Genomic DNA, 115,343 nt, shown 5'->3' on the forward strand with positions numbered 1-115,343 from the left:
CCTCCCCTTCGAGCGCCTGGTGGAGATCCTCAACCCGCCCCGCAGCCTCGCCCGCCACCCCCTCTTCCAAACCATGCTCGTCCTCCAAAACACCAACTCCACCACCACAGCCAACACCTGTCAGTTCCCGGGGCTCATCGCGACACCATCAACCACCGAGACCGCCATTTCGAAGTTCGACCTGCTCTTCAGTTTGAGAGAACACCAAGCTCCGGGTGCCACGTCCGGCGGCGGGATGAGCGCTGTGCTGGAGTTCAGCGCCGACTTGTTCAACGAGGAGAGTGTGCAACTGCTGGCCAGGCGGTTCATGCGAATGCTGGATGCCGTTGCCTCCACCCCCGAGACGAGGATCGGTCAAGCCGAGCTACTCGAAGCCGATGAGCGAAGCCGAGTGCTCGGGGAATGGAACGACACAGCCAGGGACACCACAGACGTGGACCTAGTTGAGCTGTTTCAGGCTCAGGCAGCACGAGCACCGGAGGCCACGGCGCTCCTCTATGACGGCACGTCATTATCGTATGCGGAGTTGGATGCGCGCAGCGACCACTTTGCTCGGATCCTGACCGAGCAGGGTATGGGACCGGAGCGGTTCGCTGCGCTCATGCTGCCTCGGTCGCTGAACCTGGTGGTGGCCTTGCTGGCGGTACTCAAGAGCGGAGGCGCCTACCTGCCCATTGACCAGGGCTTCCCCACCCAGCGTATCGAATACATGCTCACCCAAACCCTGCCCGTACTGGTCCTGGATGAGCGCTGGCTGGCCGCTGCGGAGGACAGAGAGCCGCAGCACGAAGCGCGGCTGCACACGGCCGTGGACGGCTCGCAGGCCGCCTACGTCCTTTACACCTCCGGCTCGACGGGCCACCCCAAGGGGGTGGTGATCTCGCGGTCCGCGCTGACGAACCTGGTGTGCGACATGCGCCAACGCATTCCACTCACGAACCAGGACCGGCTGTTGGCGGTCACCACTATCAGCTTCGACATCGCCGGGCTCGAACTGCTCACCCCATTGGTATCGGGAGCGGCCGTAGTGTTGGCGCCTTCGGGGCTGGTTCACGACCCGTCCGCATTGCACAACGTGATCAACCGTGAACACGTCACCGTCATGCAAGCCACCCCCAGTCTGTGGCGGGCTGTCGTTACTGCTTCCAATGCCCGGCGCACCCTGGCGTCTGTGCGGGCGTTGGTCGGCGGTGAAGCTCTGCCCACTGACCTCGCCGAGCTCCTCGTCCACTGTGCGGCCGAGGTAACTAATGTCTACGGGCCCACCGAGACCACCATCTGGTCCACCGCCGCCACCCTCGCAACGGATAGCGCGGTCACCATCGGCCACCCCCTGGCCAACACCCGTGCGTACGTGCTCGACATACAACTGCAGCCGGTACCGATCGGAGTGCCGGGTGAGTTGTACATCGCTGGCACCGGTGTGGCTCGTGGCTACCAGCATCAGCCGGCTCTGACGGCGGCGCGGTTCGTCGCGAACCCGTTCGGTCCGCCGGGCTCACGGATGTATCGAACTGGCGATTTCGTCCGATGGAACGACGCCGGGCAGCTCGAGTACCTCCGCAGAGTCGACACTCAGGTCAAGGTCCGCGGCTTCCGTGTCGAGCTCGGCGAGATCGAGGCCGTAGTGCGGCGTCAGCCCTCGGTCGTTCATGCTGCGGTGGCCGTTCGGGACGATCGTCTCGTTGCCTACCTCGTCGCCACTCGACAAGAGCCTGTCGATGTGGCCCTCGTACGGGAACATGTTGCTGCGGTCTTGCCTGACTACATGGTTCCCTCCGCCTATGTGGTGTTGGACGCGCTGCCACTGACCCCGAATGGGAAACTCGACCACAAACAGTTGCCAGCACCCGACTACGCCACCAACGGCGGCCGTGCCCCGCGTACTGAGAAGGAAGTGGTTCTCTGCGGACTGTTCGCCGAGGCTCTCGGGCTAGAGGAGGTGTCCATCGATGACGGGTTCTTCGACCTGGGCGGACACTCCCTTCTCGCCACCCGCTTGATCAGCCGCATCCGTGCGCTCCTTGGTGCCGAGATATCCGTGCGGACTCTCTTCGAAGCACCCACTGTTGCCACCTTGATCGAGCAGCTGGATCACTCATCCCGAGGAGACGCCCTCAGCACCCTCCTTCCCCTTCGTACCTTCGGGCAGCGCCTTCCTATCTTCTGCGTGCACCCCGCCGGCGGGACGAGCTGGTGTTACTCCGGGCTGCTGCAACACTTCGGACCAAACTATCCGCTGTACGGAATACAGGCTCGCGGCCTGAACGATGACTGTGCCCTTCCACAGTCGATTGAGGAAATGGCCAGAGGCTATGTCGAGGAAATCCTTGCGATTCAACCAGATGGGCCGTATCGCCTCATAGGATGGTCCATCGGCGGGACGATCGCCCACGCAATGGCGATAGAACTGCAAAATCTTGGCCTCAGTGTTGAGTTTCTTGCTATGCTCGACTCCACCCCACACCCCCTTTCCGGTCAGGAAGAATTTGAGGGGAATGAAGGCGTACTGAGAGGGATAATAGAAGCCTTCGGTGCAGAAATCGGTGGGCTGAGCGAGTCTCCTCAAGTGGAGCAGGTTATTGAAGTCCTGCAAAAAAACGTCAGCGTACTAGGGTCTCTGGAATTCGAAGCGGTGCAGAGAGTGCTCGACACGGCCCTGAACACCTCCCGCGTATTCGGTCTTCCGCGTTCAGCAGGGCTCATGGAAGGCGACCTGTACTTCTACGCAGCAGTAGGCGACAAGGAAGGTATCTCTCCAGACGCTGCAACTCTCTGGGAAGAGCATTGCACCGGACAAGTTCACGTATACAAGATTGACTGTTCACACGGGGAAATGACGGCCCCGGAGCCGCTGGCAGTCATCGCGAGCACTCTGGTGGCCAGAGTGCGGGAGTTGGAGTGGAACAGAGATGAGTAATCCGTTTGAGCGGGACGACATCCTTCACTACGCCCTCGTAAACGGTGAGGGCCAGTACTCGATGTGGCCGACCACGAATGAGATACCCGAAGGGTGGACTGTGGCTCATGGCCCATCGAGCAGGCAGTCCTGTGAGGAGTTCGTCGAGGGCGTGTGGACAGACATGCGCCCCAAGAGCCTTGTCGCCCTCATGGACCCCCCGGCCTAGATGCGTCAGCTGCAACCCGTCCACGACCCATCACCAATGCAGATGGAAGTCGAGTCGCCTGTCGCAGCGGAGTCCAGTGATCCTTTTGAGGGGCGCCGGCCCAATCGGCACAGTCGCTAGGCGCTGCCTTCCATCGGGACGCGACCAACGGATTCTCGCCCCAGCAAGTACACCTCGCACGATTCGGCCCGGCCCTCTATGCAGAGTCGCACAGCGAATCTTTCGCAGCGAATAACCAAAGGAGTTCCCCATGGGTAAGTTGTCGCCGCTTTCAGACCCCGGCATCGTCTCCAATCCCTATCCCGTTTACGCTGACCTTGCGGAGCGCAAGCCGGTCCACTGGGATGAGGGGCTGAATGCATGGGCCGTGATGACGCATGCGGACTGTGCGAGCGTGTTGAAGGATCCGCGCTTCAAGGCTGAACGCATGGAAGAGATTCTGAGCGGGAAGTTCGAAGGCCAGGCACTGCCCGCCGATAACATCTACCACCGGTTCACCAAGAACGTCATGATGTACACGGATGCTCCTCGCCATACTGTGTTGAGAAAGTCCACACATGCGGGTTTCACTCGCGAAGCCCATGAGTATTACAGTCAGGTTGTCGAGCGTGTCGCCTACGATCTGGTCGCCACCCTCCCGGAAGGCGTGAAGGAGATCGACGCCATCTCCGCGCTGGCAGCGAAATTTCCCGTGAATGCTGCTGTCCACGCCTTCGGAGTTCCGGAGGAGGACCTCGACGTCGTGGTGCCGAGCGTAGACAAGGTGATGACCTACTGGTCGGGACCCCAGGACCAGCCGCTGGAGCTCGATTATCTGCTCGAGCACCTCACGGACCTGCACACCTATGCGTTGGAACTCGTCCAGGGCAAGCAGGGCAAAGTCCTCCCGGACACAGTCATCGCACGTCTTGCTGCCAGCCAAAGGGACCAGACCGAGGTCACGCTGGAACAAACCGTGCATCAGCTGGTGCTCTTGCTCATAGCGTTGTTTGCACCCACCACGCCGGGGTCTGTTGGCAGCGGCATGCTCACATTCGCGACGAACCCTGACCAGATCACCCGCTTCCTGGACAACCCTGCGTGCGTCGACAACACCGCGAACGAGGTGGTTCGATACAACGCGTCAAACCAGTTCACGTGGCGCGTTGCGGCGGCAGACGTTGACATGGGTGATGTCCGGATCCAAGAAGGGCAGCGGGTCGCCCTGTTCCTGGGGGCCGCAAACCGAGACCCGAGCGTGTTCGACCAGCCGGACAGGTTTGACCTCGACCGGCATAACAGCGGCAAGCACCTCTCGTTCGGATTCGGACCGCACGCGTGCCTCGGGCGGCAAATAGCCAGCCTCGAAATCAAGTGGTTCTTCGTTGCGATGTTCGCGCGTTTTCCGATGATCCGGCTGGCGGGCGATCCCGAATGGAACTCGAACCTTGAGTTTCGATCCTTGCGGTCTCTGCCGCTGAGCCTCGGCTGACGAAGTACCGCATCTGATGACGCCCAGCTGCTCAGACTGCATCCGCGCCGAGGGACAGAGCGGACCACGCTGCCAGGTACCCGCCAGGCAGCTCGGAACCCGGATGCGGTCTGAGCCGCGAGGACTCGTGACCGCCACTTCTGCATAGGTGAAAGCCTCAACACACAACCCTGCGTTGGCATTATCAGCGTCTTGTCACGCTCCCCGGCGCATGCGAAGGGCTGGCACACCCAGGTGCAGTCCGCGGATACCGGCGGTGGCCCACCTCACCACCGAGCCCGACAGTGCCGCAGCGCCACCAGTGCGGGACCAGATGCCGGCCCGCCACAGACCAGGCCCTTCGACACGTGGGTGCCTCCGCGATGATGTCCATCCCGCAGGCTGCTCGATACCCCGAGCGGATGGTCACCCACGCGCGTCAACCCGACACTCACCCCGACAACGGGGAAGCAGACGGAAGTGCACGCTAACCGCGAGGAAGTCCATGAACACCAAAGCGCTCCTGGTACGCACCCCCGACCACCACGCCACCTCTGGCACCGGTAGCTCAACACCGCTCTGCCCAGCTACCAATCCCGGGCCCCGTTCCAGCCGTGCTGCCGACCGGGACGAAGCGGAAGAGTTCCTGCATCAATACTATGCCGAGCAGCCTGACCAGCCCATCCCGCTTACCGAGCGCCTCAGCCAGATCCTCACCGACATCGATACCACCGGCACCTATCACCAGACCCCTGATGAACTTGCCTTTGGTGCCCGCGTGGCCTGGCGCAACTCCAGCCGGTGTATAGGGCGGTTGTACTGGAACAGCCTTCGTGTCTTGGACCGCCGCGACGCCACATCCCCCGAGGAAATCCACCAGCACCTTTGCGAGCACCTGCGTCAAGCGACCAACCTCGGGCGTATTCGCCCTGTCATCTCCGTCTTCGCCCCCGACACGCCAGAACAGCCCGCCCCTAGAGTCTGGAATGACCAGCTCATTCGCTACGCTGGCTACCGTCGGGACGACGGCACCGTCCTCGGCGACCCGGCTTACACAGGCTTCACCGACCTCGCCCGCCAGCTGGGCTGGCAGGCCCCCGAAGGACCCTTCGACGTCCTACCGGTAGTCATCGAAACCGCCGACCACAAGCCTCAGCTCTTCGAGCTTCCCCCCGATCTGATTCTCGAAGTCCCAATCACCCACCCCGACCACCCGCAGATTGCCAACTTGGCGTTGCGCTGGCATGCCGTACCAGCGATCTCCAACATGCGCCTGCGCATCGGAGGCATCGACTACCCTCTTGCCCCGTTCAACGGTTGGTACATGGGCACCGAGATCGGCGCCCGCAGCCTGGTCGACGAGGACCGATTCAACCTGCTCCCCGCCATTGCCGAGTGCCTTGGCCTGGATACCAGCAACGAAGCCAGCCTGTGGCGCGATCGCGCGTTAGTCGAGCTCAACGTTGCCATCTTGCACTCCTTCAACACCGCCGACGTCAAGATCAGCGACCACCACACCGAATCACGCCGCTTCCTCACCCACCTGGCACGGGAAGAACGCAACGGCCGCACCGTGCCTGCGGACTGGAGCTGGATCGTCCCCCCAGTCTCCGGCGGCATTACCCCAGTCTTCCACCGCTACTACGACGAAGCCGAGCAGCGCCCCAACTTCCACCTTGACGACCATGCCCGCGCCCTGGGCAGAGGGCGATGCCCTCACCCGCATTGACCCGTCCGTTTCGTCAGACCGACGGAGGGAGAGAGCACGGCCCATGAGGAAGCGGCGTGACCGCAGGAATGTTCAGCTCTCCTATCACGCGAACGCCAGGCCGTAGACAGCCGAGCCGGTCCAGGCGGTACCCGATCAGACTGAATGTGCCCTGGAATGACAGGTGCCGGCGAGTTCGGCGGTTGCAGAGGCGCTACGCGACGCTGCAACCGAGGCAAAGCGTGGTGGGGACCATTGCCGACGGGATTGGGCGATGGTCCAGCGGTGGCAGTTGGCAGGTGTGAGATCGACGCCGCTGTCCACCATGACACCGGAGTATGTCGGTCGCTGGTGGCATGCACCCCACACATCAACCACACCTGCTCTATCAGCCGTGTCAGCAGAGAACAAGGCGGGACGCCTTCGCCTCCGACACGGCGTCGGGGCCCCTGGCTTACCGCTACCCGCAGGCCCTGCCTCAGGAAGTGGGGGGTTTGGTCGCTTCAGGTGCCAAGATCAGGCGCAGCGCGTCCCCGTACAGTTCTGCGTCGAATTGGGTTGCATCAAGCAAGTACTGCAACCCAATTCCGAGATCGACGGCGGCGACTAGGCGGCCGAGGCTGCGGGGGGAGAGCCCCTGAGGCGGGGTGATGGTTGCGCTGTCGGTCCAGCTGGCCAGGCCCTTCTCTAGCCTCTCCACGAAGAGATCTCTCGCCTGGGGATTCCGCAGGGCGTAGAGCCAGAACTCCAGGTAGAAGAGCGCAAAGAGGCGGCGCTTCTTGATGCTGTCAGCGTAGAGGCTTCCGATCACCGCGAACCGGTCGCCGCCTTCCTTCGAAGCATCTGCGCCAGGTTGCTCCGCAGGGAACTGGATCTCCGGGACATGCCCGTGACGTTCCATCACCGCCATGACGAGATCATCCCTACTTGCGAAGTTCGTGTAGATCGCTCCTTTAGTCATGCCGACTGACGCCGCAACCTGCTCCAGGGAGACGCTTGCGATGCCGCGCTCGGCGAACAGCCGCATGGCTGAATCGATCAACTGGGTGCGCGTCCGCTCACGCTGCTCCTGCCGGCTCAAGCGCTCGACCATCGTGACACTCCCTACCGCCGCCTCAAGGTTGACATTCTGCATGGTATCTGAATACCGTGCGGTATCTGAGTACTGATCGGTATCTCAAGCCGACTGGAGGGGCATTGCTAACCATTACGAACCTTGTGAAGTGCTACCGGCGGGGCGCGCGCGCCAACGATGACATCAGCCTGCACGTCGATGCTGGCGAGGTGGTCGGGCTCCTGGGGCACAACGGTGCAGGCAAGACGACACTCATCAACCAGGTAGCAGGGCTCGCCCTGCCGACCTCCGGCACCATCAGAGTGGCCGGGTGTGATCCTGTCGCAGAACCCGGCAAGGTGCGCCGCATGGTCTCGGTGATGCCTCAGGCGCATGCGCCGTTGTCGGGCGTGACGCCTCGGCAGGCTATCGAGACGTTGGCCCGTATCCGCGGAATGAGCAAGCGCGCGGGCAGTGCACGAGCCAAGGAGCTGATTGGTGCACTCGATCTTGAGCCGTGGTCTGACACCGCAGGGGAGCGCCTCTCGGGAGGCGTTCGGAGACTGACCGCGTTCGGCATGGTCGCGGGTGCTCCTGGGCGCGTGGTGATGCTCGATGAGCCGACCAACGACGTGGATCCCGTCCGTAGGAGGCTCCTATGGGACCAGATACGCAGACTCGCGGATGAAGGCTGTGCCGTGGTGCTCGTAACCCACAACGTGATCGAGGCCGAACGAAGTGTGGACCGCATCGTCGTGCTGGATGCTGGCAAGGTGGTTGCGGAAGGCACGCCCGCCCAACTCCGCTCCCGAGCTGTCGGTGACCTCAGGCTGGCGCTGACGGCCCCCAGCGCAGACCAACTCCCCGCCATCCCTGATCACATCCGACCAGCAGGAGCGCCGCTGCATAACGGCCGTCGCCTTGTGGTGCCTTTGGGCTCTGATTCGGCGCCCGAGGCGCTCGCTTGGGCCCAGCGGCTCAGCACATCGGGGGCCATCGATGAATTCGCACTGCTGCCAGTCGGCCTCGAAGACGTCTACCTGGAACTAGTTGGGAGCGGCGCTGCAGAGGAGGGCCACGATGCGTCAATGGCTGCGTAGTTACGGCCTGCTACTTCGCTGGACTGGGCTGCGAAGCCGCGCCTCCCTACCCTTGAGTCTCGTAGTCCAGACTTGCCTGGCGTTGGGGGTTATCGTCGGATTCACTTACCTGGTGCCGAACATGAACGAGCGCACCGCGCTCTACTTCGCTACGGGAGCGCCAGTCCTCGGACTGATCACGGTTGGCATGGTGATAGCGCCTCAAGAAGTAGCCTCTGCGAAGCAGCAGGGCATCTTCGACTTCAATCGCTCGCTGCCCGTGCCGCGCAGTGCAACCATCGCCTCGGACACCACCATTGCCTTGATGACGGCTTTGCCCGGGATGATCGCCGCACTGATTGTATCCAGCCTCCGATTCAATCTGACACTCCAGATAAGCCCACTGATCATCCCAGCAGTCCTTCTGACGGCGTTCGCCGCCATCGGCATCGGATACGGCATCGGCTACGGGCTGCAACCAGCGGCTGCGCGCATGATATCGCAACTCGTCGTGTTCATTGCGCTCATGTTCTCGCCGATATTATTCCCGGCTTCGCGCCTGCCGGACTGGTTGGAATCGGTTCACACAGTACTCCCGTTTCAATACATGGCTGAATGCATTAGGGAATGCCTTTCCAGCCCTCCAGGCGGCCCTTCTGGTCTTCCCTTTTTGGTGCTCTCCGCTTGGTCTGTTGCTGGGTTTGTAATTACCTACAGAATGATGTCCCGGCGGCCCTGAGGGGAAATTCGGCCGCTGTTGTCATGAGTAACGATGAAGCTCCTGGTAGACGGGCTCTCGACCAAGATCACCCGTGTCCGCCAGGAGCTTCGCGCGCTTGTCTATCCTTTGCGGTTCCTGACCGGACAACTGACAGCCAGGCAGCAGAAGATCGGGGCGCGACGCGGCGTCTTCCCCCGCGACAGGCCTTGCTCGCCCTCGACTTCAGCTACCGCATCGACCGCTTCGGTACGAACCTCGAGGGTTTGCGTATCACCGTCGCCGACCGGTTCGAAGACGGCGAGTTCGCCGATCGTGCCACCGCTCTCACCGACGCTACCGAGACCGTCTCCGAACGCACCTGCGAAACCTATGGAAACCCCGGCCGCATCCGGCTTCGTGGCGGCGGGCCGCGCACCTGGATGCAGAGCAGCTGCGACATCTGCCGCACCCGTCACATGCGGCTGGCGGCGCCGGTGGACTTCACCCGGGACGTCCGCTCGGATGCCTCACACCAGTAGAGTCTTCTCCGGCCACCAAGTTCGGCGTGACGTGACGTCCGCCACAGGTCTCAGTCAAGAGAGGGACACAATGGCGGGCCGCAACACGACGCGCACCAGAATCTCACCCCTGGTGTAAAGCGACACGACCTGCGGGGGACACGGCCTTTGCGGAAACAAAGACGCTCGACCGGCTCGGAGCCTCCCCGTCCGCGCTCGGCGTGATCATGGGCGTCGGCGGTGTCGGGGGCGTGGCCGGTGCGCTGCTCGCGACGAGGATCGCCGACCGGATCGGCATCGGCCCCACGATCATCGTGGGATTCGCGATCAGCCCCCTCGCCCAGGTGCCCCTGCTGTGCGCCGGACCCGGACTGCGGTGGCAGATCATCCTGGCCGCCACACTCGCCGGGCAGCTGTTCTGGTCGACGGCATCGGGAACCAGCCAACGGTCCCTGCGCCAGGCCGTGTGCGACCCTGCCTTCCAGGGCCGGGCGCAGTCCGCCAGCACCACGCTCACCGCCGGGGCTCGCCCGCTCGCCGCCGCCACTGCCGGCGGCCTGGTCCTCGTTCTCGACGTCCGGGCCACCCTCGCCGTCGGCGCGCTCCTCCAGATCGTCCCCCTCGTCCTGCTGCTGGCCTCGCCCATCCGCGCGATGCGGAAGATCCCCGCCCGCGAGGCCGTGCCTCCCGCCCGTGAAAGAGCTCGACCGCCAGGCCCAGGCGGGCCGGTCATCGCGCCGATGAAGCTGCTGCGCTGCGAGTACGCCGAGGAGATCTTCAATGCCCTGGCCAAGGACGGCGTTGAGGTACCACCTCCTCCTGCACGCCGACTCCGACGCCATCGCGAAGCGCATCGAGGGCAGCATGGAGTTCCCCGGCGACGGGGAGCGCAGCGAGAAGGTCCGGGCCTTTAGGCGCCGGAAGATCGAGGTCTACGAGCAGGCGTACGCGACTTGGCTGGGCGAGCGGGCCGAGGTGATCGACACCACCGCGCTCAATCCGGATCAGGTCGTCGAGGAGGCCCTCACCCCCCTGTACCTTTCGTGAACAGCTCCGCGATAACGAGGATGGCCGGACCAGCCGAGGTCGTCGCCGACCACAGCTGGCCCGGCACGTCCACCACGGCACTCCGCCTGCGGGCCCCCGACGGGCGGCAGATGATCGTCAAGTCCAACACCAGCCGCGACAGTTTCCGTCGCGAGCTCACGGCCCTCTCCGCCTGGGCCCCGGCGCTCGGCGCGAGCGCGCCTCAACTGCTCGATGTCGACGAGAACGCGCAACTCTTGCTGATGACCGCGGTCACCGGCCAACCTCTGCAGTACCTGACCCTCACGGGCCCGCAGGAGCGCCGCGCCTACGAGCGAGCCGTGACCGGTGCGCTGCTCACCGCCAGGGAGATCCGGTATGCGAGAGGTTGATCCTCAATGTCCGCTGCGACCCTGCGCGGGTCGAGCGGGAGTTTAGGTGATCGAGTTCGCGTCGGATACGTCAGCGACTGCGTCCAAGGCGGCCCGCCACGGGTAGGTGGCTGGGTTGCCTTGGCCCGGCAAGTTCGGAATGAAGCCGCCTTCCCCGTACAACACCCGGACCCCAGCCTCCCTGAGGGTGTCGATCGACCGGTCGAACTGCGGATGATTGACGAACGCCCTGTTCACGCAGGGCATCATCGCCATCGGGATGCCCTTGCCGATGCCTTCGGCGACCACTCCGACGATCCACTTGTCGGTGATCCCGAGCGCCCACTGGTTGATCACGTTGAAGGTGGCCGGGGCGAGGACGATCGCGTCCGGCTTCGGCCACACGTCCGGCTGGCCGGGCATCCGGTAGTCCCAGCGGACCGGGCGACCGGTGAGGACGGCCAGCGCGTCGAGAGAATCCTTAAGCCAGCGGGCGGCCGTGGGTGTGAGTCCGAGGCACACCTCCCAGCCGTCGGCCTGCGCTTCCTCGATGACGCGGGCAACGTCAAACACTGGCGGAGCCGCGCTGCCGAACAGGTACAGGGTCGGTTTGGTCATGCCGACCATCCGACCACAGCCGAGGCGCCATCGAGGCGGCCGGGGAACCGGCGGTCCGAAGCAGCGGACAGCGCGTACCGTACGAAGGACGGGTCGGAGACGGGAGACCGCGGTGCCGAAGCAGAGCGGCGATCACACCGGTACGCGGATCCAGGAGCAGCGGAGGCTGGCGAGGCTGACACAACGGGTCTTACTGATCGTTTCAGAATGAGTTGAGCTGCGGGTCTTGTGTCCGACGATCTTGGTCGGCAGAGTGTCCGGGTGCGTGCTGATCTTGTTCCTGACGACCTGTGGGAGCGGGTGGCTCCACTGCTGCCGCCCGTTCCCGAACGGCGCCGCCGGTATCCCGGACGGCTGCGTGTTCCTGACCGAGTGGCACTCGTCGGCGTCATGTATGTGCTGCGGACCGGTGTCGCGTGGCGCGATGTTCCCGCCGAGACCGTGGGCTGCTCCGGAGTAACTGCCTGGCGCCGGCTGCGGGACTGGACCGAGGCCGGTGTCTGGCCGCGCCTGCACGCCACCCTGCTGGCCGAGCTTCGCCGCGCCGACCTGCTGGACCTGGACGACTGCTCCGTGGACGGCTCGCATGTCCGGGCCCTCAAAGGGGGGATCACGTCGGCCCCTCGCCCGTCGACCGTGCCCGCCCGGGCTCCAAGCACCACCTGATCGTCGACCGCCACGGAACCCCGCTCGCCGTCACGCTCACCGGCGGCAACCGGCACGACGTCACCCAGCTCCTGCCGCTACTCGACGCCATTCCGTCGATCCGGGGACTGCGCGGACGTCCCCGCCGCAAGCCCCGGCGCCTGTACGCAGACCGCGGCTACGACTTCGACAAGTACCGCCGCCTGCTGTGGAAGCGCGGCATCAAACCCATGATCGCCCGACGCGGCGTCGCCCACGGCTCCGGACTGGGCAAGGTGCGCTGGGTCGTCGAGCGTGCCTTCGCCTGGCTGCACCAGTTCAAACGACTCCGCACTCGCTACGAACGACGCGCCGACCTCCACCAGGGCCTGCTCGAACTGGCCTGCAGCCTCATATGCCTCCGTCGGCTCCAGCGGGCGGTCAATCGCGCCAGTAGCGGAGACGGGCCTCAGACCCGTTGATACGCACGATGCAGTCCTTGAAGAGCCGCAACGGAGGCTGGCCGTCAACTACTGGAGCCAGCGTGAGCCCCAGATCCTGCAACGGCTTGGCCAGGGCGACGAACCTGAGCCCATCAGGATCAGGGCCCTTGTAGTCCGCCCATGCCTCGAACAACGACCTCACGCGTTCCCAGCCCGGCCCTGGGGCGAAGCGCGCCAGAAAGAACGGCTGATCACAGCCGTACTCACTGAGCTCGCCGACCAAGACGTCTCCATGCAAGAGCTGCCATCGCGTCACCTGATGTCCCCGCCCCCCACCGCCCAGTCGAGTCCGCATCATCGCAGCGCGCAACCCTCTGGCCAAGCGTTTCATTCTGAAACGATCAGTTAGCTGACCGGATTCCGTACTCGTACAGCTGGCTGACCCAGGTGGAGTGCGGGGCTCGGCCGGCATCCGTGGATTTCACCGCGGCGGTCGCGCGGGCGCTACGGATCGACGTCACCGTGCTGACGGGGCAGCCGTACGTGACGCAGCTACAGGAGGACCGGCTGGCGGAGCTGGTGCGGCCGATCCGTGAGGCCATGGACCTGTACGACCTCGGCGACGATCCGCTGGTCACCACGCGGGCCGTTGCCGAACTCATCGCTGCTGCAGAGGAGTTGTGCGCCCGTGTTCGGGCTACTCGTCTACATGCTGCGGCAGCAGCGCTACCGGACGTGATCACGGAGCTGACCGCCCTGTGCTGGCGGGCGCCGACGACGGAACTCTGGCAGGCACTGGCATCCGCCTACCGCACCGCACACGACATCACCGTGAAGCTCGGGTTCTACGACCTCGCGACCGTTGCGCTCGACCGGCTCGGCTGGGCCGCGGAGCGGGCTGGGGATCCGCGCCTGGCCGCCATGAGGCAGTATTTTTGGGGATTGGTGTATTTCCGCGAGGGTGAGTACAGCATCGGCTTGCGTCTGATCCGCTCCGGCCACGGTCTGCTCGGCGCGGACGGATCGAGCCGAGCGGCTCTCACCGTTGCCGGCCAACTCCACCTCGGAGGATCGGTACTGGCCGCCCGGGCAGGGGAGGCGGGCCTGGCCGCTGAACACATCGCGCAGGCACGCGAGCATGCCGGGCGGGTCGGCGACGCCAGCCGAGTGCATTGGTTGAACTTCAGCTCGACGAATGTCGCTCTGCACGAGATGAGCGTGGCGATGGAGATGCGCCGTTTCGACGAGGCCCTTCGTCAGGCCAAGGCAATCCGGCTGCCGGCAACGGTCGCGACATCCCGTCGCGCGCACTTCTACATCGACCGAGCGCGCGTGGAGTTGGAGCTGGGCCGGGGCGAAGCGTCGCTGAAATCGATGATGGCGGCACGTCGGTCGGCACCGGAACAGACCCGGTATCACCCTGGGGCCCGGGAGACGATCCGCGGTCTCGTGCACCTTTCCCGCCGGGCTCCAGAGCCACTGCGGGCGATGGCGACCTGGATCGGCATGTAGGTCCGCTAGCCTCGGGCTTTCACGAGGTGGGCTGTCCGAAGCGTGATCGAAAACGCGAGAAGTGCTCCTGACCTGCAACGATAGGACTTGTCGAGGGTCCAGATCGTGCCGTGGAAAGAAGCACTTCTCAGGTGAAGAAGAGTATCGGGTCCTACCCGCGTGTCCGTATCGAGGGCGGCGGCCGGGCGGTGGTCTCCCAGGCCGGGAGCGTGCTGCTGGTCGAGACGGTCCGCAAGGCCGGGCTGGACACCGCGATATCAGCGGCGCTGGCGCCGTGGCGGAAGGCTCGGGCGGTGCACGATCCAGGCAAGACCATGCTGGACGTGGCCCTCGCAGTCGCGCTGGGCGGGGACTGCCTGGCCGATGTCGGGATGCTGCGGGCCGAGCCGGCTGTGTTCGGCCCGGTGGCCTCCGACCCGACCGTCTCCCGCCTCATCGACACTCTGGCCGCGGCGGGCCCGAAGGCCCTGGCCGCGATCCGGTCAGCACGAGCCGAAACGCGCGAGCGTGTCTGGAACCTGGCCGGAGCATCGTCGCCGGACACCACCGGGCAGGTGATCGTGGACCTGGACGGAGTTTTGGTGCTGGCCCACTCCGAGAAGCAGGACGCCACCGCGACCTGGAAGAAGACCTTCGGACATCACCCGCTGATGGGCTTCGTCGATCACGGAAGCGGCGGGAGCGGGGAGCCGGTGGCCGGCCTGCTCAGGCCGGGCAACGCGGGCAGCAATACCGCCGCCGACCACATCACCACCACCCAAATCGCCCTGGCCCAACTGCCGAAGAAGTACCGGCGCGGACGCCACACCCTGATCCGCACCGACTCCGGAGGCGGCACCCACGAGTTCGTCGCCTGGCTCGCCAAGCGGGGCAGGTGGCTGTCGTACTCGGTCGGCATGACCATCACCGACGCCATCCACCACGCCGTCCTCAAAATCCCGCCCGCCGCATGGACAGCGGCCGTCGAGCCGGGCGGCGAGATCCGCAACGGTGCCTGGGTCGCCGAACTCACCGGCGATGTCCTCACCGGCTGGCCGAAAGGGATACGGCTGATCGTCCGCAAGGAACGACCCCACCCCGGCGCCCAGTTGCGCCTCACCGACGCCGACGGCCTGCGACTCACCGCTTTCGCCACCAACACCACCGGTGATCCGATCGCCGCGCTCGAGCTGCGTCACCGCCAGCGGGCACGCGCCGAGGACCGCATCCGAGCCGCCCGGGCCACCGGCCTGCGCAACCTTCCCCTGCACAGCACCGCGCAGAACCAGATCTGGCTCGAGATCATCCAGATCGCCCTCGACCTGCTGGCCTGGATGCCCATGCTCGCTCTGACCGGTAAAACCCGCAGGTGGGAGCCTCGTCGTCTCCGGCTCCGTCTTTTCTCCGCCGCAGCCCAGATCATCACGACCGCCCGCCGCCGGCACCTGAGGTTCGCACGCCACTGGCCCTGGACCGACGTGATCACCAAAGCCCTGGCACGGCTCGAAGCCCTCCCGAACCCCGGCTGACCAACCTGTTCCCGTTCCTGCGAGCAGCACCACCCTGACCGGAGCCGTGGAACCCGGCGCCCATCCGACGCGACAGTCCGGCCATCAGCCTGGCCGCCAGCACCCCGAACAAGCGAAACGGACCGCCGGATCACCGGCGGCCCGTCACGAAAGTTCGAGGCTAGGGATGACGACATCACCGTGGCGGCCGCTCTCCGCCCGCGAGGCCGGCCTTCCCGTAGACCGGACGGTCCATGAAGGAGTTCCCGAGCATCTGGAACCGGGACTTCGGTCGTGGATCCGGGAGGCGGTGGTGACGGAATCGCTCGTCCACCGCGTCATAGCCGCGCTGAAGTTGACCGCCGGTGCTCACGCCTTCGACAACAGCCGCCTTCCGTCGAGCGCACGTGATCTGTCCAGGGTGTCGGCCAGTCTGCTTCTCGATGTCGTCGACTGTCTGCTCTACCTCGGTGTCGGCGAGGTCGCCCACCACGAATACCTCGTCAAGCACCCGAACGCAGACTCTCCCTTGGCGGCAATATTCTCCAAGCCAGCGAAGTTCGTGAATCCGGTCGACACGCTGGACGCACTGCTCAGCGATGCCACCTCCGCGTACCAGGTTCGCGAGGCCGACGACGTTGCGCACGCCGGCCTGGAGCGGGTCGTCGACGCGACCGTCGCCGAGTCCGCCGTCACGGCCATGCAGCAGGCCGAATCCTCCGGCCGCGACGACGCCAGCTTCTATCTACGCAGTTCCTGGGCCAAGGCGTACTCACTGCACCCGGACGCAAGTGGCGCCTACGTCGATGCGGTGCGGGCAGTGGAAGATGTGGCAATCCCCCTGTACGCCAGCGCCAACCCCCGGGCGACCCTCGGCAACGTCATCCGCGAACTGGACGACAACGGGACGACGTACTCGATGGTAATCCTCGACAACAAGGCGGTACCCGCCAAAGTCGACACAGTCCTCTCCCTCATGAAACTCCTCTGGCAAGGGCACCGCGACCGACACCCCGGAGGACAGACCAGCGCACCCATCACCCCGGAAGCCGCCCAGGCCGCCGTCCACATCGCGGTGCTCCTCGTTCAGCTCCTCAGCACTTCCGCGGTGACCAAGAACCTTCCACCGCAACCATGACAGCCGGACGGTCTGCCTCCCACAATCCCCGTATCCGTCTCCTGGCCATCTGCGGCAAGAAGTGAAGCCGCGTGCCGACTTCTATCTCGTGGCACTCCGACCGCCCTGTTTGAGGTAACCGCGGACGATGGCATCCTGGCCGCTGCGGGGCCGGAAGTAGACACGTTGCTGTGCTGCCTCAATCTGAAGCCGGTTGAGGAAGCCAACCGTCTCCTCGGTGGCAATGCTCATACCGTTGCGGGGGGTCCTGCCGACCAACAGATGCCTGGGGCCGAAAGGCAACACGATGGCAGTAGAGTCGCCAATGGCAACGTTGAAGGCGGTTCTGTTTTCACTCTGCTGAATGGCCAGGGCCGGGGTGTCGCCCAGGAGAAACTCCCCGCTAGCAGGCACCAGAATCTCCAGACCGGCATCGCTGATCATCTCCTTCGCCTTGGCGAAGGTGTTCTCGATCCGCGCCCGGAAGTCCGCACCATTCTCGAAGTTCGCCAGGTGCGGGCTCAAGATCTGGTCTGCCGCCGCGGCCAGGCCCTGCGGTCCAGAGAGGTGAAGCCCGCTGCGTTGCAGTACCGCGCGGCGCAGCAGGTCGGACTTGTCGGTAAGCAGGGCCGTGCGGGTCTCGGTGTAGACGTTGGTGACGATGCGCTCGTGGACGTTGCGGTAGTTCAGGGAGCGGACCAGGTGCAGGGCGATGAGGTCCTTCAGGGTCTGCACGTGCTGTGCGTGCTGGAAGACGTCTCCTCGGTCCACCGCGCGCGCGGTGTCGGGTATTCGTGTCTCGAGCTTGCCCCATACCTGTTCCAGGGAGGCAGAAGCGAAGCGTGCGAAGTGCGGCACCTTGCCGCATTCGCGCGGACTCGCCATCTTGTGCAGACGGTCGGGGTGGTCGAGGTTGAAAGGCACGAGCTTGAGCCCTTGGCTGCCGAACGGAGTGGCGAAGCGCTTGAGTAGCACTTTGGAGATCACGTGCTGACCGACCACGTGGCAATCGGCCTCGGGCCGGAGTTCCTCGATCCGGGCATCGATCTGCTGCGCCGTCGCCTGCCACGGATTGGATGATCCCTCGTTCATCCGCCCAGTGTGGCAACCAGGTCCGACAAGCGAGACCAAATTTCCGACTGCCGTCCGTCAGCGCCTGATCGCCCGAGAGCCGTAGTCGGCTGCCGCGCGACGCCAGGTTCGCCCTTGATCCACACTCGGCATCTGATCACCCTCGGTGGCTGGCGAGCGATGCAGCAGACTGTCTTCTCCACAGTTACTTCGGTCAAGGTCAGTGGGCCTTCTCCTGCCGGTCCCACGCCGGCAACCCTGCTCTAAATGCAGGCGGCCAACGAACTCCTCGGCCTGCACGTCACCGACCCCCAGGCCGGGTTCAAACCGTTCACCCGCGCCGCCCTCGCCGCCGCCCTGCCCCCAGGTCACCGATCACCGGCTGTCCTTCGACACCGACCTGCTCGGCGCCCTCCAGCACACCGGCAACCACGTCATCGAGGTCGGTATCGCCGCCCTGCACCGCTACGTGGACGGCCAGGTCGGCACGCCCCGCGACTACGACACCATGCTCGCCGCAGTCCACCAGCAGGCGGTACGCCACGGTCTCGGCCCCAGCGACCGGGACATTCCGACCTGGGACCGGATCCGCGAGGCCGGCTCGCTGACCGCCGCCGCGGCCCCCAAATCCCTCTCCGTTTCGATCACACCCCCACCCGCTGATCCAGAAGACGCATTCCGCCAAGCCGCCTCGCTCAACAGCGCTGGTGGCCTGGCCAGTTGAGCGCCACCGCTGCGGACTGCGGGTTCAAAGAAATAGTGCACGGTATGCGTAGACTGTCGCGCCTATCCCGCCCCGCCGGGCCCTGCCGGAGGACCTCAGGCAGAGCCCGCACCCACCCGAAGGGCCCGCGTGAGTCGCGCCGTCATCGCCGTAGCCGGAATGGGAACCCGCTTCTTCCCCATCGCCAAATCGGTCAACAAGTGCATGCTGCCGGTACTCGACCAACCCGTCCTCGCCTACGCGGTCGCCGACTGCCTGGCAGCGGGCGTGCGCGAGATCGCGATCGTCACCTCGCAGGGCGAGGGTGGGCGGCAGGTCCGCCACTACTTCACCGAAGACGACGGCATGCGGGACTACTTCGCCGCCCGCGGCTGGCAGACGAAGTACGAACCGATCGCACACCTTCACGACCAGGCGGACTTCCACTTCATCGAGCAGCCCCGCGACGGCGACCGGTATGGAACGGCCCTGCCCGCGATCCTGGCTGCCGGCTACATCGGCGACCAGGACTTCTTCCTCATCGCCGGCGACGACCTGCTCCTGCGGACCGACGGCGGATCCGACCTCGCCGACCTGGCCGCCGCCCGCGGCGCCGCCGGCGCTGCGGGTGCTGTCGCCGCCGCCACCGTCCGCGGCGGCGACGCCCACCGGTACGGAATCCTGAAGCCCCGCAACACGAAGGACGGCCAGCAGGTAATGGATGACCTGCTGGAAAAGCCGACCGCCTACGGCGCACCGACGGCCTACATCAACATCAGCCGCACCCTGCTTCCCGCCGAGGCCACCGCCTACTTCGAGAAGCTCACCCCGGCCGCGAACGGCGAGTACCAGGCCACCGACGCCATCAGCGCCTTCGCCCGCGACCACAACGTGCTCATCCACCCCGTCACCGGCCAGTACTTCGACTGCGGCAACCCGACGGGCTGGCTGGCCGCCAACAACGCTGTCGCCCTCCAGTCGCGGACGGACTCATGACCACGACGGGCGCCGTTCCGGCCATCGCGATCCGCACCTGCGCAGCCATCATCGAAAGCGACGAGATCTGCCTGATCCGCCGGGCCCGCCCCGATGGAGACCAGTACTCACTGCCGGGCGGTCTGCTCCACCCGGACGAGCAAGTACCTGTCGCCCTCGCCCGCGAACTCAAGGAAGAGCTCGATCTCGATGTCAGCGCCCTCCCCGACCGTCCCCGGTTGCGCTGGGCACAGGACCAGATCACGACACGCCCCGGCAGAAGCGGCACGTTCCGCCGGCTCCACCTCATCCATCTTCTGGCCGTCCCCCGCCACGTACGGGCCGCCCTTCCGGCAACCGAGCAAGACGCCGAAGACGTCACCAGCGTGGTCTGGGTTCCCCTCGCGCAGGCCGCCCGCCGCCACCTCTACCCCGCCGTCGGCAACGCGCTCAGTGAGCTGACCGAGCTCGCCGGCCCGCCCAGCGACGTGCTGCTCCCCCCGATCACCGACCAGACGTACACCTGGCGCTGATCAGACGGGTGGGAGCCGCCATACCGCGCAACAGACGCGGAGGCCGCGCCCCTCCAGCCGGTCAAGGCCGCCACACCACTGCCCCTACGCCCCGGCCCGCTGGGGCGTCGCCATCCGACTTCTTGATCGCTCGGTGCGACGCCGCAAAGGCGGATGCTCTACCTCGTGACCATCAACTCCCACGCCGTCTTCCCAGACTGCGTAACGAAGTCGGCAAACGCGCCAGATCACCGCCGCCCTGGAAGCCCGAACCGACCTGCCCCCGAGCCGCACCCTGCTTCCCGCCGAGGCCACCGCCTGCCTCTCGGCAGCAGCTCACCGTGACTGCTGGAGGACTGCCGTGTCCGCCGTCGGAATCCTGGCATTGAGCGTGCAAACTCCGACGGCGACTAACTGAGTAGCGGCGGCAATATACCGGCCGTTCCCCGGTTACCGAAACCGGGGAACCGCCGAATACTTGTAGATCTACCGCCACTTCCTGATCAGCCGACGAGAGGCAGCACACGACGAGCGACTACTCCAACCGCGAAATTCGCCCGGCAGTACGGAACATCGCCCCTTCACGCAGCGGCGTAACTGAGTCGGAACAGTTCCTGGGCTCGCTCCACGTCGCCCTCGGTGCGAAGCTGAACCTCCAGATCGCCCGTGCCATGGTGACCAAGCCCCGTCACGTCCCGAGTGAATCCGGGCACTAGGTCCACCGCTGTTGGAGCCGCCTTCAGGTAAACCACCACTTTGGCCTGCTGCGGCGGGATGAGGCACGCGAAGTTCCGGAGCCGCTGATAGGCGCGGTACTGCTTACGCTGTACACGAGTGACGTTTCCGCCCAGTCCGATGAGGACCTCGTCGACCGCCTGTGCCAGCTCGGCCATTGCTCCGCCCTGCTTTCGAAGGGGCAGCTCCCCGACTGCGCGGCGACGTACCCGTTTGCCCTGAGCCGACCGCCCCGTGACGGAAGCCACGGTCTCAAGGCTGAAGTGATTGCTGCCGAAGTACTGGTAGCGGACAAGATCGATCGACCGTCGGTGCTCGCGCACGGCGTGCGCGTCGTAGCGGGTGAAGTCGCCGGCCACACAGATCAGCCGAGGTGCGCTCCACAGGATCTGGGACGCGATCGTAACCCCGAGCCGGTCGCGAACCAGGTTCCGGAAGACGTCCTTATGGTTCACCAGCCAGGCCATGTAGTAGAGGCCCTGGTTGATTACGCCGGCGTCTGTGCCGCGCTTGTACTCGACGATCACGGGTGCGCCATTCTCATCGAGGCCCAGCGAGTCGATACGTCCGCCATCGGCGCATCCGATTACGTACTCGCTCGTCAGGAACCGCACCCCCAGCATTGTCTCCATGTGCGCCTCTATGAGGCTCTGTACATCCGCCTCAACGTCGGCAAGACGCGGCGTGACCTCAGTCACGCCGCCTTTCGTTGTGTGGAACAGCTTCACGCCCGACTTCCCCCTCGACTAGGAGATCGACAACGTCGGGCGGGTGCAGATTTGTTTCCGTACGAGACCACGAGGACGTGAAGAAAACGTGTGGATGAAGCCTCTTCCTGCTCACCCGTCGCACCGGGCAGCGGACTGTCCGAAACTCAGTACAGGCGTTCCCATCCCATCCCAGCACGATCCCAGCACGGTAGGGATGAGCAGGGGTGATGACAGGTGACGGGGGGGCAGCTATTCCAGCACCATCCCAGCACGGAAAAAATCAAGGGCCCGACTCAAAAGAGCCGGACCCTGACTGACCTGCATGTTTGCCAGATCAGCGACCTGGTGATACGTCAGCCGCTACACGTTGAAACGGAGTTCGACCATGACACGACGCGCTGACGTCGGCCGGTGGCGACCGACTCCACCATAGCCCTCTCACCTGAGGCCAACCCGCTGTACCGAATCCGCCGCGAAAGACAAAGACCGAGCTCCCACTAACCCGTACCTGACGTTCCATCAGGGATATCCACGATCTCCTGACACCCCATCAGGACGTGCGTCAAACGTGCGTCAAACGTGCGTCACGTGCGTCGCTCATGCGTCAAGATATCGCCCGTAACGCCCACAGCGCACATAACGCACACTCGGCGAAACGGCAGGTCAGACACCCTTTGCGGCGGGCTCAAGGATCGCGACGCACTCGACATGGTGGGTCATCGGGAACAGGTCGAAAGCCCGCAGCGTCCGCACCTTGTATCCCCCGTCCCGGAAGTACGCCAGGTCCCGTGCGAGCGCCGCCGGGTCGCAGGCCACGTAGGCGATCTTGCGTGCGCCCAGCCCTGAAAGGTGCTTGACGACCTGCTTGCCCGCGCCCGCGCGCGGCGGGTCCAGGACGATCAGGTCGCACTCCGTGATACCGGTGCGGGGCAGGACCTGGTCGACCTTGCCGTGTTCGATGCGGACCCGGTCGAGGTCACCCAGGTTGTGGCGGGCGTCCTCGACGGCGCGCTTGCCGGACTCGATGCCGAGGACCGCGCCCTTTTCGCCGATGCGCTGGCCGATGGCTCCGGCGAACAGGCCGACGCCGCAGTAGAGGTCGAGGGCCGTGTCGTTCTTGCGGGGCAGCAGGCCCTGCATGACCGCGCGGACCAGAGTGTTGGCCGCCTGCGGGTGGACCTGCCAGAAGCCGCCGGAGCCGACGCGGTAGGTGCGGTCGTCGGCGCGCTCGCGGACGAAGGCGCGGCCGTGGACGCGGTGGACGCCGCCGTCCTTCTCGTCGACGCGGAGCACGGAGACCGGCTTGTCGAGTTCGACCAGGGGGAGCCGGCCGCCGGGCTTCGGGGTGAGGATGACCTGGCGGTCGTTCGAGCCGGTGGCGGTGATGGCCTCCACCGCGGCGATCTGGGGCCATTCGCGCTTCTCGACGCCGAGCTCCGAGACGCCCGGCGCGGCGATCAGGCAGCGGTCGATCGGCTGGACGTCGTGCGACCGGTGCTTGCGCAGGCCCGCGCGGCCGTCGGCGTCGACGGCGTACTGGACACGGGTGCGCCAGGCCGGCACCTCGCCAGCGGGGAGCTTGTCGCCCTCGGCCGGCATGACCGTGCCGTCCCAGCCGGCCTCCTCGGGGGTCAGGCCCGCCAGGCGCAGGAGCTGCTCGGCGATCACCTCGCCCTTGAGGCGGCGTTGCGCGCCCGGCTTGGCGTGCTGCCAGTCGCAGCCGCCGCACATTCCGGGGCCGGCGTACGGACAGGGCGCCTCGACGCGGTCCTTGGACGGCTCGATGATCCGCACCGCGTCGGCCCGCAGGAATCGGGAGTCCGTGTCGCCTTCGGTGACCTTGGCGATGATCTTCTCGCCGGGGAGCGTGTGGCGTACGAAGAGCACCTGGTTACCGTCGGTACGGGCGATGCAGTGACCGCCGTGCGCGACGGGCCCGACCTCGACCTCGTACTCCTCCCCGACCAGCGACGACGTGGGTTCGTTCTGCATGAGGGGAGGCTCCAGGGAGAAAGGGGGGAAACGGTCGGGCCTGCGGCCGGACGACAGCCCACCAGTCTACGTGGACGCGGTCAGGGTGCTTACCACGACCGGCCCCGCCTTCTCGCGCGTTCCGCCGTGCTCCCGGTGCCCGCACGCCACCGGGCCGACCCGTCGTCCGTCGCGCCGGCGTCTCACGCCTGGGCCGCCCGTCGTCCGTCGCGCCGGCGGTCTCACCCCTTGCGGTTCGGCTCCCTGTATCCCCGCTCCACCGGGCCCCGGCGGACCGACCCCGGAGCGTTCCAGTCGGCGCGCCTGCGGGCCCGCTTCTTCGCCGCCTCGGAGGACTGGAGCTGGTAGGGGACGGAGGTCACCATGACGCCCGGGGTGAAGAGCAGGCGGCCCTTCAGGCGCAGGGCGCTCTGGTTGTGCAGCAGGTGCTCGTACCAGTGGCCGACCACGTACTCGGGGATGTAGACGCTGATCACGTCGCGCGGGCTCTGGCGGCGCAGGCCCTTCACGTAGTCGATGACCGGGCGGGTCACCTCGCGGTAGGGCGAGTCGAGGATCTTGAGGGGGACGTTGATGGCACGTCGTTCCCAGTCCTCGCGCAGCGCCTTCGTCTCGTCCGGGTCGACGCTGATGGAGAGCGCCTCCAGGTGGTCGGCGCGGATCAGTTTGGCGTAGGCGAGGGCGCGCAGCGTGGGGCGGTGGAGCTTGGACACGAGGACGATGGCGTGGACGCGGGAGGGGCGCACGCTCTCGTCAGCGGGCGTCTCGTCGGCGGCGATCTCGGCGGCGACCCGGTCGTAGTGCTTCCGGATCGCGGTCATCGTTCCGTAGAAGATGACCATGCCGAGCAGCGCCACCCAGGCGCCGTGGGTGAATTTGGTGGCGAGAACGATCACCAGGACGACGCCGCAGAAGAAGGCACCGAAGGCGTTGATGGCGCGGGAGCGGACCATGTGGCGGCGCTTGGCCTGATCCTGTTCGTCGGCCAGCAGGCGGTTCCAGTGCCGGACCATGCCGGTCTGGCTGAGGGTGAAGGAGACGAACACCCCGACGATATAGAGCTGGATCAGGCGCGTGGAGTCGGCGCCGTAGATCCAGACGAGCAGGATCGCGGCGCCCGCCAGCAGCACGATGCCGTTGGAGAAGGCGAGGCGGTCGCCGCGCGTGTGCAGTTGGCGCGGCAGGTAGCGGTCCTGGGCGAGGATCGAACCGAGCAGCGGGAAGCCGTTGTACGCGGTGTTCGCGGCGAGGAAGAGGACGAGCGCGGTGGCGACGGCGAGCACCAGGAAGAGGAAGGACCCGTGGCCGAAGACCGCCTCGGCGACCTGGGCGATGACCGGGTCCTGGGTGAAGCCCGCGCCGACCGGGACGCCGTCGCGGATCAGGTCGACCGCCGGGTTCTCGGCCATCTTGACGTCGGTGGCCAGGGCCAGGCCGATGATGCCGCAGAACATGGTGACGGCCAGCAGGCCCATCATGGCGAGCGTCGTCGCGGCGTTCTTGCTCTTCGGCTTCCGGAAGGCGGGCACGCCGTTGCTGATCGCCTCGACCCCGGTGAGGGCGGCGCAGCCGGAGGAGAAGGCCCGCAGGAGGAGGAAGACGAGGGCGAAGCCGGCCAGTCCCTCGTGTTCGGGCTTGATCTCCAGTTCGGAGGTGGGGGCGTGCATCGTGTCGCCGAGGACCACCCCCCGGAACGCTCCCCAGAGGATCATGAGGAAGACGCCGGCCACGAAGAGGTAGGTGGGAATGGCGAAGAACTTTCCGGACTCCTTGACGCCACGCAGGTTCATCAGGGTGAGCAGGACGATGGCGCCGATGGCGCAGAGCGTCTTGTGCTCGATGACGAACGGGATCGCGGAGCCGAGGTTCTCGATGCCGGAGGAGATCGACACGGCGACGGTGAGGACGTAGTCGACGAGGAGGGCGCTGGCGACGGTCAGTCCGGACTTCGGGCCGAGGTTGGTGGTGGCGACCTCGTAGTCGCCGCCGCCGCTCGGGTAGGCACGGACGTTCTGCCGGTAGGAGGCGACGACCGTGAACATCAGGACGACGACCGCGACGGCGATCCAGGGGCTGAAGTGGTACGCCGACACCCCCGCGATGGACAGCACGAGGAGGACTTCTCCGGGTGCGTACGCCACCGAGGACAACGGGTCGGAGGCGAAGACGGGGAGCGCGATGCGCTTGGGGAGGAGGGTCTCCCCGAGCTTGTCGCTGCGCAGCGCCCGGCCGATCAGGATCCGTTTGGGCAGGTCGGTCAGTTTGGACACGCTGAGGATCGTAAGCGGAGCCCGTGGCCGAAACGCACGCCCTTTCGACGTGGCCCCGGAATCTCCTGCGGTCGGCGGAGAACGTCCCGCCATTCCTTAACGCAATCCTTGCGTTCGCCCCGGCGTATTTTGCTTTCCCTTTGCCGGACCGCGCGAGGATGCGGACACTCGGATGAGGGATTGACTTCCCCGGCGCTTAAGCTCGTCTCCGGGCCACGCCGCGGGTGTGTGTCCCGTTGTTTGCCCAGCCAGCTGAGAGAGAAGTGTGAGCAGCGTGTTTTCGCAGGTCAGCCGGATGACCAGGACGGCGGGGTAGGCGCACAGTGCACATCGTCATCATGGGCTGCGGGCGCGTCGGAGCCGCTCTCGCACAGACCCTGGAACAGCGGGGGCACACCGTCGCGGTGATCGACCAGGACCCCACGGCGTTCCGTCGCCTCGGGTCCGGTTTCGGCGGTCGCCGGGTCACCGGGGTCGGCTTCGACCAGGACACCCTCCGTGAGGCGGGGATCGAGGACGCCGGGGCGTTCGCCGCGGTCAGCAGCGGTGACAACTCGAACATCATCGCGGCCCGGGTGGCCCGCGAGATGTTCTCCATCGAGAACGTCGCGGCGCGGATCTACGACCCCCGGCGCGCCGAGGTCTACCAGCGCCTCGGCATCCCCACCGTGGCGACGGTCCGCTGGACGGCGGACCAGATGCTGCGGCGGCTGCTGCCCTCGGGCGCCGAGCCCCTGTGGCGCGATTCGAGCGGGGGTGTGCAGCTCGCCGAGGTGCACACGACGCCGTCCTGGATCGGCCACAAGATCAGCACGCTCCAGGAGGAGACGGGGGTCCGTGTCGCCTTCCTCACCCGTTTGGGTGAGGCCATACTGCCGACCTCACAGACCGTCCTCCAGGAGGGCGACCTGGTCCACGTGATGATGCGTACGGACGAGATCGCCAAGGTCGAGGAGGCCTTCGCCCAGGGTCCCGAGGAGGACGGTCACTGATGCGTGTGTCGATTGCCGGGGCGGGCGCGGTGGGCCGTTCCATCGCCGCCGAGCTGCTGGAGAACGGGCACGAGGTGCTGCTGATCGACAAGGCACCGACCGCCATCTCGGTGGAGCGGGTCCCGATGGCCGAGTGGCTGCTCGCGGACGCCTGTGAGATCACGTCGCTGGACGAGGCGGCTCTGCAGCGGTGCAACGTGGTGATCGCCGCGACCGGGGACGACAAGGTCAACCTGGTCGTCTCGCTGCTCGCCAAGACCGAGTACGGCGTGCCGCGCGTGGTGGCCCGGGTGAACAACCCGAAGAACGAGTGGCTGTTCAACGAGTCCTGGGGCGTGGACGTCGCCGTCTCGACACCGCGTCTGATGTCGGCCCTGGTCGAGGAGGCGGTGAGCGTCGGCGATCTGGTCCGGCTGCTGCGCTTCAGCCACGGCGACGCCAACCTGGTGGAGCTCACGTTGCCGCCGGAGTCGGCGCTGGCCGGGACCCGGGTCGGGGACGTCGCCTGGCCCGAGGACACCTCGCTGGTGACGATCATCCGGGGTACGCGGGTGCTGACGCCGAGTCCCGAGGAGTCCCTGGAGTCCGGTGACGAGCTGCTGTTCGTGGCCGCCCAGGCGCGCGAGGAGCAGTTGGAGGACCTGTTGTCGGTCCGGCGCGATCTGGCGGAGGACTGACCGCCCACCTTCTGCGAAAGGGGCCCGGAACCGCCTCAGCGGTTTCGGGCCCCTTTCGCATGGGATGGCTGGTGTACGGGTCAGGCGTCCGGGTCGCGGAGCGCCGCGGCGCTCCGCGCCTTGCGCTCCTTCTCCGCCTGTTCCTCGGCCTCCATCTCGGCGAAGACGTCGATGGGCGCAGGCGCCTTCGCGAGGAAGACCCAGGTCAGATAGACCGCGAGCAGGAACGGCGGGATCTTCAGCGCGATGAGCACCCAGCCGAACTCGGTGGTGTCGGCCCACCAGTAGAGCGGGAAGAGGATCGCGCACTTGGCCAGCAGGATGAAACCCCAGGCGTAACTGGCCCTGGTGTACGCCTTCTTCCGGCCGGGGTTACGAGTCCGCCAGGAGAGGTTCTCCTTGAAGACCGGGCCGAGGATCAGGCCGATCAGCGGCACCCCGGCCGCCGCGGTGCCGATATAGGCGACCGCGAGGCCCAGGGTGTAGAGCATGCCCGGCAGGTAGAAGTCCTTGGCGTTGCCCGTCATCTTCGCGAAGACGACACCGAAGGCCACCCCGAAGACGCCGCTGAAGGCGTGCTTGACGGTGTCCCGGCGGATCAGCCGGACGGCGACGAGGGCCAAGGCCACCGCCAGGGCCGCGATGGCCGAGGCGTTCAGGTCCTTGTTGATGGTGAAGATCGTGACGAAGAGCAGCCCGGGCAGGACTGTCTCCACCATGCCGCGCACGCCGCCGAAGGCCTCGAAGAGGGCGGCCTCGGTGACGGCCTTCGCCTCGTCGTCCTGCTGGGCGGCGTGCCTCCCGCCGACGTGCTGCGGGTCCGTGCGGTGGGGCTGGTCCGTTTCGGACGTCGGCTTGTCGAGAGACGTCACCGGCTACTCCTTGGCGAGCGGTCGGAGTTCGTATGTGGGGTTGAACAGCACCCGGCGGCCATGGCTCATGGCGACCCGTCCCGAGGCGATGATCCTGCGGCCCGGTTCGATGCCGACGATGGAACGACGGCCGAGCCAGACCACGTCCAGCGGCTCGGTGCCGTCGAAGAGCTCCGCCTCCAGGGCGGGCACTCCGGCCCGGGGACGGAGGGTGACGGTCCGCAACGTACCAGCCACCTTCACGATCTGCCGGTCGGAGCACTCGGAGATCCGGGTGCATCCGGTGGCCTGAGCGTCCTCCCGCAGCTCCTGGGACTCCAGGTCCTCCTGGGAACTGGAGAGCCGGTCGAGCATACGGCGGAAGCGCCCGGAAGGTCTCGCCGCCTTCCCGGCCTTCCCGGCTTTCTCGGATCGGCGAACAGCACTCATACCCGAAGCGTACCGGTCCTGCGGACGGTACACGGAGGGCCTGGGTGACCACTCGAACGAGTGAAGCGGCGCCTGTCAGCCGCGCTCGAAGCGGTAGCCCATGCCCGGTTCGGTGACGAAGTGCCGGGGGTGCGAGGGGTCCGCCTCCAGCTTGCGGCGCAGCTGGGCCATGTAGACCCGCAGATAGTTGGTCTCGGTGCCGTAGGAGGGGCCCCAGACCTCCTGGAGAAGCTGCTTCTGGCTGACCAGACGGCCGCCGTTGCGGACGAGGACTTCCAGGAGATGCCATTCGGTGGGGGTGAGGCGTACGTCGCGGCCGGACCGGTGCACCTTCTTCGCCGCCAGGTCGACGGTGAAGCCCTCCGTCTCGACGAGGGCGATGTCCTCGGCGCCACCCTCCTGGCCGACCGGTTCCGCCCGGCGTACGGAGGCGCGCAGCCGGGCCAGCAGCTCGTCCATGCCGAACGGCTTGGTGACGTAGTCGTCCGCCCCCGCGTCCAGGGCCTCCACCTTCTCGTCGGAGGTGTGGCGCGCGGAGAGTACGAGGATGGGGACCCGGGTCCAGCCGCGCAGGCCCCTGATCACGTCGACCCCGTCCATGTCGGGCAGCCCGAGGTCGAGGAGGACGACGTCGGGGTGGCGGGCGGCGGCCAGCTGGAGGGCGGTCGCCCCGTCGGGCGCGGCGTCGACCTCGTACTGGCGCGCCTTCAGGTTGATCACGAGGGCGCGGACGATCTGCGGCTCGTCGTCGACCACAAGCACCCTGGTCATCGCGGACCTGCCTTTCTGCTGCACGGGGAGGAGGGAAGAACCCCGCTGTACGGGGAAGAGGGGGAGGACGTGGCGGAGGGAAGCGCGCGGGGGCGCACGGCGTACGCCCGGGGGCGTCCCGGGCCGCGACTGCGTGTCATGAGGTGGCCCGGGACGCGGGGACATGTCATGAGGTGGCCTTGGCCGGCAGCTCGGCGTCGGTCCGGACGCCGCCCGGCGCCGCGGAGAGGGTCAGGACCATGGTCAGCCCACCGCCAGGGGTGTCCTCGGCGTCGAGGGTGCCGCCCATGGCCTCGGCGAAGCCCCGGGAGACGGCGAGGCCGAGGCCCACTCCGGCACCGCGCGGGGCGTCCCCGTACCGCTGGAAGGGCTCGAAGATCCGTTCCTTGGCCTCGTCGGGGACGCCCCGGCCGCGGTCCACGACCCGTAGCTCGACCCGGCCGCCGAGGGCGCTGGCGGCCACGGCGACGGGCTCCTGGCCGGGGTTGTACTTGACGGCGTTCTCCACGATGTTGGCGACGACCCGCTCCAGGAGTCCCGGGTCGACGGCGACCATCGGCAGCGTCTCGGGAATGTCGAGGTCGACGCTGCCCTCCGGGACGCCGCCGAGCGCCATGGGGACCACCTCGTCGAGGTCGATCTCGCGGATCAGCGGGGTCACGGTGCCGGTCTGGAGGCGGGACATGTCCAGCAGGTTGCCGACGAGGTGGTCCAGCCGGTCGGCGCCGTCCTCGATGCCTTCCAGGAGCTCCGCCTCGTCCGCCTCGGACCAGGCCACGTCGTCGGAGCGCAGCGAGCTGACGGCGGCCTTGATGGAGGCCAGAGGGGTACGCAGGTCGTGGCTGACGGCGGCGAGCAGGGCGGTCCTGATCCGGTTGCCCTCGGCGAGCCTGCGGGCCTGCTCGGCCTCCCCGACCAGGCGCTGGCGGTCCAGGACGACGGCGGCCTGGGCGGCGAACGCGCCGAGCACCCGGCGGTCCTCGGCGGGCAGTACCCGGCCGGACAGCGCGAGGGCCATGTTGTCGCCGACCGGCATGTCCACGTCGGCGTCGTCGGGGCGGGTGACCGGGGCCGGCCCGACGAATCCGGCGCAGGTCCACGGTTCGACGTCGCTGCTGCGCTCCAGCAGGGCGACCGACTCCATGGCGAAGGTCTCGCGGACCCGTTCCAGCAGGGCGTCCAGGGCGGTCTCGCCGCGCAGCACGCTACCCGCGAGGAAGGAGAGGATCTCCGACTCGGCGCGCAGCCGGGCGGCCTGGTGGGTGCGCCGGGCCGCGAGGTCGACCACGGAGGAGACCGCCACCGCCACCGCGAAGAAGATCACGATGGCGACGAGGTTCTCCGGGTCCTGGACGGTCAGGGTGTGGGTGGGCGGGGTGAACCAGTAGTTCAGCAGCATGCTGCCGACGGCCGCCGAGGCGAGCGCGGGCCGCAGTCCGCCCAGCAGGGCGGCGGCCACCGTCAGGAAGAGGAAGAGCAGGACGTCGTTGGCGAGGCCCGGGGCGTCCTCCATGCCGCGCAGCACCACCGCGAGCAGGACGGGGCCGACGACGCCGACCAGCCAGCCCCAGATGATTCGGGCGCGGCCGAGCCGGGCACCGCGGGCCATGGGCAGACCGCGGCCCTTGGCGACCTCCTCGTGGGTCACGATGTGGACGTCGAGGTCGGGACCCGACTCGCGGGCGACGGTCGCGCCGACCCCGGGGCCGTAGATGTACTGCCAGGTCTTCCGGCGGCTGGATCCCAGGACGATCTGGGTGGCGTTGACGCCGCGGGCGAACTCCAGCAGGGCGGCCGGTATGTCGTCGCCGATGACGTGGTGGAAGGTGCCGCCGAGGTCCTCGACCAGGGTGCGCTGGACGGCCAGCTCCTTCGGGGAGGCGGAGGTCAGGCCGTCGCTGCGGGCGATGTAGACGGCGAGGATCTCGCTGCCGGAGCCCTTGGCCGCCATCCGGGAGGCGCGGCGGATGAGGGTGCGGCCCTCGGGCCCTCCGGTCAGTCCGACGACGATGCGTTCGCGGGCCTGCCAGGTGGTACGGATGTTGTGCTCGCCCCGGTACTGCTGGAGGTACTCGTCGACCCGGTCGGCGACCCAGAGCAGGGCCAGCTCACGCAGGGCGGTGAGGTTGCCCGGGCGAAAGTAGTTCGAGAGCGCCGCGTCCATCTTGTCGGGCCGGTAGATGTTCCCGTGCGCCATCCGCCGGCGCAGCGCCTGGGGCGACATGTCGACCAGCTCGATCTGATCGGCCCGGCGCACCACCTCGTCCGGCACCGTCTCACGCTGCCGGACCCCGGTGATCGACTCCACGACATCACCCAGCGACTCCAGATGCTGGATGTTGACCGTGGATATGACATCGATCCCCGCCCTCAGCAGCTCCTCGACATCCTGCCAGCGCTTCGCGTTGCGCGAACCGGGAACATTGGTGTGCGCCAGCTCGTCCACCAGCGCCACCGCCGGAGCACGCTCCAGAACGGCGTCCACATCCATCTCGGTGAACACACTCCCCCGGTACTCCAGCTCCCGGCGCGGCAGAAGCTCCAGCCCGTGCAGCATCACCTCGGTCCGCGGCCGGTCGTGATGCTCCACGAAAGCCACCACACAGTCGGTCCCACGCTCGACCCGGCGATGCGCCTCGGAAAGCATCGCGTACGTCTTGCCGACGCCCGGTGCCGCGCCCAGGTAGATCCGGAGTGTGCCGCGTCCCATGGCCCCATTGTCTTCTTCCGTCCGGCCCTGTCGTGTCGAGGGTCGCTGGCGCCCGGTGCGGCTGCCGTCCTCGACGCTACTCCGCCCGGGGCCGTGGTTCGGCCCCAGGAGTGCAGGTGGGGAGCGTATTGACGGAACTCTGATGCGCGCCGGGGCCGGTGCGGGGGCGCTACGGGAACGTCATCCGTGTTCGACGATGTGGCCGTCGCTCAGCTCCAGGACCCGGTCGGCGAGGCCCAGCAGCTGGGGGTCGTGGGTGGCCACGAGGGCGGTGACGTTCTCGCTGCGGACGACCGCGCGGAGCAGTTCCATCACGGCGAGCCCGGTCTCGGCGTCGAGCTGTCCGGTGGGCTCGTCGGCGATCAGGAGGGCGGGGCGGTTGGCGAGGGCGCGGGCGATGGCGACACGCTGCTGCTGGCCGCCGGAGAGCTCTCCGGGGCGCTGCTCGGCGTGGTCGGCGAGGCCGACGAGGGAGAGCAGCAGGGCGACCCGCTCGTCGCGCTCGGCCGGATCGGCCCTGCGCAGCCGCAGCGGCACGCCGACGTTCTCGGCGGCGGTCAGGATCGGGATGAGGCCGAAGGACTGGAAGATGAAGCCGACCCGGTCCCTGCGTAGCTCCAGAAGGCCCTTCTCGCCGAGCTCCGACAGCTCGGTGCCGTCGACGGTGATCCGTCCGCTGTCCGCGGTGTCCAGGCCGCCCACCAGGTTGAGCAGGGTGGTCTTGCCGGAGCCGGAGCGGCCCTTGAGCGCGACCAGCTCACCGCGGGGGATCTCGAACGAGACCCCGCGCAGGGCGTGCACGGCCGCCGCTCCGCTCCCGTACGAGCGGTGCAGGTCCTCGACCGTGACCATGACCGTACGGGCCGGGTCCTCGGCAAGGGCCGTGCCGGACTGCCCGCTGGTGCTCTCGGTCATGCTGCTCCCCCGTCATCACGTGGCCTGCGTCGTCGCCCGCCAGTATGTGCGTGCGGGACACGGCCGGGCAATGGCCGGTGGGCCGCACCCGCGGAAAGGGTACGGCCCACCGGCCTGTGCTGCGAACACCGCGAAGTCCTGCCGCGTACCGCTAGCGGACCTCGGTGATCTCGGGGCCGCGCTGGAGCTGCCCCATCCCACCGGAGAACTTCGAGCTCTCCTGGTCCTCCTGCTGTACGCCCTCGGGCACCATCTGGGCGTCGTTGGGGAGCTTGAGGACGATCGGGTCGCGGGGGGCCATCGGCCCGTCGCCGCGGACGACCACCGTGTCCCGGAAGATCGTCTCCAGCAGCCCGGCGGCCTCCGGCTGGACGGCGCCCTGGCCGGAGATCACTCCGCGCAGGAACCAGCGCGGCCCGTCCACGCCGACGAAGCGCACGAGCTGCACACCGCCCGTGCCGTCCGGGAGCTGTACGGGGACCTGCGCGCGCAGCTCCCAGCCCAGCGGGCCCTCGACCTCGTCGATGATGCCGCCCTGCTGGGTGATGCCCGAGGCGATCTCGTCGCGGACCTCGCCCCAGATGCCCTCTTTCTTGGGGGCGGCGAAGGCCTGCAGCTGGATCGCGCTGTCGCGCAGCACCACGGTGGCGGCGACGATCGCGTCCCCGGCCACCTCGACGCGCAGCTCCATGCCCTCGACCCCGGGGACGAAGATGCCGCCCAGGTCGACCCGGCCCTCGCCGGGCTGGGAGACCTCGGTGCTGTCCCAGGGTCCGTCCGGCCTGGGGGCCGGCGGAAGGTTCATCCGACGGGCGCCCTTGACGGCGCCGTCACTGCCCTCGGGCTCGTCGGCGACCTGCTCGGCCTCGCGCACCTCGTCCGCCGCGTCCTCGGCGGAACCACTCTTCTTGCGACGTCCGAACACGTCACTGTCCTTCCCGGTCGGATACGACCGAAGCGTAGCTGTTCCCACCGTGGGTGTTCCCGCCCTCGGCGCCGTCCACCGACGCGTGGCCGCCGGTGGACCCGAAGCCCCCTTCGGCCCGCGCCGAGCCGGGAAGTTCCGCCACCTCGTGGAAGCGCACCTTCTCGACCTGCTGGACAACCAATTGGGCAATCCGGTCGAACCGTTCGAATCGCACGCTCTCGCGTGGATCGAGGTTGACCACGATCACCTTGATCTCCCCACGGTACCCGGCATCCACGGTCCCCGGGGCATTCACGAGGGCCACTCCGCAGCGGGCCGCGAGGCCGGAGCGCGGGTGAACGAACGCGGCGTACCCGTCGGGCAGGGCGATCGACACCCCGGTGGGGAGCACCGCGCGTTCGCCGGGGGCGAGTTCGGCGGCCTCGGTGGTCACCAGGTCGGCCCCGGCGTCGCCCGGGTGTCCGTACGCCGGAATCGGCACGTCCGGGTCGAGGAGGCGGATCAGTACGTCGACGGGGTTGCGCGTCACGGGTTCACCTCGAAGGCGCGGGCGCGCCTGACCTGGTCCGGGTCGGACATGGCCGCCCGGATCTCGGCGGGCCTGCCGTTGTCGATGAAGTGGTCGACCTTGACCTCGACGAAGAGGGCGTCGGCCCGGACGGCGACGGGCCCGTCGGGGCCGCCGATCCGGCCGGTGGCGGTGGAGTAGATCTTCCGGCCGTGCACGGCGGTGATCCGGGCGTCGAGGTGCAGCACGGTGTCCACGGGGACGGGGCGGACGAAGTCGGTCTCCAGCCGTCCGGTCACCGCGATCGTGCGCAGCAGCCAGTTCAGCGAGCCGAGGGTCTCGTCGAGCGCCGTGGCGAGCACGCCGCCGTGGGCGAGGCCGGGGGCGCCCTGATGGGCGGGCTGCACGGTGAACTCGGCGGTGACGCTCACGCCTTCGCCGGCCCGCGCCATCAGGTGCAGTCCGTGCGGCTGTCCCCCGCCGCAGCCGAAACAGTGTTCGTAGTGCGCTCCGAGGAGCTCGCCGGGGGCGGGCGCGCCGGGGTGCCGGACCGGCGCGACGGCGTCGGCCGGGGGTGTCAGAGCTGCTGATGTTCCACTCACAGGCGCAGACCTTACCCGCGCGGCAGTCCGTCGGTCGCGCCGTGCCAAGCTTGGTTCCATGCAGCCCTCCGCACCGCCCTTCGACGAACGTCTCACCGCGCCCCGCTCCTGGTGGTTCATCGCCTTCGGGGTCGGTATCGCCTGTGCTCTGATGCTTCTGCCGCTGGGCACCCTGCCGCTGCTCACCGGGCTGGCCGGTGGCACGGTCGCCGCAGCGCTCCTGGTGAGCGGCTACGGCTCCGCCCGGATCCGGGTGGTGGCGGGGTCGCTCGTCGCCGGCGACGCCCGGATCCCGCTGTCGGCGCTCGGCGAGCCCGAGATGCTGGATGCGGAGGAGGCGCGGGCCTGGCGCACGCACAAGGCCGACGCCCGTGCGTTCATGCTGCTGCGCGGCTATGTGGAGACGGCGGTGCGGGTAGAGGTCACGGACCCGGACGACCCGACTCCCTACCTCTACCTCTCGACCCGGAACCCGCAGGGCCTGGCGGCGGCGCTGAGCGCCGTCCCGACCGCCTGAGCGGACGTCCGGGGGGCGGGGCCTGGGGACCAGGTGCCGGTTCTCAGGGGCCCTTCCTCGCTCAGGGGCCCTCGATCTCCTTGGGCAGCTCGGCCGGCTCCAGGGGCTGCTCCAGCGGAGGCAGCGCGGGCAGGCCGTCCCAGCGGATCTGGTCCCTGCGCAGGTCGTTCCTGACCCGGTCGGCGAGCTTGCGGGTATCGCGGCGGTTCATCGTGGCGCCGACGGCGGCGCCGATCATGAACGGGATCAGGTTGGGCAGATTGCGCGCCATGCGCTTCATGATCTGCTGGCGCAGCTCGCGCTTCATCTGGCCGCCGAGCGCGGCGTTGAGCGTGGTGGGGCGGGTGACGTCGATGCCACGCTCCTCCGTCCACGACGTCAGATACGCGGTGCTGCGCTGGCCGAGATTGCCGGGGGGTCGGCGGCCGTAGACCTCGTGGAGCTCGGCGACGAGCTTCATCTCGATCGCGGCGACGCCGGTCACCTCCGCCGCCAGCTCGGCGATCATGGCGGGCGGTACGGGCATCATGGCGGCGGCGCCGATGCCCGCGCCGACGGTCGCGGTGGCCCGGCAGGCTCCCGTGACCAGCTTGTCGGCCAGCTCCTCGGGCCCCAGCCCGGGGAACTGCTTCCGCAGGGTGGCGAGGTCGCGCACCGGCACGCGCGGGGCCGTGTCGATGATGCGATCGGCCAGCTGTGCGGCCAGCGCCTTCGCGCTCTCCCGGCCCTTGCGTACACCCCGTTTCACTGTGCGCAGGCGGCCCCCGGTCGTGGGCTCCGCCTGATCCTGCTCTCCGGGCCGGTCCGGCGACGCCGCCCCGGCCACCTCGAGCGAGGCCGATCGGCCTCGCTCGTCGTCGAAATCGCCGGAGTGATCCGGCAGGACGGCGGACCGCTCGGCAGACGCGTTACCGCCTTCTGCCGGGCCTGTGCCGCCTGTACCGTCCTGGTCCGCCTCCGGGCCGTGCCGACGCCAGGGGCGCCGCTTCCGGAACGGTGTCTCGTCTGCCACGGCCTACTCGACCTCAGTCGCAGTCGCGGCAGACGGGCTGACCGTTCTTCTCGCGGGCCAGCTGGCTGCGGTGATGCACCAGGAAGCAGCTCATGCAGGTGAACTCATCGGCCTGCTTGGGCAGCACCCGGACGGCCAGCTCCTCGTTGGAGAGGTCCGCGCCGGGCAGCTCGAGTCCCTCGGCCGCGTCGAATTCGTCGACGTCGACGGCGGATGCCGTCTTGTCGCTCCGACGTGCCTTGAGCTCTTCGAGGCTGTCCTGGTCCACGTCGTCGTCGGTCTTGCGTGGGGTGTCGTAATCCGTTGCCATGTCGCTCTCCCCCTCTTGGGTATCTACGGGTGTCTCAGCGCACGTAACGCGTGAGAGGCCGGACTTGTGCCCGACCTGAGGCGGAGATCTTGCCTCACATCAAGGTCTGTTACTCAATCGACACCCAACCGGGCGCCTCGGCGAGGCTCGGCTTGGGTGGCGATGGGGACCGTACACGGTCCCGGCTGCGCAGTTCACGGGTTCCACCCCGTGTACTTCCCGTGATAACGATCCTCGAAAACCCGGACGATTACCGGCTTTCCGACGGAGTTGCGATCACGGAGAGTTGATGGCCGGAAAATCGGCCCTGTGATCGATCACACACGAACCGCCCGGGAACGGGTCCTGAAAATTCCGCCCAAAGCGAACATGAAGATTCGGTGCAGGGTCACATCGTGCAGCCTCTCAGACCGGCAGCGTGACGCGCATCACGAGACCACCGCCCTCGCGGGGCTCCGCGATGATACGGCCTCCGTGGGCCCGCGCGACGGACCGGGCGATCGACAGGCCGAGCCCGACACCCTTGTCGCTGCCCGTGCGCTCCGTGCGCAGCCGCCTGAAGGGCTCGAAGAGGTTGTCGATCTCGTAGGCCGGTACCACCGGGCCGGTGTTCGAGACGACGAGCAGGGCCTGCCCGTCCCGCGCCTCGGTGGTGACCTCCACCCAGCCGTCCTCGGGCACGTTGTAGCGCACGGCGTTCTGCACGAGGTTCAGCGCGATCCGCTCCAGCAGGACGCCGTTGCCCTGGACCACTACCGTGGCCCGCTCGCCGCGGATCTCGGCCTTCTTCGACACCGCCTCCGCCCGGGCCTGGTCGATGGCGCGCTCGGCGACCTCCGCGAGGTCGACCGGCTTGCGCTCGACGATCTGGTTGTCACTCCGGGCCAGCAGCAGCAGCCCCTCGACCAACTGCTCGCTGCGCTCATTGGTGGCCAGGAGGGTCTTGCCGAGCTGCTGGAGCTCCGGCGGGGCCTCCGGGTCGGAGAGGTGGACCTCCAGCAAGGTGCGGTTGATCGCCAGCGGGGTACGCAGCTCGTGCGAGGCGTTGCCGACGAATCGCTGCTGCGCGGTGAAGGCACGCTCCAGCCGGTCCAGCATGTCGTCGAAGGTGTCCGCCAGCTCCTTCAGCTCGTCGTCCGGGCCATCCAGCTCGATCCGACGGGTGAGGTCCGTCCCGGCCACCCGGCGCGCGGTCCGGGTGATCCGGCCGAGCGGGGACAGCACGCGTCCGGCCATGGCGTAGCCGAAGGCGAAGGCGATCACGCTCAGGCCGACGAGGGCGAGCAGCGAACGGTTGAGCAGGGTTTCCAGCGCCGCCTTGCGCTGGTGGTTGACGCAGGTGTTCATCGCCGCGTTGAAGGCGTCCGGGCTGGCGTTCGGAGGCAGGTCACAGATCTCGCTGGTGACCTTGCCGCTGACGATCTCGAACGGCAGATCCGTGCCGACGCTCAGCGCCTGGGCCGCCAGCATGTAGATGATCGACAGCAGCACGATGCCCGCGATGAGGAACATCCCGCCGTACAGCAGCGTGAGCCGTATCCGGATGGTCGGACGCAGCCAGAGGTACGGGGGCTCCTGCTGTTTGGGCTCCCAGGTGGGTTTCGGAGGCGCCGCCGGGGGCCCCGGGGTGGTGGCCATGGCCCTCAGATCCGGTATCCGGAGCCCGGCACGGTGACGATGACAGGCGGTTCGCCGAGCTTGCGGCGGAGCGTCATGACCGTGACCCGCACCACGTTGGTGAAGGGGTCGGTGTTCTCGTCCCAGGCCTTCTCCAGCAGCTGCTCCGCCGAGACGACCGCACCCTCGCTGCGCATGAGGACCTCCAGCACCGCGAACTCCTTCGGGGCGAGCTGGATCTCCACCTCGTCGCGGAAGACCTCGCGGCGGTTCGGGTCGAGCTTGATGCCGGCGCGCTCCAGGACGGGCGGCAGCGCCACCGTCGTACGACGGCCCAGCGCGCGCACCCGGGCGGTCAGCTCGCTGAAGGCGAAGGGCTTGGGCAGATAGTCGTCCGCGCCCAGCTCCAGGCCCTCGACCCGGTCGCTGACGTCTCCGGACGCGGTGAGCATGAGCACCCGGGTGGGCATGCCGAGTTCGACGATCCTGCGGCAGACGTCGTCCCCGTGCACCACCGGGAGGTCCCGGTCCAGCACGACGACGTCGTAGTCGTTGACCCCGATGCGCTCCAGGGCCGCGGCACCGTCGTAGACGACGTCGACGGCCATGGCCTCCCGGCGCAGTCCGGTGGCCACCGCATCGGCGAGCAGCTGCTCGTCCTCGACGACGAGTACGCGCACGGCGCAGTCCTTCCTTCGGTCCTTCGATGGGTTCACAGAGCGAGCGGCCCACGCGGGGCACGCTCGGACACGGGCAGCAATGCCGACTGTGCGCCTACATCCTGCCCGCAACACGCATAAACCGGCGGTAAGACGACGGCGGGCCGGACCTGGCGGCTGCTGCTCGCCGGGAAACCGGCGGATTTCCGGGCCAGTTGAGGTTTCTCTGAGTCATGGCGCGGGGAAGAGGGGTTCACACCCGCGATCACGCCTGTCACGTGGCATGCCACGGCCCGCCCCTTTTCCCCGGAGCGGCGGCGCGATCACCCGCTCCTCCGGCCCCCCGGCCGGGGGGATCCCGGGCACACCCCCGTGCCACCGACCCACGATGAGGGGGCGCATCATGGACGCTTTCACCGCAGGTCTGCTGCAACGCATCAAGACGACCGAGACCGACCTCACGCAGGCGCGCGAGGACGGCGACGACTTCCTGGCGGACGTCGAGCAGGGCGAGCTGGACGATCTGCGCCGTCTCGCCGCCGAGCACGGCGTGGAGATCGGCGCCGCCAGCGTCTGAGCCGTACGCCACGGGGCCCCGGACACCGTCATGGTGTCCGGGGCCCCGTGAAGTGTGCGGCGGCCTCAGGCCCCTCGCCAGGGCCTTCCTCGGCGGGACCCCGTCAGTCGTGCCAGGCGCCCAGCTCGTCGAGTGCGGCCTGTAGCGGTTCGAAGACGCCGGGGGTGGCGGCCACCGTCAGGTCGCCGTCGGCGGGCAGCCCGGGGCGGCCTCCGGTCAGCGCGCCCGCCTCCCGGGCGATGAGGTCGCCCGCGGCCAGGTCCCAGGGGTGCAGACCGCGCTCGTAGTAGCCGTCCAGCCGGCCCGCCGCCACATCGCAGAGGTCGACGGCCGCCGAGCCACTGCGCCGGATGTCCCGGAGCCGGGGGATCAGCCGCTGGGCGACGTCCGCCTGGTGGGCGCGGACGTGTCCGACGTAGTTGAAACCGGTCGAGACGAGGGCCTCGTCCAGCGGCGGGGCGGGCCGGCAGCGCAGGGCCTCGCCGTTCGCGAACGCACCGCCGCCGAGGACCGCACGGTAGGTCTCGCGGCGCATCGGGGCCTCGACGACGCCCACGACCCGCTCGCCGTCGCGCTCGGCGGCGATGGAGACCGCCCAGGTGGGCAGACCGTAGAGGTAGTTCACCGTGCCGTCGAGCGGGTCGATGACCCAGCGGATGCCGGTGCTGCCCGGAGAGCTGGCCCCCTCCTCGCCGAGGAAGCCGTCGTCGGGGCGGAAGTCGGAGAGGTAGCCGGTGATCAGCTTCTCGGCGGCGATGTCCATCTCGGTGACCACGTCGATAGGGCTGGATTTGGTCGCGGCCACCCCCAGGTCGGCCGGGCGGCCGTCGCGCAGCAGGGCTCCGGCGCGGCGGGCGGCCTCCAGGGCGAGGTCGAGCAGTTCGGACAGTGCGGGGTCGGTCACGGTGCTCCCAGGGGACTCGGCGGAACAGGCGCTCTGCGGGACGCCCGTAGGGACGTCCACGGATCAGGCGTACGGACTGTCGGCCCCGGCGGCGGCGGGTTTCGGGGCCCTCGCCGGGCAGCAGCCGACCGGACACAGGTCGTGGGAGGGCCCCAGGGACCCCAGCGCGCAGCGCTCCACCACCCGGCCGCGCCCGGTCGCGGCGCGCTCCAGGAGCAGGTCCCGTACGGCGGCGGCGAAGCGCGGGTCGTCGCCCACCGTGGCGGACCGGCGGACCGGCAGGCCGATCTCGGCGGCCTTCGCGGTGGCCTCGGTGTCGAGGTCGTACAGGACCTCCATGTGGTCCGAGACAAAACCGATGGGCGCCATCACGACCGCGGGGGCGCCCTCGGCGCTCAGGGTCTCCAGGTGGTCGCAGATATCGGGTTCCAGCCACGGGATGTGCGGGGCGCCGCTGCGGGACTGGTAGACGAGCTGCCAGGGGTGTTCGACGCCGGTCTCCTCGCGCACCGCCTCGATGATCAGCCGGGCCACGTCGAGGTGCTCGGCGACGTACGCGCCGCCCTTTCCGTGCGCGTCCGCGGGGCCCGAGGCGTCGGCGGCGGAGGCCGGAATGGAGTGGGTGGTGAACGCGATGTGCGCGCCCGAGCGGACATCCTCGGGGAGGTCGGCGAGCGAGGCGAGGACGCCGTCCGCCATGGGCTCCACGAAGCCGGGGTGGTTGAAGTAGTGCCGCAGCTTGTCGACCCGGGGCACGGGCAGCCCCTCTGCCTCCAGAGCGGTCAGCGACTCGGCGAGGTTCTCGCGGTACTGGCGGCAGCCCGAGTAGGAGGCGTAGGCGCTGGTGGCGAGGACGGCGATCCGGCGATGCCCGTCGGCGGTCATCTCGCGCAGGACGTCGGTCAGATACGGGGCCCAGTTGCGGTTGCCCCAGTAGACCGGGAGATCCAGGCCGCGCTGCGCGAAGTCCTTGCGCAGCGCGTCGAGCAGTGCGCGGTTCTGCGCGTTGATCGGGCTGACCCCGCCGAACAGGAAGTAGTGCTTGCCGACCTCCTTGAGGCGTTCCTCGGGGATGCCTCGGCCGTGGGTCACGTTCGCCAGGAACGGGACCACGTCGTCCGGGCCCTCGGGACCGCCGAAGGAGAGCAGCAGCAGGGCGTCGTAGGGAGCGGGATCGCGCAGATCGGACATGACATCGATCCTGCCACCCGCCTCCGACAGGGCGGCAACCGACATCCGACGCCCCGTCGGAAAGACCGGGAAGGCCGGGAATCCCGGGGTCCGGGCACCCGTGCCGCTCCCCCCGGACCGCCTCCGGATCCGGTGTCCGGGATGTCCGGCCCGGCCGTAAGCTGTATCGGCCAGCTATACGCCTGACAGGCACGACCGGAGTACCCCTTGCCCAGCCCTTACCGCGCCATCTTCTCCGCCTCCGGCTCCAAGGAGTTCTCCGCCGCAGGCTTCTTCGGCCGGATGCCGTTGTCCATGATGGGCATCGGCGTCGTGACGATGATCTCCCAGCTCACCGGCGGCTACGGGCTGGCCGGGGCGCTCTCCGCGACCCTGGCGATGTCGGCGGCGGTCTGCGGCCCCCAGGTCTCCCGGCTGGTCGATCGTTACGGGCAGCGCCGGGTGCTGCGCCCGGTCACGCTGGTCGCGGTGGCGGCGGTGGCGGGTCTGCTGATCTGCGCCCAGCAGGGGGCGCCGGAGTGGACGCTGTTCGTCTTCTCGGTGGGCGCGGGCTGTGTACCGAGCGTGGGGTCGATGGTCCGGTCGCGCTGGGCGGAGATCTACCGGGGGTCCAGCCGGGATCTGCACACCGCCTACGCGTGGGAGTCGATCGTCGACGAGGTGTGCTTCATCTTCGGCCCGATCATCTCCATCGGTCTCTCCACCGCCTGGTTCCCGGAGGCGGGGCCGCTGATCGCCGCCGCCTTCCTGCTGGTCGGCGTCTTCTGGCTGACGGCGCAGCGCGCGACCGAGCCGGTGCCGCACCCGAAGTCGCAGCACACCGGGGGCTCGGCGCTGCGCTCGCGGGGACTCCAGGTCCTGGTGGCCACCTTCGTGGCGACCGGCGCGATCTTCGGGGGCGTGGACGTGGTGACCGTGGCCTTCGCCGAGGAGCGCGGCCACAAGGCCGCGGCCTCCCTGGTGCTGGCCGTCTACGCGCTCGGCTCGTGTCTGGCGGGGGCCGTGTTCGGGCTGCTGCACCTCAAGGGGAACCCCGGGACCAGGTGGCTGGTGGGTGTCTGTGCGATGGCCGTGAGTATGATCCCCCTCCAACTGGCCGGGAACCTTCCGTTGCTGGCCGTGGCGCTCTTTGTCGCGGGCCTCGCCATCGCACCGACGATGGTCACCACCATGGCCCTCGTCGAAGCGCACGTACCGCGCACCAAGCTGACCGAGGGCATGACCTGGACCAGTACCGGGCTCGCGGTCGGGGTGGCGCTCGGCTCCTCGGCCGCCGGCTGGGTCGTCGACGCCGCCGGGGCGAAGGCGGGGTACGCGGTGCCCGCCGGGGCGGGAGCTCTCGCGGCGGCGGTGGCGTTCCTGGGGTATCGCCGGCTGTCCGGGCCGGCTGCGACGGGAGGGCGCGGGCAAGATGACCGACACCTACGCACGGACGACGACGAGCGCGTGGCGTAACTGGGCGGGCACCGTCACCGCCCGGCCTGCCCGCACCGAGTCCCCCGCGTCCGTTGCCGAGCTCTCGGACGTGCTGCGCCGGGCGGGCGCGGAGGGGCTGAGGGTGAAGCCGGTCGGCGCGGGCCACTCCTTCACCGCGGCTGCCGCCACGGACGGGGTGCTGATACGTCCGGACCTGCTCACCGGGATCCGGGACATCGACCGTAGGTCGATGACCGTGACGGTGGAGGCGGGCACTCCGCTCAAGCGGCTCAACACCGCCCTCGCCCGCGAGGGCCTGTCGCTCACGAACATGGGCGACATCATGGAGCAGACGATCGCCGGGGCGACCTCCACCGGTACGCACGGCACGGGCCGGGACTCGGCATCGATAGCGGCGCAGATCCGCGCACTGGAACTGGTCACCGCCGACGGCACGGTCATGGTCTGCTCGGAGCGGGAGAACCCGGAGGTGTTCGCCGCGGCCCGGATCGGGATCGGCGCCCTCGGGGTGATCACCGCCGTCACCCTCGCCGTGGAGCCGATCTTCCTGCTGACGGCCCGTGAGGAGCCGATGAGCTTCGACCGGGTCACCGCGGACTTCGATGCGCTGGTCGCCGAGAACGAGCACTTCGAGTTCTACTGGTTCCCGCACACCGGCAACTGCAACACCAAGCGCAACAACCGCAGCGCCGGACCGGCCGCCCCGCCCGGGAGGGTGAGCAGCTGGATCGACGACGAGCTGCTGTCCAACGGGCTCTTCCAGGTCGCCTGTTCGCTCGGTCGCGCGGTCCCTGCGACGATCCCCTCGATCGCCAGGCTCTCCAGCCGGGCGTTGTCGGCGCGTATGTACACCGACATCCCGTACAAGGTGTTCACCAGCCCGCGCCGCGTGCGGTTCGTGGAGATGGAGTACGCCGTTTCGCGCGAGCAGGCGGTGGCGGTGCTGCGGGAGCTGAAGGCCATGGTCGAGCGGTCACCGCTGAAGATCAGCTTCCCGGTCGAGGTGCGCACCGCTCCGGCCGACGACATGACCCTGTCGACCGCCTCGGGCCGGGACAGCGCGTACATCGCCGTGCACCTCTACAAGGGCACGCCTCACCGGTCGTACTTCACCGCGGTCGAGCGGATCATGGCCGCGCACGCCGGCCGGCCGCACTGGGGCAAGATCCACACCCGCGACGCGGCCTATCTGTCCGAGGTCTACCCGCGCTTCGGCGAGTTCACCGCGCTGCGCGACCGGCTGGACCCGGACCGTCTGTTCGGCAACGACTACCTGCGGCGCGTGCTCGGCGACTGAGCGGCTCCGGATACGCCGTCGGCCCCGGCGCCCACTGTCGGGAGAGGGCCGGGGCCGACACGCTTCGCCGGTACACCGATCATTCGGCGTCGGCGCCGGGAGGGGCCTGTTCCCCCTGCCCGGGGGGCGCGCCGGTGCCGGTCGAGGGGGCGCCGGTTCCGGTGCCGGCGGAAGCCGACGGGGTGGGCGGCGCCGGGTCGGACGTGACCCCGCCGCCGGATCCGGAGGGCGTCGGCGTGGGAGTGGACCCGGTGTCCGGGTTCTCGCCACCCGTGCCCGTACCGGGGTCGGGGCTCTTGTCGCCGCCGTCTCCGTCCGTGGCGGGGGCGGAACCGGTGCCGTCGCCGGGGGTCGGCCGCTGCTCGCCTTCCTCCCCGTTCCGGCCGGTGTCCCCGGAGGGCGTGGGATCGGCGGGTCCGGAGTCCCGGTCGCCGCCGTCTCCGCGGACGACGGAGCTCAGAGTCGTGCCCTGGCCGCCGCTGAGATCGTTGCCCGAGATCATCTCGAACGCGGTGATCCCGGCCATGGAGACGGCGAAGACCGCGGCGGCCGCGAGTGCGGGCCGCTTCCAGCCGCGCATCCGGGTGCCGTGGGTGACGCCGTCGCTGAACGCGTCGTCGGGAGCGGCCTGGCCCGCTCCGGCTCCCGGACGCATCTGCGTACGGTCGCCGGCTTGCGGCAACAGCCGCGTACGGTCGGCTCCGGTCTCCGCTCCCCCTCCCGGGTCCGGCGGGACCCGGAGCATCCGGGTCCGGGCGTCGCCGAGGTCCAGCAGCTGGGTCCGGTCCGTGTCGACGGGCTTCGGCGACCGCGTGCTCCCCGTGTCCGGAACCACCTCCGGGACGGTGCCCGGGTCGACCGTGGCCAGCACCGTGGTGGCGTCCTCGGCAGGCTCCGGCCCGGACCGGCGGGCGGCGCCACTGTGACCGGCCGGCGTCGTTTCCTTGGTGTGCACCGTCACCTGGCGGCCCTCCGGGTGGGTCACCTGGACCGTCACCTCGCGGATCTGCTCGCCGGTGCGGCGGAAGAAGTGCTGGAAGACCGAGCCGCCGCAGGTGGCGACGACGCTCATCACGCCCGCTCCCGCGATCGTTCCGTACACGCCCAGCTGCGAGGCCAGCACCGCCGCCGCGACGGCTGCGACGGCGCTCCCGGCGACCTGCGGGAGACTCAGATCTATGCGCCTTTCCTTGGGTTCTGTGTCACTTTCCGGCTTCTGAACCATTACCAGCCCCTGCTTGACATCTCTCCCACCATGCAACAGGAAGGGACAAATGAGCGAAGCGGATAGTTCCATTTCCGGAGATTGTGTGAAGCACAACACGCATCAGGGGCATTTCACGGAGAACTGGGTATCTCAACTCCCGCGCCCCGCGAGAACTTCGGCGGCGCGCCGGTCCACCCCGGTGGCCCGAATGGAGTACTGTGACGAGCCCTGGGGCGGACTCCGACGTGGGAATCCGCAGCCACCGGAGGGTCCGGCGGCGGCACTCGAACCGGCAGCGTCAAGGCATCACACGGATGCCTGCTGCACAGAGCGGCCAAATCGGTCACTTTGGGTCGCAATGGGTAACCGTGTCATGGTGGTGCATCAGGACGAGCGCCCGACACGCCGGGCAACTTGGCAAGGTTGTGGCAGGCTGCACCCGGGCAGGTCACACTCGACTAGCGGAAGCAGCGACGCACGTGACGTCGGCAGGCACCACCCGGGAGGTCCCCATGCCCGAACTGCGTGTCGTGGCCGTCTCCAACGACGGCACACGACTGGTGCTCAAGGCTGCGGACAGCACGGAGTACACGCTTCCGATCGATGAGCGGCTGCGCGCCGCCGTGCGCAACGACCGCGCCCGGCTCGGCCAGATCGAGATCGAGGTGGAGAGCCACCTCCGTCCCCGCGACATCCAGGCCCGTATACGGGCCGGTGCCTCCGCGGAGGAGGTCGCCCAGTTCGCGGGCATCCCCGTCGACCGTGTACGCCGCTTCGAGGGCCCCGTGCTCGCGGAGCGCGCCTTCATGGCCGAGCGGGCCCGGAAGACTCCTGTGCGCCGTCCCGGCGAGAACACCGGCCCCCAACTCGGCGAGGCGGTGCAGGAGCGTCTTCTGCTGCGCGGCGCCGACAAGGAAACCGTCCAGTGGGACTCGTGGCGTCGCGACGACGGCACCTGGGAAGTCCTGCTCGTCTACCGGGTCGCGGGTGAGCCGCACTCGGCGAGCTGGACGTACGACCCGCCCAGGCGGCTGGTCCAGGCCGTGGACGACGAGGCGCGCTCGCTGATCGGCGAGACCGACGACGTCGCCGCGCCCGAGCCCAGTTTCCCGTTCGTGCCCCGGATCGCCCGGCTGCCGCGCGACCGGCCGCTGGACCGGGCCCTCGACCGGCAGATCGAGCGGCCCGCTCCGGCCGCCGCCGAGCCCGAGGAGTACGTGAGCAGCGCCTCGGCCGGTGAGCGCGACTCGCTGACCAGCCTGCTGGAGGCGGTGCCGAGCTTCCGCGGCGACATGGTCGTCCCCGAGCGGCCCGCCCAGCCCGAGCCGCCCGCGCTCGAACCGGCGAAGGAGACGGAGGCGGCCGAGCCGCCCGCCGCCACCTCGGCCGGCGCGGGGTCCGCCTACGCGGATGTGCTGATGCCCCGGGCGGTGGCCGGTCACCGCGACCGGCTGACCGGGACGACGGACCGTCAGGCCGAGGCGGACGGAGTCCGGCCGGGCCGCCGGGCCGCCGTGCCCAGCTGGGACGAGATCGTCTTCGGCACCCGGCGCAAGAAGCAGGACTGACCGGGAATGACCACCGGTGGGAGCGGGGTCCGTACGCGGTCGCGTACGGACCCCGCTGCCTTACCGTTCGCCCGCCCCCGACCGGCCCGTATGGCCGGTGCCGCGGGACTACTGGGGGTCGGGCCCCGTGGCGACCGGCCGGGAGGGGTCGAAGGACCACTCGGACCAGGAGCCGGGATACAGGACACCGGTGAAGCCCGCGATCTCCAGGGCCAGCACCTCGTGCGCTCCGGAGACCCCGGATCCGCAGTAGACGCCCACGCCTTCGGAGCTTCTCTCCGCGCCCAGGCCGGCGAACCGCGCGGCGAGCCGCTCGGCCGGCAGGTAGCGACCGTCCTCGTCGACATTCAGCGTGGTCGGCGCGGAGACGGCCCCGGGAATGTGGCCGCCGACGCGGTCGATCGGCTCCACATCGCCTCGGTAGCGCTCCGTCGCGCGCGCGTCCAGCAGCAGACCCGAGCGGGCGAAGGCCGCCGCGCTTTCCGCGTCCAGTGTGGGCAGGCCCCCCGGCTTCGGCCGGAAATCACCCTCGGCGGGGCGCGGGATCCCGGTGGAGAGGTCGCCCGTCCAGGCGGCGAGGCCGCCGTCCAGGACCCGTACGTCCCCGTGCCCCGTCCAGCGCAGCAGCCACCAGGCTCGCGCCGCGGCCCAGCCCAGGCCGCCGTCGTACACCACGACAGGGGTGTCCTGGCCGACCCCGGCCCGGCGCATCACGGACCCGAAGGCCTCCGGGTCCGGGAGGGGGTGGCGGCCGCCGTCACCCGCCGGTCCCGCCAGTTCCGTATCGAGGTCGACGAAGACCGCGCCGGGCAGGTGACCGGCCTCGTAGTCGGGACGGCCATGCGGACCGCCGAGCTGCCAGCGGACGTCCAGGAGCACCGGCGGTCGCGACCCGGCCGACTCGCTCGCGCATTCGGATGCGGTAATGATGGGCTTCATGGGTGCCATCCTCGCGCAGCGGCACCGGCGCCCGTAACAGCATCGAAAGGGACGGCCGGCGGGAATCCGGCCGTCCTTCGTCGAGAACCCGTACGACGCGGCGCGGCCGGTCGTCTCCCACGCCGGGGGGTGCGAGCATCTGCACGGGACACGCGGACCGCTTCCCGACCCGGGACGGCGTACCTGTCCCGTCCCCCGCACGGCCACCACAACGGTCCGAGGAGAGAAGACGATGACCGAGGCCCACGCCCGGCGCACGCCCGGAACACCTTGCTGGGTGAGTCTGATCGTGCACGGCCTGACCACGACCCAGGAGTTCTACGGGGCCCTGTTCGACTGGGAGTTCCGGCCGGGTCCCGAACAACTGGGCCCCTACGTCCGCGGGCTGCTGCACGGGCAGGAGGTCGCGGGCATCGGCCAGCTGCCCGACCGTCATCTTCCGGTCGCCTGGACCACCTACCTCGCCACGGACGACGCCGACGCCACCGCGGAGGCCATCCGTTCCTGCGGCGGGACGGTCGCGGTCGGACCGCTGGACGCGGGCGAGGCTGGACGGCTCGCCATCGCCTCGGACCCGAGCGGGGCGGTCTTCGGCATCTGGCAGGGCTCGGAGCACATCGGCACGATGACAGCGGGCGTGCCCGGCACCCCTGTCTGGAACGAACTGGTGACCCGGGAGACATCGATGGTCGCGAAGTTCTACCAGACGGTCTTCGGTTACGAGACGGAGGCGGTCGTCTCCGCCGACTTCGACTACCAGACCCTGCACCTGGACGACGTACCGGTGGCGGCGCTGCACGGGGTCGGCCACGCGCTGCCGCGCGACCGGGGGCCGCACTGGATGACGTACTTCGAGGTCGCCGACACCGACCGGGCCGCGGCCCGGGTGGTGGAGCTGGGCGGGCGCGTCCTGCAACCGCCGCGCGAAGGGTCGAGCGGCCGGCTGGCGACGGTCGCGGACCCGGAGGGCGCCGTGTTCACGGTCATCCGGTCCGCCGCCGGGGGCAGGTCCGCGGGAGGCTGAGGGCTGTCCCGTGATCCCTGGCGGGCGCACGACGACCGCTACGGCACCTCGCCGCGTTGCCGGAACGCCCGAATACATCCAGGATGCGAACGCCCCTCCGCCTTGCGACGCACCGCACCTGACGCCGGGCGCTGATCAACCAGGGACTACGGGAGCCCTCAGACGTCGGAGGCGACCGGCAGGACGTCCGGGGAGAGGATGCCCGCGCGGGCGGTGCCCGCGGTCGTGCGGCGGCTGTGGTGACGGCGGCACAGCACCTCGTAACCGACCTCGCCCGCCTGCCGGTTGACGTCGCCGACGACGACCTGGGCGCCCTCGACGACCATCTCGCCGTCCACGGTGCGGGCGTTGTGCGTGGCGCGGGCGCCACACCAGCAGAGCGCCTCGACCTGGAGGGCCTCTATCCGGTCGGCCAGCTCGATCAGCCGCTGGGAGCCCGGGAACAGCTTGGTCCGGAAGTCCGTGGTGATGCCGAAGGCGAAGACGTCGAGCCCCAGGTCGTCGACGACGCGGGCCAGTTGGTCGATCTGCTCCGGTGCGAGGAACTGCGCCTCGTCCACGATCACGTAGTCGACCCGGCCGCCCCGGCTGACCCGGTCGACGATGTGCGCGTACAGGTCCATGCCCTCCTCTGCCTCGACGGCGTCCGTCACCAGACCGAGCCGGGAGGAGAGCTTGCCCTCCCCCGCACGGTCGTCCCGGGTGAAGATCACGCCCTGGAGCCCGCGTGCCGAACGGTTGTGACCGATCTGCAGGGCCAGCGTGCTCTTTCCGCAGTCCATGGTTCCGGAGAAGAACACCAGCTCGGGCATGAGGGGTCGAGCACCTTTCGGAGGGGGGTGGGCGCGGTGGGAGAGGTTACGAGCGTACTTCGAGGAGGGGGACGAGCTGTTCCACGGGGGTCAGGGAGCCGTGCACGCCCGCCATCGCCGACTCGTGCGGCTCACGCACGGAGGCCGTGATGATCACGTCGTCGTGGGCGGCGGCGACCACGTCGCCGATCCGTCCGTACACCCGCTCGTCGATCGTCGGCCCGAACCATCCGGCCGCGATGGCCTCGTCCCGGCTCGCGACCCAGAACTGTTCACCGAGCACCTCGCGCCAGACGGTCAGGACGTCGGCCTGGGCGCCCGGCACCGCGTAGACGTGACGGGCGCGTCCCTCGCCGCCGAGGAGGGCGACGCCGGCGCGCAGCTCCCAGTCCTCGTCGAAGTCGATCCGGGACTGCTCGTCGAACGGGATGTCGATCATGCCGTGGTCGGCGGTGATGTAGAGCGCCGAGCGCGGCGGGAGCTGCTCGGCGAGGCGTCGGGCGAGCCCGTCGACGTACATCAGCTGGCCGCGCCAGGCGTCGGAGTCGGTGCCGAAGCGGTGGCCCTTGCCGTCGACCTCGCTGTAGTACGTGTAGACGAGCGAGCGGTCGCCGGCGGCCAGGCGCTGGGCGGCGACGTCCATCCGGTCCTCGCCGGAGAGCCGGCCGAGGAAGGAGCCGCCGCTGAGCGCGACCTTGGTGAGGGGGGTCTGCTCGAACGTCGGCGCGGAGACCTGGGCGGTGTGCACGCCCGCGGCGTCGGCGCGTTGGAAGACCGTGGGGTAGGGCTGCCAGACCTTCGGCGCGGTCCACGGCTTCCAGCGGAGCTGGTTCATCAGCTCGCCGGTCTCCGGGTTGCGCGCGGTGTAGCCGGCGAGGCCGTGCTCACCGGGCGGCAGCCCCGTGCCGACCGAGGCGAGCGAGGTGGCGGTGGTGGAGGGGAAGCCCGCGGTGAGCGGGCGGCCGGTGCCGCCGCGCGAGGTGGGGAGAAGGGAGTACAGGAAGGGTGCCTCGTCCGGGTGGGCCTTGATCTGCTCCCAGCCGAGGCCGTCGATCAGGAAGACGCAGTTGCGGTCGGCCGGGGCCAGCTCGGGGATCGCGGCGGTGAAGCCGGGCACTTCCTGTCCGGCGGCGAGCGTCGGCAGCAGGTCGGCGAGCGAGCCGCTGCCGTACTCGGGCACGGGCGCGGTGTCGAGGGGCAGCAGGACGGGGTCCTGCCAGGCGGGCTGGGCCATCAGCGGCCGGTCACCGCGGTGGCGGCCGTGGCCTCGGAGAGCGACTGGGCGAAGGCGAGGGTCTGGCGCACGGCGTCGAGGCCGTCACCGGCCTCGCTGACCCGCAGGCTCAGGTCGTCGGCGGTGGAGCTGCCGGTGTAGCCGTGGTCGGCCTCGCAGTTGGCGTCGCCGCAGGCGGCGGGCTCCAGATCGATCCGGGAGACCGCACCCCAGCCGATGGTCAGGACGACCTCGCGGGGCAGCGTGCCCGGGACGTACTTCTCCGGGTTGGCCACGACGCGGCTGACCACGACGGAGGAGATCCGCCCCAGCTTCACCGACTCGGTGGAGGTGGTGGCGTACGGCGTCGGGGAGCTGGTGTCGGCGGCCTGCTCGTCGGTGTGGCTGACGATGAACCGGTGCTCGGTCAGGACGAGGACCGTCACATGACGGCGCACCTCGTTGGAGTCGAACGTGGTCTCCTGGTGCACCAGGTACGAAGCGACCGGTTCCCCGCCGACGGCGGCCTCCACCGCCTCGGCCACGAGGGCCGGGTAGTAGCCGCTGCGCTCGATCGCCGCGCGCAGCCCCTGGGTCGTCGTACCGGTCTTTGCCATGGGAACCATCCTACGGCGGACCGGTGGCTGCCGGGGACGCCCCGGTGGGCACCGGTGGTTCAGTAGTTCGGAAGGCGGCGGGGGCCGAGGTCGCTCCGGGCGGGCGGCGGGGCGAGCCGGACGCTCGCGCCGAGCACGGTCAGTCCGTGCGGGGCGACGACGACCGGTTCGAGGGCGACGGAGACCACCTCGGGGTGGTCGTCGACCAGCCGGGACAGCCGCAGCAGCAGCTCTTCGAGCGCGGCCGTGTCGACCGGGGCCGAACCCCGCCAGCCGAACAGCACCGGGGCCGCCCTGATGGACCGGATGAGTTCGGCGGCGTCGCGGTCGGTGGCGGGGACCAGCCGGTGCGCGGTATCGCCGAGCAGTTCGGAGGGCGCGCCCGCGAGGCCGAAGGAGAGGACGGCCCCGGCTGCCGCGTCGATGGAGGCCCGCACGACGGTGTCCACGCCGCGCGGGGCCATCGCCTGGACGACGGGGAGCAGTTCGGCGGGCTTGCCGAGGAGATCGGTCAGCTCTCCGTACGCCCGGCGCAGCGCCTCCTCGTCGGCGATGTCGAGGCGCACCCCGCCGAGATCGGCGCGGTGACGCAGATGGGGCGCGGTGGTCTTGAGGGCGACCGGGTAGCCGAGCCGGGCCGCCGCCGCGACGGCCGCCTCGGGGTCCGGGGCGGGCAGGGTGGGACGGACGGCGATGCCGTAGCGGCCGAGCAGTTCGCGGGCCTCGTCGTGGGTGAGCGGGCGGCCACGCGGGTCGGGGGCGGTGGCGAGCTGTGCCTCGATCAGAGCGGCGGCCCCGGACTCGTCGATGGTGTCGTCGAGGAACTCGGGGATCTTGCCCGGCACGGCCGCTTGGCGGCGCCATTGGGCATACTTCACGGCCTCGGCGAGGGCCCGCACGGCGCGTTCGGCGGCGGGGTAGGCGGGGATACGGCCGGGGCCGGGGCCCGTGGCGGTTTCCGGGGTCGGGCTCGCCTCCGGAGCGGCGGGCGTGCCGGGGCCCGGGGCGGGGGCGGCGCTCACGTCGGGGGCGGCGGGAGTGGCTGGAGCGGTGCTCGGGGCCGGGGCGGTCGAGGAGGTGGTGTCCGCCGGGGTCCGGGCGGCGGGCGTCACCGTGCGGGGGCGTGGCGCGGCGGTGCTGGACGCGGCGGCCAGCGCCTCGGCGAGGCCGCCGATCTCGACGTGGACGACGGCCACCGGCTTGGCCGAGCCCCCGGCCACGGCCTTGTGCAGGGCGGTGGCCAGCACTTGGCCGTCACCGGTCTCGGCCTCGCCGTTCTCCCCCACCCATGGGATGGCGGTGACGACCACGGCGTCGCAGGTCCCGTCCGCCAGCGCCTCGGCCAACGCGTCCCGGAAGTCCTGCGGGGAGGCGGCGGTGGTGAGGTCGATCGGCGGGCGCGGGCGCAGTCCCTCGGCCAGACAGGCGTCGTACGTCAGGAGGCCCAGCGACTCGGAATTGCCGAGGATCGCGACCCGGGGGCCGGCCGGGAGCGGCTGGCCCGCCAGCAGGAGTCCGGCGTCGACCATCTCGGTCACGGTGTCGACCCGGATGACGCCGGCCTGGCGCATCAGCGCGGAGACCGTGGCGTCGGGGATACGGCTGACCGGGACGGCGTGGCCGGGTGGGGTGGAGCCACTGTGCCGGGCGCCCTTCACCACGACGACGGGCTTCACGGCGGCGGTGCGGCGGGCGAGGCGGGTGAACTTGCGGGGGTTGCCCAGCGATTCGAGGTAGAGCAGGGCGACATCGGTGTCCGGGTCCTCGAAGGAGTACTGGAGGAAGTCGTTGCCGGAGACGTCGGCCCGGTTGCCCGCCGAGATGAACGAGGACAGGCCCGCCCCGCGCCGGTGGAGGCCGGAGAGCAGGGCGATGCCGATCGCGCCCGACTGGGTGAACAGGCCGATCCGGCCGCGGGCGGGCGACTCGGGGGCAAGCGAGGCGTTCAGCCGGACGGACTCGGCGGTGTTGATGATGCCGAAGGCGTTGGGGCCGATGATCCGCATGCCGTACGAGCGGGCCTGGCGGACCAGCTCGCGCTGGAGTCCGCGGCCCTCGGCGCCCCGCTCGGCGTATCCGGCGGAGAGGACGACCAGCCCCTGGACGCCGTGCTCCCCGCAGTCGGCGACGGCCTCGGGGACCCGGTGGGCGGGGACGGCGATGACCGCGAGGTCGACCCGCTCGTCGATCTCGCCGAGCGAACGGTGGGCGGGGACGCCGTCGAGGGTGGCCGGGCCCTCGTCGAAGGCATGGTTCACCGCGTACGTGCGGCCGGTGTAGCCGGAGGCGAGGAGGTTGCGCAGGACGGTGCGGCCCACTCCTCCGGGGGTGCGTCCGGTGCCGATGACCGCGACGGAGCCGGGGGCGAGCAGGCGCTGCACCGAGCGGGCCTCGGCGCGCTGTTCGCGGCCGCGCTGGACGGCGAGGGACTTCGCGGTGGGTTCGAGGTCGAGGGTGAGGTGGACGGAGCCGTCCTCGAAGCTGCGGCGCTGGGTGTAGCCGCCGTCCCGGAACACCTTGATCATCTTGTTGTTGGCGGGGAGCACCTCGGCGGCGAAGCGCCGGATGCCGCGCTCCCGGGCGACGGCGGCGATGTGTTCGAGCAGCGCCGAGGCGACGCCGCGCCCCTGGTGGGCGTCCTGGACGAGGAAGGCCACCTCGGCCTCGTCGGCGGGGGCGGAGGCGGGGCGGCCCTCGTCGTTGATGCGGTCGTAGCGGACCGTTCCGATGAACTCGCCGCCGATCGTGACGGCCAGTCCCACCCGGTCGACGTAGTCGTGATGGGTGAAGCGGTGCACGTCCCGGTCGGATAGGCGCGGATACGGGGCGAAGAACCGGTAGTACTTCGACTCGTCGGACACCTGCTCGTAGAAGCTGACCAGTCGCTCGGCGTCGTCCGTGGTGATCGGCCTGATGCGCGCGGTGCCACCGTCGCGGAGCACCACGTCCGCTTCCCAGTGGTCGGGGTACGCGTGATGCGGACTCGGCTCGGGCGTGGGCTCCATGGGCAAAGCCTACGGCGGGGACCCCGGTCGCGGAGAGATCGGCGCCCGGGCGGTCGGAGGCGGCCCGGACCGGAGCCGCCGGAGTACGGGATCCGGACAGGAGGCCGGGCACAGCACCACGCACTGCATGAGAGACTGGTCTAGACAACCATTGATATGTGAAGGGCTGAACCATGGCTGAGCGCCGCGTAAACGTCGGTTGGGCCGAGGGCCTGCACGCCCGCCCCGCTTCCATCTTCGTCCGTGCCGCCACGGCTTCCGGCGTCCCCGTGACGATCGCCAAGGCCGACGGCAACCCGGTGAACGCCGCCTCCATGCTCGCCGTGCTCGGCCTGGGCGCGCAGGGCGGCGAGGAGATCGTGCTCGCGTCGGACGGGGACGACGCCGAGGCCGCTCTGGACCGGCTCGCGAAGCTGGTCGCCGAGGGCCTGGAAGAACTTCCCGAGACCGTCTGACCCACGCGACCCGGCCCGGCCGGATTCGACAGGCGCGAGAGCCGTGAACCCTTTGAGGGAGCGCGGCTCTTTCGCTTTCCGGAAAGAGCCGCGCAGCGACAATTCGGGCAGCACAGATAGCGCCCGGCGATTACTTCTCCGTGTTCCGAAATCACTTCTCTGCGTATACGGCTGTTCTGTTAATAGCGGACGCCCGCGATGTTCACGTCACGTTGCGAAGTGCTCACACGGGGAGCCGGCGCGGTGCGCCGCCCCGGCGGATCCGGGCGGCGCAGCCGGTGGGCCCCGGTGGCGCGTTCCGCGTGCAGGGCGGTCAGCAGCCTCGCCCGATCCGCGTCGCCGCGCGCCACGGCGTCCACGATCGCGCCGCGCTCGGCCCAGGAGTCGTCCGGGCGGGCCGGCTGTTCGACCGCGTACATCCAGGCGATCTTGTGGCGGAGCTGGGTGAGCAGCGCGATGAGTCCGGGGCTGCCGGAGGCCTGGGCGAGGGTCTCGTGGAACCAGCCGGCCAGCGAGCGCAGATCCTCGCCCTCGCCCCGGCGGGCCCGCTCCTGGCCCAGCCCGACCAGACCCCGGAGCACCTTCAGGTGGGCTTGGGTGCGGCGCTGGGCGGCGCGGGCCGCGCCCAGCGGCTCCAGGAGCATCCGCATCTCCAGGAGGTCGGCCGCCTCCTGCGCGGTGGGCTCGGCGACCCAGGCGCCCGCGTGTCTGCGGGTGACCACGAAGCCCTCGGACTCCAGCGTGCGCAGGGACTTGCGGACCGGGACGCGGGAGACTCCGTAGCGGCGGGCCAGCAACTCCTCGGTGAGGCGGCTGCCGCGCTCGTGGGCACCGGAGACGATGTCGCCACGGATCGCCGTGCATACCGAATGCGCGGGAATGCGCATACCCCGAACCTCCGCCTTGATCCCCGCGAAAACGCGGCCGCCCGACGCCTGTTCCGTGACTCTATTGCAATCTGTCGGAATTTCCGATGGCGGACCGGAATCCATGGATCTCTTCGGGCCGGAATCGCCGAAGGCCCCGGCGGGTACCGGGGCCTTCGGGCGGAGTCGCGTGGGGCGGGTCAGACGTCCAGTCCGTGGGAGCGCAGGTAGCCGACGGGGTCCATGTCGGAGCCGTACTCGGGGGTGGTGCGGGCCTCGAAGTGCAGGTGCGGGCCGGTGGAGTTGCCGGTGGAGCCGGAGAGGCCGAGCTGCTGGCCGGAAGAGACGCCCTGGCCGACGGAGACGCCGATCGAGGAGAGGTGGCCGTACTGGGTGTACGTGCCGTCCGCCATCCGGAGCACGATGTTGTTGCCGTACGCGCCGCCCCAGCCGGCCTCGACGACCGTGCCGGCGCCGACCGCGACGACGGAGCTGCCGGAGGAGGCCATGAAGTCGACGCCGGAGTGGCTGCCGGAGGACCAGAGCGAACCGCCGCTCCGGTAGCCGGTGGTGACGTGGGAGCCGGCGACCGGGAGGTGGGAGGCGTCTCGTCGGGCGCGCTCGGCGGCGCGGGCGGCTCGGGCCTTCTCCTCGCGGACCTCCTTGGCGCGGGCCTCGACCTCGCGCTGGGCCTCCGCTTTCGCCTTGGCCTCGGCCGCCTTCGCACGGGCTTCCGCGGCGGCCTCTGCCTTCGCCTTCGCGATCGCGTCGGCCTGCCGCTGCTGGACGTCGGCCTGCGCGTCGATCTCGTCGGCGAGGGTGGCGTCGAGGGCGACGGCCTGGGTGAGGCCGGTGTCAGCGGTCCCGGCGCCCTCGGTGTCCGCGGCGAGGGCCGGGGAGGCCGGCGAGCAGAGGACTCCGGTGGTGGCCAGAGCCGCGATGCCGACGGCCTGGGCGCTCCGGCGCGTGAGGCGGCTCGGGGCACGGTGCTTCCCGGTGGCACGGGTGAACGCCATGGAGGGGCTGATCCTTTCCTTCCTTCTCGCCTACCGGGTTAGCTGACGGGTTCGGAGCAGGAAGGTCTCCTACGGATCCCCGTGCCGGCTTCGCGGTACGGGTCTCCGATTCACCCCAGGGACTGCGTGGGTCCCCGGCTCCCCGGGCTCGCGCCTGACGGGGACTCGGCGATGACTGCCCGGCGCCGCGGCTGCGGCATACGGGTGGCGGACAGCCGAGCCGACGCTAGGCGGGGGGACTTCCCATCACCAAACGGACAAGGGGATTTGTCGCACATCCCACAGGACGGACAGCCAACCTCTCCACCAAAAGGGATGTAATGAATTAATCGGGCAAAAAGGAGAACCCCGACGAACTTTCATCCGTCGGGGTCCTGTTCGCGGCAGCGTGTGCCGCGGATGCGTCAGCCGGTGACGACGGACACCTCTCCGATACCGAGCGCCTTCACGGGCTCCTCGATCCGCGCCGCGTCCCCCACGAGGACCGTGACGAGGCGGTCCACCGGGAAGGCGTTGACCACGGCTGCGGTTGCCTCCACGGTGCCGGTCTCGGCGAGCCGGGCGTAGAGGTGGGCCTGGTAGTCGTCGGGGAGGTGCTGCTCGACCTGGTCGGCCAGGGTGCTGGCGACGGAGGCGGCGGTCTCGAACTTCAGCGGGGCGACGCCCACCAGGTTCTGCACGGCCGTCTCGCGTTCGGCGTCGGTCAGCCCCTCGGCGGCCAGCGTCCGCAGGACCTTCCAGAGGTCGTCCAGCGCCGGGCCGGTGGACTCCGTGTCCACCGAGCCGCTGATCGCGAGCATGGCCGCGCCGCCCGAGTCGGGGCCGCTGGAGCGCAGCACCTGGGCGAAGGCGCGCACCCCGTAGGTGTAGCCCTTCTCCTCGCGCAGCACCCGGTCCAGCCGGGAGGTGAGGGTGCCTCCCAGGCAGTACGTGCCGAGCACCTGGGCGGGCCACACGCGCTCGTGCCGGTCGGCGCCGATACGGCCGATCAGCAGCTGGGTCTGGACCGCGCCGGGGCGGTCCACGATGACCACGCGACCCGCGTCGTTCGCGGTGATGGGCGGCACCGGGCGGGTCCGGCCGGCATTGCCCGACCAGTCGCCGAGGGTCTCCGCCAGCAGCGCGTCCAGATCGATGCCGGTCAGGTCGCCGACGATCACGGCCGTCGCGGTGGACGGACGGACGTGGGCGTCGAAGAAGGCGCGCACGGCCCTCTCGTCGATCCGCCGGACCGTCTCCTCGGTGCCCAGGCGCGGGCGGGACATCCGGGCGGTGGCCGGGAACAGCTCCTTGGAGAGCTGCTTGGCGGCGCGCCGGGACGGGTTGGCCTGCTCGTGCGGGATCTCGTCGAGGCGGTTGCCGACAAGGCGCTCGATCTCGCTCCCGTCGAAGGCGGGGGCCCGCAGCGCCTCGGCGACCAGCCCGAGGGCCTTGGCCAGCCGGGAGGCCGGGACCTCCAGGGAGACCCGGACGCCGGGGTGGTCGGCGTGCGCGTCGAGCGTGGCGCCGCAGCGCTCCAGCTCGGCGGCGAACTCCTCGGCGCTGTGCTTGTCGGTGCCCTCGGAGAGCGCTCGCGACATGATCGTGGCCACGCCGTCCAGACCCTCGGGCTCGGCCTCCAACGGCGCGTCCAGGAAGATCTCCACCGCGACGACCTGCTGGCCGGGGCGGTGGCAGCGCAGCACGGTCAGCCCGTTGGGCAGGGCGCCGCGCTCGGGCGCCGGGAAGGCCCAGGGGCGGGCCGTGCCGGGCGTGGGTTGCGGGTGGTACTCCATGGCTACTCCAGTCACGACGGCGTCGCTCACTTGTCCGCCCCCTCGTGCGCGTCGGTGCTCTCGGGGCCGGCCGCGCCCTCATCGGACTCATCGACCTCGTCGGCCGGCTCGATGGGCTCGTACACCAGCACCGCCCGGTTGTCGGGGCGCAGGGCCGCCTCGGCAGCCGCGCGCACCTCCTCCGCGGTGACGTCCAGGACGCGGCCCACGGCGCTCAGGGCGAGCTGCGGGTCACCGAACAGGACCGCGTACCGGCACAGTTCGTCGGCGCGACCGGCGACCGTGCCGAGCCGGTCCAGCCACTCCCGCTCCAACTGCGCCTGGGCCCGCTCCATCTCCTCGGGAGTGGGCCCCTCGGCGGCGAACCGGGCGAGCTCCTCGTCGACCGCGGCCTCGATCGTCTCCACCTCGACACCGCCGGACGTCTTCACATCCAGCCAGCCCAGCGAGGGCGCGCCGGCGAGCCGCAGCAGCCCGAAACCGGCCGCCACCGCCGTACGGTCGCGGCGGACCAGGCGGTTGTGCAGCCGGGAGGACTCGCCGCCGCCCAGCACGGTGAGCGCCAGGTCGGCGGCGTCACTGGCGCGGGTGCCGTCGTGGGGAAGGCGGTAGGCGGCCATCAGGGCGCGCGCCGGGACCTCCTCGTGGACCACTTCGCGCAGCTGCTCGCCGATGGTCTCGGGGAGTGTCCCGTCACGCGGCGGCTGCTTGCCGTCGTGGGAGGGGATGGAGCCGAAGTACTTCTCGATCCAGGCGAGGGTCTGCTCGGGGTCGATGTCGCCGACCACCGAGATCACCGCGTTGTTGGGCGCGTAGTACGTACGGAAGAACGTGCGGGCGTCCTCCAGCGTGGCCGCGTCCAGGTCGGCCATGGAGCCGATCGGGGTGTGGTGGTACGGGTGGCCCTCGGGGTAGGAGAGGGCGGTCAGCTTCTCGAACGCGGTGCCGTAGGGCACGTTGTCGTAACGCTGGCGGCGTTCGTTCTTGACGACGTCGCGCTGGTTCTCCATGGACTCCTCGTCGAGCGCGGCGAGGAGGGAACCCATCCGGTCGGCTTCCAGCCAGAGCGCCAGCTCCACCTGGTGGGTGGGCATGGTCTCGAAGTAATTGGTCCGCTCGAAGCTGGTCGTCCCGTTGAGCGAGCCGCCGGCCCCCTGGACGAGCTCGAAGTGACCGTTCCCCTTGACCTGGCCCGAGCCCTGGAACATCAGGTGCTCGAAGAGGTGAGCCAGACCGGTGCGTCCCTTGACCTCGTGGCGCGAGCCGACGTCGTACCAGAGGCAGACCGCGGCGACCGGGGTCAGATGGTCCTCGGAGAGCACCACACGCAGGCCGTTGGCCAAGCGGTGCTCGGTCGCTGTCAAGCCGCCGGAGCCGGCCTGTGCGGTGGCCGTGTGACCCATGGGCATGTACGTCCCTTCGATCGCGATACTGGACTTCCTGCCAGACCTGCCACTCTAAGCAAGCGCACCGGCACCTGGCGAAGTTCCCGTTCCGTGGATGTTTCCGTCGATGGTGTCGCGGACGCCCCCTCGGCCCGCTTCGGACGGGTCGAGGTCGGCGTTGTCAGTCCGGCGGTCCACAATGGACCGCGTCAGTAGCTCGTGTTGTACCGAACAAGCTCAGGTTGTCCGAACAGAATCTGTGAAGGAGTCGCAGCCGCGATGGCCCGCCGTAGCACGAAGACCCCGCCGCCGCCGGACGACTTCGAGGAGAAGATCCTCGACATCGACGTCGTCGACGAAATGCAGGGCTCCTTCCTCGAGTACGCGTACTCGGTGATCTACTCCAGGGCCCTGCCCGACGCCCGCGACGGCATGAAGCCGGTGCACCGCCGCATCGTGTCCCAGATGAACGAGATGGGGCTGCGCCCCGACCGCGGCTATGTGAAGTGCGCCCGCGTCGTCGGCGAGGTGATGGGCAAGCTGCACCCGCACGGCGACGCATCGATCTACGACGCCCTGGTGCGCATGGCGCAGCCGTTCTCGATGCGCCTTCCCCTGGTCGACGGCCACGGCAACTTCGGCTCACTCGGCAACGACGACCCGCCGGCCGCCATGCGGTACACCGAGTGCCGGATGGCCGACGCCACGTCATTGATGACCGAGGCGATCGACGAGGACACCGTCGATTTCCAGTCGAACTACGACGGCCAGGAGCGCGAGCCGGTCGTCCTCCCCGCCGCCTACCCCAATCTCCTGGTCAACGGGGTGTCCGGGATCGCCGTGGGCATGGCCACCAACATGCCTCCGCACAACCTGGGCGAGGTCATCGCCGCCGCCCGGCACCTGATCAAGCACCCGGGCGCCGACATCGAGACGCTGATGCGCTTCGTCCCGGGACCCGACCTGCCCACCGGCGGCCGCATCGTCGGGCTGGGCGGCATCAAGGACGCGTACACGGCGGGCCGCGGCACGTTCAAGATCCGCGCCACCGTGGCCGTTGAGGACGTGACGGCCCGCCGCAAGGGCCTCGTCGTCACCGAACTGCCCTTCACCGTCGGCCCGGAGAAGGTGATCGCCAAGATCAAGGACCTGGTCTCGGCGAAGAGGCTCCAGGGCATCGCCGACGTCAAGGACCTCACCGACCGGACGCACGGACTGCGTCTGGTCATCGAGGTGAAGAACGGCTTCGTGCCGGAGGCGGTGCTGGAGCAGCTCTACAAGCTGACGCCGATGGAGGAGTCCTTCGGCATCAACAACGTGGCGCTGGTCGACGGCCAGCCGCTCACCCTCGGCCTCAAGGAGCTGCTGGAGGTCTATCTGGACCACCGCTTCGAGGTGGTCCGCCGGCGCAGCGAGTTCCGCCGCACCAAGCGCCGCGACCGGCTGCACCTGGTCGAGGGCCTGATCGTCGCCCTGCTCGACATCGACGAGGTCATCCGGATCATCCGGGACAGCGACAACTCCGCGCAGGCGAAGGAGCGCCTGATGGCGCACTTCTCGCTGAGCGAGATCCAGACGCAGTACATCCTGGACACCCCGCTGCGCCGGCTCACCCGTTTCGACCGGGTCGAGCTGGAGAGCGAGCGGGACAGGCTCACCGGCGAGATCGACGCGCTGACCGCGATCCTGGAGTCGGACGCGGAGCTGCGCAAGCTGGTCTCCTCGGAGCTGGCCGCCGTGGCCAAGAAGTTCGGCACGGACCGGCGCACGGTGCTGCTGGAGTCGGCCGGCGCGCAGATCGCGTCCGTGCCGCTGGAGGTGGCGGACGACCCGTGCCGGGTGCTGCTCTCCTCGACGGGCCTGCTGGCCCGCACGGCGAACGCGGAGCCGGTCGAGATCTCCGAGGACGCCCGGCGGACCAAGCACGACGTGATCGTGTCGACGGTGGCGGCAACGGCGCGCGGCGACGTCGGGGCGGTGACCTCCACGGGCCGGATGCTGCGGCTCTCGGTGATCGACCTGCCGCGGCTGCCGGACACGCACGCGGAGCCGAATCTCTCGGGCGGGGCGCAGATCTCCGAGTTCCTCAGTTTGGAGGCGGACGAGGAGCTGATCTGCCTGACCACCCTGGAGGAGTCCTCGCCGGGCCTCGCGATCGGCACCCTTCAGGGTGTGGTGAAACGCGTCGTGCCGGATTACCCGGCCAACAAGGACGAGTTGGAGGTCATCTCCCTCAAGGACGGTGACCGCATCGTGGGCGCGACCGAGCTGCGCACGGGCGAGGAGGACCTGGTGTTCATCACCTCCGACGCCCAGTTGCTCCGCTACCCGGCGGCCCAGGTGCGCCCGCAGGGCCGGCCCGCCGGAGGGATGGCGGGCGTGAAGCTGGCGGCCGGAACCGAGGTGCTGTCGTTCACTGCGGTGGACCCGGCGGCCGAGGCGATCGTGTTCACGGTGGCCGGCTCGCACGGCACGCTGGACGACTCGGTGATGACGTCCAAGCTCACCCCGTTCGACCAGTATCCGCGCAAGGGCCGGGCGACCGGCGGAGTGCGCTGCCAGCGGTTCCTGAAGGGCGAGGACGTCCTGGTGTTCGCGTGGGCGGGCCCCACTCCGGCACGGGCCGGGCAGAAGAACGGCACCCCGGCAAAGCTGCCGGAGCCGGACCCGAGGCGGGACGGCTCGGGCACACCGCTGCTGGAGCCGGTGGCCGTGATCGCGGGACCGCCGCTGTAGGCGGGGCGCCTGCTCGTACGGCGGGGAGCGGCCCGGGGCGTTACGCCTCCGCGGCCGCTTCCCGTGGGTCGGCCGTCTCCGGTGCGTCGAAGGCTTCCGGTTCGGGAGCCTGTTCCTGTACGTAGCGGAGCACGCCCCACATGGCGCGCCCGACGTCAGCGGCGTCCGCAGGCTCGGGCTCGTCCCCACGCTCGGGCCTGTGCCCAAGCTCGGGCTCGTCCGCGCGGCAGGCGGCGAGTCCTGCCAGCAGCGCTTCGGCGTCGATGCCCGCGCCGATCATGACGAGCTGGGTGAGCCGCTGTTCGCCGCGCGCCCACGGGCGGGGGACGAAGCGCAGGAAGCGGCCCACCGAGTGCAGCGCGTACGTGTTGTCCCGGTCCCCCGCGCCGAAGTCCGCGAACCCCTTGATCCGGTAGAGCCCGTCGGGCCGGGAGTCGAGGAACTCCATGAAACGGCGTGGGTCCATGGGGATGTCCGAGGTGAAGTCGACGCTCTCGTACGAGGCGTGGAGGTGATCGCCGTGCCCCTCGTGCCCGTCGGGCCCCTCGGGTGCCTCCTCCCGCAACAGGTCCTCGAAGGTGAGCTGGCGGACCTTGTCCTCGTGGTCCGGCCGCAGGGCCGGGTCGAAGAGGAGCTCGGGGTCGATCCGGCCGTGCACGGCGGAGATCACGGCGGCGGGGCCGCTCAGCTCCGCGACCGTCGCTCGCAGCCGCTCCTGTTCCCCCTCCCCCACCCGGTCGGTCTTGTTCAGGACGACGAGGTCGGCGACGGCGAGATGGCGGTCGATCTCGGGGTGCCGCTGGCGCGTGTGGCCGAATTCCGCCGCGTCGACCACCTCGACGAGGCCCCCGTACAGGATGTGCGGGTTGTCGCTGGCCAGCAGCATGCGGACGAGCTCCTGGGGTTCGGCCAGCCCGCTCGCCTCGATGACGATCACGTCCAGCCGGGCGGACGGCCGGGTCAGCGTCTCCAGGAAGACGTCGAGTTCGCTCGCGTCGACGGCGCAGCACAGGCAGCCGTTGCCCAGCGAGACCGTCGAGCCGACCTGCCCCGAAACGGTCATGGCGTCGATCTCGATGGCCCCGAAGTCGTTGACGATCACGCCGATCCGGGTGCCCTCGCGGTTGCGGAGCAGATGGTTCAGGAGCGTGGTCTTGCCGGAGCCGAGGAAGCCCGCCAGGACGACGACCGGGATCTGCGGGGTGCGGGGCGGGGTCAACGGGGGCCTTCCTGGGGACGTTGTTCAGAGTGCCGGAACCGGCTGCGGCGGGGATGCGCCGGCGTAGCGGGCCGGTCAGGCGGATGATCTTCGAGTCCTCCGCCTGCTCCAGGATATTGGCGCTCCAGCCGATCACCCGAGCCGCACAGCAGGTGGGGGTGAACATCGTGCGCGGCAGCCCGCGCAGCTCCATGACCGCCCCGGCGTAGAACTCCACATTGGTGTGCAGTTCCCGGCCCGGCCCGGCTTGAGCTCGGCGAGGATGGCCTCGACCTGGCGTTCCACCTCCACGGCGAGGTCGACGAGCGGTCCGCCGAAACCCTGCGCGAGGGACTTGAGCATCCGGGAGCGCGGGTCCTCGGTGCGGTGTACGGGGTGGCCGAAGCCCATGATGCGGCGGCCCGAGAGGGCCTGTTCGCGGATCCACCCATCGATGCGGTCCGGGGTGCCGATGGCGTCCAGGGTGTCCAGGGCCCGGCTGGAGGCTCCACCGTGCAGCGGTCCGGAGAGCGCGCCGACGGCCGCTACCAGGCAGGCGGCCAGGTCGGCTCCGGTGGAGGCGACGACCCGGGCGGTGAAGGTGGAGGCGTTGAAGCCGTGGTCGACGGTCGAGATGAGGTACTGCTCGACGGCCCTGGCGTGCTCCGGCTCCGACCCGGTCAGCATGTACAGGTAGTTCACGGCGTGCGGCAGGTCCGCGCGGGGCTCGACCGGCTCGAGCCCCTGACCCAGCCGGTGGAGGGCGGTGAGGATCGTGGGAACGGCCGCGCAGGCGGCGAGCGCGTCCTCCCGCCGCCGCGCGGTCCCGATGTCGTACACGGGGCGGAATCCGGCCGAGGCCCCGTCCGTCTCCCGGGGGATGCCGGCGGACGCGGGCGAGACCGTGTTCGCGGTGTCCCGCACCGCGGGCTGGATCGCCCACGCACTGGAGGAGTAGGGGGAGCGCCCGCTCCGCATCCGCCCCATCGGGCAGTACACGGGACCCCGACCGCCGCAGCCACTGCCCGGCCTCCGGACCACCCCCTGGCTCCGGACCAGTGACCCGGGTAGCGCGAATGGGCCACTTGAGCAAGTCGTCGCATCATGTGCGCAGGATTTGTGCAAGAAATGCAAGCTCATCGCGTTGATGGCGAACTCCTCGGGAACGCTCACAGTCGCAGCGCCGCGCATCAAGGGATGCGTACGGCGGAGGCCCCGACGGAGCCCGAAACGCGGCCGAATTTCCGCCTCGGCCGCCCGACCCTTACCGTTCGTACGATGAACGCCCCACCGACCCCCGGCAGGGGACCGCGCCGGTTCGGCTGGCCCCAGCGGGTCTTCTCCCAGGTCCTGCTGATGCAGCTGACCATCATCACCGGCGTGACCATCCTGGTCACCGGCCTGTTCCTGGCCCCCCTCAGCGATCAGCTGGACGACCAGGCGATGCGCCGCGCCCTCGCCATCGCCCAGAGCACCGCCGCCCAGCCGGGGATCGTGAAGGACCTGAGCAGCACGGACCCGTCGGTCCGGGGTCCCGTCCAGACGGCCGCCGAGCGGGTCAGGAGGGCGACCGGAGCGGAGTACGTCGTCGTCATGAACCAGCGCGGGGTGCGCTGGTCGCACCCCGACACCCATCGGATCGGCGCGATCGTCTCCACCGACCCCGGCGAGGCGCTGCGCGGCCGCGAGGTGATGGAGATCGACAGCGGCACCCTCGGCCGCTCGGCGCGGGGCAAGGTGCCGTTGTTCGGCCCGTCCGGCCAGGTGGTCGGCGCGGTGTCGGTGGGCATCGCCTACGACAGCGTCCGCGCCCGGCTCCTCGGAGCGATCCCGGGGCTGCTCGCGTACGCGGGCGGGGCTCTGGCCGTCGGGGCGCTCGCCGCGTACCTGATCTCCCGCCGACTGCAGCGGCAGACCCATGACCTGGCGTTCTCCGATATCTCCGCGCTGCTGGCGGAGCGCGAGGCCATGCTGCACGGCATCCGCGAAGGAGTCGTCGCCCTGGACGGGGCCGGCCGCGTCCGGCTGCTGAACGACGAGGCGCAACGGCTGCTGGGCGTGGGCCCGGAGGCGGCGGGCCGGACGCTGGAGGAGGTGCTGGGCGACGGCAGGACCGCGGACGTGCTGGCCGGGCGGGTGGTCGGCGACGACCTGCTGGCGGTACGGGGCAGTCGGGTGCTGCTGGCCAACCGGATGCCCACGGACGACGGCGGGGCCGTGGTGACCCTGCGCGACCGGACCGAGCTGGAGAACCTGGGCCGCGAGCTCGACTCCACCACGGGTCTGATCGACGCCCTGCGCGCCCAGGACCACGAGCACGCCAACCGGCTGCACACGCTGCTCGGGCTGCTGGAGCTGGAGATGCACGAGGACGCGATGGAGTTCGTCACAGAGGTGGTGGGCGTACACCGGGCGACGGCCGAACAGGTCACCGAGAAGGTCCAGGACCCGCTGCTGGCCGCCCTTCTGGTGGGCAAGGCGACGGTCGCCGCCGAGCGCGGCGTATCGCTGCGGCTGGCCCCCGGCACCCTGCTGCCGGACCGGGTGGTCGATCCCCGGGGCCTGGTCACCGTCATGGGCAACCTCGTCGACAACGCCACGGACGCCGCGGCCGGATCGGAGGGGGCGCGGATCGAGGTCGGGCTGTGCACGGAGGGACGTACGGTGATCCTGGAGGTGCGCGACAGCGGGCCCGGCGTTCCCCCGGAGCAACACGCGTCGATCTTCACGGAGGGCTGGTCCACCAAGGAGGTCCCGGCGCACGGCAAGCGCGGCCTCGGCCTCGCCCTCGTACGGAGGCTCGCGGAGCGTCAGGGAGGCAGCGTGAGAGTGTCCGGAGCGGACGGAGGCGGGGCGGTGTTCACGGTCGTGCTGCCGGAGGCGCTGGCCGAGCCCGGGCCGCGGGCACCGGCCGAGCCCGTCGCTTCCCCCGACGGTCCGCCGCCCCCCACCTATCCGGCCTCGACGGGAGGGCAGCCGTGATCCAGGTCCTGATCGTGGACGACGACATCCGGGTGGCGCAGATCAACGCGGCGTACGTCGCCAAGGTCCCCGGCTTCCGGGTGGTCGCCCAGGCCCACTCGGCGGCCGCAGCGCTGGAGGCGGTCGAGAAGGCCCCGGTGGACCTGATCCTGCTGGACCACTACCTGCCCGACAGCAACGGCCTCGCCGTCGTACGGGAACTGCGCCGCCTCGGCCGTCAGGTCGACGTGATCATGGTGACGGCCGCCCGGGACGTCGCGACCGTGCAGGACGCGATGCGGCACGGCGCGCTCCAGTACCTGGTGAAGCCGTTCACGTACGCGGGCCTGCGCTCGAAGCTGGAGGCGTACGCGGCGCTGCGGCAGGCGCTCGACGGGGGCGGGGAGGCCGAGCAGGCACAGGTGGACCGGCTCTTCGGCGCGCTGTGGGCGGCGGACGAGCCTGCCCTGCCCAAGGGCCACTCCCCCACCACAGCCGAGCTCGTCCGAGGGGCCCTGCGCGGAGCCGACGGCCCGCTCTCCGCCCAGGAGATCGCGGACAGCGCGGGGATGAGCCGCCAGACGGCCCAGCGCTATCTGAAGCTGCTGGAGCGCACCGGCAAGGTCAGGCTGACGCTGCGCTACGGGGAGACGGGCCGCCCGGAACACCGGTACGCCTGGGCGGCCGCCTGAGCCGTCCAGGGGCCCGTACCGCGTCCTGCCGGACATAGCCTCCCCCGGAGCCCGCTCTACGCCGCCCCGGCCCCCGTCAGCGCCCGGACCTCAGCCTCGGCGTGCTTGGCCTCGTCGGGCGGCTCGGGCGAGGTGACCGTACCGACCCAGCCGGCCAGGAAGCCGAGCGGGATGGAGACCAGGCCCGGGTTCTCAGGGGAAAGTGCTGGAGGTCGACGCCGGGGAACAGGGACGTGGGGCTGCCCGCGCCGACCATCTGGGCGACCGGACAGAGCACGGGGACGGTGACGGACGAGGTGCCGACGGCGGTACGCACCGGGCGCTCCTCCATCCGCGCCGTGACCGGTCCCTGCGCAGCCGCACATGCCGCACATACGCCCAGGTGAGCAGGAACGTGGTGAGGAACTGGCCGAGATTCTCCACCCCTTCAGGTGACAGAAGTCCCGGACGGCTGCGCGAAACCCGGCGGGACGTACGCGGCCCCCGCTCCGGTGGTACCGGTGGTACCGGAGCGGGGGCCGGGCGGACGTACGGACTCAGGCGTCGATGCGCGAGCGGTCCAGAGTGGCGGCGGAGCTGGTGATGAACTCCTTGCGGGGCGCGACCTCGTTGCCCATCAGCAGGTCGAAGACCTGCTCGGAGGAGTCCAGGTCGCCGATGTTGATGCGCCGCAACGTGCGGTGGCGCGGGTCCATCGTCGTCTCCGCGAGCTGGTCGGCGTCCATCTCGCCCAGGCCCTTGTAGCGCTGGATCGATTCCTTGATCCGGACGTTCTTGCGCTGGAGCTCCAGGAGAGTCTGGCGCAGCTCACTGTCGGAGTAGGTATAGACGTACCTGTCCTGGCCCTTCTTGGGCTGGACGAGCTCGATCCGGTGCAGCGGCGGAACCGCGGCGAAGACCCGCCCCGCCTCGACCATCGGGCGCATGTAGCGCTGGAAGAGGGTCAGCAGCAGGCAGCGGATGTGGGCGCCGTCGACGTCGGCGTCCACCAGCAGGACGATCTTCCCGTAGCGCGCGGCGTCGATGTCGAAGGTCCGCCCGGACCCGGCTCCTATGACCTGGATGATCGCGCCGCACTCGGCGTTCTTCAGCATGTCCGAGACAGACGATTTCTGTACGTTGAGGATCTTGCCGCGGATCGGCAGCAGCGCCTGGAACTCGCTGTTCCGGGCCAGCTTGGCCGTCCCGAGCGCCGAGTCGCCCTCGACGATGAACAGCTCGCTGCGCTCGACGTCGTCGCTGCGGCAGTCGGCGAGCTTGGCGGGCAGCGAGGAGGACTCCAGCGCGGTCTTGCGACGCTGGGCGTCCTTGTGCTGGCGGGCGGCGATCCGGGTGCGGGCGGCGGCCACGGCCTTCTCCAGCACCGACCTGGCCTGGGCCTTGGCGTCCCGCTTCGTCGAGGTCAGGAAGGCCTTGAGCTCCTTGGCGACCACGCCTGCCACGATCCGGTTGGCCGCGGAGGTGCCGAGCACCTCCTTGGTCTGCCCCTCGAACTGCGGCTCGGCGAGCCGTACGGTGACGACGGCGGTGAGCCCTTCGAGGGCGTCGTCCTTGACGACGTCGTCCTCGGCGACCCGCAGCATCTTCGCGGAGCGCAGCGCCTCGTTCACCGTCTTGGTCAGGGAGCGCTCGAACCCGCTGATGTGGGTACCGCCCTTGGGGGTGGCGATGATGTTGACGAACGACCGTACGGTCGTGTCGTAGCCGGTGCCCCAGCGCAGGGCGATGTCGACCGCCAGCTCGCGGGTGACCTCGGTGGCGGTCATGTGGCCGCGGTCGTCGAGGACGGGCACGGTCTCCTTGAAGGTGCCGGTGCCGCTGAGGCGCTGAACGTCGCAGACGGCCTTGTCCTGGGCCAGGTACTCGCAGAACTCGCTGATGCCGCCGTCGAAGCGGAACGTCTCTTCCGTCTTGCCCTCGCCGTCCAGCCCCCGCTCGTCGCGGACGATGATCGTGAGACCGGGAACGAGGAAGGCCGTCTGGCGGGCACGCTGGTAGAGCGTCTCCAGATTGAGCTTGGCGTCCTTGAGGAAGATCTGGCGGTCCGCCCAGTACCGCACTCGGGTACCGGTACGGGTCTTGGGAACACGCTTGCCCTTGCGCAGGCCGTTGGCCGGGTCGAACGGGCTGTCCGGCCCCTGCTCGGTGAACATGCCGGGGACACCGCGCCGGAAGCTGATGGAGTGGGTCGCGCTGTTGCGGTCGACCTCGACGTCCAGGCGGGCGGAGAGGGCGTTGACCACGGAGGCGCCGACGCCGTGCAGGCCGCCCGACGCCGCGTAGGAGCCGCCGCCGAACTTGCCTCCGGCGTGCAGCTTGGTCATCACGACCTCGATGCCGGAAAGGCGCGTCTTGGGCTCGACGTCGACCGGGATACCGCGGCCGTTGTCCCGGACCTCGACGGAGGCGTCGTCGTGGAGGATGACCTCGATCTGGTCGCAGTGACCGCCGAGGGCTTCGTCGACGGAGTTGTCGATGATCTCCCAGAGACAGTGCATCAGGCCACGGCTGTCGGTGGACCCGATGTACATGCCGGGGCGTTTGCGGACCGCCTCGAGCCCTTCGAGGACGAGAAGGTGCCGCGCGGTGTAGTTGGAGCTGTCCCGGTCGCCGCCTGCTCCGGTCAGCATCGCGGTGGACGGCACGGACGTTTCGGCGGTCACGCGGTTCGCTCCTCGCTGAATTTCATCTGGGCCCCCGTGGGTACAGGGCTGGCCTTCGGTTGCCGCTGAGAGCCTACAGAGGCCTGGTAGAGCGGTTGTAACGCCACCCTCGGGGAATCCTCATGCTAGTCGAGCTTCATCCAGGCTCGCATGGGTGTTCGATCATTCGTTGGAGTGACGTGCACATCACGTTCCCTTCGGCGCATGAACCATTTAGGCTCCGGGCACGTCCTCAAGAACAAACCGGCAAGCCGGCCGGCGGGACCCACCCCCTATGACAAGCAATGCGAAACCGTAGCGCTCCGCATACGGCACATTCGCCGCCAACCGGCAACAGACAGCCACACTGAGAAGAAGTTTCGAAGAAAAGCCACGAGCGGGAACGTTTTCGGCCTGGTTGGATGTTGACCCTGGTACGACAGCTCGTCGAGCTAGAGAAGAGGCGACGTGACTACTGTTCTGACCCCCGCGAGCCCGCTGACCGCAGCAGACCGCTGTGACCGTTGCGGCGCCCAGGCATATCTGCGCGTCGTCCTGATCAGCGGCGGTGAACTGCTCTTCTGCGCCCACCACGGGCGCAAGTTCGAGCCGGAACTCAAGAAGATCGCCGCGGAAATACAGGATGAGACGGATCGGCTCACCGCCGTGCAGACGGCTGCTGCCGACGAGGAACAACACTGATACCTCGCATCCACGACGAGCCAGGGGCCGGTTCATGACCGGCCGACGGGCGGCTCCCCCATCGGGGGAGCCGCCCGTTCTCGTCAGCGGCCGCGAGGATCGCGTACGCACACGCCGAGGGGATTCACCTCCGACATCGGGCCCCGGCACGGGTCAGAGGCGGCCCTCGGCCCATTCCAGCGCGGTGGAGACCCGTGTGTACACCCCGGGGCTGCCAGCGCGCCCGCAGCCGCTGCCCCAGGACACCAGGCCGATGAGCCGCCCGTGGGCCACCAGCGGCCCGCCGCTGTCGCCCTGGCACGCATCCCTGCCACCCTCCGGATCGCCCGCACAGAGCATCGCCGAGGCCCTGTACGTGCCCTCCTGGCCGCCCGGGTAGGCCCGCGCGCAGTCACTGTCCGGCAGGACCTGCACCCGCGCGGAACGCAGCACGGAGGAGTACGCGCCGCTGCCCGTCGTGTCGCCCCACCCGTAGACGGCCGCCGCGGTCCCGGCCCGGTAGGCGGCGTCCCCACCCTTGGCGGTCGGGATGACGCTGCCCTTCGGCATCGCGACGGACAGGGTCAGCACCGCGAGGTCGCCCGCGTTGGAGGCGGGGTCGTACGCGGGGTTCACCCAGATGCCCCGGACCGGGATCTCCTGACCGCCGGAGTCACTCAGCCGCTCCCGCCCGGCGATGACTCGCAGGTCCTTCACCCGCTCCGCCGGTCCACCGAGCGCCTCGTCACTCAGACAGTGGGCGGCCGTCAGGATCTTCGTGGGCGCCACGGCGACGCCGCCGCAGAACTGTCCCGAGCGCGCCCCTCCGAACCGGTCCCGGCTCGACAGCGCCACGACCCAGGGGCTGTCCGCCACCGGGGCGGGCTGTCCGCCGACGATGATGCTGTCCGCGCTCGCCGCGGAGGGCGAGGCGAGGGGCACCGCGGTCGCGGCGGCGGTCAGGGCGAGCACCCCGGTCAGGGCGCGGACGACGGAACGGGGCATGGAGGCTCCTGACGCTGAGGCGGTAACGGTCCACCCAGCGTGATCCAGCCGGTCACCGTCCGCACCCGAGGACACGCCGGAGGGCCCGGATCCCCTGGGGGGTCCGGGCCCTCGGCCGGTGAATCTTCCGCGACCCAGTCGCTTTCCGCGATCTAGTCGAGGTAGTCCCGCAGCACCTGCGAGCGCGACGGGTGACGAAGCTTCGACATCGTCTTCGACTCGATCTGACGGATGCGCTCACGCGTCACGCCGTAGACCTTGCCGATCTCGTCGAGCGTCTTCGGCTGGCCGTCGGTGAGACCGAAGCGCATAGAGACCACGCCGGCCTCACGCTCGGAGAGCGTGTCGAGCACGGAGTGGAGCTGCTCCTGGAGGAGCGTGAAGCTGACCGCGTCCGCCGGGACGACGGCCTCGGAGTCCTCGATCAGGTCACCGAACTCGCTGTCGCCGTCCTCACCGAGCGGGGTGTGGAGGGAGATCGGCTCGCGACCGTACTTCTGGACCTCGATGACCTTCTCGGGGGTCATGTCGAGTTCCTTGGCCAGCTCCTCCGGGGTGGGCTCGCGGCCCAGGTCCTGGAGCATCTGGCGCTGCACGCGCGCGAGCTTGTTGATGACCTCGACCATGTGCACCGGGATACGGATGGTGCGGGCCTGGTCGGCCATCGCGCGGGTGATCGCCTGACGGATCCACCAGGTGGCGTACGTGGAGAACTTGTAGCCCTTGGTGTAGTCGAACTTCTCGACCGCGCGGATCAGGCCGAGGTTGCCCTCCTGGATCAGGTCCAGGAAGAGCATGCCGCGACCGGTGTAGCGCTTGGCCAGAGAGACCACCAGACGGAGGTTGGCCTCCAGGAGGTGGTTCTTGGCCCGCCGGCCGTCCTCGGCGATGATCTCCAGCTCGCGCTTGAGCTTCGGCGCGAGCTTGTCGGCGTTCGCGAGCTTGTCCTCGGCGAAGAGACCGGCCTCGATGCGCTTGGCGAGCTCGACCTCCTGCTCGGCGTTGAGGAGGGGAACCTTGCCGATCTGCTTCAGATAGTCCTTGACCGGGTCGGCGGTGGCGCCGGCGACGGCGACCTGCTGTGCAGGCGCGTCGTCCTCGTCGTCGTCGGAGAGGACGAAGCCCTTGTTCTCGCCTTCACCCTCCTCTTCCTCGCCCTTGCCGGCCTTGACTTCCTCGGCTGCCTCGTCGCCGTCGAGGAGCTCGTCGTCCTTGCCGGACTTCTTCGCCGCGGTCTTCTTGGCCGCCGTCTTCTTGGCTGCCGTCTTCTTGGCCGTGGTCTTCTTGGCTGCCGTCTTCTTGGCGGGAGCGGCCGCGACGGCGTCGTCGGCCACCGCGTCCGCACTCTCGACCGCCGGGGCTGCGGCGGCCGCGACGGTCCTGGTCACGGTGGTCTTCGCCGTGACGGTCTTGGTGGCGGTGCGCTTGACCGGGCTCTTCGCTGCGACGCTCTTGCGGGCGCGCTTCGGCGACTCCGCGGCACTGACCATCAGCGTCACACCCTCTTCCTCGAGGATCTGGTTGAGGCTGCGCAGAACGTTCTTCCACTGGGTTGGCGGAATCTGGTCAGCCTCGAAGGCCCGACGCACGTCATCGCCGGCGATCTGCCCATCAGCCTTTCCCCGCTCGATGAGCGCCATCACAGACTCGGACTCGGCGATCTCCGGCGGGAGCGTACGGGATGTGCTGGCCGACACGAACAACCTCTCGGAACGATGGAAACGGCTTCCGGCCCCGCCCTGGAGAGGGCTGGAACCGACGACCGTCGACTGGGGATGTCGCCGACGGCGCGGGTTTGGCCTCAGAACTGCACAGCGCACCCAAGGGTTGCTGTATTCCTTCCGCGACGCTCACCTCTTAAGTCATCGCGCTGCTTCGAGGAGTGTTACGGCCAATCCGCGTGGCCCGAGTCACACCCCATACGCGACGAAATGGTCCAAGGGTGCCATCCCCCCACAATTGTGCCGCCGGACCCGTGCGGTCCGGCGGCACCGGGCCCACGCACCCGACCGCGCCCCGGTCAGTGCTCGCGCGGCGAGGGAACCACACGCTCGACGTCGTGGTGGACGACGAGCAGTTGACGCATGGCCGTCTCGGCGGCCCCGGCGTCGCCGGAGGCCAGGGCGTCGGCGATGCGCGCGTGGTGGGCGAGCGAGGTCTCACCCGGACGGTCGCAGCCGGTGACCGGGCCGCCGGAGACATGAAGAGCGGCCGAGACGATGCCGGAAAGGTGTTCGAGCATCCGGTTGCCCGCCGCCTGGATGAGCAGGGCGTGGAACTCCGCGTCGGCACGGGAGAAGGTGATCGCGTCCCCCTGCCCCATCGCGTGCCCCATGATTTCCACCATGTCGCCGAGCCGCTGCTGAATGTCGTCCCGGCCGTGCCCGGCCGCGAGGCGGGCCGCGAGCGGTTCGATGGTCCAGCGGAGCTCGGCCAGCTCACGGCGCTGGTCGTCACGCTGCGGACCGAAGGCCCGCCATTCGATGATGTCGGGATCCAGGAGGTTCCAGTCGCTGACCGGGCGGACCCTCGTACCCACGTTGGGGCGCGCGCTGACCAGCCCCTTGGCCTCGAGGACACGCAGAGATTCACGTACGACGGTGCGGGACACCTCGAACCGCTGGCCGATCTCTTCGGGAACGAGGGGGCGGTCCGCGCCGAGGTCACCGGAGACGATCATCTGGCCGAGTTGCTGGACGAGTTGGCCGTGGAGACCGCGCCCCCGGCTGGCCGACCCCCGTCGGCTCGCCCGTCCCAGCTCGGAATCGGAACCGCCCCAGGCCCTGGAGGCGGCACGCTCGCCGGCCGGCGCCTCCGTATAGGGATAGCGGTCGAGTTCGCCCGAGCCGGCCAGGCCGGAATCGGCGGTGCGGGCGGCGGTCATCATGGTGTGCGCAAGGGTACTCACGCATCCTTTGTCGGCGCGGCTCACCCGCCCCTTGAGGTCTTTGGTGAAAAGCACACGAAAGGGTGATCGGCGCTCGCTCCGCAATTGACGACATATCCCTACAAACCGGCTATTTCGTAGGGAGTTGTGAACCCTGCCCTCGATTCGGGGCGACGGCGATCACCAACGCACCTTTCCCCGAAGGCTGGTGAACAGATACGCGCAGATCAGAGCTGACAACGACAGGGCGAGTGCGCTGCCGACGGGCTGCGCCACCACTCGCGCGACGGCCAGGACCCAGTGGTCCGCCTCCTGCGGCAACTGCCACCCGGCCAGTTCACGCAGCCGGCCCGGGAGCCCTGCGACCGAACGCGCGGACGGCGCCGCGAAGAGCTTCTGCACCAGCGGAACGACGAGCACCGGAACCGCCAGTACCGCGGCGATCCCCGCCCCGGCCACCCGGAAGACACCGGCGGCCAGCAGCCCGGCCCAGGCACAGCCGACCGTCAACCCGGCCCAACTCGCACCGAGCGCGGCGGCGTTCGAGGGGACCTCGATCAAGTCCGGTCCGTACACGAGCCGGAGGCTCTGCGCTCCGCACACCACGGCGAGGCCCGCGAGCAGCAGAGCGAAGCTCGCGGTCACGGTGAGCTTGGCCAGCAGCAGACCGAGCCGCCGGGGCACGGTGCCGCGAGCGGCGGCGAGCGCCGGATAGCGGAACTCGTCCCCGAAGGACAGCGCCCCGAGCAGGCCCGCGCCGAGCGCGGCGGGAGGGAGCGGCAGCAGAGCGGGCCACGCGGCGAGCACGCGGGGCAGCGCGGTGCCGTCCGTACGCGCGAGCAGGACGGAGACCGCGGCCGACACCACCAGAACGGCCACCATGATCATGGCCGTTGTCCGGACGCCCAGAGAGCGTCGCAGCTCGTATCGGAGCGGGCGCAGGGGGCCTCGCGCGGGGCGCACCCGGATCGGGGGCGGCAGCTCGGACAGAGCGGCGGCCGAGCAGCCCCGCTCCTCGCCCCCGGCCTCCGCCTGGGCGGCCGGCCCGGTGTCGCCGATCTCGTCGGCGAGCCGGTGCACGGGGACGCCGTGCCGGTATGCGGTGTCGCCGATCTCCGCGCAGCTGCTGCCGTACACCGTCAGCCGGCCGCTCGCCTCCTCGACCACTTCGACGGAGCGCCGCGCGGCTCGTGCCTCCCGGCTGACCACCGCCGCCAGCCGGGCCGCGTGCGGGGTGCGGACGGCGACCCTGGCCCGGAGCCGGGTGCGGGCGAAGTCGGAGACGTCCTGGTCGGCGACGAGGCGCCCGCCGCCGATGGTGACGACGCGGTCGGCCGTGCGGGCCGCTTCCTTGGGGTCGCCCGTGGTGTAGAGGACCGTGCCGCCCTGGGCCGCGTGCGCACGCAACAGCCCGTACAGCCAGCTGTTCTCCCGCGGGGACAGCCCCTCCGCCGGTTCGTCCAGGATCAGGGTGTGGGGGTCCCCGAGCAGCGAGGAGGCGAGGCCGAGCCGGCGATCCATCCCCACCGAGAGGCTGCCCAGGCGCTGGTCTCCCAGCCCTGCGAGACCGACGACCTCGAGCACCTCGTCTGCTCGGGCGGCGGGCACACCGGCGGCCGCGCAGAGCATCCGGAGCTGCCCCCGGGCGGTCCGGGCGGGGTGACCCGGTACGTCGCCGAGCAGTACGCCCACTTCCCGTGCCGGGTGGGCGATGCGGTGCAGCGGCCGCCCCTTGAAGTAGGCGACGCCTCGCCCGGCGTCCAGTTCGAGCATCAGCCGCAGGGCCGTGGTCCTGCCCGAGCGGGGGGCGCCCAGCAAGGCCGTGACACGGCCGGGGGGAGCCTCGAAGGTCAGATCGTTCACGGCGGGCGGAGCGTCGCGACGGGGGGTGCTGGTGAGTCCGATGGCCTGGAGCATCGCTTCTCTCACGTCTCTCGCGGAAGGTGAGACCGCTCGGCGGCAGAGGGTACCGCAGCAACATAACGCGACATTTCAGACTTTTGGCGCAGGGGTGGCTCGACAGGCGTTCCGCGGGGCCATCGCAGCGGAACGCCCGGTGGCTCAGACCTCGGGTCGCAGCATCGGTGGATTGAGCACCGTGGCCGCCCCGGCCCGGAACAACTGCGCGGGCCGACCGCCCTGCCGCGTGGTCGTCCCGCCGGAAGGCACCAGGAATCCGGGCGTTCCGGTGACCTTGCGGTGGAAGTTACGGGGATCGAGGACCACGCCCCACACCGCTTCGTACACCCGGCGCAACTCGCCGACCGTGAATTCCGGCGGGCAGAACGCCGTGGCCAGCGAGGAGTACTCGATCTTGGAGCGGGCGCGCTCCACGCCGTCGGCCAGGATCCGCGCATGGTCGAAGGCCAGCGGCGCCGCCTGCTCGCCCTCTCGCCCGGTGCCGGGGTGCAGCAGATCCTCGACCGGCGCCCAGCGCGCACTGTTGGCATCGCCACCCGCCCGGGGCGCGGGCAGGTCCGGCGCGAGGGCGAGGTGGGCGACGCTGACCACCCGCATCCGAGGGTCGCGCGCCGGATCTCCGTACGTGGCCAACTGCTCCAGATGCGCCCCGTTGCCCACGGCCGGTTTCGCCGGGTCGTGGGCGCAGAGGCCGGTTTCCTCGACGAGTTCACGCGCTGCCGCGGACCCCAGGTCCTCGTCCATCCTGACGAAGCCACCGGGCAGCGCCCATCTGCCCTGGAACGGGGTCTCTCCTCGGCGGACGACCAGCGCGCAGAGCGCGTGACGGCGCACCGTGAGCACGACCAGGTCGACGGTGACAGCGAAGGGCGGGAAGGTCGACGGGTCGTAGGGCGGCATGTCGTCATCATAGTCGTCTGCCTGACGATAAACACGCTCTCCGGGCAGGCTCGTGATAGGTCGGGGTGCCACGACTTCGGATTCGTGGCGATCCGTCAGGTCGGCAGGCCGGATTCCGGACGGTCGGCAGGACCCGACGGTCGGCAGACCGGACGTGACCCGCCGATCCCTCGGCTCGTGCCCGGGTCACCGCCGCGTCCTGCTGCCGCGTCGCCCGTACCGCCGGGCCTCGCGCGAGCGTCGCCCGGCCACCGAGGTCCAGGGACGGATCGAACCGGGCGACGCCTTCACCCGCTCCGCACCCGGGCGCCTGTGAGCGCACCCTCGCCGCCGGCCCCCGTCGGACAGCGGGCGGGCCTTGCGGACGCGCAGCGGGGTGGCGCCCCGGTCGGTGGCGATGTCCATCACCGCCTCCACGGCCCGGGCGGCGGGGCTCGTCCCCTCGTCTGCGGCCTCGCGCAAGCAACGGCGCAGGGCCTCCGGGTCGAGCCCTTCGTTGCAGGCCCGGTGCAGCAGCTGGGCGAACGTGTAGCCGGGATCGGCGCGCAGCGCCAGGGTCAGGGCGACCCGTGCGCCCGGCTCATCGCCCGTGGACCAGGAGACCCAGCCCGCCAGGGTGAGCGGAGCGGCGGCGTGCTCCCCGTACGGGCCGACGCAGCGCCGGGCCAGCGTCCGCCACAGCCTCACGGCCGCTTGTGCTTCCGCACCCTCCATCCAGGCGGCGGCCTTGTCCCGGGTCTCCCGGTCCTGGAGCCCGAGAATGACGGCCGCGGCCTCGTCGGAGCCGATCAACCGGTCGTCCCCGGCGTCCGAGAGCGCGGGCGGCGCGGGCTCTGTCTCCTCGATGCGGTCCATGAGTGTGCGCGCCAGCCGGAGAGTCTCCGCCGCGACCTCCCCCCGGGCCCGCTCGTCGAGGAGCCTCGGGATCAGCGCCGGTCCGGCCCTGTCCAGGGCCTCCTCCTGCGCGGTCACGGCGGACGGGGTCCGCCAGGGCTGGAGCCGCGCCTCCATGTCGCGCAGCGTGCCCCGCACATGCACGCCGGCGTAGGCGGCGGCCGCGGCCATCACCGTGGTGCCGGGCATGGCCAGGGGATTTCCCTGGTCGGGGCAGCATCGGGGGTCGGGACAACAGTAGGACCAGTAACGGCCGTCGGAGATGCAGAGCGCCTCGAGGACGGGAACGTCGAGCGCTCCGCACGCCGTGCGCAGGCGTTGCGCGAAAGGCCTGAGCCGCTCCATGGTCAGCCTGCCGCCCGCCCCGTCCGGAGAGTCCTGACACAGGAAGATCACGATGGCGTCCGGCCGTCCTTCACGGCGCTCGCTCCCCGACACCAGGCACTCCGCCAACTGGTCCGCGACCGGCCCCCATTCGCCGGGAGCCTGCGGAATTCCGAGGCGGAGACGGCCGCCGAACCGGCCCCGGCCGCCGTGCAGGGCGACCATCACGACGCTGTCGTTGGGATAGAAGCCCATCAGATACGGGAGGGCGTCGGCGAGCTCGGCGGGTCCGCGCAGGGTGATCTGCTGCTCCGCGGCCGGGCCGGTGGATTCATGGTGCTTGTTCATGCCTTGACGGTCCCGCAGCCCGCCCCGTCCCGCGACCCCTGTGGATAACGTTATCCACAGGGGTCGTCCCTGTCGTTCGGGGCTCGATATCGTGCCGTGTCCAGCGCACAACGGCGTCGTGGGGCGGAAGCTGGAATCGGTGGAGATCTCCAACGGTGCGGGGTGCACGGGCGAGGGGAGCCGGTACGCGTGAACCGCGGTGACGCGGCTGAGAAGCCTTCCCCCCACCGGGGGCGCGTACGTGCGTATGGACAGAAGGGCTACCGGGCAGTCCGGGGCGAAGCATGGCGCGTTCTTGCCGGGTCACCCGAATGCCGCACTCCCTCCGGCGAGGAGGCTCGCTGTCCGGAGCGCAGCAGGAAAGAGCATGTTTCGCTTCTCATTCTGACGACTTTGAGGCCGCCCACGCAGAAGAAGCGTTCCGCTCGGCGTGCGCCGGCGGCAGTTGCCGTGCGGCTTACTCAAGGAGGCGCGGCCTTCAGCATGGCCATGGGCGGACCCCTCACCGGCCGGACAGCACGTCGCGAGCTATCCCCCCACGGCCAGGACGAGCGGGAGCACCTGATCGGCACCGGCCTGGCGCAGCAGACGCGCGCCCACAGCGAGGGTCCAGCCGGAGTCGGTGTAGTCGTCGACGAGCAGAACCGGTCCGTGGGCGTCGGCCAGCGCGGCGGAGAGATCGTCGGGCACCGTGAACGAGTCGGCCAGGGCGCGCAGCCGCTGGGCGGAGTTGCTGCGGTGCGCGGCGTGCTCGTCGGCATGCGGGGTGTAGGCCAGGCTGCCCAGGAGCGGCAGTCTCCCGACCCGGGCCACGCCCTCGGCCAGGGAGGTGACCAGCTGGGGGCGGGTACGTGACGGCACGACGACGATCCCCACGGGCCGTGCCACCGCATCGGGAGTTCCGCCGGCCCAGCCGCCCGGGGAGCGGGCCCAGTCCGCCAGCACCGTCACCACGGCGTTCAGTACGTCGTCCGGGACGGGCCCGTCCGCCGCCTGGGCCGACAGGAGCGGGCGCAGGCGGTTGCCCCAGCCGATGTCCGACAGCCTCCCCAGCGCGCGTCCCGTCATCGCCTGCTGCCCGGCGGGGATACGGCCCTTGAGGTCCATGCCGACCGAGGCGAGGCCCGTCGGCCACATCTTGCGGGGCTCGACCTCGACGCCCGGCCTGTCCAGCTCACCTGTAGCCGCCGAGAGTGCCGTGGAGGAGACGGCCGGGGCCAGCCAGGGGCCGGCGCAGTTGTCGCAGCGGCCGCACGGCACCGCCTTCTCGTCGTCGAGCTGTCGCTGCAAGAACTCCATACGGCACCCCGTGGTCGCCACGTAGTCCCGCATCGCCTGCTGCTCCGCCGCCCGCTGCTTCGCGACCCACGCGTACCGCTCCGCGTCGTACGCCCACGGCTGTCCCGTCGCGGTCCAGCCACCCTTCACACGCTTGACCGCACCATCCACGTCCAGGACCTTCAGCATCGTCTCCAGACGCGAGCGCCGAAGATCCACCAATGGCTCCAGCGCCGGCAGCGACAACGGACGGCCCGCCCGCTCCAGCACGTCCAGGGTGCGCCGCACCTGCTCCTCGGGCGGGAAGCCCACCGAGGCGAAATACGCCCAGATCGCCTCGTCCTCCTTGCCCGGAAGCAACAGGACATCGGCATGGTCCACGCCGCGCCCCGCACGCCCCACCTGCTGGTAGTAGGCGATCGGAGAGGAGGGTGATCCCAGGTGCACCACGAAGCCGAGGTCAGGCTTGTCGAAACCCATCCCCAACGCAGAGGTCGCCACCAGGGCCTTCACCCGATTCGCCAGCAGATCCTCCTCCGCCTGCAACCGGTCGGCGTTCTCCGTCTTCCCCGTGTACGAGGCCACCGGATATCCGCGCTGCCGCAGAAACGCCGCGACCTCCTCCGCCGCCGCCACCGTCAGCGTGTAAATGATCCCCGAACCCTGCAGATCCCCCAGCCGCTCCCCCAGCCACGCGAGCCGGTGCGCCGCATTCGGCAACTCCAGCACCCCCAGCCGGAGGCTCTCGCGGTCCAGCGGCCCCCGCAGCACCAACGCGTCCCCGCCCCCGGTGCCCAATTGCTCGGCCACGTCCGCGGTCACCCGCGCGTTGGCCGTGGCAGTGGTGGCGAGCACCGGCACTCCCGCCGGAAGCTCCGCGAGCATCGTGCGCAGCCGACGGTAGTCGGGCCGGAAATCATGGCCCCAGTCCGAAATACAGTGCGCCTCGTCAACCACCAGCAGGCCGGTCGTCGCCGCGAGTCTCGGCAGCACCTGATCACGGAAGTCCACGGAGTTGAGGCGCTCCGGGCTCACCAGGAGAACGTCGGTCTCGCCGCGCTCCACCTCCCCGTAGATCGTTTCCCATTCCTCAGGGTTGGCCGAGTTGATGGTGCGCGCCTGAATGCCTGCCCGGGCCGCCGACTCGACCTGGTTGCGCATCAACGCCAACAGCGGCGAGATGATCACTGTCGGCCCGGCTCCACGCCGACGCAACAGCGCGGTGGCCACGAAATACACGGCGGACTTCCCCCATCCCGTGCGCTGGACCACCAGCGCACGGCGACGCTCCTCCACCAGGGCCGCCACCGCCTGCCACTGATCCTCCCGCAGCCGCGCCGACCCTCCGGGCGCACCGACCAGCTCAGCGAGGATGGCGTCGGCTTCGGTGCGGAGCTCCAGGGTGTCCATGCCCCCATGCAACCCGATGGGACTGACAATCAGCGAATCCCCCCACCGCGACGGCGGTGTTTCCGCTGGTCCTCGCGATTCAGGGGTGCCGGAGGGAGTCATCCCGGGCGAGGATGGGCAGGGATATCAGTGCCATTCCGGCTGATTCCCGTCAGTCACAGCAATTGCTCGTTGCCGCCTGCCGGTAGGCCAGGGAGAATTGGAGCTGCCCCCGCACAGTTCCTCATCGGGCCCGGAAGGGCTGTGCCGCGGCGCGCCCTCATTCGACCCTGCCCGCATCGTGGGCGCGTAGCGAAGGGAGGACCGTGACCTTCGGATTCGCCCCGTCCACAGCCACTTCGACAGCGGCGTCCTCGGTTTCCGCAGACTCCGTCAACCGCCTTGCCCGGATGCTCGAACCAGCGGAGTGGGCCTCGGCGGGCATACCCCTGCTCCGGAATCCCCGGGAGGTCGTCAGCGGACTGCACTCCCGGCACCGACCGACTCCCGCCACCGCCGTGGTCGCGGTCCTCGATCATGAGGAGCGGCTCACCGCGAGCGCCTCGTTCGCCCGCCGGGCGACGGTGGCCGCGGACGGCTGGGAGTTCCGCAACGCCCTGCTGGCGCAGCTGCGGCGCGTCATCCCGCACGATCTGCGACGCCGCACTCCGGTCCGCACGGCCGTGCTTCTGTACTGCCGTGACGGCGACGAACGCTGGACCGAGGAGGACGGTGCGTGGATGTGGGGCCTCCGGGACGCCTGCACCCTGCACGGCCTCCGTTGCGGCGCCTACATCACGCTCACCCGCGGGGGCTGGCAGGTGCTCGGCGAGGGAAGGGGTGGGCGGCGGCCCAGTTCGCTTTCGGAGCCGGAGCCCCTGGCCGACGCCGTCGTCGAGCACCGGACCGCCCCGACGCGGTCGGGCGGCGGAGCGGCGGAGGCGCTGCGTCGCGCCGCGGCCCGCTGAGCGGGCGCGGCGTGTCTGCCGTGCGGGCGCCGGTCCGCCCCGGCCGCCCGGGCGGCCGGCGGTGGTGCTCCCGGCCGCCCGGGCGGGCGGCCGGGAGCACCGGTGGGGTGTGCTCAGACCCCGGCGCCGAGTGCGGAGTTGATCGTCTGCGGGTCTCCGCAGACGATCAGCAGGGCGGCGGCGCGGTCACGTGCGACGGGCAGGGTACGAGCCGCGGTCCGGTCCGCTTCGTCGTTGACGGCCACGACGACCACGGGCCGGGATGTGGCCCGGTCCGCCGCGGAGACATCGGCGAAGAAGACGTCGTCGCCCGCGTCGTGCTGTGCCCAGTAGGCGGCTTCGCCGAAGGACAGCTCGTGGGCGGCCCACGGGTGCTGTTCGCCGGTGGTGAGCACCAGGATGTCGCCCGGTGCACGACCGGAATCCAGCAGCAGGTCGACGGCTTCCTCGGCCGCGCCGAGCGCGCCGCCCGCCGTGGCCGGGATCAGCTGGATCTGCGGCGTGGAACGGCTCTCCGTCGGCTCCGGACGGGCGGGGGCCGCAGGGGCCGGTGCCGGAGCGGCGGGTGCCACGGGGGCGGGGTGGGTGCGCTGCGCCGGGGGCGCGGGGCGCGCGGGGCCGGGACCCGGACGGCCGGGACGCGGAGTGGCCGCGGAACGCGGACCGGGTACGGGACGGGGGGTCGGCGCGGTGCGGCCGGCGGCCGGAGTGACGCGGGGACCCTGGGCGCTCTCGGGAATCTGAGGCTCCTCGGAGATCAGAGGCATGAAGGTGGTCTGTGGCGGACGCCGATGACGTCGGCGTCGGTAAGAGGGGCGCGTGTGCGCGATCAGAATTCGAAGCCGAGCTGGCCCCCGCTTTCGAGTGCGGCCGCCTCGGCGGAAAAACGGACCTTCTTCAGGTGCTGCCACCGGGGCAGCGCGTCCAGATACGCCCAGGAGAGGCGGTGATGGGCCGTGGGCCCCCGCTCCTCCAGTGCGGCCCGGTGCACGGGCGAGGGATACCCCGCGTTGGCACCGAAGGCGAAGTCGGCGCAGTCCTCGGACGCGGCACCCAGCTCGGCCATCATCCGGTCACGGTGCACCTTGGCGATCACCGAGGCCGCCGCGACCGCGATACAGGACTGGTCGCCCTTGATCACGGTGCGGACCTTCCAGGGAACGCCCAGATAGTCGTGCTTGCCGTCGAGTATCACCGCGTCGGGCCGCACCGGCAGCCCCTCCAGGGCCCGCACGGCGGCGAGCCGGAGGGCGGCGGTCATTCCGAGGTCGTCGATCTCCTGCGGCGAGGCATCGCCCAGCGCGTAGGCGGTGACCCAGCTCCGCAGCACGGGAGCGAGCTCGGCGCGCCGCCGGGGAGTCAACAGCTTGGAATCGGTGAGGCCTTCGGGTGGTCGGCGCAGACCGGTGATCGCCGCGCACACGGTGACGGGTCCGGCCCACGCACCGCGTCCGACCTCATCGACACCGGCGACGGTCCTGGCACCGGTGGTAGCGCGAAGTGAGCGCTCGACGGTGTGCGTGGGTGGTTCGTACGGCATGGCGCCAGTCAGCCTACGCCGAGAGGCACGGCAGCAACACCCCGGGGCGCCGTACGTCCTGCGAATCAGTCGGCGGAGGCCGGCTCGAGGCCCCGCGGACCCCAGAACGCGTGGGCACGGGCCTTTCCGAACGCGTGAGCACGGGCCCCAAGAACCCGTGGGCTCACAGGGCCCGTCGGCTCAGTACGGGTCGTAGCCGTCGTCGTCCGGCTCGTATCCGTCCCGGGCCCCTTCTCTGCCCACGCTGGAGCAGTCACTCGCATCGCCCTTCACCGGGCGCTCCTCCAGGATCTCCCTCGCCCGCGCCGCTCCCCAGCTGGTCGCGTACCAGGGGGTGTCGGCGTCGAGGACCTCGTTCTGGATGATCCGCAGGGCACAGGAGCGTTCCGGTTCGGGCAGTCGGTCCAGGGCCGGTACGGCGTCGGCGGACAGGTCCTTGACGTAGTCGATGTCGATGTCGAGCGTCTCGCTGTCCTCGAAGCGCTGGACGTTCTGCGCCGCGATCAACCCGTCCGGTGAGAGCAGCCCGAAGGCCAGGACACCGGCCGCCGCGCTCACCGCGATGGCGCGGGGGAGGAACCGGGCCCCGAAGACGCCCGCCGCCAGGATCAGGATCACTACCACCCCGAGCCAGAGCTCCATCGCGGCCACCGATATCCGGAGCCTGGTCAGGCCGTACTCGTCGACGTACAGGTCCATGCGGCGCAGCGCGGACGCGACCACGACGAGGGTGAGCACGCAGAGGGGGCCGAGGACCGCCCGCACCAGGGTGCGGTCCCCGGTGCCGCCGCGCGGCGCCCAGCGCAGAGCCAGGGCGATCACCAGGAGGGTGAGCAGGGTGGCCCACAGCAGCTGCCAGAAGCCCTGTCGGGCGTAGTCGGCGTGGCTGAGTCCGGTCACGTCCCGCACCTTGTCGTACCCGCCGAAGAGCACGACGAGCTGGAGGGTGATGAACGCGGCGAAGAGCAGGTTGAGGACTATCAGCGGAAGGGCCCATTCGGCCCGCCCCCGGGGTTTGCCGGGCCGTACGGTGATCCCGTCCCAGCGCACCGGGGCGGCTGCGGCGTGCGCGGCGGCCAGCGCACCGGCCAGCCCGAGCACGAAGAGGAAGATCCGCCACGGTCCCTCGCCGACCGAGGCGTCGGGCATGAGGCTGCCCAGCAGTTCGGCGAACGCGGCGTCCGCGCTGGCGAAAAGCGTTCCGAACACCACCAGCAGCACGAGGGCCACGGCCGTGGTGCGCAGGGCTGCGCCCCAGCGTGCCCGGGAACCGTCGGCCCGTGCGCGTACCCCCCGCACACCCCAGATGATGCCGGGGACGACCGAGTCGAACAGCCCCAGCGAGCCGATCAGCACCCCCAGCCAGCTGCGGCTGCCGTGCAGCGCGAGCGAGCCGAGCGCGAAGGCGGACACCACGGCGAGGAAGGTGGGCCAGCCGGCGTCCCGGAGTGCCGGAACCGCGAGCAGCGCAAGCCCTCCCACGGCCCAGGTCGCAGTCCAGGGCCGTAGCCTGCGGCCCGCCGCCCGTGCGGCGAAGAACGCGGCCAGTGCGGCGGGCACGGCCACGATCAGGAGGTTCGCCCCGAGTCCATCGCCCAGGAAGAGCGCGCTCAGGAGAGCGGTGGCCAGGGCCGACCCGAGCACGGCGGGGCGGATCAGCGGCGGTGCGGGTGGCCGGAGCCGGGTCGTTCCGCCGTCGTCCTTGGTGGCGGGCGCCCCGGCGCCGTACTGCCAGGGGCTGCCCGCCGACCCGGTCTGTCGAGCCGCTTGGGCCCGTTGGCGGACGTCGGAGGCATGCGCCGGGGCAGGATCCCACGCCGCGGAGGGCCGCGCGGCATCGGCGGACCCCGCCGCGGACGGACCCGGTCGGTTCGCTGCCGGTGCGCCCGCCGCCTCGGAGGCCGCAGGCGGTTCCGGTGGCCGTGGCTCGCCGGCTTCCTTGGGATTCTCCGGCGGTCTGGACGCCTCGGGCGGCTGATCGGACATGGGACCCCTCCCCCACCGGGTCCACGCGCGGCCCTGGGCCGTACGCCTGTCCCGGCATCTCATTCGGCGCACGCCCTCAAGATCAACTAGGGGCGGCGTGGCCGAAAGAGTAATACCGAACCCGCGTTCGGGGACACGCAGAGTGATCCTGTGGCAGGACCGTGACAGAGGGCCGCACCCCGGTTCAGGGGCGGTCAGCGCGGGAGGCGATGTGGAACCGGGGCGGTCAGCGCGGCAGCCGGGTCAGCCACGCCGGCGGTTCCTCCGTCTGTGCCAGCCAGCCGGCCGGCGGCGCTCCGGCCGCGCCCGACGCGACGACACCACCGGCGATGGCACACGTCGTGTCGACGTCACCGCCCGCTTGGGCCGTGACCCAGAACGCCTGCTCGTAGTCCCCGAGGCTCCTGGCGGCCGACCAGAGCGCGAACGGCACGGTGTCGTGGGCGCTGGTCCGGCGGCCGTTGCCGAGGACCGCGGCGACAGTCCCGGCGTCCCGGTAGTCCAGCATGTCGCGGGCCCGGCGCAGCCCCGCGCCGACGGCGCTGCGGGGCACGAGCGCGATGACGCCGTCGAGGAGGTCCTCGGGGCTCGGTGGCCCGTCGGGGGCGGCGGCGAGCGACGCGGCGGCGGCCACGGCCATGGCTCCGACGACGGCCTCGCGGTGCTGATGCGTGGTGTACGAGGAGATCTCCGCCTGATGCGTGGCCTGCTCCGGATCATCCGCGTACCAGGCGCCGAGCGGGGCGATGCGCATCGCCGAACCGTTGCCCCAGGAGCCCTGGCCCTGGAACAGCGCCGAGGACAGTTCCCGCCAGTCGCCGCCCTCCCGTACGAGCCTGAGGAGCCGGTTGACTGCGGGGCCGTAGCCCCGGTCGAAGTCGTGGTGCTCGGCGAAGGAGTGGGCGAGCGCGTCCTGGTCGACGCGGCCGTGCGCGGTGAGCACGGCGAGGACCGAGCAGGCCATCTCGGTGTCGTCGGTCCACTGCCAGGGCCCGGGCGGCAGAGCGCGCTGTTTCAACAGGGGATAGTTGGCCGGTACGAAGAACTGGGAGCCCAGGGCGTCTCCCACGGACAGCCCACGCAGGCTGGCCAGGGCGCGTTCGAAGCGCCGCTCGGAAGCAGAATCAGCGGTCATCGCCCTGCCACTCTATCCGGTGCGGCCGTACGGCTCAGGGGTCCGCCAGCGCTGAAAGGGCCGGTCGAGGGTGTAACGGCCGTTCTCGCCCAGCAGCAGGGTCCGCGTCTCACCGTTGCCCGGGTTGGACAGCGACTCGAACTCCGCGACCGACCAGTGGAACCAGCGCATGCAGAACAGCCGCATCGTCAGCCCGTGGGTGACCAGCAGGACGTTCTCCGGGTGGTCCGGCTCCTCGAAGCTCCGGTGCAGGCTCTCCAGGAACGCCCCGACCCGGTCGTAGACGTCGGCGCCCGACTCGCCCTGGGCGAAACGGTAGAAGAAGTGCCCGTAGGCGTCCCGGTAGGCCTTCTGCAACCGTACGTCGTCCCGGTCCTGCCAGTTGCCCCAGTCCTGCTCGCGCAGCCGGGGTTCCTCGCGTACGCGCACGCGCGCCGGGTCGAGGTCGAAGGCCAGGAAGGTCTCGTGGGTGCGGCGGTAGGGCGAGACGTAGACGCTCACCCGTTCCTTGCCGAACTGCTCGCGCAGCCCCTCCCCGGTTTCCCGGGCCTGCCGCAGACCTGCGGCAGTGAGCCGGAGCGCGTGGTCGGGCTCCCGCTCGTACACCGTGTCGTCGGCGTTGCCCTCGGACTCTCCGTGCCGGGCGAGGACAATGCGCTGCGGTCGTGCCATGCCCCGAGCCTAAGGGCTTTCCCGCGATCCCTGGCGGGCGGACGACGACAGCCACGGCACTTCGCCGCGTTGCCGGAACGCCCGAATACATCCAGTACGCGGATGTCCCTCCGCCTTGCGATGCGCCGCATCTGACGCCGCGCGCGCTGATCCACCAGGGATTGCGGGACAGCCCTTGGACCGAGTCGGGCCGGCACGAGTGGCCGGGGCCACGCGGTGCGGGTCCGGGTCACACCGTCCAGGAGGGTTCCAGCTCCACGACGTCTCCCGTCAGCGCGATCACGTCCGTCTCGGTCTGCGCGCGGACCGCCAGCCGCTCGGCCCCCGCCGCGCGGTACTTGCCGCGCTCGGCGCTCGACTTCCACAGGGACAGCGCCAGGAACTCGTTGCCGGGCGCCTCACCGAACACGCCGCGCAGCATGCCGGGCGATCCCGCCATGGCAGGGTTCCACACCTGCTGCTGCATCAGCATGAAGTGTTCGGCGCGTTCCTCGCGCACCCTGCTGTGCGCGACCCTGGCCACGTCCGCCTCCGCGAAGTGGGGCTCGAAGCCCGTCTTCACGTCGAAGCGGCGTTCGAAGAGCATGACGCGCATATCGCGGAACATGCCCGACTGTCCGGCCGCCAGCCGGTCGTGCCCGCGGGCCATGAAGGAGTCGTAGAAGACGCGGTTCTCCCAGAACGCGAAGACATGGGCGACGTCGGGGCGCGTTCGGCTCCACCCGCCGCTCTGTCCGCTGAAACCCGGCTCGCCGAGCAGCCCCGCCCACTTCCGCTGTCCCCGTTCGAAACCATGACGGTCCACCACGGAGCAGCGAATCCACTTCACCAACACCGCGCCATCGTACGGCGCGGAACGTGGCGCGCGTCACGGTCCCAAGGAGCGCGCCCCGGCAGGTCGTTCCGCTCACGCTCCGGGTCGCGGGTGCCGGAGGAGCCGCAACACCCGCGCCGGGGCCGGAGAGTGGCCCGAATCCGCCGCCCGTGGCCGGAGCAGTTGGTTCCGCGGCCGGTTCCGTACATGATCGGGTGAATCGTGTATCAGGTGATGGGAACGGCCCGTGGGCCGTCGGCCGGGAGGGAAGTCCCTTGAGCACTCCGAACAAGGACATCGAGAAGGTCGAGGTGCGGGTCAAATGGGACCCCAGCCCGCACGGGGCGGTGGCCAACGACCTCGACATCATCGCGGCGACCTACCCGGTCGACGAGCCGTACGGCGCGCCCGCCTATCTGGTGCACTTCGACAGCCGCTCTCCGGACGGCACCATCACGCTGAACCGGGACAGCCGGACCGGCCAGGGTTTCGGCTTCGACGAGGTCATGACCATCGAGCTGAACCGGCTGGCGGACGGGTACGGGCGGGTGGTGGTCGGAGTCGCCATCCAGCAGCGCGACCGTCACAAGACCTTCGGCGACATAGGGAACACGGCGATGGAGATTCGCGAGGGCTACACGAGCCTGACCGAGAACGACTTCTCCGACGTGGCGTGGGCGACCGCGGCGGTCGTCGGAGAGTTCACCCGGGACGGCTCGGGGCTCTGGGGTTTCCGGTCGGCCTTGCGTGGCTTCGACGGCGACCCCGACACGTTCGCCACGGTGATGGGAAGCCGGGCCGCCGAAGGGTGACATCGATCAGTTCCGGCCAACCCGGCGTGACGTCGGCGGTCTGTCGAACGCGGGCGTCGATGACCTGCCGAGAAGGGGCCGGGGACATACCGAAGGGGACCGGCCGATGGCCGGTCCCCTTCGTGGACCGCGGGTCAGCCGCACGTCAGTGCGGTCCCGCGTCCGGTCGTCCGGTCAGCTGCAACCGCTGGTCGAGCCGCAGCCCTCGCAGATGTAGCAGGAGCCGGCGCGCTGCATCTTCGTACCGCAGGAGAAGCAGAGCGGGGCGTCGGCGCTGATGCCGAGCTGCATCTCGACCAGTTCGGCCGAGGTGTGCGCCGTCCTCGGTGCGGGCTTCACGGCGGACTCCTCGGGAGCCGCCACCACCTTCAGTGGCTCGGCGCGGACCGGGGCCGACTGGGCCAGGCTGTCCGCGTCGAGGCCGTCCGCCTCGAACGACGGCTCGTAACTGCCGGTGTCCAGGTGGCGCTGACGCTCCTCGGCGGAGTGGATGCCGAGGGCCGAGCGGGTCTCGAAGGGCAGGAAGTCGAGCGCCAGGCGACGGAAGATGTAGTCGACGATCGACTGCGCCATCCGCACGTCCGGGTCGTCCGTCATGCCGGCCGGCTCGAAGCGCATGTTGGTGAACTTCGAGACGTACGTCTCCAGCGGGACGCCGTACTGCAGACCGACCGAGACGGCGATGGAGAAGGCGTCCATCATGCCCGCGAGGGTCGAACCCTGCTTGGACATCTTCAGGAAGACCTCGCCGAGACCGTCGTCCGGGTAAGAGTTGGCGGTCATGTAGCCCTCGGCGCCACCCACCGTGAAGGAGGTGGTGATGCCGGGACGGCCCTTGGGGAGACGCTTGCGGACCGGGCGGTACTCGACGACCTTCTCGACCGCCGTACGGATGGTCTCCTCGGTCTTCGCGGTGACCTCTTCCTTCTCCTTGGCCTTGGTCTTGGCGGAGAGGGGCTGGCCGACCTTGCAGTTGTCGCGGTAGATCGCGAGCGCCTTGACGCCCAGCTTCCACGCCTCGAAGTAGACCTCCTCGACATCCTCGACGGTGGCCGTCTCAGGGAGGTTCACCGTCTTGGAGAGCGCGCCGGAGATCCACGGCTGGATGGCCGCCATCATCCGCACGTGGCCCATCGCGGAGATGGAGCGCTCACCCATCGCGCAGTCGAAGACCTCGTAGTGCTCGGCCTTCAGGGCGGGGGCGTCCACCACGTTGCCATGGTCGGCGATGTGGGCGACGACCGCCTCGATCTGCTCCGGCTGGTAACCGAGACGGCGCAGCGCCTGCGGCACCGTGCCGTTGACGATCTGCATCGAGCCGCCGCCGACCAGCTTCTTGAACTTGACCAGGGCGAGGTCGGGCTCCAGACCGGTGGTGTCGCAGGACATCGCGAGACCGATGGTGCCGGTGGGCGCGATGACCGAGGCCTGAGCGTTGCGGAAGCCGTTCTTCGATCCGAGCCGGATCACGTCCTGCCAGGCCTCCGTCGCGGCGGCCCAGACCGGCGAGTCGAGGTCGTCGACGTGGACGGCCTTGGCATTGGCGTCGGAGTGCTGCTTCATGACGCGCTGGTGCGGCTCGGCGTTACGGGCGTAGCCGTCGTACGGGCCGACGACCGCGGCCAGCTCGGCGGAGCGGCGGTAGGAGGTGCCGGTCATCAGCGAGGTGATGGCGCCGGCCAGCGCGCGGCCGCCGTCGCTGTCGTACGCGTGACCGGTCGCCATCAGCAGGGCGCCGAGGTTGGCGTAGCCGATGCCCAGCTGACGGTAGGCGCGGGTGTTCTCGCCGATCTTCTGCGTGGGGAAGTCCGCGAAGCAGATCGAGATGTCCATCGCGGTGATGACCAGCTCGACGACCTTGGCGAAGCGCTCGGACTCGAAGGACTGGTTGCCCAGGCCGTCGTCCTTGAGGAACTTCATCAGGTTCAGCGAGGCAAGGTTGCACGAGGTGTTGTCCAGGTGCATGTACTCGCTGCACGGGTTCGAGCCGTTGATCCGGCCGGACTCCGGGCAGGTGTGCCAGGCGTTGATGGTGTCGTCGTACTGGATACCCGGGTCGGCGCACGCCCAGGCGGCCTCGGCCATCTTACGGAAGAGGGACTTGGCCTCGACCTCTTCGATGACGTCGCCGGTCATCCGGGCGCGCAGAGCGAACTTGCCGCCCGCCTCGACGGCCTTCATGAACTCGTCGTTCACACGGACCGAGTTGTTGGCGTTCTGGTACTGGACGGACGTGATGTCGTCGCCGCCCAGGTCCATGTCGAAGCCCGCGTCGCGCAGGGCGCGGATCTTCTCCTCCTCCTTGACCTTGGTCTCGATGAAGTCCTCGATGTCGGGGTGATCGACGTCGAGGATGACCATCTTGGCCGCACGGCGGGTGGCGCCGCCCGACTTGATCGTTCCGGCGGACGCGTCGGCGCCGCGCATGAACGAGACCGGTCCCGAGGCGTTGCCGCCGGAGGAGAGGAGCTCCTTGGAGGAGCGGATACGGGAGAGGTTCAGGCCGGCGCCGGAGCCGCCCTTGAAGATCATGCCCTCTTCCTTGTACCAGTCGAGGATCGACTCCATGGAGTCGTCGACGGCCAGGATGAAGCAGGCGGAGACCTGCTGCGGCTGGGACGTGCCGACGTTGAACCAGACCGGGGAGTTGAAGCTGAAGACCTGGTGCAGGAGGGCGTACGCCAGCTCGTGCTCGAAGATCTCCGCGTCCGCGGGAGAAGCGAAGTAGCTGTTGTCCTCTCCGGCCTTCCGGTACGTCTTCACGATCCGGTCGATCAGCTGCTTGAGGCCGGTCTCACGCTGCGGCGTACCGACGGCCCCGCGGAAGTACTTACTGGTGACGATGTTGACCGCGTTCACCGACCAGAAGTCGGGGAACTCGACGCCACGCTGCTCGAAGTTGATCGAGCCGTCGCGCCAGTTGGTCATGACGACGTCACGGCGCTCCCACGCCACCTCGTCGTACGGATGCACGCCGGGGTTGGTGTGGATGCGCTCGATACGCAGACCCTTGCTCGCCTTGGCGCCCTTGATGCGGGAACCTCGTGCCGGGCCGCTCGCCGTCTCTGTCATGCCGCCTCCCATATGTGGGCGAAAACGCCCTGAAGTGCCCAGATCTTCCCAGGCACAATGTGTGTCCGATGCTCCGGAAGCCGCACTCGGCAGCCGGAAGCACATCTCATGTCGCCCTGCCGCCGGTCCGCAGAGCTATGTCTGCGAGCACGGGCGTCCCGGGCGGGTACCGCTCAGTCGGCGGCGATGGCGGGCGCGGGGACCTCAGGGGTCTCTCCGCTTCCGCGGTCCTCCATGGAAGGCCGCTGCGTACGCAGTTCCACGATGGCGGCCTCGAAGTCTTCCAGGGAATCGAACGCCCGGTACACGGACGCGAAGCGCAGGTAAGCGACGAGGTCGAGTTCCTGTAGGGGGCCAAGGATGGCCAGCCCCACGTCGTGGGTGGTCAGCTCGGCGCTGCCGGTGGCGCGCACCGCCTCCTCGACCCGCTGGCCGAGCTTGGCGAGGGCGTCCTCCGTGACCGGTCGACCCTGGCATGCCTTGCGGACTCCGGAGATGACCTTGGTGCGACTGAAGGGCTCGGTCACACCGCTGCGCTTGACCACCATCAGTGAGCAGGTCTCCACCGTGGTGAAGCGGCGGGAACAGTCGGGGCACTGCCGACGGCGACGGATCGACGTCCCGTCGTCGGTGGTGCGACTGTCCACGACCCTGCTGTCGGGGTGCCTGCAGAAGGGGCAGTGCATAGCTCCCAACCCTCCTTCACACGCACGACTGAATAGCCTCTTCAGGGCCCTTCTCGGGCCCTTGGAAGCAGTCCCCAGCATAGGCGATGACCACAGTGTGGTTGAACCGCGACCACAACCTCTGGGCGACTGGAGCAATCCAACCACTAGATCTAGGGTTGAGTCGCGTTTTCGGCCCCATCGCGTGTCGCGCACCGGACCTCGCTCGGAGGCCGCTCGGGGAGAGCGTGGGCCAGAGAAGAGGGTACGGGAAACACGGGAGGGCCGAGCCGCCGGGGCTCCGGCGCACGGGTCCGGATGAAAGACTCGGGCCGGCACCGCGACAGGCGTGCCCGGGGCGCGCTCGCGGCCCCTATTCTGTTGCTCATACACCTGTCGGTAGCACTGCGGCACCCCTTTATTCGTTTTTCACTCGAACGTGTGTTTGGCGCAACCTTTCGAAAGCTACTACCGTTGTCCAGCTAGGGAGAACATTCGAGAGGGGCCGACGTGACCACCACCGCAGACAGTGCCACCATCACCGCCCGGGACCACCGCTCCCAGAGCCGACTTGAGCCGGTGCATGCCATGAATGACTCAGTCACGAACACGGACGGGCCCGAGCCCGCACGCCCGGGACGTTCCATGCCCGGCAGGCCCCCCGGCATCCGGGCGGACAGCTCGGGGCTCACGGACCGGCAACGGCGGGTCATCGAGGTCATCCGCGACTCCGTGCAGCGGCGGGGTTACCCGCCCTCCATGCGGGAGATCGGTCAGGCGGTAGGCCTGTCCAGCACCTCGTCCGTCGCCCATCAGCTGATGGCGCTGGAGCGCAAGGGCTTCCTCCGCCGGGACCCGCACCGGCCCCGCGCCTACGAGGTGCGCGGATCGGACCAGCCCAGCACCCAGCCGACCGACACGACGGGCAAGCCCGCCGCGTCCTACGTACCGCTGGTGGGCCGGATCGCCGCCGGTGGACCGATCCTCGCCGAGGAGTCGGTCGAGGACGTCTTCCCGCTCCCCCGCCAGCTCGTCGGCGACGGCGAGCTGTTCGTCCTGAAGGTCGTCGGCGACTCGATGATCGAGGCCGCGATCTGCGACGGCGACTGGGTCACCGTCCGCCGCCAGCCCGTCGCGGAGAACGGGGACATCGTCGCCGCCATGCTCGACGGCGAGGCGACGGTCAAGCGCTTCCGCCGGGAGGACGGTCACGTATGGCTGCTCCCTCACAACGCCGCGTACCAGCCGATCCCCGGCGACGAGGCGACCATCCTGGGCAAGGTGGTGGCGGTGCTGCGCCGGGTCTGAGAAAAGGCGTCGGTCACGGCTGCCCGCCCCGGGATCCCTGCCTAGGACGTCGATCATGACGTCGGTCCCGGGGCTTTGTCTTGCCCACCCACCCGGAGCCGGGCGGGTGGGAGAGCTACGGCCGGATCAGGCCCCGTCCGCCTTGGCCCGTGCGTCGATGGCGGACAGTGAGCGGCGCGCCTGGTTCCGGTCGGTGGTGTACCAGAAGTCCGGCAACGAGGCGCGCAGATAGCTTCCGTACCGTGCGTTCGCGAGCCTCGGGTCCAGCACGGCGACGACACCCCTGTCGCCCGTGGCCCGGACCAGCCTGCCCGCGCCCTGGGCCATCAGCAGAGCGGCGTGCGTCGCCGCCACCGCCATGAAGCCGTTGCCGCCCGCCTCCTCGACCGCCTTCTGCCGTGCGCTCATCAGCGGATCGTCCGGCCGGGGGAACGGAATCCGGTCCATGACCACCAGCTGACAGCTCGGCCCCGGGACGTCCACGCCCTGCCAGAGCGACAGGGTGCCGAAGAGGCAGGTCTCCGGGTCGGCGGCGAAGTTCTTGATCAGCTCGCCGAGCGTCTCCTCGCCCTGGAGCAGGACCGGCCTGTCCGTACGACCCCGCAGCTCCTCAGCCGCCGCCTTGGCTCCCCGCATGGAGGAGAACAGCCCCAGCGTGCGGCCGCCGGCCGCCTCCACCAGCTCGGCGAGCTCGTCCAGCATGTCCGTACGGGAGCCCTCGCGCCCCGGGGTGTTCAGATGCCGGGCCACATAGAGGATGCCCTGCTTCGGGTAGTCGAACGGGGAGCCGACGTCCAGCCCCTTCCACTGCGGGACGTCCTCGCCCGCCGTGCCCTCGGGGGCCAGCCCGAGGGAAGCGCCCACTCCGTTGAAATCGCCGCCGAGCTTGAGGGTGGCCGAGGTCAGCACCACGGACCGCTCGGCGAAGAGCTTCTCGCGCAACAGCCCGGAGACGGAGAGCGGGGCGACCCGGACGGAGGCTCCGAACCGGTCGTGCTGCTCGTACCAGACGACGTCGTACTCGGAGCCCTGGGTGATGCGCTCGGCGACGCCGTGGATCGACTCGACCGAGGCCAGGGCCTGCTTGCGGACGGCGTTCTCGTCCTCGACCGACTTGTCCCGGGTGGCGCCGATCGCGGAGATCACCGTGCGGGCCGCGTCGCGCAGCGCCATCAGCGCGTACCCGAGGTCCTCGGGCACCTCCTCCAGACGCCCCGGGAGCGCCAGCTCCATGACCCGCTCGAAGCCCTCGGCAGCGGTCTGGAGGGCGTCGGCGGCCTTCTCGTTGACCAGCTTCGCCGCCCGGCGGACCGCGCGGTTGACCTGGGTGGGAGTGAGCTCACCGGTGGCGACGCCGGTGACCCGGGAGACCAGTTCATGGGCCTCGTCGACGATCAGCACCTCGTGCGACGGCAGCACCGGCGCGCCCTCGATCGCGTCGATCGCGAGCAGCGCGTGGTTGGTGACGACCACATCCGCGAGCTTCGCGCGCTCGCGGGCGGCCTCCGCGAAGCACTCCGCGCCGTACGCACACTTCGTCGCGCCCAGGCACTCGCGCGAGGAGACCGAGATCTGCGCCCATGCCCGGTCCGAGACGCCGGGGGTCAGATCATCCCGGTCGCCCGTCTCCGTCTCGTCCGACCAGTCCCGCAGCCGCAGCAGGTCCTCGCCGAGCTTGCTGGACGGGGCCGCCGCCTCGAACTGGTCGAACAGCCCGTCCTCCTCTTCCTGCGGAACCCCTTCACGCAGCCGGTGCAGGCAGAGGTAGTTCGACCGCCCCTTGAGCATGGCGAACTGCGGGCGGCGGCGCAGCAGCGGATGCAGGGACTCGACCGTACGCGGAAGGTCTCGCTCCACCAGCTGTCGCTGGAGGGCGAGGGTGGCCGTGGCCACGACGACCCGCTCCCCGTGCGCCAGGGCCGGCACCAGATAGCCGAGCGACTTGCCCGTACCGGTGCCGGCCTGGACGAGCAGGTGGGATTGGTCGTCGACGGCCTCGGCGACGGCCTCGGCCATGGTGACCTGGCCGGGCCTTTCCGTACCGCCGACGGCGGTGACGGCGGCGTGCAGGAGCTCGGGGAGAGATGGCTTCGTCATAGCCCGACCACCCTACGGCGCACCACTGACATCGGCGATCACTCCCGGACCCGGGCGGAGGGGTGCAACGGGTTGGGGACCGTACCGTGGATCGCCGCGTGCGGGCGGCTGGCACGGTCCCGGTAGCCGTCGACGAGCAGGCGGTTGCGGTTCAGGCAGAGCCGCTCGATCTCGGGGGTGAGCATGTCGAACAGTTCGAACCGCTCCTTCAGCTCCGGGAAGCGGGCGTGGTGGCGGACTATCTCCGCTCGGACGAGTGACCAGAACGCGTCCTCGGAGACGCCTAGCTGCTCCTCGCACAGCGGCGACAGATAGCGGAAGACGCCCACGAAGAGGCCGGAGTGGATGAACTGGGTGAGGAAGGACGGCTCCTCGGTGAGAAGGACGGCGCGCACCTCGTCGGGCATGGTGGCGTGTTCCGGCAGCGGGCGGGCGCTGACGTTGACGTCGTCGACGAAGTCCTTGATGGCGAGCCGTACGGGCACGTCGTTCTCGTCGAACACGACGATGGCGTTCTCGCCGTGCGGGGAGAAGACGGTGCCGTAGCGGTAGAGAAAGTGCAGCAGGGGAGGCAGCAGGGCCCCGAAGAGCCGCTTCAGCCAGGCCTCCGGGGCGAGTCCGGAGCGCTCGACCAGTTCCGTGGTGAACGCCCGGCCCGCCGGATCCGTATGGATGAGCGAGGCCAGCGTGCGGGCTCGTTCGCCCGGGGCGAGGCGGGGCGGCAGGGGCTCCCGCCAGATCGCGCCGAGGATCTCCTTGTACTGGTACGGCGCTTCGGGGAGGTGGTCGTACAGCGGGTGCTCGACGGCGACGGAGGCGACCTCGCCGAGGAGGACGACCCGGCAGGTGTCGCGCAGGAACGGGTCGTCCTCGCACAGCCCCTGGACCCAGGCGGTGACCGCGGGGGCGGCGAGGGTCCGCTCGGTCGGCAGGCCGCGCCAGACCAGCGTGTTGAGGATGGAGAGCGGGAGTTTCACGGTGTGCCGCTCGGGCCGTTCCACGTTCGCGAACGTGCGGATGGACTGCTGCGGGAGGCGGGCGTCCCCGTCGGTGTGCAGGGCAACGATGTCGCCGTCGGCGATGGCCGGGGCGAAGAGCGGCACGATCCACTCGTCCCACTGCCAGGGGTGTACGGGGAGGTAGAGGTAGTCCCGCGGGTCGTGCCCCCGGGCCCGCAGCACCTCGCCGAAGCCGTCCCGGACGCTCGGGTCCAGCTCCCCGGCGTACAGCTGATCGGGGGTGGTGAGGCGGCCCACGCCCCGGTACTGCGCGATGCGGGTGCTGACCGCGATCCACGGCAGCCGGAGCGGGCTGCGGGTCTCGGGGGTGAAGCGGGCCGCGTCGGCGGCGGAGAAGCCGAGCCGCCCCTTGCTCGCCACCAGCCAGGGGTGGCCGGTCTGATGGCCCTCCAGCTCCGCGTAGTCCAGTGCGGCGAGCCGGTCCGCGGTGAGCGCGGTGTGGTCGAGCCGGGCGTCGGCGGACAGGGTCAGGGTCAGCTCGCGGATGAGGTGGCCCAACGTCGTGCCGTCGAGCCCGAGGAGGCCCCGGGCCCGGGTGAGGAACGTCAGCGGGTCGCGGAACGGCCGGGAGCCGGAGGACGAGCCGGTGGACCGCGCCTCGGCGCTCGCGGCGGTGGGTGAGCCGTTGGCATGGGCGGCCGGGAGCCCCGCCGTGACCTCGATCGAGTCCGGATCGACGCGCCAGCTGCCGTAGACGCCGCGCCGGGCCGTGAAGGCGAGCGCTCCTCCGTCGTCGAGGGTCAGCCGGTGGCGTCCGGCGGTCCCGGGCTCCGGGACGGGCTCGATGATCTTCTCGTAGGCGAACTCGCCGAGCATCTTGGCGAGGAGCCGTGCGGCGGCCCGGTCCCAGATCTGCCGGTTCAGCTCCGGAGGGCTGAACAGCTGCGGGGAATCGGCTGATTCACGGCTCGCGGGATATATCGGCACGGGGACTCCTCCGGATGGAACCTATGAGGTTCGAGCGGTGTGGAAAGTGCGGCGAGTAAGTCACAGCTGGGCTCGGTGCGTTCGGTCGCGGATCATCAGCGCGGCGCGTTTGTCGGGGAGATCCACTTCGGCGGAGAAGCGGAAGCCGGCGCTGAGGAACGCGGATACGGATGGGGTGTTGCGCAGGTCCGGCTCGGCGACGACCCGCCCGCAGCGCGGAAGGTTGTCCAGGACGAGGTCGGAGACGGCGCGGAGCAGGGTGGTGCCCACGCCCCGGCCCCGGTTGTTCACGCCGCCGATGAGGAGATGGACGCCGGTGTCGTGGGGGCGGGCGGGGTAGTGGCGGGCCAGGGGGTCGAGGTCGGCGCGGTAGATCTCCCAGTAGCTCATGGGTGTGCCGTCGAGCACGCCCAGGCAGGGGATGCTGCGTCCGTCCCCTTCGAGCTGGGGCCTGAGGTGGTCGGCGGTGACGGCCTCGGGTCCGGCGAGCTCCCAGAAGGCCGCCACGGCGGGGTCGTTCATCCAGCGGCTGACGACGGCGAGATCACGCTCCGGCCGGACGGGGACGAGGGCGAACTCTCCCGCCGCCGTGGTCGCGGGCGGCCAGGCCCCCGGGTCTCCCAGCAGCTCGTGGGTGACCCGGGGCCGGGCCGCCCCGGCGCTTCGCTCCTCGGCGATCAGGGCGAGGAGCTCCTCGGTGAGCTCCAGGTCGAGGGTGTCCTCGACGCCGGCGCTCCCGTCCACGCGGCTGCCGGACCGTTCGGCGGGGCCGTGGTCGGCCGGTACGGCGTCGGGTTCCGCTGGGGGTTCGGCGGGAGGCACGGTGGCGCTCTCCTCTCTGGACCGGGTGCGGTCGGTGGGCATCGTAGGAGCGGGTGCGGTCGGAGTCTGCCGGGGGCGGGTGGTGCTCAGCTGTGCAACGGGTTGGCGATGGTGACGTACACGGACTGGGTGTCGACCGGTCCGACCAGCTCGTCGAGGCCGTGGAGCCGGGTCAGCAGGTTTGCCTTGCAGCGCAGTTGGCGGTTGTCCAGGAGGTACGCGGGCAGCGGTGAGCCCAGTTCCGCGGTCTCGGTGAGGAATCGGCGCAGGACGGTGAGGAGTTCCTGCTCGTCGGCCAGGCGCTGGGCGCCGAACGCCCCGATCAGGCCGAGGATGTTGTTGATGCCGAGGTAGTAGGCGAACCGCTCGTCGGTAACCGGGTCGGAGACGAAGGTGTCGCTGACGGCGCCGATGCCGGGGAGCAGCCGTTCGAGCTCGGCGCGGCGGGAGTCGCGGAAGTAGTAGCCCTGGTTGTCCCGGTAGCGTCCGCCGACGGGCCAGCCGTCCGGGTCGAGGAGGACGAGAGTGTTCTGCTGGTGGGCTTCGAGGGCGACTCCGCCGTGGGCGTCGAGCCAGAGGACGGGACGCACGACGTGGTGCAGATAGCGGCGGAACCATTCGGTGGATACGGCGTTGGTTCCTCGGCCGGTGCGGGCGGCCAGGCCCGAGACGACCTCGGCGAGCCGGGAGCGCATGCCGGGCCGGCCGGGCCGGGGGCGCTGGGCGGTGAGTCCCGCGATGCAGGCGGCGTCGTCGCCCGGGCCGAAGGGGTTGTGGCGGAGCATGACGTCGAGCCCCATGACAGGTGCGCCCTCGAGGTCGTCGACCGCGAGCCAGGCGGGGTCCCGGACGATGTCGAAGCCGGGGTGCTCCCGCTGCCAGCGTTCGGCGAGTCCGGTCGACAGGAGGCGGTGGACCTCGACTCCCCGGTGCAGTTCCTTGCGGAGGTTCTCGCGGCGGGAGTTGGTGATGCGTACGCCGAGGGAGAGCTTGAGCATCACCCGTGCCCCGGGCCGGTGCACGGTGCGGATGGAGGAGGTGGGGTGCCAGTGCTCGCCGTGGGGGCCGAGGTCGTGGAGCAGACCGCTACCGGCGAGGGCACCGACCTGGGGGCGGTGGAGCAGGTCGGCGGCCTGCCAGGGGTGTACGGGAACGGCGACGGTGCCGGGGGGCAGGCTCAGCCCTTCGGCGTGCGGGGCGAGCAGCTCGTCGGCGGTGGCCGGACCGCCCTCGGTCCAGGCGGAGTCGGTGGCGATCAGCGACCGGTGGACGGCGAACCAGTGGAGCGGGAAGGACCCGTGGAGCTCGGGCGAATAGCGGCGGGACTCCGACTCGGAGAGGCCTTCGCGGCTCTTGGGCGTGGGGTGGAGGGGATGGCCGAGCAGCAGGGACTGTTCGGCGGTGAGGAAGAGGTCGGCCTCGGCGGGGTCCGCCGGGCTGCGCCGCCGCTGGTCGATGAAGCCGGCGGTGTGGCGTACGGAGTCGGCGACCCGGGCGACCAGATCGCCCGCGCCACTCTCGCCGCCCTCGCGGCCGATGAGGACGGCGACGGTGGCGGCGTCGGCGGGCGGGGCGCCGGTCGGGGCGCTCTCCAGGGCGGGGGCGCCGAAGCGGTGGGCCCCGGTGGCGGACCAGTAGCGCACGGGGACGAGCAGGGCGGTGCCGCTGGCGGGGAAGGCGATGCGCAGGGTGTCGCCGTCGGGGCGGGGCAGGTCGCTCTCCCGGGTCCAGCACCGCAGGAGGCTCTCCGTGCCCGCCGCGTCGGCGGCCCGCAGCGGGTCCGGGTCGTCGAGCGCGTCGGGCCTCCCCTGGTCCGTGGCCGCCTCGGATCCTGAACCCGACCCGTACGAAGGGGGGTTCGGGTCGCCGTGGTGCGCGGATTTCTGGCGGGGCACGGTCACCGCCTCGACCGTGCCGGGGGCGGCCGGTCCGTCCTGCCCTCGGTGCTGGGGGGTGCCGTGGCCGTCGGCCTCGGACGCGTGGGTGGGGTTCACGGCGTTCTTCCTTGGGGGGATTCCGGGCTCAGGTGGTCGGCCCGGCGGTGGTCCGACGGAGCGGGGAGCGTGTCGCTGCTGCCAGCGCGTCGGCGAGACGGTCGACGACGGCAGTCGCCTGCTCGTCGGTGATGGTGAGGGGCGGCAGGAGGCGGACCACGGCGTCGTGGCGGCCGCCCAGTTCGACGATGAGGCCGCGCCGCAGACATTCCTGCTGGACGGCGAGGGCCAGGGCCGGGTCGGGCGGCGGGGCGGGGTGGTCGTCGCCGGCTTCGGCGGGCAGGGGCACGCGCTCGGGATCCACCAGCTCCAGGCCGATCATCAGTCCACGCCCCCGTACGTCACCGATTCCCGGGTGGTGTGCCCGCAGCTCTGTCAGACGTGCGAGCATCCGGGCCCCCAGGACCGCCGCGCGGTCCGCCAGTTGATTCTCCCTGACGTACGCGAGCGTGGCCGTGCCCGCCGCCATGGCGAGCTGGTTGCCACGAAACGTACCCGCGTGGGCGCCCGGCCGCCAAAGATCCAGTTCAGCGCGGTAGACGATCACGGCGAGGGGCAGGGATCCGCCGATCGCCTTGGAGAGGACCATGACGTCGGGGACGATGCCGCTGTGCTCGACGGCCCAGAAGGCGCCGGTCCTGCCGACCCCGGTCTGCACCTCGTCGGCGATGAGGGGGATGGAGCGGTCCTCGGTGATCCGGCGCATACGGCGCAGCCAGGGGTCGGGGGCGGGATTGACACCGCCCTCGCCCTGGACCGGCTCCACGATCATTCCCGCGGGGGCCGGAACCCCGCCCTTGCGGTCGTCCAGCAGGTGTTCGGTCCAGCGGGCGGCGAGCGCGGCGCCACGCTCGCCGCCGGTCCCGAACGGGCAGCGGTAGTCCTGCGGGAAGGGCAGCCGGGTCACCCGTACGTCGGTCGCGCCGCCGGAGGCCTCCAGGGCCCCGGTGGTCATGCCGTGGTAGGCGCCGGTGAAGGTCAGCAGGCCGGTGCGCCCGGTCGCGGTACGGACCAGTTTGAACGCGGCCTCGACGGCGTCCGTACCGGCGGGGCCGCAGAACTGGATGCGCGCGTTGTCGGCGAACTCCCGCGGCAGGGTGGCGAACAGCTCGGTGGTGAAGGCGTCCTTGACCGGGGTGGCGAGGTCCAGCACATGCAGGGGTGCACCGGAGTCGATGACCTTCCGGATCGCTTCGAGCACGACGGGGTGGTTGTGTCCGAGGGCCAGTGTGCCGGCGCCCGACAGACAGTCGAGGTAGCGGCGTCCGTCCGCACCCTCGATGGTGAGTCCGCGGGCGCGCACCGGGACGATCGGCAGGGACCGCGCGTAGGTGCGGGCCGCCGATTCTCGCAGGGACTGGCGACGGAGAATGCCCTCGTGCGCGGAGGGCGGTGCCACCGGAGCGGGCTCGGTCACGGACACGGCTCTTGATCCTCCTGCGGTAGCAGTCGCGTTGCACGTCAGCACGTTCTCGCGCGGACGGAGCAAAGGCGTGAACGCTGTCATGGTGTCCCCCGTACGTACCAACGACGCCGTCCGCGATGGATCACGGGTAGATCGGAACATCCTCGCGGCGACGGAACCGCGGACCTGCCGCGTACCGTCACCATCGGCACCGGCATAGTGGGGGCCGCACAGCGGCGCGGAAGTATCTGCTCCGGCACCCGAAGTGTCCGCAGCGCAGTACGAGTACCGAGTGACGAAGTCCCAGGGGGATCACGACATGCGACCCATTCGCCCGACCGATACCGCACGGCGCGGGAGGCGCGCACGGCGCATGCCCTCCACCGCGCTCGCCGTCGCCGCGGTGCTGGCGCTCACCGCCACCGCGTGCGGTCCGGAGGAGGACAACGCGGGCGGTACGCCCAGCGCCTCGGCCGACCAGTCGTCCGACGGCAAGGTCACCATTCCTGACGACCTGAAGAACCGGCTCAAGGACCACGGTATCGACCCCGACAAGTGGCGGGACGGGGAGTGGAAGAACTGGGACAAGGACAAGTGGCTGCGTGAGGCCAAGGACTTCGTCAACCCGATCATCGACGGTCTGTGGGACCCGGACCGGATGCGGGAGGCCGACAAGCCCCCGGAGAATCCGGTCGAGAACGACATCTCGGGTGACGACGGCGTGACGGACCCGACGCCGGCCCCGGTCCGGGCCGCCGGTGTCGCGACGCCGTACCACGACAACGCCCCGGAGTCCGGGAAGCTGCTCTTCGACGGCCCGCAGGGCTCGATGGTCTGTTCCGCGACCGTGGTGAAGGACCCGGCGAACCCCGGAAAGTCCAATATGGTGTGGACGGCCGGGCACTGTGTGCACGCGGGCAAGAAGGGCGGCTGGTACCGCAACATCGCCTTCGTCCCCGCGTACAACAACGGCGGCCTGCCGCCGGCCGAGCTGGAGAGCGCACCCAAGGAGAAGATCGCTCCCTACGGTGTGTGGTGGGGCCAGTGGGCCCAGACCTCCGAGCAGTGGATCGCCGAGGGCGCGGCCGTCGGCGGCCAAGGCGCCCCGTACGACTTCGCGGTGCTGCACGTGACGCCGGAGAAGGGCGCGGGCGGCAAGTCGCTGGAGGAGACGGTCGGTTCGGCGCTGCCGGTCGAGTTCAACGCTCCCGCCGTGCCGGAGATCGCCGGCATGACGGCCACGGGCTACCCGGCCGCGCCGCCGTTCGACGGTCAGAAGCTGCTCCAGTGCGAGGACGAGCCGGGCCGGCTCTCCGTCTTCCAGGAACAGCCCACGATGTACCGCATCGGCTGCACGATGACCGGCGGTTCCTCCGGCGGCGGCTGGGTCGCGGCGGGCCAGGACGGCAAGCCCGCCCTGGTCTCGAACACCTCCATCGGCCCGGTCACCGCGGGCTGGCTGGCCGGGCCCCGGCTCGGCAAGGAGGCCGAGGGCATCTACCGTACGGTGAGCGAGAAGTACGCGGGCCAGTAGGCCCCGGTCTTCGGCGACGATCCCCCGCACGAGATATCGTCCGCGGCCCCCGGTACGGCAGTCGCCGGCCGGGGGCCGCGGTCGATCTGCGGCAGGCCCCGGAATCCTTCACGACAAGCGCATGACTCAATGCGCGCACGCGCACGACCGCGCTCGCGCTCGCGCACGCGCACAACCGTATGACTCAGGCGTTCAGGGGAATCTCTGGGTACCGCGACATCGTCTTCGTTCCCTCGCACAACGACCAAGGCGGGAACGCTGCGCAACTGCGGACCGCGCAGCCGCAGGAGATCGCCCTACGGCACCTACTGGGCCGCGTCCTGCGGTGAGTGGACCTCCGGAGGCGGCCCGACGGGAGGAGCGGGCGCGCCGTGCGACTGCGCGATCCCGCACCTGAAGCCTTCGAGCGGCACGAAGTCGTGGGAGGAGATGGTGGGCGACGCGCCGCCGGTCTCCTTCGACGCCCGGCTCGATGGCGATGCCCGACGCACCTTCACGGTGATGAGCGACAGGTTCACCGGCCGGTGAACCCGGCCGGTGAACCCGGCCGGTGACCGTACGCCGAAGGCCCGGTCCCCAACTCTAGGAGTTGGGGACCGGGCCTTCGGTTGTCGCGCGGTCCCGCGGCCGTCAGTGTGCGGCGGGGACGAAGGTCCCGAGCTCCGCGGCCAGCTCCTCGTGGACCTGGGCCTTGAGCAGGGTGCCCTCGGCGGTGTGCTCCTCGGAGAGCACCTCGCCCTCGGCGTGCACCCGGGAGACCAGAGCCCCCTGGATGTACGGCACGAGCACCTCGATCTCGACGGACGGCCGGGGCAGCTCGGCGTCGATGAGCGCGAGCAGCTCGTCGATTCCGGCGCCGGTCCTGGCCGAGACCGTGATGGCGTGCTTCTCGTTGCGCAGCAGCCGCTGGAGGACCAACGGGTCCGCCGCGTCCGCCTTGTTGATCACGACGATCTCGCGTACGTTCACCGCGCCGACGTCCCGGATCACCTCGCGCACCGCGGCGAGCTGCTCCTCCGGCACCGGGTGGGAGCCGTCCACCACGTGGAGGATGAGATCGGACTCGCCGACCTCCTCCATGGTGGAGCGGAACGCCTCGACGAGGTGGTGCGGCAGATGCCGGACGAATCCGACGGTGTCGGCCAGGGTGTAGATGCGGCCACTCGGCGTCTCGGCCCGGCGGACGGTCGGGTCCAGGGTGGCGAACAGGGAGTTCTCCACCAGGACACCGGCCCCGGTCAGACGGTTGAGGAGCGAGGACTTGCCCGCGTTGGTGTATCCGGCGATGGCGACGGACGGCACCTTGTTGCGCTTGCGCTCCTGCCGCTTGATCTCGCGGCCGGTCTTCATCTCCGCGATCTCCCGGCGCATCTTCGCCATCTTCTCGCGGATCCGTCGCCGGTCCGTCTCGATCTTGGTCTCACCGGGACCACGGGTGGCCATGCCGCCACCGCCGCTGGAGCCGCCGCCGCCCATCTGACGGGAGAGCGACTGACCCCAGCCGCGCAGTCGCGGCAGCATGTACTGCATCTGGGCCAGCGAGACCTGTGCCTTGCCCTCACGGGACTTGGCGTGCTGGGCGAAGATGTCGAGGATCAGGGCGGTCCGGTCGACCACCTTCACCTTGACGACGTCTTCCAGGTGGATCAGCTGGCCGGGGCTCAGCTCACCGTCGCAGACCACCGTGTCCGCGCCGGATTCGAGCACCATGTCACGCAGCTCCAGCGCCTTGCCCGAGCCGATGTAGGTGGCCGGGTCCGGCTTGTCGCGCCGCTGGTACACCGCGTCCAGCACCTGCGCTCCCGCCGTCTCGGCGAGTGCGGCCAGCTCCGCGAGGGAGATCTCCGCGTCGCGCACCGTCCCCGAGGTCCAGACGCCCACCAGCACCACGCGCTCCAGGCGCAGCTGGCGGTACTCGACCTCGGTGACGTCCTCGAGCTCCGTGGAGAGACCGGCCACGCGTCGCAGCGCGGCACGCTCGGAGCGGTCCAGCTGATCGCCGTCCCGCGCTCCGTCGATCTCCTGGCTCCAGGCGACGTCCTCTTCCATCAGGGCGTCGGCCCGAAGGCTCTCGGTGAGGCTCTCGGTGGTGTTCTCCGTGGCGCTCTGCGCGTCCCGCGCGTCCTGGGGAAGGGAAGAAGAGGAGGTCATTGGATCCTTACGTCGATAGATGTCTTTACGTCAGTCACAACGTGTGACCTTCCCGGATGATTCCCTGCCGGGAACTCCGGTGCGGTCCGCCGCGCCGACCCGTCGATAGTGGCACGGCCCCACCGGAGCCGTCACGCGGGTTTCGTACTGCTCCAGTCGGGGTGTCCGGGCATCGGCGGGGTCTTCCTCCCGTACAGCCAGCCGTCGAAGAAGTCGGTCAGGTCCCGGCCGACGATGCCGGAGGCCAGCCGGGTGAAGTCCGCGGTGGTCGCGGTGGAGTCCCGGTGCACCCGGACCCAGGTGCGCTCAAGCCGGTCGAAGGCCGCCTCGCCGATCTCCTGGCGCAGGGCGTAGAGCACCAGCGCGCTGCCGTCGTACATGACCGGCCGGAACAGGCTGAGCTTCTGCCCCGGGGCCGGGGAGTCCGGGTGCGCCGGAGGACCGCCGTCCGCGCGCCAGCCGTCCGAGAGCTTGTACGCCTCACGCATCCGCCGCTCCAGCGTCCCGCCGCCCTTCTCCTCGGCGTACCGGGCCTCGTACCAACTGGCGTGTCCTTCGTTGAGCCACAGGTCGGACCAGCTCGCGGGCGAGACGCTGTCGCCGAACCACTGGTGGGCCAGCTCGTGGATCATCACCGATTCGACGTACCACCGCGGGTAGCCGGGCTCGGTGAAAAAGGACTTCCCGAACAGCGACAGCGTCTGGGTTTCCAGGGCGAAGCCGATGGGGCTGTCGGCGACAAGCACCCCGTACGTCTCGAAGGGGTAGCGGCCGACCCGCGCCTCCATCCACTCCAGCTGGGCCGGGGTCTTCCTCAGCCAGGGCTCCAGCTTCTTCCGGTCGGCGGCCGGGACGACATCGCGCACCGGCAGTCCGTGCGGGCCGGTGCGGTGCAGTACGGCGGAGCTGCCGATGGAGACCTGGGCCAGTTCGGTCGCCATGGGGTGCTCGGTGCGGTACGTCCAGGTGGTCGTGGCCCCGTGCCGGGTCTTCCCGGCGGGCAGCCCGGCCGCGACCGCCGTCAGCTTCTCGGGGGCGGTGATCCGGAACGTGAAGTACGCCTTGTCGGACGGGTGGTCGTTGCCGGGAAAGACCCGGTGGGCGGCGTCGGCCTGGTTGGCCATGGCGAGACCGTCGGCGGTACGGACCCAGCCACCGTCGTCCCCGGATCCGCTCGGGTCACTGGTGTGCCGGACGGTGATGTTCAGCGGTACGCCCGCCGGGAGGCGGCGGGGGACCTGGACGACCAGGTCCTCGTTCTTGCTGCCGAAATCGGCGGCCAGTCCGTTGACCTTCACTCCGTGGACGGCGCCCCGGGCGAAGTCGAGGTTGATCCGGTCCAGCGGGGCGGTGGTGCGGGCCCTGATCTTCGTGACGGCGTCCAGGGGCTTGGTGTTGCCGCCGTGGTACGTGAAGGCGATGTCGTACGCGAGGACGTCGTATCCGGGGTTGCCCAGCTCGGGGAAGAGCCGGTCGCCGATGCCCAGGGGCTCGGGGGCGGGCAAGGCTGCGGCGACGAGGGTGGCCGAGGCGGTTGCCAGCAGGGCGGCGCGCAGGCGGCGGGTGAGGAGCGGCATGGACTACCGCTATCAGCGCATCGCCGCCCGGCCGGGGAGCCGCGCGCCGCACCACTCGAATGAGAACGCGCCACGCGTGGGAGGCGCGGTTCAGCGGGTCGGGACGCGCCGCCTCGGGCCCGGCCGCTTCCGGTACTCGCCCCCCTCGGGCCGGGGCGCTTCCGGGGCGGCTCAGCCGGCCGGAGCCGGATGCTGGGCGCGGCTGACGTCGTAGACCCCGGGAACCTCGCGCATGGCGCGCATCAGGGCGGGAAGGCCTGCGGCGTCGGGGAGTTGGAGGGTGTAGGTGTGGCGGACGCGCTGCTCGCTGGGCGGTTCCACGGTGGCGGAGACGATCGCCGCCTCGGCGGTGGCGATGGCTTCGGTGAGGTCGGCCAGGAGCCGGGGGCGGCCGAAGGACTCGGCGACCAGGGTGACCCGGCAGCCCGCGTCGGACTCCCGGCCCTCCGCGTCGGCCCAGCGGGCCCCGACCGGGGCGCGGCCGATGTCCTGCATGGCGGCCACGGCGGGGCACTGACGGCGGTGCACGGTGACGGCGCCGCCACGGACGACGAAACCGGTCAGCTCGTCGGGGGGCACCGGCGTACAGCAGCCGGCGAGGCGCACCGGCGCGTCCGGCCCGTCGACGACGACGCCGGTGGCTCGGGGGCCGGACCGGGCGCGCGCCGGTGCGGTGGCCTGCGCGCCGCGTTCCGGGGCGGCGTGCTCGGCCGGGCCGGGTCCACCCGGGTCCGCGGTCTCCGGGTCGGGCTTCGCCTCGTCGGGGTGGTCGGTGAGCCAGCCGGTGATCGCGATCCGGGCGGCGGGGGTGCGCGTGTGGTCGAGCCAGTCGGGCGAGGGACCGGACGCGGTGTCCTGGGCGAGCAGCAGTTGCACGGTGTCGCCGTCGCTGAGGACGGTGCTCAAAGTGGCGAGGCGGCCGTTGACCCGGGCCCCGATGGACGTATGCGCCCGGTCGCCGTACTGCGCGTAGGCGGCGTCGACGCAGCTGGCCCCGGCGGGCAGGCCGAGGGTGCCGCCGTCGGTGCGGAACACGGTGATCTCGCGGTCCTGGGCGAGGTCGTCGCGCAGGGTGGTCCAGAAGGTGTCGGGGTCGGTGGCGGACTCCTGCCAGTCCAGCAGCCGGGAGAGCCAACCGGGCCGGGTCGGGTCGGCGCGCTCGTCGGACGGCTCGGTCTGCGGGGCGGCGGCGTCCTGGGCGTACGGGTTGCCCAGCGCGACGACGCCCGCCTCGGCGACCTTGTGCATCCGGTGCGTACGGATGAGGACTTCGGCGACCGCGCCCTCGGGGCCGACGACCGCGGTGTGCAGCGACTGGTACAGGTTGAACTTGGGGGCGGCGATGAAGTCCTTGAACTCCGAGATCACCGGGGTGAAGCAGGTGTGCAGCTCGCCGAGGACGGCGTAGCAGTCGGCGTCCTCGCCGACCAGGACGAGCAGCCGCCCGAAGTCGGTGCCGCGCAGTTCGCCGCGTTTCCCGCGGACCCTGTTCACGGAGACGAAGTGGCGGGGTCTGATGAGGACTTCGGCGCTGATTCCCGCGTCGCGCAGGGTGCCCCGTACGTTGTCGGCGATGGTGTCGAGGGGGGCGTCCGGGCCTGCCGCGGCGGCGATCAGGGCACGGGTGTGCTCGTACTCCTCGGGGTGCAGGATCGCGAAGACCAGGTCCTCCAGCTCGGTCTTGAGCGCCTGCACGCCGAGCCGTTCGGCGAGCGGGATGAGGACGTCCCGGGTGACCTTGGCGATCCTGGCCTGTTTCTCGGGGCGCATCACGCCGAGGGTGCGCATGTTGTGCAACCGGTCCGCCAGCTTGATCGACATGACCCGCACGTCGTTGCCGGTGGCGACGAGCATCTTACGGAAGGTCTCCGGTTCGGCGGCGGCCCCGTAGTCGACCTTCTCCAGCTTGGTGACGCCGTCGACGAGATAGCAGACCTCGTCGCCGAACTGATCGCGTACCTGGTCGAGCGTCACCTCCGTGTCCTCGACGGTGTCGTGGAGCAGGGAGGCGGTGAGGGTGGTGGTCTCGGCGCCGAGTTCCGCGAGGATCAGGGTGACGGCCAGCGGATGCGTGATGTACGGCTCGCCGCTCTTGCGCGTCTGGCCGCGGTGCGAGGACTCCGCGAGGACGTAGGCCCGGCGCAGGATGGTCAGGTCGGCGTCGGGGTGGTGGGCACGGTGCGCCTCGGCGACATGTCCGATGGCGTCGGGCAGCCGGTCGCGGGAGACCGGGCCGAGCAGAGCCACCCGGCCCAGTCTGCGCAGATCGATCCGGGGGCGGCTCCGTCTGCGAAGGGGAGCGCCCGGATCGGCGGCCTCTGCACTCATGGGCACCTCCGGCGACGTCGACCGGCGCTGGGGAGGAGCGGATGCCCCTCGGGGCCGGTGCTTGATGCTATCGACCCCACCACGTGGCGCAGTCCAGCTCTCGCCCAGCGTGAAACGGATCACCCATTCGAGCGATGCTCGGGCCGGTCATCGTTTCGAGCGAGCCATTCCTCAGGAGGTTTCGAGCCAGGCAGGGTCGATGACGCCCTCGGCGACGATCACCGCGGGTCCGGTCATGTCGATCGCACCGTCGGGGTGCTCGGTGATGAGGAGGGAGCCGCCGGGGAGGTCCACCCGGTAGGTGACGGGGAGGCCGGTCACGGCGGGGGCGGCGCCGTCCCGGCGGGCGGTGGCGACGGCGACCGCGCAGGCGCCGGTGCCGCAGGAGCGGGTCTCGCCGGAGCCCCGCTCGTGGACGCGCATGCCGACGTGGCGCGGGCCCCGGTCGACGACGAACTCGACGTTGACACCCTCGGGATAGGCGGCCCCGGGGCTGACGGGCGGGGCAGTGAGCAGGTCGCCGGCGTGGTCGAGGTCGTCGACGAAGGCGACCGCGTGCGGGTTGCCCATGTTGACGTTGCGGGCGGGCCAGCTACGGTCGCCGACGCTGACCGTGACAGTCTCTCCGGGCAGCAGGGCGCGGCCCATGGAGACCGTGATGTCGCCGTTCTTGGCGAGGTGTACGTGCTTGGGGCCTCCCCGGGTGGCGACGATGAGGTCGCCCTCCTCGACGAGGCCGGCGCGCTGGAGGTAGCGGGCGAATACACGCACGCCGTTGCCGCACATCTCGGCGATCGAACCGTCCGCGTTGCGGTAGTCCATGAACCATTCGGCCGTGTCCGCCATGGACCGCGCCTCGGGGTGTGCGGCGGACCGCACGACGTGCAGCAGGCCGTCCCCGCCGATACCGGCCCGGCGGTCGCAGAGCCGGGCGACGACGGTGGCGGGCAGCGCGAGGGCGTTGTCCGGGTCCGGGACGATCACGAAGTCGTTCTCGGTGCCGTGACCCTTGAGGAAGGCGATCTGCGAGGTGCTCACATGCCAACTGTACGAGGCGGCGCCGACAACCCGCACGAGCGGACCCGGTGGCCGGTCCGTGACCGGCGCCGGGGCCCCGGCGCCGGGCCCGCGGCCGTCAGCGCAGCCGGGCGACGCGCCAGACGGCGAGGGCGACCAGAGCGGCACCGGTGGCCACGTACAGCGCGATCACCCGCCAGTCGGGGCGGTCGCCGGAACCGCGGGAGGGCAGGCCCGGCCAGGTGTGCCCGACGCGGCGGGCGGCCATCATGCCCCAGCCGGCCGCGCAGCAGCTGATCAGGAGCCCCAGCATGGCGACGATGGCGCCGCCGTCGCCGATCTCGAAGGCGAGGGGGAAGGCGAACATCAGCGAGCCGACCGCGGCCAGCACGACGATGGGCGCGAGCTGCCAGATCCGCAGCTTGCGGGTGGGCCGCAGCTCGACCTCGACCTCGGGGGTCACGTCCAGTTCGTCGGGCCCGTCAGGGCTCAGCCGTCCAGCGGTCTCCCGCGGTGACGGCACGTCGTGCTCTGTGTCGCGCTGCTCCGTGTCGCGAGGGCCGGCCTCCATCGCCACGCGCCCTCCCAACTCGGACTCCACTGGTGGATCGATGCTCGATGATGGCACGATCACGGGTGCCGAATTGACGGGCTGAGCTTCCCGATGCCATCACGTGATCAGGCTGTTACAGCACCGCTTCGGGGTTTATGCAGGTCAGGCGTCTGCCGCTGGTCAGCGAGTCAGCGAGAGGTCAGCAATAGCCGCAGGTCAGCGCCGGATTCAGCGGTTGTGACCAGCCTGAAGAAGGAACCATCCCGATCATGTCGAACAAAATTGCGCGAGGTAGGGGCGGTTTCATCAAGCCCCGCGAGTGCCGCAGGCCCTCAGACTGCCCGCGCCTCTACGCGATCCGCTTCCGCAACACCTGGGGCAACCAGGCCGAGGAGTCGGCTTCCCCACCCAGGACGCTGCCGTAGAGCGTCCGACCGAACTGTACGAAGCTCGCAGGACCACGCCGAGGACCATCGCCCAACGGCTGGAACCCCTCGGCGAGTTGCGCCTCGAGGAGTACACGAAGGTGTGGTTCGGCCGTAAGCGCGGTCCCACCGGGAACGCGAAGGCGGCGACCGAGTGCCGGATGCGCTCCTGCACCTGTCCGGAGATCGGCTCATGCACGAGGCACACCTTCATCACGCTTCAGCGTGATGGGAGAAGGCTCAGCACGCGGCCACCGGCTTCTCCCCGCAGTCCGTGAACAGCCCCGTGTACGCCGGGGTGTGGCCTGCCACACCCCGGGTGTGCGGTGGACCGCAGTGACGGAGGGTGGCCCGGCGCGAAAGAGTCGCCATATGACCCCAACATCACGTTCCGTCACCACCGGCCGCACGCGCGGTCCCGGTCGAGCCGTGGGCCTTCTCCCTCGCACGGGCAGGGCGCTCACCGTTCTCTCCGTGGCCCTCCTCCTCGTCTTCCTCTTCGTCCCCGAACCCTTGGCGACGGTTATGTCGACCGGGGGTGACGGCGAGCGGCGCGATCTGGCCGACCGCTTCTCCGCTTCGTTCCTCGCATACTGGAACTCCGGCCACCGGACCTTTCCGCCGGAACTGGACAGAGCGGTCGACTACTGGTTCCATTTCCACGTCGTCAAGGCCGTGACAGCCGCGCTGCTGCTGATCACGCTCGGCGCCCTGGGGCTTCTCCTCTGGAAGGCGTTCCAGCGGGCCGGCGGGCTCGCGCTGCGGGGCCGGGTCGCGCTCGCATCGGCCGGGACACTCGTCACCACGCTCGTGCTCGTGTCGATGGCCGCCGTCATGGCCAACGTCCAGGGAGCCATCGCGCCCTTCTCCTCGCTGCTGCCGATGCTGCCGATCAAGGCGCCCCACGGAGAACTCGCCGACGCCTTCGCCGACATCAGAGGGCAGTTGGCCGACCGGCCGGGTGCGGGCGCCCAGTACCCTCCCCCGCTCCGGTTCATGCTCGACGACTTCTCCCGGTACCACGCGGTGATAGCGGTGGCCGCCGCGATAGTGGCGGCCACCCTGGCCGGGGTGAGCGCGAGGGCCTGGAGACGGTTCACGAAACCCGTGCAGTCCGTGCGGTCCGTAGAGCTCGCGGAGTCCGTGGGGCTCGCGACGTCCGCCCGGTCGGCCGGGTCCTCGAACTCCGCGACGGCCTGGACGTCCGACAGACGCGCACGGCGCGCGTTCGGGTCACTCGGCCTTGTCGCCGGCGGGCTGGCGCTGGCCTTTGCCGTGGTCTCCGTGGCGAACGTGGGCACCGCGGCCGACCCCGCGCCAGGTCTCCTCGCCTTCTTCGAAGGCGCGTGGTGATCGGGGGGCTGTGAGTACGGGTGCGCTGTGCGTCGGAGCATGTCGACGCTCCGTCGCCGCTGTCAGGCGTTGAGATAGGCGAGGACCGCGAGGACCCGGCGGTGCTGGGCGTCGTCGGGCGGCAGGCCGAGCTTGGCGAAGACGTTGCCGATGTGCTTCTCCACCGCGCTGTTCGAGAGCACCAGCCGCCGGGCGATGGCGGAGTTGGAATGGCCCTCGGCCATCTGGGCCAGCAACTGCCGTTCTCGTACGGTCAGCGCACCCAGCGGGTCGCCCCCGCGGTGCCGGGCCAGCATCTGGGCGACGACCTGCGGATCAAGCACGGTCGCGCCGGCGGCGACGCGCGCGAGGGCGTCAAGGAACTCCTCGACCTTGGCGACCCGGTCCTTCAGCAGATAGCCGACGGCACCGGACCCGTCCGCGAGCAGGTCGGCGGCGTAGGACACCTCCACGTACTGGCTGAGCACCAGCGTAGGGGTGCCGGGGATGCGGTCACGGGCGGTGATCGCCGCGCGCAGACCCTCGTCGGTGTGGGTCGGCGGCATCCGTACGTCGACGACCGAAACGTCCGGGCGGTGGGTGAGGACCGCTTCCACCAGGGCCGGTCCGTCCCCGACGGCCGCGACCACCTGGTGGCCGTCCTCGGCGAGCAGACGGACGAGGCCCTCGCGAAGCAGGACCGCGTCGTCGGCGACCACGATCCG

The 115,343-nt window shown here is 70.1% G+C and carries 95 protein-coding genes, 4 pseudogenes and 1 riboswitch (1 of these 100 running past the window's edge); of the genes and pseudogenes, 37 read left to right on the forward strand and 62 right to left on the reverse strand.

What is annotated here, in order from left to right; all coding sequences use genetic code 11:
- Window positions 1-16: 16 nt before the first annotated feature.
- The 4 genes from ACZ60Q_RS27800 to ACZ60Q_RS27815 all read left to right on the forward strand — a co-directional run bounded on the left by ACZ60Q_RS27800 (window position 17) and on the right by ACZ60Q_RS27815 (window position 6,307).
- Window positions 17-2,920, forward strand: coding sequence for an amino acid adenylation domain-containing protein (locus ACZ60Q_RS27800; protein ID WP_469640253.1), 2,904 nt, complete (start codon window positions 17-19; stop codon window positions 2,918-2,920).
- Window positions 2,913-3,128 (forward strand): MbtH family protein, encoded by a 216-nt coding sequence (locus ACZ60Q_RS27805; protein ID WP_469640009.1) that lies wholly within the window; start codon window positions 2,913-2,915, stop codon window positions 3,126-3,128. The genes ACZ60Q_RS27800 and ACZ60Q_RS27805 overlap by 8 nt, the downstream gene beginning before the upstream one ends.
- A gap of 250 nt (window positions 3,129-3,378) precedes the next feature.
- Entirely contained in the window at window positions 3,379-4,599 is a 1,221-nt protein-coding gene (txtE, locus tag ACZ60Q_RS27810; RefSeq protein ID WP_469640010.1) for a 4-nitrotryptophan synthase, read from the forward strand.
- A 484-nt stretch (window positions 4,600-5,083) separates the two neighbouring features.
- Complete coding sequence (locus tag ACZ60Q_RS27815) at window positions 5,084-6,307, forward strand: nitric oxide synthase oxygenase (RefSeq protein ID WP_469640012.1); 1,224 nt, start codon at window positions 5,084-5,086, stop codon at window positions 6,305-6,307.
- Window positions 6,308-6,764: 457 nt separating this feature from the next.
- Here the strand turns inward: ACZ60Q_RS27815 and ACZ60Q_RS27820 are convergent, their stop codons facing one another.
- Entirely contained in the window at window positions 6,765-7,421 is a 657-nt protein-coding gene (locus ACZ60Q_RS27820; protein WP_469640014.1) for a TetR/AcrR family transcriptional regulator, read from the reverse strand.
- Window positions 7,422-7,483: 62 nt separating this feature from the next.
- On the opposite strand from ACZ60Q_RS27820, the gene ACZ60Q_RS27825 reads away from it, so the two are divergent.
- The 6 genes from ACZ60Q_RS27825 (at window position 7,484) to ACZ60Q_RS27850 (ending at window position 11,055) form a co-directional block, all read left to right on the forward strand.
- Window positions 7,484-8,440, forward strand: a complete 957-nt coding sequence (locus ACZ60Q_RS27825) for an ABC transporter ATP-binding protein (protein WP_469640016.1) — start codon at window positions 7,484-7,486, stop codon at window positions 8,438-8,440.
- Window positions 8,421-9,158, forward strand: a complete 738-nt coding sequence (locus tag ACZ60Q_RS27830) for an ABC transporter permease (protein ID WP_469640017.1) — start codon at window positions 8,421-8,423, stop codon at window positions 9,156-9,158. The genes ACZ60Q_RS27825 and ACZ60Q_RS27830 overlap by 20 nt, the downstream gene beginning before the upstream one ends.
- 188 nt (window positions 9,159-9,346) lie before the next feature.
- Complete coding sequence (locus ACZ60Q_RS27835) at window positions 9,347-9,658, forward strand: hypothetical protein (RefSeq protein ID WP_469640019.1); 312 nt, start codon at window positions 9,347-9,349, stop codon at window positions 9,656-9,658.
- A gap of 230 nt (window positions 9,659-9,888) precedes the next feature.
- Window positions 9,889-10,551 (forward strand): MFS transporter, encoded by a 663-nt coding sequence (locus ACZ60Q_RS27840; protein WP_469640021.1) that lies wholly within the window; start codon window positions 9,889-9,891, stop codon window positions 10,549-10,551.
- The gene (locus ACZ60Q_RS27845; protein ID WP_469640023.1) at window positions 10,502-10,684 is read left to right on the forward strand and encodes a hypothetical protein; all 183 of its coding nucleotides are present in this window, start codon (window positions 10,502-10,504) and stop codon (window positions 10,682-10,684) included. Before ACZ60Q_RS27840 ends, ACZ60Q_RS27845 begins: the two co-directional genes overlap by 50 nt.
- Before the next feature lie 20 nt (window positions 10,685-10,704).
- Complete coding sequence (locus ACZ60Q_RS27850; RefSeq protein ID WP_469640024.1) at window positions 10,705-11,055, forward strand: hypothetical protein; 351 nt, start codon at window positions 10,705-10,707, stop codon at window positions 11,053-11,055.
- Between the two features lie 42 nt (window positions 11,056-11,097).
- Here ACZ60Q_RS27850 and ACZ60Q_RS27855 read toward each other — a convergent pair whose 3' ends face one another.
- Window positions 11,098-11,652 (reverse strand): flavoprotein, encoded by a 555-nt coding sequence (locus ACZ60Q_RS27855; protein WP_469640026.1) that lies wholly within the window; start codon window positions 11,650-11,652, stop codon window positions 11,098-11,100.
- Window positions 11,653-11,913: 261 nt separating this feature from the next.
- Here ACZ60Q_RS27855 and ACZ60Q_RS27860 point away from each other — a divergent pair.
- Window positions 11,914-12,758, forward strand: a protein-coding gene (locus ACZ60Q_RS27860; RefSeq protein ID WP_469640028.1) for an IS5 family transposase whose coding sequence is annotated in 2 segments (ribosomal slippage) — window positions 11,914-12,253 and window positions 12,253-12,758 — 846 coding nt in all. Because the reading frame shifts where the segments join, the coding sequence is not laid out codon by codon here.
- On the opposite strand, the gene ACZ60Q_RS27865 is transcribed toward ACZ60Q_RS27860, so the two are convergent.
- Window positions 12,718-13,002, reverse strand: a complete 285-nt coding sequence (locus ACZ60Q_RS27865) for a hypothetical protein (RefSeq protein ID WP_469640030.1) — start codon at window positions 13,000-13,002, stop codon at window positions 12,718-12,720. The genes ACZ60Q_RS27860 and ACZ60Q_RS27865 overlap by 41 nt on opposite strands.
- A 191-nt stretch (window positions 13,003-13,193) precedes the next feature.
- Here ACZ60Q_RS27865 and ACZ60Q_RS27870 point away from each other — a divergent pair, with 191 nt between their 5' ends.
- The 3 genes from ACZ60Q_RS27870 (at window position 13,194) to ACZ60Q_RS27880 (ending at window position 16,856) form a co-directional block, all read left to right on the forward strand.
- Complete coding sequence (locus tag ACZ60Q_RS27870; protein ID WP_469640031.1) at window positions 13,194-14,231, forward strand: transcriptional regulator; 1,038 nt, start codon at window positions 13,194-13,196, stop codon at window positions 14,229-14,231.
- A 131-nt stretch (window positions 14,232-14,362) separates the two neighbouring features.
- Window positions 14,363-15,739: an IS1380 family transposase gene (locus ACZ60Q_RS27875; RefSeq protein WP_469640033.1), complete on the forward strand. Its 1,377-nt coding sequence runs from the start codon at window positions 14,363-14,365 to the stop codon at window positions 15,737-15,739.
- A 166-nt stretch (window positions 15,740-15,905) separates the two neighbouring features.
- The gene (locus tag ACZ60Q_RS27880) at window positions 15,906-16,856 is read left to right on the forward strand and encodes a hypothetical protein (protein WP_365389821.1); all 951 of its coding nucleotides are present in this window, start codon (window positions 15,906-15,908) and stop codon (window positions 16,854-16,856) included.
- An 81-nt stretch (window positions 16,857-16,937) separates the two neighbouring features.
- Here the strand turns inward: ACZ60Q_RS27880 and ACZ60Q_RS27885 are convergent, their stop codons facing one another.
- Window positions 16,938-17,927: a DUF4238 domain-containing protein gene (locus ACZ60Q_RS27885; RefSeq protein WP_469640035.1), complete on the reverse strand. Its 990-nt coding sequence runs from the start codon at window positions 17,925-17,927 to the stop codon at window positions 16,938-16,940.
- A 202-nt stretch (window positions 17,928-18,129) separates the two neighbouring features.
- On the opposite strand from ACZ60Q_RS27885, the gene ACZ60Q_RS27890 reads away from it, so the two are divergent.
- The 3 genes from ACZ60Q_RS27890 to ACZ60Q_RS27900 all read left to right on the forward strand — a co-directional run bounded on the left by ACZ60Q_RS27890 (window position 18,130) and on the right by ACZ60Q_RS27900 (window position 20,117).
- Window positions 18,130-18,630 carry a hypothetical protein gene (locus tag ACZ60Q_RS27890; RefSeq protein WP_469640037.1) on the forward strand — a complete coding sequence of 167 codons (501 nt, stop codon included), beginning with the start codon at window positions 18,130-18,132 and terminating at the stop codon, window positions 18,628-18,630.
- Window positions 18,631-18,759: 129 nt separating this feature from the next.
- Window positions 18,760-19,605 (forward strand): sugar phosphate nucleotidyltransferase, encoded by an 846-nt coding sequence (locus ACZ60Q_RS27895; RefSeq protein WP_469640039.1) that lies wholly within the window; start codon window positions 18,760-18,762, stop codon window positions 19,603-19,605.
- Window positions 19,602-20,117 carry an NUDIX domain-containing protein gene (locus ACZ60Q_RS27900; protein ID WP_389199237.1) on the forward strand — a complete coding sequence of 172 codons (516 nt, stop codon included), beginning with the start codon at window positions 19,602-19,604 and terminating at the stop codon, window positions 20,115-20,117. The genes ACZ60Q_RS27895 and ACZ60Q_RS27900 overlap by 4 nt, the downstream gene beginning before the upstream one ends.
- 560 nt (window positions 20,118-20,677) lie before the next feature.
- Here ACZ60Q_RS27900 and ACZ60Q_RS27905 read toward each other — a convergent pair.
- From ACZ60Q_RS27905 to ACZ60Q_RS27915, 3 genes are all read right to left on the reverse strand, one after another.
- Window positions 20,678-21,463, reverse strand: a complete 786-nt coding sequence (locus tag ACZ60Q_RS27905; protein ID WP_469640254.1) for a DUF5655 domain-containing protein — start codon at window positions 21,461-21,463, stop codon at window positions 20,678-20,680.
- A gap of 741 nt (window positions 21,464-22,204) precedes the next feature.
- Window positions 22,205-23,533 carry a class I SAM-dependent RNA methyltransferase gene (locus tag ACZ60Q_RS27910; RefSeq protein ID WP_469640041.1) on the reverse strand — a complete coding sequence of 443 codons (1,329 nt, stop codon included), beginning with the start codon at window positions 23,531-23,533 and terminating at the stop codon, window positions 22,205-22,207.
- Window positions 23,534-23,754: 221 nt separating this feature from the next.
- Window positions 23,755-25,803 (reverse strand): APC family permease, encoded by a 2,049-nt coding sequence (locus tag ACZ60Q_RS27915; RefSeq protein WP_469640042.1) that lies wholly within the window; start codon window positions 25,801-25,803, stop codon window positions 23,755-23,757.
- Window positions 25,804-26,126: 323 nt separating this feature from the next.
- Here ACZ60Q_RS27915 and ACZ60Q_RS27920 point away from each other — a divergent pair, with 323 nt between their 5' ends.
- Entirely contained in the window at window positions 26,127-26,795 is a 669-nt protein-coding gene (locus ACZ60Q_RS27920; protein ID WP_469640044.1) for a potassium channel family protein, read from the forward strand.
- Window positions 26,795-27,472, forward strand: coding sequence for a potassium channel family protein (locus ACZ60Q_RS27925; RefSeq protein WP_469640046.1), 678 nt, complete (start codon window positions 26,795-26,797; stop codon window positions 27,470-27,472). Before ACZ60Q_RS27920 ends, ACZ60Q_RS27925 begins: the two co-directional genes overlap by 1 nt.
- An 80-nt stretch (window positions 27,473-27,552) precedes the next feature.
- Here the strand turns inward: ACZ60Q_RS27925 and ACZ60Q_RS27930 are convergent, their stop codons facing one another.
- From ACZ60Q_RS27930 to ACZ60Q_RS27965, 8 genes are all read right to left on the reverse strand, one after another.
- Window positions 27,553-28,344, reverse strand: coding sequence for a DUF3159 domain-containing protein (locus ACZ60Q_RS27930; RefSeq protein ID WP_469640048.1), 792 nt, complete (start codon window positions 28,342-28,344; stop codon window positions 27,553-27,555).
- Between the two features lie 3 nt (window positions 28,345-28,347).
- Complete coding sequence (locus tag ACZ60Q_RS27935; protein WP_469640050.1) at window positions 28,348-28,773, reverse strand: OB-fold nucleic acid binding domain-containing protein; 426 nt, start codon at window positions 28,771-28,773, stop codon at window positions 28,348-28,350.
- 75 nt (window positions 28,774-28,848) lie between these two features.
- Complete coding sequence (locus ACZ60Q_RS27940) at window positions 28,849-29,544, reverse strand: response regulator (protein WP_469640052.1); 696 nt, start codon at window positions 29,542-29,544, stop codon at window positions 28,849-28,851.
- A 166-nt stretch (window positions 29,545-29,710) separates the two neighbouring features.
- On the reverse strand, window positions 29,711-32,254 hold the full coding sequence (locus ACZ60Q_RS27945; protein ID WP_469640054.1) for a DUF4118 domain-containing protein: 2,544 nt from the start codon (window positions 32,252-32,254) through the stop codon (window positions 29,711-29,713).
- 180 nt (window positions 32,255-32,434) lie between these two features.
- A complete protein-coding gene (locus ACZ60Q_RS27950) occupies window positions 32,435-33,169 on the reverse strand; it encodes an ABC transporter ATP-binding protein (RefSeq protein ID WP_469640055.1) in 735 nt (244 codons plus the stop codon).
- Between the two features lie 151 nt (window positions 33,170-33,320).
- A complete protein-coding gene (locus ACZ60Q_RS27955; RefSeq protein ID WP_469640057.1) occupies window positions 33,321-34,094 on the reverse strand; it encodes a DUF3710 domain-containing protein in 774 nt (257 codons plus the stop codon).
- Window position 34,095: 1 nt separating this feature from the next.
- Window positions 34,096-34,626 (reverse strand): dUTP diphosphatase, encoded by a 531-nt coding sequence (gene dut, locus ACZ60Q_RS27960; RefSeq protein ID WP_469640059.1) that lies wholly within the window; start codon window positions 34,624-34,626, stop codon window positions 34,096-34,098.
- Entirely contained in the window at window positions 34,623-35,207 is a 585-nt protein-coding gene (locus ACZ60Q_RS27965) for a PaaI family thioesterase (RefSeq protein ID WP_469640061.1), read from the reverse strand. The genes dut and ACZ60Q_RS27965 overlap by 4 nt, the downstream gene beginning before the upstream one ends.
- 58 nt (window positions 35,208-35,265) lie before the next feature.
- Between ACZ60Q_RS27965 and ACZ60Q_RS27970 the strand changes: the two genes are divergently transcribed.
- The gene (locus ACZ60Q_RS27970) at window positions 35,266-35,724 is read left to right on the forward strand and encodes a DUF3093 domain-containing protein (RefSeq protein WP_469640063.1); all 459 of its coding nucleotides are present in this window, start codon (window positions 35,266-35,268) and stop codon (window positions 35,722-35,724) included.
- Window positions 35,725-35,785: 61 nt separating this feature from the next.
- Here ACZ60Q_RS27970 and ACZ60Q_RS27975 read toward each other — a convergent pair whose 3' ends face one another.
- The 4 genes from ACZ60Q_RS27975 to ACZ60Q_RS27990 form a co-directional block, all read right to left on the reverse strand.
- Window positions 35,786-36,736 carry a hypothetical protein gene (locus ACZ60Q_RS27975; protein ID WP_469640065.1) on the reverse strand — a complete coding sequence of 317 codons (951 nt, stop codon included), beginning with the start codon at window positions 36,734-36,736 and terminating at the stop codon, window positions 35,786-35,788.
- A 13-nt stretch (window positions 36,737-36,749) separates the two neighbouring features.
- Window positions 36,750-37,046: a DUF4193 domain-containing protein gene (locus ACZ60Q_RS27980; RefSeq protein WP_469640067.1), complete on the reverse strand. Its 297-nt coding sequence runs from the start codon at window positions 37,044-37,046 to the stop codon at window positions 36,750-36,752.
- Window positions 37,047-37,451: 405 nt separating this feature from the next.
- Window positions 37,452-38,684 (reverse strand): sensor histidine kinase, encoded by a 1,233-nt coding sequence (locus ACZ60Q_RS27985; RefSeq protein WP_469640069.1) that lies wholly within the window; start codon window positions 38,682-38,684, stop codon window positions 37,452-37,454.
- Window positions 38,685-38,689: 5 nt separating this feature from the next.
- Window positions 38,690-39,343: a response regulator transcription factor gene (locus ACZ60Q_RS27990; protein WP_003965735.1), complete on the reverse strand. Its 654-nt coding sequence runs from the start codon at window positions 39,341-39,343 to the stop codon at window positions 38,690-38,692.
- Window positions 39,344-39,725: 382 nt separating this feature from the next.
- Here ACZ60Q_RS27990 and ACZ60Q_RS27995 point away from each other — a divergent pair, with 382 nt between their 5' ends.
- Window positions 39,726-39,899, forward strand: coding sequence for a hypothetical protein (locus ACZ60Q_RS27995; protein WP_469640070.1), 174 nt, complete (start codon window positions 39,726-39,728; stop codon window positions 39,897-39,899).
- A gap of 103 nt (window positions 39,900-40,002) precedes the next feature.
- Here the strand turns inward: ACZ60Q_RS27995 and ACZ60Q_RS28000 are convergent, their stop codons facing one another.
- Both ACZ60Q_RS28000 and ACZ60Q_RS28005 read right to left on the reverse strand, forming a co-directional pair.
- Window positions 40,003-40,803 carry an inositol monophosphatase family protein gene (locus ACZ60Q_RS28000; protein ID WP_469640072.1) on the reverse strand — a complete coding sequence of 267 codons (801 nt, stop codon included), beginning with the start codon at window positions 40,801-40,803 and terminating at the stop codon, window positions 40,003-40,005.
- Between the two features lie 63 nt (window positions 40,804-40,866).
- A complete protein-coding gene (locus tag ACZ60Q_RS28005) occupies window positions 40,867-41,994 on the reverse strand; it encodes a ferrochelatase (protein ID WP_469640074.1) in 1,128 nt (375 codons plus the stop codon).
- Window positions 41,995-42,201: 207 nt separating this feature from the next.
- Here ACZ60Q_RS28005 and ACZ60Q_RS28010 point away from each other — a divergent pair, with 207 nt between their 5' ends.
- A complete protein-coding gene (locus ACZ60Q_RS28010; RefSeq protein WP_469640076.1) occupies window positions 42,202-43,449 on the forward strand; it encodes an MFS transporter in 1,248 nt (415 codons plus the stop codon).
- Entirely contained in the window at window positions 43,406-44,728 is a 1,323-nt protein-coding gene (locus tag ACZ60Q_RS28015) for a D-arabinono-1,4-lactone oxidase (RefSeq protein ID WP_469640077.1), read from the forward strand. The genes ACZ60Q_RS28010 and ACZ60Q_RS28015 overlap by 44 nt, the downstream gene beginning before the upstream one ends.
- Window positions 44,729-44,807: 79 nt before the next feature.
- Here ACZ60Q_RS28015 and ACZ60Q_RS28020 read toward each other — a convergent pair whose 3' ends face one another.
- On the reverse strand, window positions 44,808-45,953 hold the full coding sequence (locus tag ACZ60Q_RS28020) for a hypothetical protein (protein ID WP_469640079.1): 1,146 nt from the start codon (window positions 45,951-45,953) through the stop codon (window positions 44,808-44,810).
- A gap of 494 nt (window positions 45,954-46,447) precedes the next feature.
- Here ACZ60Q_RS28020 and sepH point away from each other — a divergent pair, with 494 nt between their 5' ends.
- Window positions 46,448-47,503, forward strand: a complete 1,056-nt coding sequence (sepH, locus tag ACZ60Q_RS28025; RefSeq protein ID WP_469640081.1) for a septation protein SepH — start codon at window positions 46,448-46,450, stop codon at window positions 47,501-47,503.
- 108 nt (window positions 47,504-47,611) lie between these two features.
- On the opposite strand, the gene ACZ60Q_RS28030 is transcribed toward sepH, so the two are convergent.
- A complete protein-coding gene (locus tag ACZ60Q_RS28030) occupies window positions 47,612-48,442 on the reverse strand; it encodes a sulfurtransferase (RefSeq protein ID WP_469640083.1) in 831 nt (276 codons plus the stop codon).
- A 232-nt stretch (window positions 48,443-48,674) separates the two neighbouring features.
- On the opposite strand from ACZ60Q_RS28030, the gene ACZ60Q_RS28035 reads away from it, so the two are divergent.
- Window positions 48,675-49,466 carry a VOC family protein gene (locus ACZ60Q_RS28035; RefSeq protein ID WP_469640085.1) on the forward strand — a complete coding sequence of 264 codons (792 nt, stop codon included), beginning with the start codon at window positions 48,675-48,677 and terminating at the stop codon, window positions 49,464-49,466.
- Window positions 49,467-49,624: 158 nt separating this feature from the next.
- Here the strand turns inward: ACZ60Q_RS28035 and ACZ60Q_RS28040 are convergent, their stop codons facing one another.
- From ACZ60Q_RS28040 to ACZ60Q_RS28055, 4 genes are read right to left on the reverse strand one after another with little or no spacing between them, the layout of a single operon-like run.
- Window positions 49,625-50,278 carry a thymidine kinase gene (locus tag ACZ60Q_RS28040; protein ID WP_469640087.1) on the reverse strand — a complete coding sequence of 218 codons (654 nt, stop codon included), beginning with the start codon at window positions 50,276-50,278 and terminating at the stop codon, window positions 49,625-49,627.
- Window positions 50,279-50,324: 46 nt separating this feature from the next.
- A complete protein-coding gene (locus ACZ60Q_RS28045) occupies window positions 50,325-51,512 on the reverse strand; it encodes an alkaline phosphatase family protein (RefSeq protein WP_469640089.1) in 1,188 nt (395 codons plus the stop codon).
- Complete coding sequence (locus tag ACZ60Q_RS28050; protein ID WP_469640091.1) at window positions 51,512-52,108, reverse strand: DUF5998 family protein; 597 nt, start codon at window positions 52,106-52,108, stop codon at window positions 51,512-51,514. The genes ACZ60Q_RS28045 and ACZ60Q_RS28050 overlap by 1 nt, the downstream gene beginning before the upstream one ends.
- A 59-nt stretch (window positions 52,109-52,167) precedes the next feature.
- Window positions 52,168-55,113, reverse strand: coding sequence for a bifunctional acetate--CoA ligase family protein/GNAT family N-acetyltransferase (locus ACZ60Q_RS28055; RefSeq protein WP_469640092.1), 2,946 nt, complete (start codon window positions 55,111-55,113; stop codon window positions 52,168-52,170).
- Window positions 55,114-55,286: 173 nt separating this feature from the next.
- Here ACZ60Q_RS28055 and ACZ60Q_RS28060 point away from each other — a divergent pair, with 173 nt between their 5' ends.
- Complete coding sequence (locus tag ACZ60Q_RS28060; protein ID WP_469640094.1) at window positions 55,287-55,568, forward strand: HPr family phosphocarrier protein; 282 nt, start codon at window positions 55,287-55,289, stop codon at window positions 55,566-55,568.
- Window positions 55,569-55,747: 179 nt separating this feature from the next.
- Here the strand turns inward: ACZ60Q_RS28060 and ACZ60Q_RS28065 are convergent, their stop codons facing one another.
- From ACZ60Q_RS28065 to ACZ60Q_RS28080, 4 genes are all read right to left on the reverse strand, one after another.
- Window positions 55,748-56,455, reverse strand: a complete 708-nt coding sequence (locus ACZ60Q_RS28065) for a GntR family transcriptional regulator (protein WP_469640096.1) — start codon at window positions 56,453-56,455, stop codon at window positions 55,748-55,750.
- Between the two features lie 179 nt (window positions 56,456-56,634).
- Window positions 56,635-57,450, reverse strand: a complete 816-nt coding sequence (locus ACZ60Q_RS28070; protein WP_469640097.1) for a M23 family metallopeptidase — start codon at window positions 57,448-57,450, stop codon at window positions 56,635-56,637.
- Window positions 57,451-57,463: 13 nt separating this feature from the next.
- Window positions 57,464-57,631: riboswitch (cyclic di-AMP (ydaO/yuaA leader) on the reverse strand.
- Between the two features lie 223 nt (window positions 57,632-57,854).
- Complete coding sequence (locus tag ACZ60Q_RS28075; RefSeq protein WP_469640256.1) at window positions 57,855-59,225, reverse strand: M16 family metallopeptidase; 1,371 nt, start codon at window positions 59,223-59,225, stop codon at window positions 57,855-57,857.
- Between the two features lie 26 nt (window positions 59,226-59,251).
- Window positions 59,252-60,628 carry a M16 family metallopeptidase gene (locus ACZ60Q_RS28080; protein WP_469640258.1) on the reverse strand — a complete coding sequence of 459 codons (1,377 nt, stop codon included), beginning with the start codon at window positions 60,626-60,628 and terminating at the stop codon, window positions 59,252-59,254.
- Window positions 60,629-60,889: 261 nt separating this feature from the next.
- Here ACZ60Q_RS28080 and ACZ60Q_RS28085 point away from each other — a divergent pair, with 261 nt between their 5' ends.
- Entirely contained in the window at window positions 60,890-63,346 is a 2,457-nt protein-coding gene (locus ACZ60Q_RS28085) for a DNA gyrase/topoisomerase IV subunit A (RefSeq protein WP_469640099.1), read from the forward strand.
- 40 nt (window positions 63,347-63,386) lie between these two features.
- Here the strand turns inward: ACZ60Q_RS28085 and ACZ60Q_RS28090 are convergent, their stop codons facing one another.
- A complete protein-coding gene (locus ACZ60Q_RS28090) occupies window positions 63,387-64,565 on the reverse strand; it encodes a CobW family GTP-binding protein (protein WP_469640101.1) in 1,179 nt (392 codons plus the stop codon).
- A gap of 24 nt (window positions 64,566-64,589) precedes the next feature.
- Window positions 64,590-65,408 (reverse strand): annotated as a pseudogene (locus tag ACZ60Q_RS28095) (citrate/2-methylcitrate synthase); the annotation flags it as partial.
- Window position 65,409: 1 nt separating this feature from the next.
- On the opposite strand from ACZ60Q_RS28095, the pseudogene ACZ60Q_RS28100 reads away from it, so the two are divergent.
- From ACZ60Q_RS28100 to ACZ60Q_RS28110, 3 genes and pseudogenes are all read left to right on the forward strand, one after another.
- A pseudogene (locus ACZ60Q_RS28100) lies at window positions 65,410-65,571 on the forward strand (citrate/2-methylcitrate synthase); the annotation flags it as partial.
- Between the two features lie 251 nt (window positions 65,572-65,822).
- Complete coding sequence (locus tag ACZ60Q_RS28105) at window positions 65,823-67,526, forward strand: ATP-binding protein (RefSeq protein WP_469640103.1); 1,704 nt, start codon at window positions 65,823-65,825, stop codon at window positions 67,524-67,526.
- Window positions 67,523-68,197 (forward strand): response regulator, encoded by a 675-nt coding sequence (locus ACZ60Q_RS28110; protein ID WP_469640105.1) that lies wholly within the window; start codon window positions 67,523-67,525, stop codon window positions 68,195-68,197. The genes ACZ60Q_RS28105 and ACZ60Q_RS28110 overlap by 4 nt, the downstream gene beginning before the upstream one ends.
- A 56-nt stretch (window positions 68,198-68,253) precedes the next feature.
- Here ACZ60Q_RS28110 and ACZ60Q_RS28115 read toward each other — a convergent pair.
- From ACZ60Q_RS28115 to ACZ60Q_RS28125, 3 genes and pseudogenes are all read right to left on the reverse strand, one after another.
- Window positions 68,254-68,444, reverse strand: a pseudogene (locus tag ACZ60Q_RS28115) (cation acetate symporter); the annotation flags it as partial.
- A gap of 92 nt (window positions 68,445-68,536) precedes the next feature.
- Window positions 68,537-68,620, reverse strand: a pseudogene (locus ACZ60Q_RS28120) (DUF485 domain-containing protein); the annotation flags it as partial.
- A gap of 113 nt (window positions 68,621-68,733) precedes the next feature.
- Complete coding sequence (locus tag ACZ60Q_RS28125) at window positions 68,734-70,860, reverse strand: DNA gyrase/topoisomerase IV subunit B (RefSeq protein WP_469640106.1); 2,127 nt, start codon at window positions 70,858-70,860, stop codon at window positions 68,734-68,736.
- 447 nt (window positions 70,861-71,307) lie between these two features.
- Here ACZ60Q_RS28125 and ACZ60Q_RS28130 point away from each other — a divergent pair, with 447 nt between their 5' ends.
- Window positions 71,308-71,541, forward strand: a complete 234-nt coding sequence (locus tag ACZ60Q_RS28130; RefSeq protein WP_018957087.1) for a DUF7455 domain-containing protein — start codon at window positions 71,308-71,310, stop codon at window positions 71,539-71,541.
- Between the two features lie 153 nt (window positions 71,542-71,694).
- Here ACZ60Q_RS28130 and ACZ60Q_RS28135 read toward each other — a convergent pair whose 3' ends face one another.
- The 7 genes from ACZ60Q_RS28135 to ACZ60Q_RS28165 form a co-directional block, all read right to left on the reverse strand.
- Window positions 71,695-72,525, reverse strand: coding sequence for a S1 family peptidase (locus ACZ60Q_RS28135; protein WP_469640108.1), 831 nt, complete (start codon window positions 72,523-72,525; stop codon window positions 71,695-71,697).
- A 152-nt stretch (window positions 72,526-72,677) separates the two neighbouring features.
- Window positions 72,678-74,222, reverse strand: a complete 1,545-nt coding sequence (locus tag ACZ60Q_RS28140) for an RNA polymerase sigma factor (protein ID WP_469640110.1) — start codon at window positions 74,220-74,222, stop codon at window positions 72,678-72,680.
- 323 nt (window positions 74,223-74,545) lie between these two features.
- Window positions 74,546-75,412, reverse strand: coding sequence for a FadR/GntR family transcriptional regulator (locus tag ACZ60Q_RS28145; protein ID WP_469640260.1), 867 nt, complete (start codon window positions 75,410-75,412; stop codon window positions 74,546-74,548).
- 180 nt (window positions 75,413-75,592) lie between these two features.
- On the reverse strand, window positions 75,593-77,329 hold the full coding sequence (locus ACZ60Q_RS28150; protein WP_469640261.1) for an ATP-binding cassette domain-containing protein: 1,737 nt from the start codon (window positions 77,327-77,329) through the stop codon (window positions 75,593-75,595).
- A gap of 144 nt (window positions 77,330-77,473) precedes the next feature.
- The gene (locus tag ACZ60Q_RS28155) at window positions 77,474-78,232 is read right to left on the reverse strand and encodes an NUDIX hydrolase (protein WP_030080101.1); all 759 of its coding nucleotides are present in this window, start codon (window positions 78,230-78,232) and stop codon (window positions 77,474-77,476) included.
- A gap of 186 nt (window positions 78,233-78,418) precedes the next feature.
- Window positions 78,419-79,798: a DUF4192 domain-containing protein gene (locus tag ACZ60Q_RS28160; RefSeq protein WP_469640112.1), complete on the reverse strand. Its 1,380-nt coding sequence runs from the start codon at window positions 79,796-79,798 to the stop codon at window positions 78,419-78,421.
- 528 nt (window positions 79,799-80,326) lie between these two features.
- On the reverse strand, window positions 80,327-82,486 hold the full coding sequence (locus ACZ60Q_RS28165) for a RecQ family ATP-dependent DNA helicase (protein WP_469640114.1): 2,160 nt from the start codon (window positions 82,484-82,486) through the stop codon (window positions 80,327-80,329).
- A gap of 305 nt (window positions 82,487-82,791) precedes the next feature.
- Here ACZ60Q_RS28165 and ACZ60Q_RS28170 point away from each other — a divergent pair, with 305 nt between their 5' ends.
- A complete protein-coding gene (locus ACZ60Q_RS28170; RefSeq protein WP_469640116.1) occupies window positions 82,792-83,433 on the forward strand; it encodes a hypothetical protein in 642 nt (213 codons plus the stop codon).
- A gap of 113 nt (window positions 83,434-83,546) precedes the next feature.
- On the opposite strand, the gene ACZ60Q_RS28175 is transcribed toward ACZ60Q_RS28170, so the two are convergent.
- The 6 genes from ACZ60Q_RS28175 to ACZ60Q_RS28200 form a co-directional block, all read right to left on the reverse strand.
- Window positions 83,547-84,200 (reverse strand): hypothetical protein, encoded by a 654-nt coding sequence (locus ACZ60Q_RS28175; protein WP_469640118.1) that lies wholly within the window; start codon window positions 84,198-84,200, stop codon window positions 83,547-83,549.
- A gap of 62 nt (window positions 84,201-84,262) precedes the next feature.
- A complete protein-coding gene (locus tag ACZ60Q_RS28180; protein WP_469640120.1) occupies window positions 84,263-84,973 on the reverse strand; it encodes a ribonuclease HII in 711 nt (236 codons plus the stop codon).
- Between the two features lie 180 nt (window positions 84,974-85,153).
- Window positions 85,154-86,959, reverse strand: a complete 1,806-nt coding sequence (locus ACZ60Q_RS28185) for a DUF4153 domain-containing protein (RefSeq protein ID WP_469640122.1) — start codon at window positions 86,957-86,959, stop codon at window positions 85,154-85,156.
- Between the two features lie 226 nt (window positions 86,960-87,185).
- Complete coding sequence (locus tag ACZ60Q_RS28190; protein WP_469640124.1) at window positions 87,186-88,094, reverse strand: ADP-ribosylglycohydrolase family protein; 909 nt, start codon at window positions 88,092-88,094, stop codon at window positions 87,186-87,188.
- A gap of 12 nt (window positions 88,095-88,106) precedes the next feature.
- Complete coding sequence (locus tag ACZ60Q_RS28195) at window positions 88,107-88,766, reverse strand: histidine phosphatase family protein (RefSeq protein WP_469640126.1); 660 nt, start codon at window positions 88,764-88,766, stop codon at window positions 88,107-88,109.
- A 229-nt stretch (window positions 88,767-88,995) separates the two neighbouring features.
- Window positions 88,996-89,601 (reverse strand): YdbC family protein, encoded by a 606-nt coding sequence (locus tag ACZ60Q_RS28200; protein ID WP_469640128.1) that lies wholly within the window; start codon window positions 89,599-89,601, stop codon window positions 88,996-88,998.
- Between the two features lie 254 nt (window positions 89,602-89,855).
- On the opposite strand from ACZ60Q_RS28200, the gene ACZ60Q_RS28205 reads away from it, so the two are divergent.
- Entirely contained in the window at window positions 89,856-90,392 is a 537-nt protein-coding gene (locus tag ACZ60Q_RS28205; protein ID WP_469640130.1) for a TerD family protein, read from the forward strand.
- Window positions 90,393-90,566: 174 nt separating this feature from the next.
- Here the strand turns inward: ACZ60Q_RS28205 and ACZ60Q_RS28210 are convergent, their stop codons facing one another.
- On the reverse strand, window positions 90,567-93,464 hold the full coding sequence (locus tag ACZ60Q_RS28210; protein ID WP_469640132.1) for a vitamin B12-dependent ribonucleotide reductase: 2,898 nt from the start codon (window positions 93,462-93,464) through the stop codon (window positions 90,567-90,569).
- Window positions 93,465-93,637: 173 nt separating this feature from the next.
- Complete coding sequence (gene nrdR / locus ACZ60Q_RS28215) at window positions 93,638-94,150, reverse strand: transcriptional regulator NrdR (protein WP_469640134.1); 513 nt, start codon at window positions 94,148-94,150, stop codon at window positions 93,638-93,640.
- 489 nt (window positions 94,151-94,639) lie between these two features.
- Between nrdR and lexA the strand changes: the two genes are divergently transcribed.
- A complete protein-coding gene (lexA, locus tag ACZ60Q_RS28220; protein WP_010072358.1) occupies window positions 94,640-95,437 on the forward strand; it encodes a transcriptional repressor LexA in 798 nt (265 codons plus the stop codon).
- Between the two features lie 126 nt (window positions 95,438-95,563).
- On the opposite strand, the gene ACZ60Q_RS28225 is transcribed toward lexA, so the two are convergent.
- The 5 genes from ACZ60Q_RS28225 to ACZ60Q_RS28245 form a co-directional block, all read right to left on the reverse strand.
- Window positions 95,564-97,534: an ATP-dependent DNA helicase gene (locus ACZ60Q_RS28225; protein ID WP_469640136.1), complete on the reverse strand. Its 1,971-nt coding sequence runs from the start codon at window positions 97,532-97,534 to the stop codon at window positions 95,564-95,566.
- 38 nt (window positions 97,535-97,572) lie between these two features.
- Window positions 97,573-99,480 carry an IucA/IucC family protein gene (locus ACZ60Q_RS28230; RefSeq protein ID WP_469640138.1) on the reverse strand — a complete coding sequence of 636 codons (1,908 nt, stop codon included), beginning with the start codon at window positions 99,478-99,480 and terminating at the stop codon, window positions 97,573-97,575.
- Between the two features lie 60 nt (window positions 99,481-99,540).
- Complete coding sequence (locus ACZ60Q_RS28235; protein WP_469640262.1) at window positions 99,541-100,302, reverse strand: GNAT family N-acetyltransferase; 762 nt, start codon at window positions 100,300-100,302, stop codon at window positions 99,541-99,543.
- A gap of 86 nt (window positions 100,303-100,388) precedes the next feature.
- Entirely contained in the window at window positions 100,389-102,296 is a 1,908-nt protein-coding gene (locus ACZ60Q_RS28240) for an IucA/IucC family protein (protein ID WP_469640140.1), read from the reverse strand.
- Between the two features lie 28 nt (window positions 102,297-102,324).
- On the reverse strand, window positions 102,325-103,719 hold the full coding sequence (locus ACZ60Q_RS28245; RefSeq protein ID WP_469640141.1) for a diaminobutyrate--2-oxoglutarate transaminase family protein: 1,395 nt from the start codon (window positions 103,717-103,719) through the stop codon (window positions 102,325-102,327).
- Between the two features lie 355 nt (window positions 103,720-104,074).
- Between ACZ60Q_RS28245 and ACZ60Q_RS28250 the strand changes: the two genes are divergently transcribed.
- Window positions 104,075-105,235, forward strand: a complete 1,161-nt coding sequence (locus tag ACZ60Q_RS28250) for a trypsin-like serine peptidase (protein WP_469640143.1) — start codon at window positions 104,075-104,077, stop codon at window positions 105,233-105,235.
- A gap of 630 nt (window positions 105,236-105,865) precedes the next feature.
- Here ACZ60Q_RS28250 and hflX read toward each other — a convergent pair.
- The 5 genes from hflX to ACZ60Q_RS28275 all read right to left on the reverse strand — a co-directional run bounded on the left by hflX (window position 105,866) and on the right by ACZ60Q_RS28275 (window position 112,879).
- Window positions 105,866-107,386 (reverse strand): GTPase HflX, encoded by a 1,521-nt coding sequence (gene hflX, locus ACZ60Q_RS28255; protein ID WP_469640145.1) that lies wholly within the window; start codon window positions 107,384-107,386, stop codon window positions 105,866-105,868.
- A 131-nt stretch (window positions 107,387-107,517) separates the two neighbouring features.
- A complete protein-coding gene (locus ACZ60Q_RS28260) occupies window positions 107,518-108,963 on the reverse strand; it encodes a M1 family metallopeptidase (RefSeq protein WP_469640147.1) in 1,446 nt (481 codons plus the stop codon).
- A 171-nt stretch (window positions 108,964-109,134) separates the two neighbouring features.
- Window positions 109,135-111,291 carry a RelA/SpoT family protein gene (locus ACZ60Q_RS28265; protein WP_469640149.1) on the reverse strand — a complete coding sequence of 719 codons (2,157 nt, stop codon included), beginning with the start codon at window positions 111,289-111,291 and terminating at the stop codon, window positions 109,135-109,137.
- A 171-nt stretch (window positions 111,292-111,462) separates the two neighbouring features.
- Entirely contained in the window at window positions 111,463-112,329 is an 867-nt protein-coding gene (gene dapF, locus ACZ60Q_RS28270; RefSeq protein WP_469640151.1) for a diaminopimelate epimerase, read from the reverse strand.
- 97 nt (window positions 112,330-112,426) lie between these two features.
- Window positions 112,427-112,879, reverse strand: coding sequence for a hypothetical protein (locus ACZ60Q_RS28275; RefSeq protein WP_469640264.1), 453 nt, complete (start codon window positions 112,877-112,879; stop codon window positions 112,427-112,429).
- Between the two features lie 251 nt (window positions 112,880-113,130).
- Between ACZ60Q_RS28275 and ACZ60Q_RS28280 the strand changes: the two genes are divergently transcribed.
- Both ACZ60Q_RS28280 and ACZ60Q_RS28285 read left to right on the forward strand, forming a co-directional pair.
- Window positions 113,131-113,286 (forward strand): hypothetical protein, encoded by a 156-nt coding sequence (locus ACZ60Q_RS28280; RefSeq protein WP_469640153.1) that lies wholly within the window; start codon window positions 113,131-113,133, stop codon window positions 113,284-113,286.
- 429 nt (window positions 113,287-113,715) lie between these two features.
- A complete protein-coding gene (locus ACZ60Q_RS28285) occupies window positions 113,716-114,639 on the forward strand; it encodes a hypothetical protein (RefSeq protein WP_469640155.1) in 924 nt (307 codons plus the stop codon).
- A 62-nt stretch (window positions 114,640-114,701) separates the two neighbouring features.
- Here ACZ60Q_RS28285 and ACZ60Q_RS28290 read toward each other — a convergent pair whose 3' ends face one another.
- Window positions 114,702-115,343, reverse strand: partial view of a response regulator gene (locus tag ACZ60Q_RS28290; RefSeq protein ID WP_469640266.1) — the 3' portion only. It continues 3 nt past the right edge of the window; 642 of the gene's 645 nt are visible here — the last part of the coding sequence; its start codon lies beyond the right edge, outside the window; its stop codon occupies window positions 114,702-114,704.

The organism is Streptomyces sp. NPDC104313, assembly GCF_055583985.1.

Coding starts and splice junctions, on each gene's coding strand:
- ACZ60Q_RS27845 (WP_469640023.1), top strand. CDS start 10,502: ATGGAGTTCCCCGGCGACGGGGAGCGCAGCGAGAAGGTCCGGGCCTTT.
- sepH (WP_469640081.1), top strand. CDS start 46,448: ATGCCCGAACTGCGTGTCGTGGCCGTCTCCAACGACGGCACACGACTG.
- ACZ60Q_RS28105 (WP_469640103.1), top strand. CDS start 65,823: ATGAACGCCCCACCGACCCCCGGCAGGGGACCGCGCCGGTTCGGCTGG.
- ACZ60Q_RS27855 (WP_469640026.1), bottom strand. CDS start 11,652: ATGACCAAACCGACCCTGTACCTGTTCGGCAGCGCGGCTCCGCCAGTG.
- ACZ60Q_RS28195 (WP_469640126.1), bottom strand. CDS start 88,766: ATGGCACGACCGCAGCGCATTGTCCTCGCCCGGCACGGAGAGTCCGAG.
- ACZ60Q_RS28155 (WP_030080101.1), bottom strand. CDS start 78,232: ATGCCGCCCTACGACCCGTCGACCTTCCCGCCCTTCGCTGTCACCGTC.
- ACZ60Q_RS28150 (WP_469640261.1), bottom strand. CDS start 77,329: ATGCTCCAGGCCATCGGACTCACCAGCACCCCCCGTCGCGACGCTCCG.
- ACZ60Q_RS28050 (WP_469640091.1), bottom strand. CDS start 52,108: ATGGCAAAGACCGGTACGACGACCCAGGGGCTGCGCGCGGCGATCGAG.
- ACZ60Q_RS28085 (WP_469640099.1), top strand. CDS start 60,890: ATGGCCCGCCGTAGCACGAAGACCCCGCCGCCGCCGGACGACTTCGAG.
- ACZ60Q_RS27950 (WP_469640055.1), bottom strand. CDS start 33,169: ATGACCGAGAGCACCAGCGGGCAGTCCGGCACGGCCCTTGCCGAGGAC.
- ACZ60Q_RS27880 (WP_365389821.1), top strand. CDS start 15,906: ATGACGACATCACCGTGGCGGCCGCTCTCCGCCCGCGAGGCCGGCCTT.
- ACZ60Q_RS27805 (WP_469640009.1), top strand. CDS start 2,913: ATGAGTAATCCGTTTGAGCGGGACGACATCCTTCACTACGCCCTCGTA.
- hflX (WP_469640145.1), bottom strand. CDS start 107,386: ATGACCTCCTCTTCTTCCCTTCCCCAGGACGCGCGGGACGCGCAGAGC.
- ACZ60Q_RS28280 (WP_469640153.1), top strand. CDS start 113,131: ATGTCGAACAAAATTGCGCGAGGTAGGGGCGGTTTCATCAAGCCCCGC.
- ACZ60Q_RS28160 (WP_469640112.1), bottom strand. CDS start 79,798: ATGAACAAGCACCATGAATCCACCGGCCCGGCCGCGGAGCAGCAGATC.
- ACZ60Q_RS28020 (WP_469640079.1), bottom strand. CDS start 45,953: ATGGTTCAGAAGCCGGAAAGTGACACAGAACCCAAGGAAAGGCGCATA.
- ACZ60Q_RS27900 (WP_389199237.1), top strand. CDS start 19,602: ATGACCACGACGGGCGCCGTTCCGGCCATCGCGATCCGCACCTGCGCA.
- txtE (WP_469640010.1), top strand. CDS start 3,379: ATGGGTAAGTTGTCGCCGCTTTCAGACCCCGGCATCGTCTCCAATCCC.
- ACZ60Q_RS28210 (WP_469640132.1), bottom strand. CDS start 93,464: ATGACAGAGACGGCGAGCGGCCCGGCACGAGGTTCCCGCATCAAGGGC.
- ACZ60Q_RS27885 (WP_469640035.1), bottom strand. CDS start 17,927: ATGAACGAGGGATCATCCAATCCGTGGCAGGCGACGGCGCAGCAGATC.
- ACZ60Q_RS28065 (WP_469640096.1), bottom strand. CDS start 56,455: ATGCGCATTCCCGCGCATTCGGTATGCACGGCGATCCGTGGCGACATC.
- ACZ60Q_RS27905 (WP_469640254.1), bottom strand. CDS start 21,463: ATGGAGACAATGCTGGGGGTGCGGTTCCTGACGAGCGAGTACGTAATC.
- ACZ60Q_RS27910 (WP_469640041.1), bottom strand. CDS start 23,533: ATGCAGAACGAACCCACGTCGTCGCTGGTCGGGGAGGAGTACGAGGTC.
- ACZ60Q_RS28275 (WP_469640264.1), bottom strand. CDS start 112,879: ATGGAGGCCGGCCCTCGCGACACGGAGCAGCGCGACACAGAGCACGAC.
- ACZ60Q_RS27850 (WP_469640024.1), top strand. CDS start 10,705: ATGGCCGGACCAGCCGAGGTCGTCGCCGACCACAGCTGGCCCGGCACG.
- ACZ60Q_RS28075 (WP_469640256.1), bottom strand. CDS start 59,225: ATGGAGTACCACCCGCAACCCACGCCCGGCACGGCCCGCCCCTGGGCC.
- ACZ60Q_RS28165 (WP_469640114.1), bottom strand. CDS start 82,486: ATGGACACCCTGGAGCTCCGCACCGAAGCCGACGCCATCCTCGCTGAG.
- ACZ60Q_RS27970 (WP_469640063.1), top strand. CDS start 35,266: ATGCAGCCCTCCGCACCGCCCTTCGACGAACGTCTCACCGCGCCCCGC.
- ACZ60Q_RS28180 (WP_469640120.1), bottom strand. CDS start 84,973: ATGCCGTACGAACCACCCACGCACACCGTCGAGCGCTCACTTCGCGCT.
- ACZ60Q_RS28015 (WP_469640077.1), top strand. CDS start 43,406: ATGACCGACACCTACGCACGGACGACGACGAGCGCGTGGCGTAACTGG.
- ACZ60Q_RS28250 (WP_469640143.1), top strand. CDS start 104,075: ATGCCCTCCACCGCGCTCGCCGTCGCCGCGGTGCTGGCGCTCACCGCC.
- ACZ60Q_RS28030 (WP_469640083.1), bottom strand. CDS start 48,442: ATGAAGCCCATCATTACCGCATCCGAATGCGCGAGCGAGTCGGCCGGG.
- ACZ60Q_RS27945 (WP_469640054.1), bottom strand. CDS start 32,254: ATGGGACGCGGCACACTCCGGATCTACCTGGGCGCGGCACCGGGCGTC.
- ACZ60Q_RS28145 (WP_469640260.1), bottom strand. CDS start 75,412: ATGATGACCGCCGCCCGCACCGCCGATTCCGGCCTGGCCGGCTCGGGC.
- ACZ60Q_RS28225 (WP_469640136.1), bottom strand. CDS start 97,534: ATGACGAAGCCATCTCTCCCCGAGCTCCTGCACGCCGCCGTCACCGCC.
- ACZ60Q_RS28070 (WP_469640097.1), bottom strand. CDS start 57,450: ATGGCGTTCACCCGTGCCACCGGGAAGCACCGTGCCCCGAGCCGCCTC.
- ACZ60Q_RS27940 (WP_469640052.1), bottom strand. CDS start 29,544: ATGACCAGGGTGCTTGTGGTCGACGACGAGCCGCAGATCGTCCGCGCC.
- ACZ60Q_RS28055 (WP_469640092.1), bottom strand. CDS start 55,113: ATGGAGCCCACGCCCGAGCCGAGTCCGCATCACGCGTACCCCGACCAC.
- ACZ60Q_RS28190 (WP_469640124.1), bottom strand. CDS start 88,094: ATGACCGCTGATTCTGCTTCCGAGCGGCGCTTCGAACGCGCCCTGGCC.
- ACZ60Q_RS28265 (WP_469640149.1), bottom strand. CDS start 111,291: ATGAGTGCAGAGGCCGCCGATCCGGGCGCTCCCCTTCGCAGACGGAGC.
- ACZ60Q_RS28135 (WP_469640108.1), bottom strand. CDS start 72,525: ATGCCCCGTTCCGTCGTCCGCGCCCTGACCGGGGTGCTCGCCCTGACC.
- ACZ60Q_RS28080 (WP_469640258.1), bottom strand. CDS start 60,628: ATGGGTCACACGGCCACCGCACAGGCCGGCTCCGGCGGCTTGACAGCG.
- ACZ60Q_RS27815 (WP_469640012.1), top strand. CDS start 5,084: ATGAACACCAAAGCGCTCCTGGTACGCACCCCCGACCACCACGCCACC.
- ACZ60Q_RS28260 (WP_469640147.1), bottom strand. CDS start 108,963: ATGCCGCTCCTCACCCGCCGCCTGCGCGCCGCCCTGCTGGCAACCGCC.
- ACZ60Q_RS27925 (WP_469640046.1), top strand. CDS start 26,795: ATGCGTGTGTCGATTGCCGGGGCGGGCGCGGTGGGCCGTTCCATCGCC.
- ACZ60Q_RS28060 (WP_469640094.1), top strand. CDS start 55,287: ATGGCTGAGCGCCGCGTAAACGTCGGTTGGGCCGAGGGCCTGCACGCC.
- ACZ60Q_RS27830 (WP_469640017.1), top strand. CDS start 8,421: ATGCGTCAATGGCTGCGTAGTTACGGCCTGCTACTTCGCTGGACTGGG.
- ACZ60Q_RS28040 (WP_469640087.1), bottom strand. CDS start 50,278: ATGCCCGAGCTGGTGTTCTTCTCCGGAACCATGGACTGCGGAAAGAGC.
- ACZ60Q_RS27985 (WP_469640069.1), bottom strand. CDS start 38,684: ATGGCCACCACCCCGGGGCCCCCGGCGGCGCCTCCGAAACCCACCTGG.
- ACZ60Q_RS27995 (WP_469640070.1), top strand. CDS start 39,726: ATGGACGCTTTCACCGCAGGTCTGCTGCAACGCATCAAGACGACCGAG.
- ACZ60Q_RS28045 (WP_469640089.1), bottom strand. CDS start 51,512: ATGGCCCAGCCCGCCTGGCAGGACCCCGTCCTGCTGCCCCTCGACACC.
- ACZ60Q_RS27980 (WP_469640067.1), bottom strand. CDS start 37,046: ATGGCAACGGATTACGACACCCCACGCAAGACCGACGACGACGTGGAC.
- ACZ60Q_RS28035 (WP_469640085.1), top strand. CDS start 48,675: ATGACCGAGGCCCACGCCCGGCGCACGCCCGGAACACCTTGCTGGGTG.
- ACZ60Q_RS28185 (WP_469640122.1), bottom strand. CDS start 86,959: ATGTCCGATCAGCCGCCCGAGGCGTCCAGACCGCCGGAGAATCCCAAG.
- ACZ60Q_RS27820 (WP_469640014.1), bottom strand. CDS start 7,421: ATGCAGAATGTCAACCTTGAGGCGGCGGTAGGGAGTGTCACGATGGTC.
- ACZ60Q_RS27935 (WP_469640050.1), bottom strand. CDS start 28,773: ATGAGTGCTGTTCGCCGATCCGAGAAAGCCGGGAAGGCCGGGAAGGCG.
- nrdR (WP_469640134.1), bottom strand. CDS start 94,150: ATGCACTGCCCCTTCTGCAGGCACCCCGACAGCAGGGTCGTGGACAGT.
- ACZ60Q_RS28005 (WP_469640074.1), bottom strand. CDS start 41,994: ATGTCCGATCTGCGCGATCCCGCTCCCTACGACGCCCTGCTGCTGCTC.
- ACZ60Q_RS28175 (WP_469640118.1), bottom strand. CDS start 84,200: ATGCCTCTGATCTCCGAGGAGCCTCAGATTCCCGAGAGCGCCCAGGGT.